Source organism: Noviherbaspirillum sp. FW303-A3, assembly GCF_058788695.1.
In genome coordinates this window covers 283,173-395,542 of sequence record NZ_JBYTAZ010000001.1, presented here as the reverse complement: position 1 = coordinate 395,542, position 112,370 = coordinate 283,173, and the positions used below count along the sequence as shown (strand labels likewise).

Here is a 112,370-nt window from a genome sequence, read left to right as displayed (position 1 = left end):
AACGGCGCAGGCAAGACGACGCTGTTGCGCTCCGTCGGCGGCGATGTATGCGGCATGCAAACGGACAGTGGCGTGTCCAAATGGGCAGAGAATGCGAACGTCGGCTACATGCCGCAGGACCCGACCGAGGAATTTGCCGTCGACAAGAACCTGACCGACTGGATGGGGCAGTGGACGAAGGAGGGCGATGACGACCAGGCGGTGCGCTCCATCCTCGGTCGCCTGCTGTTCTCCGGCGACGATGTGAAAAAGTCGGTGAAGGTGCTGTCAGGCGGTGAGAAGGGCCGCATGATGTACGGCAAGCTGATGCTCGGCCGTCACAACGTGCTGCTGATGGACGAACCGACCAACCACATGGACATGGAGTCCATCGAGTCGCTCAACATCGCGCTGGATAAATATGCCGGCACGCTGATCTTCGTGTCGCACGACCGGGAATTCGTTTCGTCGCTGGCCACCCGCATTCTTGAAATCCGGGAAGGCGAGATCATCGACTTCCACGGCGGCTACGAAGAGTACCTCACCAGCCAGGGAATCGAATAAGTCATTCGGCCATTGCCGCGTTCATCCCGACGATCGTCGTGTTGGGGGCGGATTCTCCCATATAGAGCAACTGGTCAAGTCGCGTGCGCAGGCTGCGCGCGACTTCATTGCCCTTGGCCTTCAGCACGGCTTCCAGATAGGGATCGCGCAGGGCGCGGAAATCGTCGATGGAACCGGCTTTCTCGACCTTCAGCTGAAGCGAATAACCGCGCAGGCCGATCGTGCTCTTGATTGTTTCCGTATAGAACTGGTAAATCGCCTGGAACTGGCTGGACCCATCGGCAATTTCAGCGGCTGGCGTGACATGCTGGGCAGGGGGGGCTTGGGCGGGAATCGGCGGCACCGGGACTGGTTGCAGTTGCGCCACGGGCTGGATAAACCCGTTTTTCAGCAGTTCGGACATGCTTTCTTCGTTCAGTCCGAGGCTCGCCACCTTCTTGAGCAGATCTTCACCGCTTTGCTTGCCATCCACCATCACCAGCAGGGTGCGCAGCCGGGTGGGCAGCTGGTGCTTGCGCGTTGCTATCTCTTCGCGACCTTTGTCGGTCTTGTCGAAAATTCGATGCGTCATGGGTTTGTCTCCCCCTCGCAAAAATGCATTCCGTCTCATCCACCCGCTGCCCTCTTCGGAGCGTGCAGGACTTCTCAGTCATGTCGTTGTTATTCCTGCTGGCAACGCCAGAGAATGACTGTTTATAACGCCGCAGGCTGTCTGATATTGATTTTTATCAGGATCAGTATGCTATCTAAACCAAGTTGCGTAAATGCAAAATTGATATATGGAAACATCAAAAATGTGCAATTGATGATTTCTATCAATTTTCTTCGGCGATCCGGAAGTAATTTCGCGCAATTTCAGGGAAGCACTTGAAATACCCGCAACGACCCCTAGTTCTTCTTTATCAGGCATACTCTCCGTCTTGGCGTATTCCACGCCCGATTTTTGCGTCATCACCATGCAGATTCAACCCATCAAGACCGTCGAATTCGAACGCCCGCAGATGGATGCGGGGACCAGTTGCGTCGCCAACGCCTGGGCACGCGTGCCCTTGTCGCCGTCCCCCGAGGAAAAAGCGGCGCTCAAGGACAAGATCAAGCGCCTCCTGAAAGAGAAACAGGCAGTGCTCGTCGCCCACTATTATGTGGATGCGGACCTGCAAGACCTGGCCGAGGAAACAGGGGGCTGCGTGTCAGACTCCCTGGAAATGGCTCGTTTCGGCCGTGACCATGCTGCGAAGACGCTAGTGGTGGCCGGCGTGAAGTTCATGGGCGAAACCGCCAAGATCCTGAGTCCGGACAAGACGATCCTGATGCCCGACCTCGACGCCACCTGTTCGCTCGACCTCGGGTGTCCCGCCGACGAATTTGCCGCCTTCTGCGATGCGCACCCTGACCGGACGGTGGTGGTCTATGCCAACACGAGCGCCGCGGTGAAGGCGCGCGCCGACTGGATGGTGACGTCGTCGATCGGCCTCGACATCGTCGAACACCTGCATGCGCAGGGCAAGAAAATCCTGTGGGCGCCGGACAAGCATCTGGGCGGCTACATCCAGAAGAAGACCGGCGCCGACATGCTGCTGTGGCAGGGCTCCTGCCTGGTGCACGACGAGTTCAAGGGCGTCGAACTGGAGTTGCTGCGCAAGGAGCATCCGCACGCCAAGATCCTGGTGCACCCGGAATCGCCCGAGGCGGTCGTGGCCCAGGCCGACGTCGTCGGTTCGACCTCCCAGCTCATCGCAGCGGCGAAGTCGCTCGATGCGCAGGAGTTCATCGTCGCCACCGATAACGGCATCCTGCACAAGATGCGCATGGCCGCGCCGGGCAAGCGCTTCATCGACGCGCCGACGGCCGGCAACAGCGCCACCTGCAAGAGCTGCGCGCACTGCCCGTGGATGGCCATGAACGGCCTGCAGAACCTGGCCGAGGTGCTGGAGTCGGGCAAGAACGAAATCCACGTCGATCCGGAAACCGGCCGCAAGGCCTTTGTCTGCATCGACCGCATGCTGGCCTTTGCCGCTGCACGAAAAGCCAACGTCCGTCCGAGCGGCGACCTGGCAAAAGAACAAAAACTGTTTGCAGGAATCGGACCCGCATGAGCACTCTCAAGAACCCGTTTGCCCCTTTTGACGCAGCCCTGGTTGCGGCTTTTGAAGAGAATATCCGCGCTGCGCTGGCAGAGGACGTGGGCACCGGCGACGTGACCGGCTTGCTGGTCCCGGAAAACGAATGGGTGAAGGCCCGCGTCATTGTGCGCGAAGCGGCCGTGCTGTGCGGCGCCCCCTGGTTCGAGGGCGTGATGACCCAGCTCGATCCGCGCATCCGCATCGAGTGGCGCTATGCCGAAGGCGCGTCCATGACGGCCGACAGCGAGGTCTGCGCCATCGAGGCACCGGCGCGTGCGCTGCTGACGGCGGAACGGACTGCGCTGAACTTCCTGCAGCTGCTGTCCGGCGTAGCGAGCGCGACAAGGGAATACGCCGACGTCGTGCAGGGCACCCGTGCATCGGTGCTGGATACCCGCAAGACGCTGCCCGGCCTGCGCCTGGCGCAGAAGTACGCGGTGCGCGTGGGCGGCGGCAAGAACCAGCGCCTTGCCTTGTACGACGGGATCCTGATCAAGGAAAACCATATCGCGGCAGCCGGCGGCATTACCGCGGCAATGCGTGCCGCCATTGCGCTGCATGCCGGCGTGACCATCCAGGTCGAGGTGGAAAGCCTGGTGGAGCTGGAGGAAGCCCTTGCCGCCGGCGCCACCTCCATCCTGCTCGACAACTTCACGCTGGAGATGATGCGCGACGCAGTGAAGATCACCGATGGCCGCGCATTGCTCGAAGCCTCCGGCGGGGTGAACATGAGCACTGTGCGTGCCATTGCCGAGACGGGTGTTGACCGCATTTCCATCGGCAGCCTCACCAAGGATGTCCGCGCGACCGACTATTCGCTGCGCGTCGTGGAGTAATCAACCTATGTCTGGCGCGACACCTGTTCGCTCCAGGCATACGCATCCAGCTGGATGTCGAACAAATCCTCTCGTGTCAGTCCAAGGCTGGTCAACGCCGGATCAATCTGCATGTTGGACTCGCCGGCTTGCTCGATATGTTCCGCCAGCTTCAGCATTTCGCCGTAAATACCTTCCCGCGCGAGCAGCGCTTCCTTCACGGCATCGACCACCATCATCTGTTCCAGGATCTTGTCCATCGGCTGGCCGAACAGGGCGTCCATCAAGGACATGATACCCACCGTAAACGCAATGTCCGCCATGTTGCGGTTGCGCGGTGCGATGTGGCCTGCCAGCAGCTCGAGCAGCTTGCCGCGTGTCGTGGCCATGATAAGGAGCGGGGACAGCATTCCGGTCGATTTCATCGGCTCGGCATAGAGCAGGATTTGCACCCAGCGCTGCAGCTGGCGCCGGCCGAGCAACAGCAGGGCCTGGGACAGTGAAGTGATGTGATGGCCCGTGCCGAGCGCAGGGGAGTTGGCCATGCGCAGCAGCGTGATGCCCATGGAGGCATCCTGCTTGATGGTGCGTTCGATGTCGGCGTTCTCGGCATCGGAATTCAACTGCGACATGAGCCGGACCAGGGCGACCTGCGAGGGCGAAAGCTTCCTGCCGCTCAGGATCGCCGGCTTGGCGAAATAGTAGCCCTGGAAGTAATCGAAACCGAGGTCGAGGCAGCGCCGGTACTCATCGAGGCTTTCGACTTTTTCGGCGAGCAGTTTTTTCTTCGCTGTGCGGAAGCGCACGCTGAGCTGATCGAGGACGCCGGGTTCGAGTCCCGCGATATCCACCTTGATGATGTCTACATGCGGCAGGAGCAGGCGCACGTCTTCCGATTCATTGATGACGTCGTCGAGTGCGAAGGTATAGCCCGCTTTCCGGAGTTCGGCGACGCGGTCCAGGACTTCTCCGTTCACTTTGACCGTTTCCAGGATTTCGAGGACGACTTTTTCGCGGGGGAGAAACTGGACGAAGTCGCTCATCAGGACCGACTTGTCGATGTTGACGAAACCGAGCGATCCGCCGATCACGTTCTCCATTCCCAGCTCGGTCGCATGTTCGATGACGGATGCGGTTGCGGCAAGGTCGTCGATGACGCTTGCCGTTGCGGCATCGGCACGCCGGAAGAGCAGTTCGTAGGCAACAAGCCCTTGTCCACGATTGAGGATGGGCTGGCGCGCGAGGAAGAACTCCTTTATCCAATGGCTGTGCAGCGCAGAACCTGATGCGATATCGGACATGGGCTGACCATCTAGTCGAGTTGAACAAGGCCGAACTGCTCTGGATCAGGATCTATATTGCACCATTTTCATGACCATCGGAAATACTTTTCCGAGTTGGTAATTTGAAAAGAAAAAACGCCTCCGTGAAAGGAGGCGTTGAGCGGAGAGCAGGGGATCAGCGCCGGGACGGCGACAGGACAGTGGGCAGGGCTTTGGGCAGGGTTTCCGGGAAGTCCTGGCTGAAATGCAGGCCGCGGCTTTCGCGGCGTGACAACGCGCTGTCCACGATCATGGAGGCGACGTCGACCAGGTTGCGCAGTTCCAGCAGGTCGCGCGTGATGCGGAAATGCGAGTAGTACTCGTAAATCTCTTCGCGCAACAGCCCGATGCGGTGCTGCGCCCGCTCCAGCCGTTTGGTGGTGCGCACGATACCCACGTAGTTCCACATGAAGCGGCGCAGTTCGTCCCAGTTGTGGGCGATGACGACTTCCTCGTCCGCGTCGGTCACGCGGCTTTCGTCCCATGCCGGAAGGGGCCGGGATTTCTGCTTCGGCTGCTTTTCGATATGCAGCGCCGCCGCGCGCCCCAGCACCAGGCATTCCAGCAGCGAGTTGCTGGCGAGCCGGTTGGCGCCATGCAGTCCGGTATACCCGGTCTCGCCCACCGCATACAGGCCGGGGAGGTCGGTTCGGCCGTACATGTCCGTCACCACGCCGCCGCAGGTGTAATGCGCTGCGGGAACGACCGGGATCGGTTGCTTCGTGATGTCGATGCCGAGTTCCAGGCAGCGCGAATAGATGGTCGGAAAGTGCTCCTTGAGAAACTCGGGCGGCTGGTGGCTGATGTCGAGGTCGACATAGTCCAGGCCGCGCTTTTTCATCTCGAAGTCGATCGCGCGCGCGACCACGTCGCGGGGGGCAAGTTCGGCGCGTTCGTCATGCGTGGGCATGAAGCGGCGTCCGGCTGCTACCCCGGCCTCGGCGGGCAGCTTGAGCAGGCCGCCTTCACCGCGCACGGCTTCGGAAATGAGGAAGGACTTGGCGTACGGGTGGTAGAGGCAGGTCGGGTGGAACTGGATGAATTCCATGTTCGCCACCCGGCAGCCGGCGCGCCACGCCATCGCGATGCCGTCGCCGGTCGCGGTGTCGGGATTGGTCGTGTAGAGGTAGACCTTGCCCGCGCCGCCTGTGGCGAGCACGGTGTGATCCGCCGCAAGCGTCATTACGTCGCCGGTATTGACGTCCTGCACATACAGGCCGACGCAACGATGTGTGCCGGTGTAGGCATCCAGCTTGTCGGAGGTGATGACGTCGATGGCGAAATGATGTTCGAGAACGGTGATGTTCGGATGGTTGCGCGCCTTCTGCTCCAGCGTGACCTGCACCGCATGCCCGGTGGCGTCGGCGGCGTGGATGATGCGCCGCTGGCTGTGCCCGCCTTCACGGGTCAGGTGGTAACCCAGCTCGGCGGTCGGATCGCGGGTGAAGGGAACGCCTTGTTCGATCAGCCACTCGATCGCCTCGCGGCTGTGTTCGACGATAAAGCGCGTGGCGCCTTCGTCGCACAGCCCGGCGCCGGCAACGAGGGTGTCGGCGATATGCTGGTCGTGGCTGTCGCCGGAATCGAGCACTGCGGCGATGCCGCCTTGTGCCCAATTGCTTGCGCCATCGAGCAGAGTGCGCTTGGATACCACAGCCACCTTGTGCGTTTGCGCGAGGTGCAGGGCGACGGACAGGCCGGCGAGGCCGCTGCCAACAATGGCGACATCAAATTTCATAAGATAGGAATTCGACTGCGTTGTCATTACACGAGTCGACATCTTAACATCTGACAATGTTTCCCTCTCGGGGAGTATGGCCGTGGGCCTCATGCGCTGTGATAACCTCGCAGCGGTGAAGAACGAGGAGCGCGCATAACCGTATGACTGGAATATTCAAAAAAGTTGCCTTGGTCCTGCTGGTGCTTGTGCTTGCCGCTGCCGGCGCCGCCTGGTGGTATCACGGCGCCAGCCAGCCGCAGGTGGACGGCACGCGAACCCTGAAAGGACTCACCGCCTCTGTCGACATCGTGCGCGATGCCCAGGGAATCCCGCATATCTACGCGAAATCGCCGCAGGACGCCTATTTCGCGCTGGGCTATGTGCATGCGCAGGACCGGCTGTGGCAGATGGAGCTGAACCGCCGCATTCCGGCGGGGCGAATGGCCGAAATCCTCGGGCCGAATGCGCTCGATACCGACCGCTTCATCCGCACACTGGGCGTACGGCGCAATGCGGAAAAAATCCTCGGCAACCTGTCGCAACAGACGCGCGACGCGCTGGATGCCTACGCGCGCGGCGTGAATGCCTGGCTCGAGGATCGCAGCGGCCCCTTGCCGCCGGAATTCCTCCTTACCGGCGCCCCCGCTCCGGCACCGTGGCATCCGGTCGATTCCATCGGCTGGCAGACCATGATGGCCTGGGACCTTGGGACCAACTGGACGCAGGAACTGCTGCGCATGCGCCTTTCGCAACGCCTGACGCTGGCGCAGATCAATGAATTCCTGGCTCCGTATCCTGGCGATCCGGTCGTGCCCACGCAGGATTTCACGCAGCTTTATCGCGACTTGGCGGGGACGGCGGCACAACTGGAAAAGGTTGCTTCCGTCGCGCCGCCGTCCTACGTGGACGGCATGGGGTCGAACAACTGGGTGGTGGCGGGCGCGTTGTCCGAAACCGGCAAGCCTCTTCTCGCCAACGATCCGCACCTTGGGCTCTCGGCGCCCGCGCTGTGGTATTTCGCACATTTGTCCGCGCCTGGCCTGAACGCGATCGGCGCCACGCTTCCCGGCATCCCGTCGGTGGTGCTTGGACGCAACGATCGCATTGCCTGGGGATTTACGAATACTGCGCCGGACGTACAGGATCTCTATATCGAGCGCGTCCATCCGGAAGACCGGAAGAAATACCAGACGCCTGACGGCTGGGCCGAGTTCAAGGTACGCACTGAAACGATCAAGGTGAAAGGACTGCCGGACGTCACGATCGAAGTGCGCGAAACGCGCCACGGCCCGGTCATCACCGGAGCGCTTCCCATCATCGAGCGGGCGTCCATCGATGCGAAGAAATATGTTGTGTCCTTTGCCTGGACAGCCTTGCGGCCGGACGACCTGACCCTGCAGGCCGGCATGAAGTTCAGCCTGGCGCAGAACTGGGAGCAATTCGTCGAAGGGGCAAGGGACTTCGGCTCGCCGCAGCAGAGCATCGTCTATGCTGATGTTGACGGCAATATCGGCTTCATCGCGCCGGCCAGGGTGCCGGTGCGCAAGCCGGAGAATGATCTCAAGGGGCTGGCGCCGGCGCCAGGCTGGGATGCACGCTACGACTGGGCCGGATTCATCCCGTTCGAGGAGCTGCCACGGAAATACAACCCGGAATCCCGCCGCATCATGACCGCCAATCACAAGATCGTGGATGCCGATTACCCGCATTTCCTGACCAGCGAATGGACCCTGCCGTATCGCGCCCGCCGCATCGACGCCTTGCTGGATGCGCAGGGCAAGCACAGCATGGCCAGCTTTGCCGCCATCCAGAAGGACCACCTGTCGCTGGCGGCGAAGGAGATCCTGCCGGTGCTGCGCAAGACGGTGCCGCGCTCGGATCGTGCCAAGGCAGCCCTGGCTACGCTGGCCGGCTGGGATGGTTCCATGGATGCCAACCGCGCCGAACCGCTGATCTACAACGCCTGGATGCGCATGGCCTCGAAGCACATCTTTGCGGATGAGCTGGGCGAGGCGCTGATGAAAGATTACTGGGAGCAGCGCAACGTTCACCGTCCGATGATGAACGTGCTGATGAACCAGGAAGGGCAGAGCCGCTGGTGCAATGATGTGACGATCGCAGTCAAGGGCAACAGGCAAGGGTGTGACGAGGTGCTGGCTGCTTCGCTGGATGCCGCTCTGGCCGACCTCGAAAAGCGCTTTGGTCCGGACATGGCGAAATGGCAGTGGGGCGCGGCCCATGTGGCGCGCTCGGAGCACCGGCCATTTGCCAAGGTGGACATGCTGGCGCCGTATTTTGACCTCAACGTGCCCACGCCCGGCGATACATTCACGGTCAATGTGGGCCGGCATAACCTGCGCGACGAGAAAGCGCCATTCGCCAACCGTCACGCAGCCAGCCTGCGTGCGCTATACGACCTGTCCAACCTCGAAAACTCGCAGTTCATCCATTCCACCGGGCAATCGGGCAATGTACTGTCGCCGTTCTACCGTAACTTCGTGCAGCGATGGGCAGAGGTTGGCTACCTGCCGATGAAGACGCGGCGCGAAGATGTGGAGAAGGGAAGGCTGGGCGTGCTGACGCTCCAGCCGTGATCGACTTCGTCCCGAGAGGATTACACCGAACTGTCCGGGACAGTTCGGTTGACCGGTAAATCATCCTACTTCGCCGCATAATTCTTCGGCGGGAAGTACTCCAGGAACAGCTTCAGCGCATCCGTGTCACCGGCAAAGTGCGCTCGTTTCAGGAGATCCAGGCCGGTGTTGCGATCGCCGTTGCCCATCTTCAGCACGGCCTCTTCCAGTGCCAGAGGCAAATTGTCCGGAGAATCAATGTCGAGATGATGTTCGCTTGGCAAACTTCAGGAAGCGTGTGCAGTCGCCAACTGATCAATCCGCGAAGGACATAAAAAAAGCCGCCAGATAACTGGCGGCTTCAAAACCAGGGCTACCCGAAGGTAAGCCTGGGACGATTAGACGGTTAGTCGTGCGCGTAAATGTCGCGATCCTTGGTTTCGCCCACGAACAGCAGGCCGATCACGAAAGTCATCAAGGCGATGACGATCGGGTACCAGAGGCCGAAGTAGATGTCGCCCTTGTACGCAACGAGTGCGAACGAGGTCGTCGGCAGCAGGCCGCCGAACCAGCCGTTACCGATGTGGTACGGCAAGGACATGGAAGTGTAGCGAATGCGGGTCGGGAACAGTTCAACCAGCATTGCAGCGATCGGGCCGTACACCATGGTCACGTAGATCACGAGGATGACCAGAAGCACGAGAACCATGCCCTTGTTCATCTGTGCCGGATCAGCCTTGGTCGGATAGCCTGCGGCCTTGATGGCGTCGCCCAGATCCTTGGAGAAAGCCTTGTCCTTGGCAGCAGCGTCGTCCTTGGACAGGCCGACTGCGCTGTAGGACTGGATGACCTTGTCGCCAACCTTGACGGAAGCGGGAGTGCCAGGAGCGGCAGCTTCGTTGGTGTAGTTCACCGAAGCGGCAGCCAGCTTGGCCTTCACGATATCGCAGGAGGAGGTGAACTTCTTGGTGCCGGTCGGGTTGAACTGGAACTGGCAGTCAGCCGGGTCTGCGGTCACCACCACCGGTGCGGTCTTGATCGCCTGTTCCAGGGCCGGGTTGGCATAGTGGGTCAGGGCGTTGAAGATCGGGAAGTAGGTCACTGCAGCGATCAGGCAGCCGCCGAGGATGATGGGCTTGCGGCCGATCTTGTCGGACAGGGAGCCGAACACGATGAAGAACGGGGTACCGATCACCAGCGAAGCAGCGATCAGCAGGTTAGCCGTTGCACCGTCGACCTTCAGCGTCTGCGTCAGGAAGAACAGGGCGTAGAACTGGCCCGTATACCAGACCACAGCTTGACCTGCGGTCAGGCCAACCAGTGCCAGGATAACGATCTTCAGGTTCTTCCACTGGCCGAAGGACTCGGACAGCGGGGCCTTGGAGGTCTTGCCTTCAGCCTTCATCTTGGCGAACGCCGGGGATTCGTTCATGGACAGACGGATCCACACCGAAATTGCCAGCAGGAACACAGAGACCAGGAACGGGATGCGCCAGCCCCAGTCGGCGAACGCGGTTTCGCCGATGGCGGTACGGGTACCCAGAATCACCATCAGGGACAGGAACAGGCCGAGGGTAGCGGTCGTCTGGATCCATGCGGTGTAGGCGCCGCGCTTGCCGTGCGGAGCGTGTTCGGCAACATAGGTTGCCGCGCCGCCGTACTCGCCGCCGAGCGCGAGGCCCTGGAGAATACGCAGCGTGATCAGGATGATCGGAGCGGTAATGCCGATCGATGCGTAGTTGGGCAGCAGGCCCACGATGAACGTGGAGATACCCATGATCAGGATGGTGACCAGGAAGGTGTACTTCCGGCCGATCATGTCGCCGAGGCGGCCGAACACGAGTGCGCCGAACGGACGGACGATGAAGCCCGCCGCAAAAGCCAGCAGTGCGAAAATGAACGCGGTGTTGGGATCGGTGCCCGCGAAGAACTGCTTCGCGATAATCGCTGCGAGCGAGCCGTATAGATAAAAGTCGTACCACTCGAAAACCGTTCCCAGCGAAGACGCGAAAATAACTTTCCGTTCTTCTGCTGTCATTGCGCGGTCAGCCGAAGCTTGTACTGTCGCCATGCCAATCTCCTCAAACTCGAATAATTAAAATATTGAATGTGCAAATACACTTGCCCATTTGATTGCACGGTTTGGAGTGTGCGACTGAAACCTTACGCGACGCTTTCTTGAAACTTACAGAACCTTACAAGCGCAGTAACGGTTTTCAGCGGGTTTTCCCTATGAAACCGGGATTTTGGGCAGGCGGAAAGATAGATTTATTTTTTACGAACGATCGTGCTAAAAATGTGGTATTCTCAAATTTCGTTGGAATACCAAAGTCGCAAAACCCGATAAAGATGCGTCCTCGCACCGACCTGGACGTCAACCAATTCAACACAAGGAGCCTCAAATGACTGACGCCGTCATCGTATCCACCGCCCGTACCGGCCTGGCCAAATCCTGGAAGGGTGCCTTCAACATGACCCATGGCGCCACCATGGGCGGTCATGCCCTGAAGGCCGCGATTGAACGCGCGAAGATCGATGCGGGTAAAGTGGAAGACGTCATCATGGGCTGCGCCACGCCGGAAGGCGCCACCGGCAGCAATATCGCGCGCCAGATCGCATTGCGCGCCGGCTGCCCGGTGACTACCGCCGGCATGACGATCAATCGTTTCTGCTCCTCCGGCCTGCAAACCATCGCCACTGCTGCCCAGCGCATCATCGCCGGGGAAGGCGACATCTATGCTGCAGGCGGCGTCGAGTCGATCTCCTGCGTGCAGAACGAAGCCAACAAGCACATGATTGTTGAAACCTGGCTCCAGCAGAACAAGCCGGAAGTCTACTGGCCGATGCTGCAGACTGCGGAAACGGTCGCCAAGCGTTACAACATTGCCAAGGAGCGCCAGGACGAATACGGCGTCCAGAGCCAGCAGCGTGCGGCCGCCGCGTTGGCAGCCGGCAAGTTCAATGATGAAATCGTTCCGATGACCACCATCATGGGCGTGGCCGACAAGGAAACCGGCATGCTGGTGACGAAGGAAGTCACGATTTCCGCCGACGAAGGCATCCGTGCCGACACTACGCTGGAAGGCGTGTCGAAGATCCGTACCGCGATTCCGGGCGGCGTCATTACGGCAGGCAACGCAAGCCAATTCTCCGACGGTGCTTCGGTCGCGATCGTCATGAACAGCAAGCTGGCGGAACAGAAGGGCCTGCAGCCGCTGGGCATCTTCCGCGGTTTTGCCATCGCCGGCTGCGAGCCGGATGAAATGGGTATCGGCCCGGTCTTCGCCATTCCCAAGCTGCTGAAGAAAGCCGGCCTGAAGGTCGAGGACATCGGCCTGTGGGAGCTGAACGAAGCCTTCGCCGTGCAGGTGCTGTACTGCGCCGACAAGCTGGGCATCCCGATGGATCGCCTGAACGTCAATGGCGGTGCGATCGCCGTCGGCCATCCGTATGGTGTCTCGGGCGCGCGCCTGACCGGCCATGCGCTCATCGAGGGCAAGCGCCGTGGCGCGAAGTATGTGGTCGTCACGATGTGTATCGGCGGCGGCCAGGGTGCAGCCGGCCTGTTCGAAGTCGTGTAAGGATCAAATCGTGGGCGCCGAGGCGCCCACGATCGTTTTTGACATCGCTCACACTCGCGTGCGGCGGAGTGTCCGCACGCATGGAGGACCAACATGCAATCCAAGATCGTCTCCCGCCGTGACCTCGATTTCGTCCTGTACGAATGGCTGAAGGCGGAAGAGCTCACCAAGCGCGCGCGCTACGCCGACCATTCCCGCGAAACCTTCAATGCCGCGATGGATACCTGCGAGCAGATCGCCACCGACCTGTTCGCGCCGCATAACAAAAAGAACGACCAGGAAGAGCCGCACTTTGACGGCGAGAAGGTCCACATGATTCCGGAAGTGCAGACTGCACTGAAGGCATTCTGCGAGGCCGGCCTGATGGCGGCTGGCCAGGATTACGACTTCGGCGGCATGCAACTGCCGTGCGTGATCGAGAAGGCAGGCTTTGCCTACTTCAAGGGCGCCAACGTCGGCACCTCGTCGTATCCCTTCCTGACCATCGGCAATGCCAACACGCTGATCAAGTGCGGCACGCCGGAGCAGATCGAGACCTTCGTGCGCCCGATGATGGAAGGTCGTTTCTTCGGCACCATGTGCCTGTCCGAACCGCAGGCCGGTTCCTCGCTGTCGGACATCGTGACGCGCGCCGAGCCGCAGCCGGACGGCACCTATCGTCTCAAGGGCAACAAGATGTGGATCTCCGCCGGCGAGCATGAGCTGTCGGAAAACATCGTCCACCTCGTGCTGGCCAAGGTTCCCGATGAAAATGGCAAGCTGATCCCGGGCGTGAAGGGCATTTCGCTGTTCATCGTGCCCAAGAAGCTGGTGAACCCGGACGGTTCCCTCGGCGAGCGCAATGACGTGGTACTGGCCGGCCTGAACCACAAGATGGGCTATCGCGGCACTACCAACTGCCTGCTGAATTTCGGCGAGGGCAAGTACAAGCCGGGCGGGCAGGCAGGCGCAATCGGCTACCTCGTCGGCGAAAAGCACAAGGGCCTCGCCAACATGTTCCACATGATGAACGAGGCACGCATCGGCGTCGGCCTCGGTGCGGTCATGCTTGGCTATACCGGCTACCTGCACGCGCTGGAATACGCCCGCGAGCGTCCGCAGGGACGGCATCCAATGAACAAGGACGCCGCACAGCCGCAGATTCCCATCGTCCAGCACACCGACGTCAAGCGCATGCTGCTGGCGCAGAAATCCTACGTCGAGGGCGGCCTCGCACTCAACCTCTATTGCGCCCGTCTGGTCGACGAGGAGCGCACCGCCGAGTCGGAAGAGGTACGCCGTAATGCCACGCTGCTGCTCGACATCCTGACGCCGATCGCCAAGTCGTGGCCTTCGCAATGGTGCCTTGAAGCGAACAATCTCGCGATCCAGGTCCATGGCGGTTACGGTTACACGCGGGAATACAATGTCGAGCAGTTCTACCGCGACAACCGCCTGAACCCGATCCACGAAGGCACGCACGGCATCCAGGGCCTGGATTTGCTGGGGCGCAAGGTGACGATGCAGGGTGGCGCCGCGTTCAAGCTGCTGGGCGCCGAGGTGCAGAAGACCATCGCCAAGGCGATGGAAGTCAAGGAACTGGCCGGTTTCGCCAAGTCGCTCGGCGCAGCCTTGCAGCGCATCGAGAAAGTGACGCAGGCGCTGTACGCCGCAGGCGACATGAACAAGACGCTCGCCAACGCCTCGGCCTACCTCGAAGCCTTCGGCCACTCGGTCGTTGCCTGGGTATGGCTCGAACAGGCCTTGCTTTGCGTCGGCAAGTCGGGGCACGATGCCGATTTCTATCGCGGCAAGCTGCAGGCATGCACGTATTTCTTCAACTGGGAACTGCCGAAGGTGTATCCGCAGCTCGACCTGCTGGAAAGCATCGACACGACGACACTGGATATGCAGGACGCCTGGTTCTGACATCTACTTACATACAGGAGACAACATGCGTACCACTAAAGAATTGTTCGACCTGACCGGCAAGACCGCGCTGGTGACCGGCGGGTCGCGCGGACTCGGGTTGCAGATCGCGGAAGCGCTCGGTGAGCAGGGCGCGAAGATCGTGCTGTCCTCGCGCAAGCAGGCCGACCTTGACGAAGCTGTCGCGCACCTGAAGTCGCGCGGCATCGAGGCCAGCGCCATCGCCGCCGACCTCTCGCAGGAATCGGCAGTCGGGCCGCTGGTCGCCGAAGCCATGAAGCGCCTTGGCCACATCGACATCCTCATCAACAATGCCGGCGCGACCTGGGGCGCTCCCGCGGAAGACTATCCGCTGGAAGCCTGGGACAAGGTGATGAACCTGAACATCCGCAGCATTTTCCTGCTGTCGCAGGCGGTGGGCAAGCTGTCGATGATTCCGCGCAAGTACGGCCGCATCATCAACGTTGCGTCGATTGCCGGCCTCTCCGGCAATGGCCCGAACAGCATGCAGACCGTTGCCTACAACACCTCCAAGGGGGCGGTCGTCAACTTCACCCGCACGCTGGCCGGCGAGTGGGGCAAGTACGGCATCACCGTCAATGCGCTCGCTCCGGGCTTCTTCCCGTCGAAGATGACCAAGGGGGTGCTGGAGAACTTCGGCGAGGACAACCTTGCCAAGCGCGCGCCTCTGCAGCGGATCGGCGACGACGAAGACCTGAAGGGCGCTGCATTGCTGTTCTCGTCCGACGCATCCAAGCACATCACTGGCCAGATCCTCGCAGTCGACGGCGGCGTCTCGGCAGTGCACTGATGGATACGAGCAAGCCGCAACCGTTCCCGGCCGAGGTTCCGTTCCTGAACGACCTCGGCGTCGAGTTCCTCGGCATGGGCAATGGCGAGGCGCAGGTCGCGCTGAACCTCGAACATCGCCACATGAATAGCTGGATGGTGACCCATGGCGGTATCACCATGACACTGCTCGACGTGGTGATGTCCCTGGCCGGGCGGTCGCTGGACCCGGATGCGCGCGGCGGCGTCACGATCGAGATGAAGACAAGCTTCCTGCAGCCGGGCGGGCATACCGGCGGGCGCATCATCGCCAAGGGCAAAGCCTACCACCGCTCCATGACCATGTGCTTCTGCGAAGGCGAGGTCTGGAGCGGCGACAAGCTGGTGGCCAAGGCAATGGGCACCTTCAAGTACCTGAAGCGGCTGGACGTCGCGAAGAAGCTGGAACACGAATAACGATTCAAGAGGAGACAGCATGACAACTTACAAGCGCATGGTCCTGGCTTCGCGGCCGCAAGGCCACGTCGTCCCGGAAAACTTCCGCCTCGAGGAAGTGCCGGTTCCCACCCTGAAGGATGGCGAACTCCTGGTCCGCAATCATTTCCTGTCGCTCGACCCGTACATGCGCATGCGCATGGAAGACGTGAAGAGCTATGCTGCGCCGCAGGCCATCGGCGAGACCATGATCGGCGGGACGGTCGGCGAGATCGTTGAATCGAAGAATCCGAAGTTTGCCGTCGGCGACAAGGTCGTCGGCATGTTCGGCTGGTCGGAGATGGGCGTGTCCGACGGCACGCTGCTGCGCAAGGTCGACACCACCCACATTCCCTTGTCCGCTTACCTTGGTTCGGTCGGCATGCCGGGCATGACTGCCTGGTATGGGCTGATGCAGATCATCCAGCCGAAGGAAGGGGAGACCATTGTCGTGTCCGCCGCGAGCGGCGCGGTGGGCAGTGTCGTCGGCCAGCTGGCGAAGCTGCGCGGTTGCCGTGCGGTCGGCATTGCCGGCGGCAAGGAGAAGTGCGATTACGTGGTGAACGAACTCGGATTCGACGCCTGTATCGACTACAAGGCCGGCAATCTGAAAGAGGCGCTCGCCAAGGCGACGCCGAACGGTATCGACGGCGTGTTCGAAAATGTCGGCGGCGAGATTTTCGACGCCTGCCTGGAGCGGATGAATCCGTTCGGGCGCATCGCCCTGTGCGGCATGATCGCCGGCTATGACGGCGAACCCTCGCCGATCCGCAACGCGCGCTTTTTCCTGACGATGCGCCTGGCGATGCGCGGCTTTATTGTCTCGGAACACATGGATCTGTGGCCCCAGGGCCTGAAGGAACTCGGTACCCTGGTTGCCACCGGCAAGCTGAAGTTCCGCGAGTCTGTTGCGCAGGGGCTGGAATCGGCACCCGAGGCATTTATCGGCCTGCTCAAGGGGCGCAATTTCGGCAAGCAGCTCGTCAAGCTGATCTGATCGACTGACCTCTCCGGGAGCTGCCATGTCCGACCTCATTTTTCATCACTATCAGAACTCGCCCTTTTCCGAAAAGGTGCGCCTGATCTTCGGCTTCAAGAAGCTGGCCTGGAAGTCTGTCTTCATTCCTCCCGTCATGCCGAAGCCGAACCTGACGGCCCTGACCGGCGGCTATCGCCGTACGCCGGTGCTGCAGGTCGGCGCCGACATCTACTGCGATACCGCGCTGATTGCCGATGTGCTGGAGCGCATTGCTCCCGCGCCGTCCTTGTATCCGTCCGATGTCGAGGGCCAGTCGCGTACGCTCGCGCAGTGGGCGGACGCCACTCTGTTCTGGACCGTCATCGCTTATGTGTTCCAGCCTGTGGCCATGCCGTACCTGCTCGGCCCATTGACGCCCGAGCAGATGAAGGCGTTTGGCGCGGACCGGGCAGCGATGCGCGGCAATGCACCACGCATGTCGATAGGCGAGGCGACGGGCAATCTCAGGGAATACCTGCGCCGGCTCGACAACATGCTCGCCGGCGGCAAGCCGTACCTGCTCGGCGCGCAGGCAAGCATTGCCGATTTCTCGGTGTATCACTGCGTCTGGTTCCTGCAGCTTGCACAGCCGCTGGCGGACATTCTCGACATTGCACCGAACCTGAAAGCGTGGGCGGCGAGAATGGCGGGATTCGGGCACGGGCAGCCGGAAAAGCTGCGCGCGGAATCTGCGCTCGAAGTGGCGCAGGAGTCCGCCCCGGCGTCAACGGAGGAGGTGTCTTTCGTCGACACCCATGGCATTGCACGCGGCGACAGTGTGACGATTACCCCGACGGATTACGCGCTCGATCCGGTGGAGGGGGATCTTGTCCTTTCCACCGATACCGAATGGGCAGTACGCCGCACCGATCCCATAGCGGGAGAGGTGGTAGTGCATTTCCCCCGACTCGGCTTTCAACTTAAAAAAATCTAGATCAATTCAGGAGAATCCAACATGAAAGACTTCCACGGAAAAGTCGCCGTCATTACCGGCGGCGCCAGCGGTTTCGGTCGTGAATTCGCCATTATCGGCGCGCGCCTCGGCATGAAGCTGGTGCTGGCCGACGTGCAGCAGGATGCGCTGGACAAGGTGAAGGCCGAGCTGGAAGCGCAGGGCGCGCAAGTGCTTGCGGTGCGCTGCGACGTGCGCAAGGCGGAGCAGGTCAAGGCACTGGCCGATGCCACCATGGAACGCTTCGGCGCCGTGCACCTGGTGTTCAACAATGCGGGTGTGGGCTCGGGGGGCCTCGTATGGGAAAACTCCATCGCCGACTGGGAATGGGTATTGGGCGTCAACCTGTGGGGCGTGATCCACGGCGTGCGCACCTTCACCCCGCTGATGCTGGAGTGCGCGAAGAAGGACCCCAACTACCAGGGCCACATCGTCAACACCGCTTCCATGGCCGGCCTGCTGAACGCGCCGAACATGGGGGTCTACAACGTTTCCAAGCATGCCGTGGTGTCGCTGTCGGAAACCTTGTTCCATGACCTGCAACTGATCAAGGCGCCGATCGGCGCGTCGGTGCTGTGCCCGTACTTTGTGCCGACCGGCATCCACCAGTCGGAACGCAACCGTCCGGACGATGTGAAGGAAGAAGGCAGCCTGACCGCCAGCCAGATGGCGCAACGCGCCGTGTCGGAGAAGGCGGTCACTTCCGGCAAGGTCACGGCAGCAGAAGTCGCTGAACGCACGTTCAATGCCATTCGCGACAGCGCGTTCTACGTCTATTCGCATCCGCAGGCTTTGGGCAATGTCCAGACCCGCATGGAGGACATCGTCCTACAGCGCAACCCGACCGATCCGTTTGCGGCTGCGCCCCAGGTACGCCAGATGCTGCAAGCCAAGATGGGCGTTCAATAAGCGGCGATGGGCAATATGGGCACAATCATCCAGGACAACCAGTTCGCCGAGCTGCCGAATGGCATGCGCCTGCACTATGCAAGCGCAGGCGAGAAGGGCAGGCCGCTGATCCTGTTCGTACACGGCTTTCCCGAGTTCTGGTACGAATGGGAAGCGCAGCTGGCGGAGTTCGGCGTCGACTATTTTGCGGTCGCGCCGGACCTGCGCGGCTTCAATAAATCGGACATGCCGCTCGACCTTGCACAGTACAAGGCGAAGCATATTGTCGATGACCTCCGCCTTCTCGCCGAGCACCTGGGCTACGAGAAATTCGTCATGGTGGCGCACGACTGGGGCGGGGCGATTGCGTGGAACTTCGCCATCGCGCTCCCGCAATTGCTGCACAAGCTCATCATCGTCAACTCGCCGCATCCCTACCTGTTCGCGCAGGCGCTGGCCAGCGATCCCGAGCAGAAGTCGGCGAGCGAGTACATGAACTGGCTGCGTGCGGAAGGATCGGAAAGCGCGCTGGCCAAGGATGAGTTCAAGCTGCTGGAAGGACTCCTGAACGGCATGGGACAGTCGCCGACGCCCTGGTTCACGCCCGAGGTGAGGGCGCGTTACCACGAATGCTGGTCGCGCGGCCTGACCGGCGGCGTCAACTACTACCGCGCGTCGCCGCTGCATCCGCCGACGAAAGAGCACGCCGGCCCGGCAAAGCTGCAGCTGAATCCGGAGGACTTCCGCGTGCGCGTTCCGACACGGGTGATCTGGGGCGAGCGCGACATTGCCTTGCCCAAGTCATTGCTCAACGGCCTGGATGCTCTGATCGACGACCTGAAGATCGAGCGTATTCCGGAGGGCTCGCACTGGGTCATCCATGAGCAGCCCGAGCGGATCAACCGGCTGATTCGCGGCTTCCTCTCGCAGTAGGCATATGAACGATCCGCAAGGATCGTTCATAATGACCGGCTCCCCCATCACTCCATCCATCATGGCACGCGAAGATTTTTCCTTTTTCCATTCCCTGCGGGTGCGCTGGGCCGAAGTCGACATGCAGGGCATCGTCTTCAACGGCCATTACCTGACCTATTTCGACGTCGCATTCACCGAATACTGGCGAGCCACGGGGCTGCCTGGGGTGTTGCAGCAGGCGCAGGAGGGGAAGGAAATGTTTGCCCGCAAGGCGACCATCGAATACCAGGCGCCGGCACGTTTCGACGATGTACTGGACATTGGTGTGCGCTGCGCCGGTTTCGGACGGACATCGGTGCGCTTCGTCGTCGAGATCCATCATGGTGAGGAACACCTGATTTCCGGCGAACTTGTGTATGTCTACGCCGACACCAGCATCCGCAGGGGCGTTCCCTGGCCGGATGCATGGCGCGAGGCCATTACGCGATTTGAAAAACTGCCGCCGGCGGCGCTATGAGCATCCGTGTAACGCTGGGCGATTGGGAGACGCAGCGGCAGGATGCACAGGCTGTCCGCTACGAGGTCTTCGTGGTCGAACAGAAGGTGCCGCTCGAGATGGAATGGGACGAGATGGACGCCCGCTGCGTGCATGCCCTGGCTTACGACGCTGAGGGTCAGGTGGTTGGCACGGGGCGGCTCCTTCCGGATGGACATATCGGACGGATGGCCGTCAGTCGGCCTGCGCGCGGCCAGGGGATCGGGGCGCTCATGCTCGAAGCACTGGTGGATGCCGCACGCCAACGTGGCGACCGCGAAGTGATGCTCAATGCGCAGACGCAGGCGGAACCCTTTTACGAACGCTATGGCTTCCGCCGCGAGGGAGAAATTTTCATGGAAGCGGGAATTCCCCACATCCACATGCGGCGCGCGCTTACCTGACCTGGCGCTCGCGCAGTACCGGCGTGCCGCTCCCCGGCAGGCGCACGACAGTCGATGATCGCGTTCCGTATATCGGCGACTCGATGCATACGGATGACAGGATGCGTTCCCACTCCAGGCTGACGCCGGTGCTCGGAAGCCGGCAATCGGGCGCCTGTGAGGTATCTGCCAGCATTTCAAAGTAGGCGTCTTCAGGCGCTCCCTGACACAGCAGGCTGGAAAACTGCGCCTTTGTCCTGACGACCTTGGGCCAGGGCGAATCGAGCGAGCCGTTGGACAGTCCATAGACGCCGGGCGGCAAGGGCTTTCCGTTGCGCGCATCGTCGGGCGATCCGTTCGAATACCAGACCAGCTCTTCACGGTTGCCGACCAGCAGGTTGAAACCGTTGTATTGCCCCGCGCGCGACGCGATGTCGTCGACAAACTGCTGTGGCGCGGCGATGCCCGACAGGTAGCCGGCGACGATTTCACCGCGCGACGGGGCGGCATCCCTTTTTTCGGACGGTGCGCGGATATTGGTGATGGCGGCAAAACGGCCCTCGCGCGTCACGCCCATCCACGTGCCGCCGCCCTGCAGATCGCGGCCGGCGTAAATGTGCGCCTGGTCCTCCCACCATGCGGCAGGTGCAGCAGGACGCTCATAGAATTCATCGCGATTGGCTGCGGCCAGCAGGGGAATACCCGGTACGACCTTCCAGGCGAAGACGATCAGGCACATGGGGGAATGTCCATAAAATGTTCTGTGTGGCGCGGCCCGTCGATGAGATCGGCAAGGGCGCTGCGGATGACGGCAGCATCGAGGCTTGTATCGAATCCATCCGGCACCGCCTGGTAGACCTCCATCCATGTCTGGCGGCCGTCTTTTTCTTCCGGGCGGCGCTTGAGGCAGCCTGCGACACCGGCTTCGATTGCAAGGCGATGCTGCATGGCCGATACGCGCGCCTGCAATGCGGCCGCGTCTTCATTGCGTACCCGGTAGTAGATGTACAAATCCATGCGATGCCCGGATGGCTGGCCTTACGCCGGCAGCGGGTAAGGGAGCTGCACAAAGCGCAGCACGGCACCCGACACGGAGCCGATCCGGATCGTGCCTTCCTCGATGGCGGACATCTTCGTTTCCACCAGGCAGTCGGTTCCGCCTTCCGGATTCCGTTCCGCATTGACGATCATGCCGCAGGGCTGCTCCGGATCTCCGCTCCAGTACACCTCGGTGCCCGGCGCCACGCCCTCGGCGTCCACCGACGCAAGCAGCATGCGCCGCTTGAGCTTGCCGAGGTACTGGCTGCGCGCCACGATTTCCTGGCCCGGATAGCATCCCTTCTTGAAATTGACGCCGCCGATCAGTTCGAAGTTGATCATTTGCGGGACGAACTGCTCCTGCGTCGCCTGCACGACCAGCGGTATGCCGGCATGGATTTCGGTAAGGCGCCACAACGCGGTGGCGGCGGGGGAGAGCGTCTTGATCATTTCCGGCCATGCCGCCTCGGCGATGGCGGGCGGTGCGCTCCACTGGTAGCGCGCCTGGCCGAAGGCATCCGGCAAGCGGATCAAGGAACCGTTTTCGGAATCCACCCTGGAAAACGGGGCAGCGGGCATTTGCGGGAACCACTTCGCCAGCGTTGCGGCAGCGGCTTCGCCGCCAAGGCCGAGCAATGCCTGCTCGTTGGTGACGTCGGCCAGCTTGACTTTCGAACGCAGGACGAACATCTGCAATCGCTTCTGCACAGGCGCCTGGATCTGGCGCGGCAGTTGCAGCATGATCGCGCTGTCGCGCTTCCACATCAGGAAGGTCGCCAGCAGGCGGCCCTTGGCCGAGCAGTAGCCGGCAAGGCGAGCTTCCTGCGTGCCGAGATGCTCGACGTCGTTGGTGAGCTGGTTATGGAGGAAGACGGCGGCATCTTCGCCTGTCGCCGCGATCAGCCCGGTATCGGTGAGCGGAGCGACAAAGCCGCGCTGCAGGCCGCCTTGCGCTATCGTGCTGCCGAACCCGGAGACGCGCCCGGTCTCATCGAAGTGCGCGCCTTGCTGTTCCAGGAATTGCAACCATGTGTTCGTCGTTTCAGTCATACGCTCAAGTAATTGCGGGATTAGCCATTATCATCATGGCTTGATTATAGTGACGTCTTCAAAAAGCCGTTCGGCGCCGCTCCGGTCCGGCCGGCACCCACTGTAAAGGTCTGGTTTTGATCAAAAAGTTTCTCGCAGCCATCATCATCCTGGCGCTTTTCATCTCTGCGATGCTCGCCTACTGGGCGCATCGGCCGATTCTCTCCACGGGAGAACCGCCCATCGAATTCGCGATCAAGCCCGGCAGCAGCGTCAGGAGCAGCGCGGACCAGATTGCCGACGCGGGTGTGCCGCTCAACCCCACGCTCTTCCATCTCCTCGCGCGCTTCTCCGGCAAGAGCACCAGGCTGAAAGCCGGGAATTATGAACTAAAGCCGGGAACCACGCCGATGACCCTGATCGACCAGCTGGTACGCGGCGAATTTGCGCAGGAATCGCTTGCCATCATCGAAGGCTGGACGTTCAAGCAGATGCGCCAGGCGATCGACACGCATCCAAAAATCCGGCATGACACCGCGGGTTTGTCCGACAAGGAGCTGCTGGCGAAAATTGCACCCGACTACAAACACCCGGAAGGCCTGTTTTTCCCGGATACCTACCTGTTCGCCAAGGGATCGAGCGACCTGCAGATCTACAAGCAGGCGCACGCGCTGCTGCAAAAGCGCCTGGAAGAAGCATGGAGCAAACGCGCATCCAACGTGCCGTACAAGTCGCCCTACGAGGCGCTGATCATGGCCTCGATTGTTGAAAAAGAAACCGGACAGAAATCCGAGCGCAACATGATCGCCGCAGTGTTCGTCAACCGCCTGCGGCTTGGCATGCTGCTGCAGACCGATCCCACCGTCATCTACGGGATGGGGGAGCGCTTCCAGGGAAATATCCGCAGGAAGGACCTGGAAACCGATACGCCGTACAACACCTATACCCGGCCGGGCCTGCCGCCGACGCCGATCGCCTTGCCCGGCGCGGAATCGCTGGCCGCAGCCCTGAATCCTGCTACCTCCGACGTGCTGTATTTTGTCTCCCGCGGCAACGGAACCAGCGAGTTTTCCAACAACCTTGCCGATCACAACCGCGCGGTGAACAAATACCAGCGATAATGCCGGCTGGATCGCAGGACAACAAAAAGATGGCATCAGGGAAATTCATCACTTTTGAAGGTATCGACGGCGCAGGCAAATCCACGCACCTCGCCTATGTTGCCGACTTGCTAAGGGCGCGCGGAAAACAGGTTATCGTCACGCGCGAGCCGGGCGGCACGCCGCTGGGCGAGAAGCTGCGCGAACTGCTGCTGCACGAGAAAATGCACCTCGAAACCGAGGCCTTGCTGATGTTCGCCTCCCGCCGCGAGCACATCGCACAGGTGATCGAGCCCGCGCTCCAGCGCGGCGATTGGGTGATTTCCGACCGGTTTACCGATGCCACCTTCGCCTACCAGGGCGGCGGGCGCAAACTGGCGCTCGACAAGCTGGAGGCGCTGGAGCGCTGGGTGCATCCCAACTTGCAGCCGGACCTGACGCTGCTGTTCGACGTTCCTCTTGAAGTGGCGCGTGCGCGGCTGGATGCGACGCGGGAGCTGGACAAGTTCGAGCAGGAAAAGGCGGACTTTTTCGCTGCGACCCGCAACGGATATCTGCGCCGCGCCGCCGCCCATCCGGCGCGTTTCCGCGTGATCGATTCCACGCGCCCGATTGCGGACATCCAGCGCGAACTCGAGCAGATCGTTTCCGGTATTTGATTCACATGTCGCCGACACTCTATTCATGGCAGCAGGCACCGTGGCAGCAATTGCAACAACTGCGCGGGCGGCTGCCGCATGCCATCCTGTTCCACGGTCCTGAAGGCATTGGCAAAACGGCATTTGCCGAACACCTGGCGCAGTCGCTCCTGTGCCAGTCGCCCACGGCGGATGGACATGCCTGCGGCCAGTGCGACCCTTGCGGCTGGTTTGTGCAGTACAGCCACCCCGATTACCGCCGCGTCCGCCCCGAAGTGCTGGAAGAAGACGGCGCAAGCGACTCCGAGGAGGGCGCGGAGGCAGGCGAGGGCAAGAAGGGGAAATCCGCCAAGGCGCCGTCCAAGGAAATCAAGATCGACCAGATCCGCGCGCTGGCCGATTTCATGAATGTATCCACGCACCGCCAGGGCATGCGCATCGTCCTGCTGTACCCGGCCGAAGCATTGAACACGGCTGCGGCCAATGCCTTGCTCAAGACGCTGGAAGAGCCGCCGCCGGCTACCCTGTTCCTGCTCGTCTCCAACAACCTCGACCGGCTTTTGCCGACTATCCTGTCGCGCTGCCGCAAGTTTGCGCTTGCGATGCCGTTACAGGAGGAGGCGCTGGCGTGGCTGAAGGCGCAGGGCGTCGACGATGCGGATGTCTGGCTGTCGGAGCAGGGCGGCGCGCCGCTGGCGGCCCTGGCGTCGGCACAGGGAGACACCCGAGAAACCATGGACGAGCTACTGCGCATGCTGGCGAAGCCGGGCGTGGAAGGAGCGCTGAAGGCGGCGGAGAAGCTGCAGAAAGCCCCCGTGACAGATCTTGTGGCGTGGTTGCAGCGTTGGCTCTACGACGTGTTTTCGCTCAAACTTTCCGGCAGAATCCGGTATTATCCGCGGTATCGGAAGGAGCTCGCGGCGCTGGCGCAGGTCGTCGACGTGGGGAGCCTGGTGCAGGCGCTGAAGGCAGTCAACGAACGGCGCGCGATTGCCGACCACCCGTTGTCCGCCAAGCTGTTCATCGAAGACATGTTGCTGGAATACGCATCGCTTTTCCCCAACTGACAGACAAGCAAGGATTGTCATGGCCGAAAATACTGTGAGCCCGATCCCTCCCGGCGCCGGCGGCGCGGCGGTCGCGCGTCCATCAGTCCTGTCCTTGCCGATCAAGGAAAAGGCGGCGTTGTATGCCGCATACATGCCATTCCTGCAAAACGGCGGCATCTTCGTGCCGACCAACAAACCTTACAAGATCGGCGACGAGATCTACCTGATCCTGACGCTGATGGACGACCCGACCAAGTATCCGATCGCAGGCAAGATCGCGTGGATCACGCCGGCCGGCGCCAACAACAACAAGGCGCAGGGCATCGGCGTGCATTTCTCGTCGGACGAGAGCGGCCAGCGCGTCAAGCACCGTATCGAAGAATTGCTCGGCGCCGCGCTGCGCTCCACGCGCGCCACCCATACCCTATAAGAAAAATCCGTCTCCCCTCATGTCCTATACGCATCGCCTCGCCCGTTTCGAAGACCTTCCCGCCATCGTCGATATCTACAACAGCACCGTGCCTTCCCGGCAGGTGACCGCCGACACCGAACCGGTGACGGTGGAATCGCGCCATGCCTGGTTTGCGGAGCACACGCCCGAGCGGCGTCCGTTGTGGGTGGCCGAGGAGAACGGCAAGGTCATCGGCTGGCTGTCCTACTCCAACTTCTATGGCCGTCCGGCGTACAACGGCACGGCGGAACTGTCGATCTACCTGCATGAAGATGCGCGCGGCAAGGGGCTGGGGCGCTACTTCCTGACCGAAGCGATTGCCTTCGCGCCGAAAGTCGGTGTGCATACCTTGCTCGGATTCATCTTCGGGCACAACACGCCCAGCCTGAAGCTGTTTGAAGCTTTCGGTTTCGAACGCTGGGCGCACATGCCGCGCGTGGCAACCCTCGATGGCATCGAGCGCGACCTGGATATCCTGGGCAAGCGCGTCGCCTGAGCTGTGTGGCAGTAAAATGACGGGATGTATATCGATTCCCATTGCCACATCAATTTCCCCGAGTTATCGGTCCGCCTGCCCGAGATTTTCAGCAAGATGGCGGAGAGCAAGGTCACGCACGCGCTGTGCGTGTCCGTGAACATGCCGGAGTTTCCGTCGGTGCTCGAACTGGCGGAAAAATATCCCAACATCTATGCCTCCGTCGGCGTCCATCCCGACTATGAGGAAACGCCCGAAGTCAGCGTCGACGACCTCGTGCGGCTGTCGCAGCATCCGAAGATCGTCGGCATCGGTGAGACCGGACTCGACTACTACCGGCTGGAAGGCGATCTCGAGTGGCAGCGCGAACGCTTCCGCACCCACATCCGCGCGTCCCGCGCGACAGGCAAACCATTGATCATCCATACCCGGGCGGCCTCCGAAGATACGATCCGCATCATGCGGGAAGAGGGCGCGGGTACCGATGCCGGCGGCGCCGGCGGGGTCATGCACTGCTTTACGGAGTCGCTGCAGGTGGCGGAAGCCGCGATGGAAATGGGTTTCTACATCTCGTTTTCCGGCATCGTCACCTTCAAGAGTGCGAAGGACCTGCAGGCTGTGGCGCGCGCAGTGCCGCTGGAACGCATGCTGATCGAAACCGACGCACCGTATCTTGCCCCCGTGCCGCACCGGGGCAAAATGAATGAACCGGGCTTCGTCAGCCACGTAGCCGAATTCCTTGCCAAACTGAAGGAATTGCCGCTCGAGGACGTTGCAAAAGCGACGACAGAGAACTTTTTCGACCTGTTCAAGACCGCGAGGGCGGCATGACCGCCCGCGTTTCCCGGCACAGGCGGCTGCTCGTCGCACTATCGGCAGTTCCGGCATTCGCCATGCTGCCCCGGACCGCCTTTGCCGCCGGCGCGTACGTCGAATTTTTCCGCGCTGTGAAGATCGACCATGCACCCATCGTGAAATCGCTCCTGGCGCGCGGCCTCGATCCGAATATCATCGAGCCGGAAAGGGGCGATACCGGCATGATCCTGGCGTTGCGGGAAGATTCGATGGCGGTGTTCGAGCTGCTGCTCAACGCGCCGGACATCGATCTCGAAGCAAAGTCCGGCAATGGCGACACGGCGCTGATGATCGCCTGCTTCAAGGGCAACAAGGCCGCCGTGGAAGCCCTGCTGGCCAAGGGCGCGGAAGTGAACCGGCCGGGCTGGGCGCCGCTCCATTATGCGGCGGCTGGCGGCCATAATGACATCGTCCGCCTGTTGCTCGACAAGTCTGCATATATCGATGCCGAATCGCCCAACAAGACGACGCCGATGATGATGGCCGCGCGCGGCGGCCACATCTACACCGTCAAGCTGTTGCTCGATGAAGGCGCGGACGCCACACTGAAGAACGACCTCGGGATGAATGCGATCGACTTCGCGGCGAAATACGAGCACAAGGACATCGCCGAGGGGCTCACGAGCCGCCTTCGCAAGGCCGGGAAACTCTAAATCGATTATTCCACGCAGGGCAGGGTGAGCGTGACTTCCAGCCCTTTCTCCGGAAGATTTAGCAGGCTGATGCTTCCGCCGTGCTGTTCTGCAATGTTCCGTGCGATCGTCAGGCCGAGGCCGGTGCCCCCGGTTTCACGCGAGCGCGATGCTTCGATGCGATAGAACGGCTCGAACACGTTTTTCATTTCTTCTTCCGGGATGCCCGGGCCGCCGTCTTTGATGCGAACCACGGCTGTGCGGCCTTCCCGGCGAATCTCAATCCTCGCGAAGCCGCCGTACTTGCACGCATTGTCGATCAGGTTGGTCAGGCAACGGCGCAGGGCGATCGGGCGGGCCATCAGTGCGGCGCCCGTACTGCCTTCAAGCGAAACATCCTGTCCTGCATCGATAGCGTCGGAACAAACGCTGTCGACCAGCGAATCGAGGTCCAGCCGCTGCATCGGCCCGGCCGCATCCATGCTGCGCGCCAGGTCCAGGCCTTCGCGCACCATCCCCTGCATCGCGGTCAGGTCGCCGATCAGTTTTTCCCTCAGCTCTGCGTCCTCCACTTTCTCCAGGCGCAGCCGCAAACGGGTCAGCGGCGTCTGCAGATCATGCGTGATTGCAGCCAGGATCTGGGCGCGCTGGCGGATATGCGTCCGGATACGCGTCTGCATGGCGTTGAAGGCCGCTGCCGCCTGCCGGATTTCGGTCGCGCCGCGTTCGGGCAGCGGGGGGCGTTCAATGTCGTTGCCCAGTTCGGTGGCGGCCTGCGCCAGCTGCTTCAGCGGACGCATCGTCATGCGCGCCACGATGGCGGCAAGGATGGCGATACTGAGGAGGAACAGGATTGCGTAGACGGTGAAGTCGCCCCGCGGCGCAATCGGCGGCGGGCGGGGCGGCAGGACCGTCAGGCGCAGGCGCGAGTCGTCGGGCAGGGTGACCAGCATGGATTCGCACAGCGGACGCAGTTCGGATTGCCGCCTGCGGTGAGGGCGGTGGCTGAAGTCGCAATCCTCGGGGCGTACTGCAGCAGAGGCAATGCGATATCCATCGGGAAGGCGGCGTTCGAGCATGGCGGCGAGTTCGGAACGGGTGGCGGCCGCTTCGTCCCCGGTTGACGCCGCCTCTGCACGCATTCCGACGCCGCGTGCGGCGGAAAGGAAGGGCGCGCGCATGTCGGGGGTGACCGTGTCGAAAGACAGGATGAACTGCGCGATGCGTTCCACCGCGTGATAGTCGCGGAACTGGCCGATCATCCTTTGCCGCTCGTCAAATGCGAGGCCGAGGGTAATGAGCGCACTCGCAATCACACCGGCGAGCAGCACCAGGATCACGCGGCTTGTCATCGACTGGAAGATGGCTTTCATTCGCGCGTCACCACCGTGGCCAGGACGTAACCTTCATTGCGCACCGTCTTGATGATCTGCGGCGAGCGTGCGTCTTCGCCGAGCTTTTGCCGCAGGCGGCTGATCTGCAGGTCGATGGAGCGGTCGAAAGGATCGGCATCGCGTCCGGCAGTCATGTTGAGCAGCTGGTCGCGGCTGAGCACGCGGTTCGCATGGTCGAGGAAGATCTTCAGCAGGCGGAATTCGGCGCCGGACAGGGCGACGACCACGCCCTGCGGATTGATCAGATGGCGCGCGGTGGTATCCATGACCCAGCCCGCAAAGTGCACCATCTGAGATTCGGATGACTGCGGCGAAGCCGGCGCGGCCTGCGTTCTGCGCAAGACGCTGCGGATGCGCGCGAACAGTTCGCGCGGCTCGAACGGCTTGGGTACGTAGTCGTCCGCCCCCATTTCGAGGCCGAGGATGCGGTCGACCGGTTCGCCGCGCGCAGTCAGCATGATCACCGGGATGCTGGAACGCGCACGCAGGTTGCGGCAGAGTGTCAGGCCGTCGTCGCCCGGCAGGTTCAGGTCCAGGACGATGAGGTCGATGCGATGCTCGTCCAGCGCCTTCCACATCGCCTTGCCGTCGCCGGCGGTGGAGGTGCGGTAGCCGTTCTTCTCCAGGTACTCGGCCAGGAGGGCGCTGATTTCGCGGTCGTCGTCGACGATCAGGATGCGGGAGGGAGTTTCCATGGACGCATTATCGCAAGTCGGGATGCGTGAAAGTTAGCGAATTGTATCGCGGCGATCCTTCCGGAAACGATTGATACAGAGCGATACAAAGCCGGTCGTGCCTGCTACTTGCCGCTACAACATCGCCGGCCCGCGACACGGTGCGGATACATTGCGGCAGCATCATGGGAACCGTGCAAAGGGCACGAGTTCAACAACAGAGAAGGAAGGATCATGACCACATTTCGCAAACGTTTCTTGATCGGTGTGATGGCTGCCGGCCTCGGCGCCGCGTCGTTCGCGGCTTATGCCGACAGGCCGGGATGCGGACCGATGGGCGCCGGGCCGGCGGCGTTCGGCGAGCACGGCAGGTCGCCGGAGAAGATGGCGGCCCACTTTGAAAAGCGCCAGTCCGAACTGCACGACAAGCTCAAGCTGAATGCAAGCCAGGAAGGCGCGTGGAAGAACTACATTGCGCGGATCAAGCCGCAGGAACCGCCGAAGCGTCCCGACCGAGCCGAGATCGACAAGCTGCCCGCGCCGGAGCGCATGGAGAAGATGTTCGGTTTCATGCAGGAACACGAAAAGCGCATGGCCGACCGCATCGCCGCGACCAAGGAGTTCTACGCGGTGCTGACGCCCGAGCAGCAGAAGATCTTCGACGCCGAGTTCCAGCACGGGAAGGGGCGCCACCGCCACCGCGGGGCGTCCTGATGATCAGGCGTCGTGCAACCGGACCTGCACGACGCTTGAAGCATGTTTCCTACCAGCGCAGCAGTTTCGGTCCTGCAAGCGCACCGGCGGCGGTCGGGATCAGCATCCCGGCGACGTACCAGATGCCGAGGAAGGACGGTTGCATTTCGGGACAATGCAACGCATAGACGGCTGCCGCGCCCGCGCCGGCCAGCAGGCCGGCTGCCGCTCCTGCAAGCGAAAGCCTCGTCGGCGCCAGGCCCTTCATTGCCCACATGGTGGCGGCAAACATCGGCACGGACAAAAAGGCAATGTTGAACGGGCAGGAATCCCACGACTCTCCAAACAGCATCTCGCCACGCTGCGACGGTGCTGCCATGACCAAGGAGGCCGCGCCGACCAGCCAGAGCGTGATGAAGACGGCCACGAGTGCCGCCGGCAGTCGTCCCAGGCGCGCGCCTGGGCGGGACAGGCGCTGTGCGATCGCAAAGGCCAGCGCCGCGACGCTGGCGGGAAACAGGAACTTGAGCCAGAACATTGGGAGCAGCGCCGCCTCGCGCAGGTCGGGGCGCACGCCCAGGAAGATGGCCATGAGAAGAGCCGCACATGGCATGCCCCAAGCCAGTGCGCGGCGCAGTTGGCGCGTCGCGGCGCCTGATTCCACCGGGCTTGCGCCTGCGGCCAGCATGGCGATCAGGTCATCGGTCTTCACTTTTCCCCCCTTATCAACGCCGCAAGTGCACGGAGGCCGCGATGCACGCCGACCTTGACGGCCGACTCCGACATGCCGGTGGCATGGGCCGCCTCCGCCACTGACAGTCCGTTCAATTTCACATATTGGATCGGCAGTCGATGGTGATCCGGCAGCTGTTCGAGAAGCCTTGCGACGTCGCGCTGCGCGTCGGCGGCTTCGGTGTCCGAACGCGCGAGGGCGTCCAGGTCATCGTCCAGCGGATCGGTGAGTGCGTCGTGGCTCGCGCGCCGGCGCAGCATGTCGATCAGCTTGTAGCGCGCAATCGCATGTACCCAGGCCGTGAGCGGTTGGTCGGGCTCGTAGGTGTGGCGCTGGTTATGCACGGCAATCAATGTTTCCTGTACCAGGTCTTCGACCTCATCAGGCAGGCGAACCAGGCGCCTCCTGTAGAAGGCCCGCAGGTGCGCGCTCAGATCCTTCAGAAATGCCTGGTAGGCGACCCGGTCGCCGCCCAGTCCCCGCATCATCAGTTCGCGCAAATGCTCCTCTTTCATGATGTCCTGAATTGTCATTCGTTCGGGACGGACGTTTGGTTACACGCGGATCGAAAATATTTTTTCTGCATTTTTTCCGTGGCCGTGTAACCGCGATCTTCTTCTTTACGAATTAGCATGCAGACCGGCCGATTGGCGAGGTCGAATTGACAAACCATTTTACAGGAGCTCATCTCATGAAAAACCGTGCACTCGCCACCTCCGTCATCACCCTCGCTGCCCTTGCGTCGGGCATTGCCATGGCGCAGGACAAGATGGAACAGGACAAGCAGATGATGGACAAGAAGGCCGCGATGGAGAAGTGCTATGGCGTCTCGATGGCCGGAAAGAACGACTGCGCCGCAGGCGCCGGTACGAGCTGTGCCGGAACTGCGAAAGTGGATTACCAGGGCAACGCCTGGAAGTATGTCCCAACGGGCACCTGCACCACGATCAAGACCCCGAAGGGCAGCGGCTCGCTGAAGCCGATCACGTCCTGATACGTGCACGGGAGCCGCGCCAATGAAGCCCACGCTGACCGCAGGAATCGGTCTCAAGCCTGTGCATTTCGACGCCGCATTGGACTGCGCGGCGGAGGGCATGTGGTATGAGGTGCACCCCGAAAACTATTTCGTGGACGGGGGAGCGCGCCTCGCATGGCTGGAGGCGATCCGGGAAAAACATCCGGTGTCGCTTCACGGTGTGGCGCTCTCGCTGGCTGCGGACTGCCCGCCCGATCCGGTCCATTTGCAGCGGATGGCAGCGCTGGCGCAGCGGATCGCGCCGGCGCTGGTGTCCGAGCATCTCGCATGGTCGGCCTGGCGCGGCGCTTACCACCCGGATCTGTTGCCTTTCCCGCGGACCGGCGAAGCATTGCGTCGCATCACCGACAACATTGGTCGGACTCAGGACGCGCTCGGGCGTCTGATCGCGATTGAAAATCCCTCGCATTATGTGCATCTGGATGGCCATGCGTGGGACGAGATCGATTTCCTGCGCGAGATCGTGCGACGGACGGGATGCGGCCTGCTGCTGGACATCAACAACGTGTACGTTGGCGCACGTAATCTCGGCTATTCCGCCGCCGGCTACATCGACCGCTTTCCCGCAGAGGCGGTGATGGAAATCCATCTTGCCGGACACAGCGCGGATTCCCGTCTGGCCAATTCCCTGCTCATCGATTCGCATGACGCGCCGGTTGCAGCGGAAGTATGGGCGCTTTACGAACGGTTTGTCGCCCGCGCCGGGCTGCGACCCACGCTTATCGAGCGCGACGACCGCCTGCCGTCTTTTGACGAGTTGCTGGCCGAACGCAATCACGCCGACGGGATATTGCGAGGATCGATAAAGGAGGCGGCATGAACGGCATATCGTCGCTTGCGGCTTTCCAGGATGGCTTTGCACGCATCCTGACCACGGGAGTTGCCGATCCGCGATTTGCCGCGCTTGTTAGCCAACCTGGATTTTCCGTCTACCGTAATACGGTCATCAAAGCTTGCGTCGATGCCTTGCTTGCGAATTTTCCTGCAGTGGTGCAGCTGGTCGGCGAGCCATGGTTCCGCGAGGCCGCATCGGTCTATGTGCGCGAGCAGCCGCCGCTTGATGCGCGCCTGCTGTTTTACGGCGAGCACTTTCCTGATTTTCTCGCGCATTTTCCGCCCGCCTTTGACTTGCCCTATCTTCCCGGCGTCGCCCGCCTTGACCGATTCTGGATCGAGTGCCATGCCGCGCTTGACGATGACGCGCAGGATCCTGCCAGTCTGCTCGCGCTGGCACCGGATGCGCTTGGCTCGACTGTGGTCCGCCCGCGGGCTTCGACCCGCTGGAAATGGTTTGACAACCTGCCTGTCTACGCCATCTGGAGCGCCAACCGCAGCGATGGAGGCCGCCGTGAAGAACTTGGCTGGAAGGGGGAGGGAGCCTTGCTTTTCCGGCGTGACGCGGAGGTGCGGTGGATGGAAGTCGGCCCGGCGCACTGCGCTTTTCTCGATGCATGCGCGGCAGGGCGGCCGCTGGTCGATGCTGCTGCGGCGGCACTTGAAGCGGATGCGCATACCGATATCGCACGATTGATCGCGACCCTGCTCGATGCCGGCGCGCTGTCCGGGCATGCAAACACGCAACGATGGAAGGAAACGCCATGACCGTCTCTACAACGAATCCCATGCCGGTGCCAGGCAGCGTCGCGGGCAGATGGAATCGCCTTGCGGATCGACTTGATGCGCTGATCGGTCATTCCACGCTCGCGCTGGTCGACCGGTTTGCCGTCGCCGCGATCTTCTTCCTGTCCGGCCGTACCAAAGTGGACGGCCTGCTGTCGGTGAACGACAGCGCGCTGGCGCTTTTCCGGGAAGAGTACAAGGTGCCCCTCATCCCGCCCGACATCGCCGCACATGCCGCGACGTATGCGGAGCACCTGTTCCCGATCCTGCTCGTGCTCGGATTGTTCACCCGCTTGTCCGCGTTTGCGCTCCTGGGCATGGTCACCGTCATCCAGGTGTTCGTCTATCCGGAGGCGTGGCCGACACACTTGTCCTGGGCCGGGTTGCTGCTGTATCTGTTCGCCCGTGGCGCGGGAAAGGTTTCGCTCGATCGGTGGATCGGGATCAGATAGAAGACGTGTGGCGCGCCACGGCGGCGATAATCGCGAACCCTCAGTGCAGCTTGATGCGGGGATTGCGCGCCCAGTCGATGGTTTCAGCCCAGGTCGCGAGCCAGGTCTGGAACCATCCGTTGACGGTAATCTGGTGATGCTTGTGCAGCCACCAGTACATCCACTTCGCGATGTGGCCTTCGATGAAGACTGAACCGCGTGCGATCGCACCCATCAGGCTTCCCACCGCGCTGTAGTCGCCCAGCGATACCAGCGAGCCGCGGTCGTGGTAAGTGAACTCGAGCAGCGGCTTGTCTTCCAGCATGCGGCGCAATGACTTTGCAAGCAGCGTCGCCTGCTGGTGCGCGGCCTGTGCGCGCGGTGGGACGGGCGGCTGTCCATCTCCCTGCGGGCACGCGGCGCAATCCCCCATCGCGAAGATCGACGGATCGCGCGTCGTCTGCAGCGTGCGATGCACGAGCAACTGGTTGATGCGATTGCTCTCCAGCCCGTCGATGTCTTTCAGGAAATCCGGCACCTTGATGCCGGCACACCACACCACGATCCCGCTCGGGATGAATTTTCCGCTTCCCATCTGTACGCCATCCTTGCGCACTTCGACCACGCGTTCGTTCGTGTGAACGTCGATGTCGAGCAGACGCAATTCGTGCGCGACGGCTGCGGAGAGACGTTCGGGAAGGGCATTGAGGATGCGCGAACCGGCATCCACAATCACGATCTTCAGGTCTTTTTCCGGGTCGAAGTTGGCGAGGCCATAGCTGGACAGGACCTTCGTTGTCAGGTGCAGCTCGGCGGAGAGCTCGACACCCGTGGCGCCGCCACCGATGATGGTCACGGTGAAGCGTCCTTCGCCCGGTCCCTTGGACTTGGCCTGGGCGCGCAGGCAGGAATTGATCAGGCGCTGGTGAAAGCGTTCGGCGGATTCGGGAGAATCCAGCATGATCGTGTGTTCATGCACGCCGGGCGTGCCGAAATCGTTGGTCTGGCTGCCGATGGCAAGGACCAGGGTGTCATACTTGATGGATTGGCGCGGAAGGATTTCCTCGCCCTCTTCGTCGTAGGTCGGCGCCAGGCAGAGCTCCTTGTCGGCGCGATGCAGGCCGTCCATGCGGCCGAGGCGAAAACTGAAATGGTTGGCGCGCGCGAGGGCAAGGTATTCGAGTTCGTCCGCATGGCTGTCCATGGTGCCGGCGGCGACCTGGTGCAGCAGGGGCTTCCACAAATGGGTGCGGGCGGCATCGACCAGGATGATGCGTGCCTTGCCTTTCCGTCCGAGGCTGCGGCCAAGGCGCACGGCGAGTTCCAGTCCGCCGGCACCGCCGCCGACGATAACGATGTGATGGAGGGAAGTTTCTGGCTGCGGGCTCAAGCGGGACTCCTTTCCGGAAAGGCGGGATGAGTGGATTTTATTGTGATTTTGATATTTCCCCGGGTGCTCCCGATCATCCTCCTCTGGTATGACGGTCAAAGGCATCGTATGATCGCCCGCGAAGACTGATTCAGCTCAGAAAATGATTCGTTGCCCGTTTCAAGGACAAAAATGAAAATCCTCATCGCCGTTGACGGTTCCCGCTACAGCATCAAGGCGGTCAAGCACGTCATCAAGCATTTCAACTGGTTCAACGAACCGCCCGAACTGCATTTGCTGCATGTCAAGCTGCCCCTGCCGCCCGGGCGGGCGCGCTCCTTCCTCGGCAACGACGTGGTGAACAACTATTACAAGGAAGAATCCGAGGCCGCCCTGGCACCCTCCGAGAAATTGCTGCGCAAGAATGCCATTCCGTTCCACGCCGGCTACAAGGTGGGAGACATCGCGCAGGAAATCCAGTCCTACGTCAAGAAGAACAAGGTCGACATGATCGTCATGGGTTCGCACGGACATGGCGCACTGAGTAACCTGGTGATGGGATCGGTGGCGACCAAGGTGCTGGCGTCGACCGCAGTTCCCGTCCTGATCGTGCGTTGAGGCGGACATGGCAAGTACCAAGGTCAAGGTCGAGGAATTCCTGAACAAGCTGCCGCTGTTCAATGAGATTCCCCCGGAAGAGTTGAAGCAGATTGCCGAGTCGGTCACCGAGAGTCATGTCGCGCGCGGCGAGGTCATCTTCCGCCGCGGCGATCCCTGCGTGGGGTTCCACATTGTCATCTACGGGCAGGTAAAACTCGCGTTCACGTCTCCGGACGGCAACGAAAAGGTGGTGGAGATCATCGGGCCGGGCCACAGCTTCGGCGAGGCACTGATGTTCATGGAGAAGCCCTACATCGTGGCGGCACAGGCACTGGCCGATGCGCTGTTGCTGCACGTGCCGAAGCAGGCGGTGTTCGACGAGCTCGAGCGCGATCCCAAATTTGCCCGCAAGATGCTGGCGGGGCTGAGCCGCCGCCTGCATGGGCTGATTTCGGACGTCGAGGCGTACTCGCTCAGTTCAGGTGCGCAGCGCGTGATCGGTTACCTCCTGAAGTCGGAGCCGCAGCAGGACGGTGACCAGATCACGCTGGCCGTGAGCAAGACGGTGCTGGCGTCGCGCCTGAACCTCACGCCGGAACATTTCTCGCGCATCCTCCACGATTTGGTAGCGAAGCAACTCATCAACGTGGACGGCCGCACAATCACTATCCTCAATATCGAAAAGCTGCGTTCTTACGAGGGACGTTAGACTGCACAGGGCGGATGTGTCGGACGGAACAACTGAAAATTCAGTTTTCATCGTTCAAACACATCAGCGCGATCGACGGTTTCAAGCCTCGCACGGGAGAGTAGTCGTTTGTGCAATAAATTTGTTGCGAATGATTCTCATTTAAATTAATATTTAATTCATCTGCTAGCGCATGACTTTTCGCGCGAACCAGATCGCGGTCACTTTTGACCGCCTCCCGCATTAGCCAGCCACCAGATCCCATTCTCCGGGAACGGCAGCCCGCTTTTTTTTACGCGGCTTTCAATTCAGGAGAATTCGATGCACATCAATGCCCTCCGGGTGGAATGTCTTGCCGCCCAATTGGCGGTCACATCTTACGTAATGTTCTATTCAAGCCGTGGTGCGTGCGAATGCGCCGTACCGGCTTGGGCTTGCCATCGCAGTATCCCGATCGGCGAATAGCGACTCCCTGGACACGGATGCGCCGTGTCCTCCATTCCGCAACCAATTTCGATGAAGACCACAGTCCAGGCTTTGCCGGGGCAGGCCTTCCATTTGACATTGCAAATCGATCTTTAAGGAAAATCATGAAAGAACTGATCATTCTGGCCCACGTGCCCACCGATTCCGTCAATGAGGGTTTTATTCCGGCAGCGCAACGCCTGGGCTTGTCGGTCGTGCTGCTGACTGACCATGCCGAAGCCCATCGGGAACATTTCAGCCAAACCGGATTGGCTGCTTATCCGAACGAGATCATCGCCTGCGACGTGTTCAACCCGCTGGCTGTCATAGGCGTGCTTACCTGCCGCTTGCAAACGCCGGCGGCGATTTTCTCCAACAGCGATCACCTGCAGGCCAGCACCGCCATCGTTGCCGATTATTTCGATCTCCCCCGCAAGGACTGGCATGTCGCCTACCGTGCAAAAAACAAGGCGGAAATGCGCAGCAAGCTGCAAACCCAGGGACTGGACGTGCTGTGGCATGCCGTTGTCTGCGACAAGACAGTGCTGGCGCAGGTGGCGGATGAGGTGCCGTTTCCGTGCATCGTCAAGCCGCGTGAGGGCGTCGCCAGCCAGCAGGTGACGCTGAGTTATGACCGTGCCGGGCTGGAGGCGCAATGCGCGGCCGTCTGGTCCGTGCAGCCGGGGGTGCCGCTGCTGCTCGAGGAATATATTGAAGGTCCTCTCTATACGCTGGAAACGCTTGGCGACGGCAAGCAGCTTTGCGTACTCGGCGGGTTCCAGGTAAAGATTTCGCCACCGCCGTATTTCGTCGAACTGGAAGCGAAATGGGGAACCGGCTTGACCTCTGGGCAGGAATCGCAGGTGGCAGACATGATCCGCCGCTTTGGCGTTGGCTTCGGCGCATGCCACACCGAATATGTGATGACCGAAAACGGGCCGCGCCTGATTGAAATCAACTACCGCAACATCGGCGATTACCGTGAGTTTCTGCTGCAGGATACGCTCGGCATTCCCTTGTTTGAAACCGTGCTGCAGCTGTATCTGGGCGAGCCATTGCCGCAACTCGAGCTGGCCCGGAACGCCGCGTTGATCCGCTACTTCACCGTGCAGTCCGCGGGGCGCCTGTCTGACGTGCCGGAGGCGTTCGTCAACCGCGTGGACGGGGTGCACCTTTCCTACAGGCCGTTGCGCTCAGCCGGCGAATTCGTCAGCTTGACGAATTCGAACAAGGATTACCTGGGTGTATTGCGCGGCACCGGATCCAATGCCTTGCATCTCGGTGCGGAAATGGACCGGGTCAGCGCCACTCTGGCATGGGGGATTGCCGCATGAATGCGATTACGATGGGGACTGCTTTCGATCCGGCGATCGAACCGGCTCGCTCGGAACATGCGCAGTATATCGCCCTGCGCGTGCTGGATACGCTGTTGCGGGAAGACGTGCGTGCATGCGTGAGTGGTGCTGAACTCGTATCACCCGCAGTCTTGCCGTCTGATCTCGGCAAGTATGAAACCGCAGCTTGTGCCTGGCTGAAGGTATCGCACTTCGGGACCGGCTTGCTGTGGATTCCGGTGCGAGAGGCGTCGTTCATGCAAGACTGGCGCAGCGCCGGCCTGCCGCTGCTATGGCAGGAAGACGGGAAGGTGGGGGCGCTGCATGCGGTGGAGGATATCATCGCATGCTTTGCCATCGGCCTTCCTGAGGACGCGGCGTCCTTGTTCAACGCTTTCGCCGAGGAATGCCGGATTGCGGTGGCGCACCGGGAAGCAAGCGAAGCCGAACGTGAACGATGGTTTGCGGAGCTGCGATTGGCTGGCGCTTGCGCCGAACTGCCGGAATGGCAAGCCAGCCTCTTGCATTACGACAGGCTCGGCGCATTTCTTGACCACCCGCTGTATCCGACTGCGCGCGCCAAACTCGGCTTCGACGAGGAGGCGCTTGCCGCATACGGTCCTGAATTCCAGCGCAGCTTTCAACTGCGCTGGGTGGCAGTACCGCGTGCACTCCACCATTCCAGTATCGCCGGCGAACAGGGCTGGCCTTCGCTATGGCCGAGTTTCGAGGACGTTGGCCTGCCTTCCTCGATGGCGCAAGCGCATGCGCTGGTCCCGGTGCACCCCTTTGTCTGGGACCGCCAGCTTGACGTCTTCCTGCGCGAGAGCGGGCTGGCAGGACAGGTGACCCCGGCTCCGCTGCCATACCTCACGGTGGCGCCGACCTTATCGGTACGCACCGTGGTGTTGCTGGATGCGCCTGGGTGGCACCTGAAATTGCCGCTGACGATACGCACACTTGGCGCAAAAAATATCCGGACCATCAAGCCAAGCACGATTTGGGACGGCCATAGTATCCAGACGACATTGGGTGCGATTGCGGCACGCGAGCCAGCGATAGCAGGACGTTTGCTGCTGACCGATGAAGAACGCGGCGCGCATGTCGACAACCGCATGTTCATGGGCTATATCCTGCGGCGTTATCCCGAAGAATCGCTGCGCGACAGCACCTTGATTCCAGTCGCGTCGTTAATGGCATCCACGCCGTCCGGAAAGCTGGTGGCGGAAGAGGTGGCGGCGCAATGCTATGACAATGATGTCGCCGCGTTCTTCAACGATTACCTGGAGCTGACGTTGCGGCTGCATTTGCTGCTCTGGCTGCGTTACGGCATCGCGCTGGAATCCAATCAGCAGAACTCGGTCATTGTAGTCAGCCGCAGCAAACCGAGGCTGCGACTGCTGCTCAAGGACAATGACGCGGCGCGCATCCATCTCGAACACCTTCAGCGGCGCTGGCCCGACTTGGCGTCGCATCTTGCGGGATTGCAGGATTTGCGCATTGCTGTGACGGAGCAATTGCCGCTGGCGCAGATGTTTACCACGATCACACTGCAGTTGAATATTGCGGTCCTGGTCGAACATCTTGCACCCATCCTCGGCCAGTCAGCCGCAGCTCTGTATGCCAACGTCCGGCAGCGGATCGAAGCCGTGCTGGCGGAACTGGCTGCCGAAGGCGAAGATATTGCGCTGGCACGTCGCGTGCTGCTCGAAGACGACCGGCTGTATATCAAATATCTTCTGATCGCCGCTACTCTGGCGGAAAAGAGCGAAACCGGCGCCGCCGACGTCAACAAGTTCTATGGACGCAGCGCCCCCAACTTCCTGAGGGCGGCATGAAAAATGATCCATGCCGTCTTGTCGTCGGCACCATCATGGCCGGCCACTTCATCGCGGCGTTTGCCGCGTTGGGCATGCCGCCGTTCTTCGCGCTGATTCTGGAAAAGTCCTTGCATAGCGACGCCGTGTATCTCGCAGGATGGCTCTATGTGGTGCCGACTTTCTGCACTGCGATCAGCAGTCCATGGTGGGGAAGGCTGGCGGACAAATTCGGCAAAAAACCGCTGTTGCTGCGGGCGCAACTGGGGCTGGCGGGAAGCTTCCTGCTGGCCGGCTTCGCACCCAATACCTGGGTGTTTTTCATCGCGCTGCTGCTGCAGGGACTGCTCGGTGGCACCTTCTCCGCATCCAATGCCTATCTGGCAACCGTGGTCAGTAGTGCTGCATTGACTCGCAGCCTGACATTGATGCAATGGTCGGCTCGAGCCGCGCTAGTGATTGCGCCGGTCGGTTTAGGCGTGTTGATGACGACGGTCGAATCGCCGCTCGTCTTGTACCGCTATCTGGCACTGCTTCCCTTGTTCGCCGCCGTGCTCATCTGGCGGCTGCCGGCGCGGCAGACGCAGGATGCAGGTAAAGCTCCGCCACCGGCATCAGGCAAGGCCATCGAGGCGACGCCGCGGCAGATTTACGCGTTGCAGTTTGTGTTCGTTTTTGCCACGGTGATGACGTTTCCATACTTTGTGCCGTTCATCCAGTCGGAGGCCGCTTCGGTATCGCCGGCGCTTGCCGGCTGGCTGTTCGGATTGCCGCATCTGATGTATCTGCTCTGCGCGGTGCCGCTTGGCCGCTATCTGGGACAGGGGAACCTGGTCCTTACTCTGGCACTGGCATACCTGGTGCTCGCCGCCTCCATGCTGGGCCAGGCACTGGCACCGGCGTTGTCGTCGATAGCGGTCTGGCGCGTCCTGATGGGGCTGGCGATGACCATCGGCTTCATCGGCCTGCATGCCTTGATTTCCGCCATCGTCCATGACGTCAATGCCGGGGCGACGTTTGGCTGGTTCGAAAGCAGTTCCAAGTGGGGCGCGGTTGGTGCCGGCCTGATTGCCGGCGTCTCGGTGCAGACCCTCGATGCGCGCGCCCCGTTTTTCCTCAGCGCACTAGTCATGCTTATCGCCGGGTGCTACCTCGCCGGTTTGACGCTGTATCGCCTGCGCTTCAGTAATCCTTAAGGAGAAATCATGCAAGCAAATAATCTGGCATACGCCATCGATCCCGCACTGATGGCGCGGCAGGAAGCCGGCCGTCGTTCCATGGAAACGCTGCTGAACTGCTATTGCCGCGAAGTGGCACAGCCACAGGGGCAATTGGATGTCGGTCCGCTGTTTGGCCAGAACGACTGGCCGCAGTCAGTCCACATGGCGCTGCGTCACAATGGCGGCCGTACCATGCATATCCGTTTGCCGTTGACCGGCGCACGGCTGCTGACAGTTGTCGAAGGAATCTCCGCTACCAGCAATTACCGCTACCTGTCGCCGTTCTATTGCAAAGCACCGGCCAAGCCATGGGACCTGGTCGACTGGGAAGGATTGACCGGATTGCTGCTTCGCGAATTGTCCTTGCAAACCGACACGCCACCGAACGGCGAATTGATGGAACAGATTCGCGACAGCGTGACGGTCACCACGGCGGTGCTGCAATCGGCACGTCCAGGACCATTTGCAGCAGAGCCCCTGCGGGCATTCATCGAGTCCGAGCAATCGCTGGTCTTCGGTCATCCCTTTCACCCGGCGCCGAAAAGCCGGCAGGGCGTTTCCCATGACGATATGCTGCGCTATTCACCGGAAATGGGCGCAAAGTTTCCCCTGCATTATTTCGCGGTGCGCCGCGAATACCTGCTGCAGCAATCGGTACTCTCCGCATCCTGCGACCAGATCATCGCGCAGCAGGCGCCCGCTGGCCTCGCTGCCGGCGATGAATATGCGCTGATCCCCACCCATCCGTGGCAGGCACGTTACCTGCTGGAGCACGAGAGCATCGCCCAGGCGATTCGCGCTGATCGTATCCGTGATCTCGGACCGCAAGGGGATGCGTATTATCCGACCTCATCGATCCGTACGCTGTTTCACCCGGAAAATCCGTACTTCTATAAAGGTTCGCTGAACATCCGGATCACCAACTGCGTACGCAAAAATGCTGTGTACGAACTGGAAGGCGCGTTGCAAGTTACGCGTGTCATGCGCGAACTGATGCCGGCGTTGCAGCAGCAGTTCCCAGGCGTCCGCGTGCTGGAAGAGCCTGCTTTCATCTCGGTGGACCTGAAGCAGAACGACGCGCAACTCGACAAAGAAGTGACCGAAGGTTTCGGCATGATCCTGCGGCGCAGCTTCAACGAGGTACTGCAGCCGGGCGTCACACCTTTGCTGGCCGGTGCCTTGTTCGGCAACCATGTCCATGGCGAGCAGCGCATGCGTGAATTGCGGATGCGCATGGAGCAGCGTTGGTCCTTGTCGTCGGAAGAAGCTATCGAACAATGGTTTTCACGCTATGTCGCGGAAGTCATGTATCCGGTGCTGCATTGTTACTTCGTGCATGGCGTTATTTTCGAGCCGCATCTGCAGAATGTGGTGATCGGTGTGGCCGAGGGCGGACCACAGCAGGTATTCCTGCGCGACTTCGAAGGCGTCAAGCTCGTCAAGGAGCGTTATAGCGAACAGCAGTTGCAGGATGTGAGTCCGCGCGCGCGCGAATCGCTCTGGTATAGCAACGAACTGGGATGGAAGCGCATTGCCTATTGCCTGTTCGTGAACAATTTCTGCGAAGCGATCAGCCAGATCGGCGCGGGCAATCCGCGTCTGCGGCAGCACATGTGGTCGATAGTGCGGCATCATCTGCATACGTATCAAAACCAATACGGCGATGCGCACTCTGCCCATCGCATCAAAGCATTGCTGGATGGCGAACCGTTTCCCGGAAAGACGAACCTGCTGAACCGCTTTTTCAAGCGCGCGGATCGTGCCACGACCTACCTGCCGGTGACCAACCCGATGGGTTCGCTTGCGGAGGGTAAGACGTGGAATTGAGACTGGCCGAAATATTCGAAAGCATCCGTGCCGCGCAATCCACGTCCAGCGCCCCTTTGTGCGCATATGTCTACGATCTTGAAGGCTTGCGCCGCCATGCCGCTCGCGTGGCCCGCTCCCTGCCGGCGGGATGTGAATTGTTCTATGCCGTCAAAGCAAATTCCGAGGTGCCGATTTTGCAGACGCTGGCACCACTGGTATGCGGCTTCGAAGTCTCATCCGGCGGCGAATTGTCATGGGTACGTGAGCATTTTTCCGATGCGCCGGTGATATTCAGCGGTCCTGGAAAAATCGATAGCGAACTCGACGCTGCGGTCGACCAGCGTGTCGATTGCCTGCATGTGGAAAGCCTGAACGAATTGCAGCGCCTGGCCGCAATCCTCAAGCGCAAAGGCAAGACGCAGGGCGTTCTGCTGCGGATCAACCTGGCACTCGACAATCTTGGTGAAACCAGCTTGATGATGGGAGGGAAACCGACGCCGTTCGGCATTTCTGCGCAGCAGTTGCCGGAATGCCTGGAATGGTTGCATGAGTATCCCGAGATCCGGCTGCGCGGATTCCATTTCCATTTGCTGTCGCATCAGCTCGACGCGCAAGCGCATCTGCAATTGCTGGAAACCTATCTGAACCAGGTACGGCAATGGTGCGTGCAATACCAGCTGACCATCGATCAGATCAATGTTGGCGGTGGCATCGGCATCAATTACCGGCGGACGGACCGGCAATTCGACTGGGCGGCTTTCAGTAGTGCCTTGCCGGCATTGATGGATCGGAACGGTTTGCCCGGAGTCCGGGTGCGCTTTGAACTGGGCCGCTATCTCACCGCAGCCTGCGGTTACTATGTGATGCAGATCATCGACATCAAGCGCAGTTACGGCAAAACCTTTCTGGTCGGCCGGGGCGGCTCGCACCATTTCCGTACGCCTTATGCGCAGGGGCACAGCCATCCCTTCCATGTGCTGCCGGTCGATGCCTGGCCCTATGCATTTTCCCGTCCAGCGGCGTCGAATGCAATGGTCAGCGTCGTGGGGCAGCTTTGCACACCGAAAGACCTGCTCGCCTTTGATGTGCGAGTCGAGATGGTGCGCTGCAATGACTTGGTTGTATTTCCGTACGCAGGCGCGTATGCATGGCACATTTCGCACCACGACTTCCTGCGGCACCCGCACCCGCTGCAATGGTATTTGCCGGTAGAAGAGGGCTCACATGCTGCACACGAACAAGCTTAAGCGCGCGCTCGCCGACGGCAAAACGGTGTTTGGATTGCTCAATTCGATTCCGTCGCCGCTGGTGGTCGAAATGATCGGCTACGCCGGTTACGATTTCGTGATCCTGGACATGGAACATGCCTGCGTTAATCTTGAGACGCTGGAAAACATGGTTCGGGCCGCCGAGTGCGCCGGCATAACTGCGCTGGTCCGGGTGCCTGATGCCGCGCCGGAAATCATCCTGCGCGCACTGGACTGCGGCGCGCTGGGGATCGTCGTGCCCCATGTGCGCAGACGGGCTGATGCCGAACAGGCGGTCGCCGCCAGCCGTTACCATCCTCTGGGGTGTCGCGGCATCAGTGGCGGGCGCACCACCGGTTTCGGCACAATCGACCTGCCGACGTACTTTGAACGGGCCAATGCCGAGGTCATGGTGGTGGCGATGATCGAGGACCGGGAGGGGGTTGATAACCTGGAATCGATCTTGTCCGTTCCCGGTATCGACCTGGTACTGGAAGGTGCGATCGACTTGTCTCAGTCCTATGGCGTACCGGGACAGCCGCTGCATCCAGAGGTGCAGGGGGCAATCGCCAGGATCGCGGATGCATGCGATCGGCACAAGGTCAAATTTTGCGCGATTCCACGGGCTGAGGATCAATTGAGCAGCTGGAAAGCGCGCGGCGTGCACGCCTTTTTGCTGGGGGATGATCGTGGCATTAGTTTCCGGGCACTCAAGGCCCATGCAAGCGGGATGCGAAACGCTAGCAATTCATATGATGCAATTGTGGTAGACACCTCGAAAGTATCCTGAATGCAGGTCAGCCAGGGCAGGACGCAAGTCGCGCAAGTTCGGATCCGGTTGCATTGCGCGTACCGGGTTCAGCAGACGTGGTTCGAATTCGCGGCGGTTCCAGCGTACGCGCCCATGTCGTGATACGTCCGCACTGATTTCAGCAGATTGAGCCAGAGCCAAATAGACGATGCGATGAAGGCCAGTGCTGCGGCATGCGACAGCCATGCGGGGAAAAGCGTGGCGGCGACAAGCAGCACGAGAGCCAGAAGATGCAATTCGAACTGGCGCTCCGCATCCCTGTCGGGAAGGATCTGTTTCACGTTCGGTGTTTTCCTGCTGCCGCCCGCCAGCTTGTTCTGCAAGTGGTACCAGACGAGGAAGGGCACGATCTTGTACAGCATGCCGTTGATGACGGAGTAGCCGAAGCCAACGATCAGCAGCGTGCCTGTGGCGAGCGGATAGGCGGGATGCTGCGACACTTCGGGAATGGCTGCCGCCGCGGCCCACAGGAGGGCTGCGCACAGGACGCTCGCCAGCGCGGTTCTCCAGAAAAACGTGGTGGCATCCGGTTTCGGACGCTTGCGCTGGCGCAGCAGATGAAGAGTGGTTGCGCTGAACACGCTCCATGCGAGGACCAGCAGGGCGGTGATCCACGGTTCCAGGCGATCGCTGTGCAGGGATGCCGCCGTCCGCAGCACGAGAAGGATAAAGACTGTCCATGCGAGGCAGCGCGTCATCCACTGCGGATAAACCGGCGTCACCTGGAACATCGGCACGACCTGGTAAGCGACCCCGGCGACCAGCAGGCCGACCCACCCAAGCAATCCCCAGGAAGCGTGCAGGTCGGTAATCAGCAGCAGCGGCAACCGGATCGGCCAGGCAAAGCCGGCTGCCGCTGCGGCGCCGAACGCGACAGCAGCAGCGAGGGCGCTCAGTGCCAGGCGGATGGCGACCAGCATCGGCGCCGCGTGCGGTGCTGTCCATACACGCCGCAGAAGACTCATCAGCAGCCAGGCGAACGCGGAGCCGAGCAGGAGCAGGGCAATCCTGAATGCCGCGGGCGACCCCGCGAGGAAGGCCGCTGAAAGCGCCGCCGTTCCTGTGGCGAGCAGGCCGTGGACCCAGGCGGCGGTGTGACGTGTGTACGGAATTTCAATTCCTGCCACCACCGGCAGGATCTGCAGCAGTGCACCAATCATGCACATGCCGAGAAAGCCGAGAGTAAGCAGGTGGGTGAAGGCGAGGGTTTCCGGCGTCCAGCGGGATACGAACATGTCCGTCCCGCTCCAGAGCAGCAGCACACCCGCGAGGATCGCGAACGCGGGCGCCGTGAGGAAGAACCGCAGCGGCACCGCGAGCGACGGCGTCTGCTCGAAGGAAAGGACGCGCTGCATTCCTATGCGCCCTTTGGCCAGATCAGGACTTCGTACAGGAAATCCTCGCGGCACGTCGTCTCGTGCAGGTATCCATTGCGGTCGAGGATGGAATAGAGCGGATAAGGTTCGCGCGGGATCAGCACCCGCAGGCGCTGGCCCGGGAGCAGTCTGCCGAGCGCGTCGAGCACGCGCTCCATCGGTTCCGGCGGTTCAAGCCCGCAGACGTCGATCTCGAGGTCGGGTTGCTCTGCGCTCACGATGCGACTCCAATCCCGCGCATCGTGCTGATGATCTTTTCCTGCTGTCCATCCAGCACACGATCGGTCATCGGGTAGAGGATGCCTTCTTCCTTCATGTTGTGCTGTTGCATGAGCGTGTTGAGTGTCTCCGAGTAGCCGAGGAATCCGTCTGCATCCCGCTTGCCGAGGCATTCGTTCAGCATGGACAGGATCTCGCGCATCTGCCCGTGTTCCATGCGCATGACCGCGGTCGGGCCTTCGCGGCTGCCGACGGCTTCTTCGAATTCAGGAAAGAGGACTTGTTCTTCCATGGCGAAATGTTGTTCCAGGGCTTCGCAAAACGCGCTCATTGCCAATTCGGCATTAGTCCACAAGGTTGCTGCTACCGCCGTTTCCGCCTGGGCGAAAAAGTCGTCGCAACGCTTGTGATCAGTGCCGAGGTGGCGGGAAATTGTTTCCATTTCGGTCTTTCTGTGCGGGAGGATGTGTGTAGCGGATTGTGACTCCGGCGTCAAATGGCAATCCTTGATTCAGGTTAAGGAATGCAAGGTGAGCTCGCGACTAAAGTGATCAAAATTGCCATAAATGCCGGACAATCTTTTTGCAATGCCGCCTAGTCCGGATTACTTGACTGAGATCAAACTAATTGGATTTCGCATTTGCTACATTCCGTCGTTGCTTACTGGAACTGGAAGGACCTCTGTGCTGAAGACTGCTTTTGATACTTTTAACGTCAGGGGTCGGCCCCTGCTTCCTATTGTCCAGGGAGGCATGGGCGTCGGTGTTTCCGCACACAGGCTCGCCGGGAACGTTGCCCGCCTCGGCGGTATCGGCACCATTTCCAGCGTGGATTTGCGCCGTCATCATCCTGACCTGATGGCGCAGACCGGCAAGTCGCGCAACAAGGAACTCATCGACCGCGTCAACCTGATCGCGCTCGACCGCGAAATCAAGGCAGCAAAGGTCATCGCAGACGGCAACGGCATGGTCGCCGTGAACATCATGCGTGCGGTCGCGGAATACGCGTCCTACGTGAAGCAGGCCTGCGAGAGCGGCATCGATGCCGTCGTCGTCGGCGCGGGCCTTCCGCTCGACCTTCCCGAACTCACTGTCGACTATCCCGACATCGCCCTGATCCCGATCCTGTCGGACGTGCGCGGCATTTCGCTCATCATGAAAAAGTGGATGCGCAAGAACCGTCTGCCGGATGCGATCGTCATCGAAAACCCGAAGTTCGCAGCAGGTCACCTCGGCGCGGCAAAGCCGGAAGATGTGGATGCGCCGCATTTCGCCTTCCCCGCCGTGCTGGAAGGCACGCTGGAACTGTTCAAGGAACTCGGCATCGAGCGCGAGCGCATTCCGCTGATTGCAGCGGGCGGCGTCAATTCGCACGAGCAGGTGCGCGAACTGTTCAAGATGGGCGCCAGCGCGATCCAGCTCGGCACCGCCTTTGCCGTCACTGAAGAAGGCGACGCGCACATCAACTTCAAGAAGATCCTGGCCGAAGCCAAGCCGGAAGACATCGTCACCTTCATGAGCGTGGCCGGCCTGCCGGCGCGCGGCGTGCGCACGCCGTGGCTGATGAACTACCTCGACAAGGAAGCCAAGCTGCAGAGCAAGGCCGGCCCGAAGCAGTGCACCGTCGGCTTCGACTGCCTCGCGCAGTGCGGCCTGCGCGACGGCATCGCCAAGGCGGGGCAGTTCTGCATCGACACGCAACTGGCGTTTGCGCTGGCCGGCGACGTCAAGCGCGGCCTGTTCTTCCGCGGTTCCGAGAAGCTGCCGTTCGGCAGCGAGATCCGCTCGGTACGCGAGCTGGTTGAATTCCTCCTGGCGGGCAAGCGCCCCGAACCCAAACCCGAAACCACGCCCATCATGGTGTACAAGGACCCGACGCCTGCCTGAGCGGCGAATCATTTGACCTGTTTCCAGGAAAGAACTCGTGCAGCAACCTACAACCCAGATGGAACTCGTGGCGCCGGCGGGAAGCCTGCCGGCCCTGAAGGCAGCCGTCGATAACGGCGCCGATTGTGTCTACCTCGGATTCCGCGACGCGACCAATGCGCGCAATTTCGCGGGCCTGAATTTCGACGACAACGCGATCGCGGAAGGCATCCGCTACGCGCACAGCAAGGGCAGCAAGGTGCTGCTCGCCCTGAACACCTATCCGCAGGCGGAAAACTGGGCGCCGTGGCGCACCGCCGTTGATCGTGCGGCGCAGGCGGGCATCGATGCCATCATCCTGGCAGACCCGGCGCTGATGCAATACGCGGCGACCAAGTATCCGGACCTGCGCCTGCACCTGTCCGTACAGGGTTCCGCGACCAACTACGAAGCAATCAACTTCTACCACAAGCGTTTCAACATCCAGCGCGCCGTGCTGCCGCGCGTGCTGTCGATGGAGCAGGTGGAGCATGTGACCGCCAACACGCCGGTTGAAATCGAAGTGTTCGGTTTCGGCAGCCTGTGCGTGATGGTGGAAGGCCGCTGCGCGCTGTCCTCCTACGTGACCGGCGAAGCGCCGAATACGCACGGCGTCTGCTCGCCCGCCAAGGCGGTGCGCTGGCAACAGACGCCGAAGGGACTCGAGTCGCGCCTGAACGGCGTGCTGATCGACCGCTACGGTGAAGGCGAGAACGCCGGCTACCCGACGCTGTGCAAGGGCCGTTTCGACGTCAACAACGAAAGCTATTACGCGATCGAGGAGCCGACCAGCCTGAACACGCTGGAGCTGCTGCCGCAACTGCTCGCCCTCGGCGTGAAGGCCATCAAGATCGAAGGCCGCCAGCGCAGCCCGGCATACGTTGCGCAAGTGACCAAGGTCTGGCGCGAAGCCATCGACAATGCGCTCGACAGCACGCAGCGTTACTCGGTCAAGCCGCTCTGGATGTCGGAGCTCAACAAGGTGGCGGAAGGCCAGCAGCACACGCTGGGCGCCTATCACCGTCCCTGGAAGTAACGGAGAAATACTTTGAAGCTCTCTCTCGGGCCCATCCTCTATTTCTGGCCGAAGAATACCGTTTTCGATTTTTACGAAACCATGGCAAAAGCCCCGGTCGACATCGTCTACCTGGGTGAAGCGGTCTGCTCGCGCCGCCGCGAACTGCGCCTGTCCGACTGGATCGATATCGCCGACATGCTGGCATCCGCCGGCAAGGAAGTCGTGCTGTCCACGCAGGCGCTGCTGGAATCCAAGACCGACATGGGTACGCTGCACCGGATCACCGAAAACGGCCGATTCACGGTCGAAGCCAATGACATGGGCGCGGTGAACTGTGTCGCAGGCAAGGCGCCTTTCGTCGCCGGTCCGCACCTGAACATCTTCAATGCGCCGACCTTGCAATTCATGGCGGAGACGGGTGCGAAGCGCTGGGTCATGCCGCTCGAAATGAGCCGCACCGGCCTGTCGCACATCCAGAAGGATCGTCCTGCCGACATCGAGACCGAGGTCTTCGCTTATGGCCGCATGCCGCTCGCATTCTCGGCGCGCTGCTTCACGGCCCGCCATCGCAACCTGGCCAAGGATGACTGCCAGTTCGCCTGCATGGAATATCCGGACGGCCTGCCGCTGAAGACACGCGAAAGCCAGCATTTCCTGACGCTCAACGGCATCCAGACGCAATCGGCGCTGGTGTACAACCTCGTCAACGAACTCGGCGCGATGGAAACCCTCGGTGTCGACGTCGCGCGCATCAGTCCGCAGGCGCAGCATACCGATCGCATTGCGAGCCTGTTCCGCGACGTGCTGGACAAGAAGCTGACCGGTGCCGATGCATTGAAGCAGATGGAGGCGCTGATGCCGGAGCAGCCGTGCAACGGCTACTGGCATGGCAAGCCCGGCCTCGACCGCATGGTGGCATAAGGCCGTTTAGATTAAAGGTAAAACATGACCCCGAATCGCTTTCTGTTGCCTGAACCCGTAGGCAAGCTCCTGTCCCTGCTGCCGGCCTATCCCGGATCGCTGCTGTTTGCGACCGGCCTGAACCTCGCGCTCAAGAGCAACCTGCCGGCCGACGTGCAGCAGTCGCTGTCGGGCAAGAAGCTGCGCATCAAGGTGACCGACGCATGCCTTTCCTTCGACTTCGTGTGGAATGGCAGCCGCTTTGCCGCCGGCAGCAGCCAGGGCGAGCCGGACCTTACCATCGGCGCCAGCGCGCATGATTTCCTGCTGCTGGCACGCCGCCAGGAAGACCCCGACACCTTGTTCTTCAGCCGCCGTCTCTCGATGGAAGGCGACACCGAGCTCGGCCTGCTGGTGAAGAACACGCTCGACGCCATCGAACTGCCCGTGTTCGAACTCGGCAAGCTGGCACCCTCCCGGGTTTTCGGCCGCATCAGACCGGGCGGCGGCAACGGCAATTCCTGATTGCCAATGGCCTCCCGCAATCCCGGTCTGCCGCTGGTGTACTCCTGTTCGGGATGCTCCAGCGCAGCGCAGACGGCGAACCAGGTTGCGTTGAAACTCGACCGGCTCGGGGTTGCCGAGATGTCCTGCATTGCCGGGGTCGGCGGCGACGTGCCGCATCTGCTCAAGATCGCCAGGTCGGGGCGGCCGATTGTCGGCATCGACGGCTGCGTGCTCGCCTGCGTCAAGAGTGCGCTGGCGCGTCACGATATCGCTCCGCGCTGGTATCTCCAGTTGCATGAGCATGGCGTCAAGAAACGTTACCACTCTGACTTCGACCCGGAACAGGTCGAGGCCATCACCGCGCAAATAGCGCAGACCGTGCAGTCTGACCTGTCGTCCGCTGCAGGCATCCCGTCTCCCGGCTAATTCCTTCCCTCCATTCCCGCCCGCTGTCCTTCGCGGTTCTCCAACCGCGCAGGCGCTTCGTCGTGCATCACGGAAAATTCCCTGAACTTCCCATCGAAAGCTTGCCGAAGCGTATCCCGGAATCTTGATACATATCATGTATTTTTAATGAATCAAATCGCAGAATGCCCCGCAGTAGTGCACTGGGACGGAAATCGACGTTTCCACATTTGATTCTTGGTAGTAAACATGTCGGAGAAAATCTAATGGGCAAGGACAAGAAGGACCTCAATACACAAGACGCGCCGGTGATGGAAAACCGCAGGCGTTTCCTCGGCCGCAGCGCGCTGCTGGGGCTGGCCGGTGCTGGCGTTTCCATGGGCCTTGCAGGCTGCAAGGACGACGCCAAGCCTGCAGCGGCGGCTACCGCTGCCGCACCGGGGCATGCATCCAGCGGCCACGAAGTGCAACCGGGCCAGCTGGACGAGTACTATCACTTCTCCAGCGGCGGCCACTCCGGCGAGGTGCGCGTGATCGGCGTTCCTTCAGGCCGCGAACTGCGCCGTATCCCGGTGTTCAACATCGACCCGATGGTCGGCTGGGGCATCACCAATGAATCGAAAGCCATCATCGGCACCAATCCCGATGGCAGCCTGAAGTACACGACCGGCGATACCCACCACGTGCACGGCAGCTACAAGGACGGCACGTATGATGGCCGCTGGCTGTTCGTCAACGACAAGATCCACTCGCGCGTCGCCCGTATCCGCATGGATACGATGGAAGTCGACAAGATCACCGAACTGCCCAATGTGATGGGCTTCCACGGCATCTTCCCGGACAAGCGCGATCCGGTGGATGAAAAGATCAACTACACCACCCGCGTATTCTGCGGCGCCGAGTTCCATTGCCCGCTGCCCAACGATGGCCGCGACCTGGACGATCCGAGCAAGTGGGGTGCGCTGTTCTCCTGCGTCGATGCGGAGACCATGGAAGTCCGCTGGCAAGTGCGCGTCGACGGCAACATGGACCTGACCGCGACCTCCTACGACGGCAAGCTGGTGGCATCCAACCAGTACAACGTTGAAAACTCGGCAGAGCTGGGCGGCATGATGTCGTCCGAACACGATGCTTGCGTGTTCCTCAACGTCGAGCGCATCGAGAAGCTGGTCAAGGAAGGCAAGTTCACCACCATCGGCAAGTCGAAGGTGCCGGTCGTTGACGGCCGCAAGGCAGCCAACAGCGATCCGAAGACCTCCGTCACCTGCTACGTCCCTGTCGGCAAGAACCCGCACGGCGTCAACGCCAGCCCGGACGGCAAGTACTTCGTCTGCGCAGGCAAGTTGTCCCCGACGGGCACCGTGATCGAATTGGCACTGGTGCACAAGTGGTTCGCCGGCGAACTGGCCAAGGAACGCGATGCTGTCGTCGCCGAAGTGGAACTCGGCCTCGGCCCCTTGCATACCGGTTTCGACGGCAAGGGCAATGCTTACACCTCGCTGTTCCTCGACAGCCAGGTCGTCAAGTGGAACGTGGAAAAGGCGATTGCATTCACCAAGGGCGACAAGTCCGCGAAATACGTTGTCGACCGCATCGACGTGCATTACCAGCCCGGCCACGGCTTCGCCTCCATGGGCGAAACCAAGGAAGCGGATGGCAAGTACTTCAACTCCGGCAACAAGTTCTCGAAGGACCGCTTCCTGCCGGTAGGCCCGCTGCATCCCGAAACGGAACAGCTGCTCGACATCAGCGGCGAAAAAATGAAGCTGATCGCCGACCATACCGCGTATCCGGAACCGCACGACGGCATCATCGTCAAGCGCGACGTGGTCAAGACCCGCAAGATCTACAACCTGGACGATTTTGCGAACAAGGTCACGCCGGAGAACATGGGCATCGAGCGCAAGGGCAACAAGGTGCACGTGCGCATGATGTCCCAGGCACCGTCGTTCAGCCTGCCGATCATCAAGGTCAAGAAGGGTGACGAAGTCACGCTCACGCTGACGAACCACGACAAGATCGAGGATCTGGCCCACGGCTGCGCGATCCCGAACTACAACATTAACTTCATCGTCAACCCGCAGGAAACCAAATCGGTAACCTTCAAGGCTGACAAGCCGGGCGCGTACTGGCTGTATTGCACGCACTTCTGCCACGCGCTGCACCTGGAAATGCGCAGCCGGTTCCTGGTGGAAGCTTAATGTAGTTCCCCTCTCCCGCAGGCGGTAGAGGGGCAGGGGTGAGGGAGTTCGCATGACCTCCAGAGGCCTTGGCAATCCCCCTCATCCCCAACCCTTCTCCCGCCTGCGGGAGAAGGGAGCTGGGCCTAGTCCCGAACTTCTTCCCCCATCCGCATATGAAACTCAGGTTTGACCGCGCGCGACTGCTGCCGCACCTGCTGGTGCTGATGGCAGCGTTGATTGTATTTTTCTCCATTCCCCGTGCCGCCCTGGCGTCGATGTACGACACCGTGCTCTCTGAAGAGCTGCTGCACGGCCCCGACTTGTGTGCGCAAGCGCCATGCAAGGACGTCATGCCCGCCGCGCAGGAATTCTCGAAGCGCAAAGGCATGCCGACCTACGTCGAGGCATACGTAAACGACAACGGCCAGAAGCGCGTGGTCGGTTACGTATTCCTGTCGACGGACATCGTCGATATTCCCGCTTATTCCGGCAAGCCGATCGTCACGCTGATCGGCATGGATACGCGCGGTGTCATTACCGGCATCCAGATCCTCAAGCACTCGGAACCGATCCTGCTGGCCGGGATTCCGGAATCGGTGCTGGTGACCTTCATTCACCAGTATCACGGCAAGAGCGCCGGCGCCAAACTTGAAATCGGCCAGGGCCGCAGCGGCGTGACCGGACTCGACGGCATCAGCGGCGCAACCGTGACAGCCATTGCCGAGAACCAGGTCATTTCGCGCAGCGCCTACGACATTGCCCGCCAGGTGGGCATCATCAAGGCAGAGCCGCGTCCGCCCGCACGTTTTGCCGCGGTCAACGAGAAGCTCGACTGGAATGCCATGGTCAAGGAAGGCAGCATCGAGCACCTGCGCGTGGAGCCGAAGGATGCCGGCGGCATCGAAAACGGCGAGCCGTACATCGACATGTATTTCGGTTACCTGAACGTGCCGGCGATCGGCAGGAGCGTCCTCGGCGAGCAAGGCTATGCAAGCCTGATGCAGGACCTGAAGCCGAACGAACATGCCATTTTCATCGTCGCCAACGGCCAGTCTTCATTCAAGGGATCTGGCTTCGTCCGCGGCGGCATTTACGACCGCATCCAGGTGCGGCAAGACCCGGCATCCTTCACGTTCCGCGACACCGACTACTTCAACCTGTACCAGTTGGCCGCTGCCGGCACACCGGCATTCAAGGAGTCGGCGATCTTCATCCTTCGCTCGGCCGACTTCAATCCGGCGTACCCCTGGGACCTGAGCTTCCTCGCCAACAAGATCGATACGCAGAAGGGCACCAGGACCTTCGCGCACTTCGACCGCGAATACTGGCTGCCGGCACGCTACCTCGAAGGCGGAAGGCCGCATGTGGAAAGGCCGCAAGCCGCATGGAAGGCGATCTGGAACGGCCGCGTGCTGGAAATCGTGCTGTTCGTCTTGATCCTCGGCGCCACCGCTTTGATCTATTCGCAACGCGACCGCCTGGTGCGCGCATCCAACCGCAAGAGCAAGCCGTGGATCTCGATCCCGCGCACGGTGCTGTGGGTGCTCAGCGTCGGCTTCATCGGCTTCTACCTCAAGGCGCAGCCCAGCATCACGCAGGTGATGACCTGGTTCCATTCGTTGATCCATCAGTGGAAATGGGAACTGTTCCTGTCCGATCCGTTCATCTTCATTTTCTGGTGGTTCATGATCATCACGATCGCCATCTGGGGACGGGGATTGTTCTGCGGCTGGGTATGTCCGTTCGGTTCGCTGCAGCACCTGGCCTTCAAGGCCGGCCAGTGGCTTGGCTTGAAACGCTTCCAGACGCTGCTGCCGAAAAAGCTGCATGACAAGCTGAAGTGGGGGAAGTACGTTGTCTTCGCCGTGCTGGTGCTGGTGTCGTTCTATTCGATGGAGACGGCGGAGGTGCTGGCCGAGGTCGAGCCGTTCAAGACCACCTTCCTGGTCGGCGCATGGAACCGGTCCTGGCCCTTCGTGCTGTTCGTCGCTGCCATCCTCGGCATTTCCATCCTGAGCGAGCGGCCGTACTGCAAGTACATCTGCCCGCTTGGCGCCGGTCTTGCCATCCCCGGAAAGTTCCGGCTGTTCGGCCTGAAGCGCAAGAGCGAATGTCAGACTTGCCATGCCTGCGCGGCTGGCTGCGGTTCGCATGCCATCGATGCGGCAGGCAATATCGACCAGAAGGAATGCCTGCTGTGCCTGGACTGCATGGTGATGTATTACGATGACCATGCCTGCCCGCCGCTGGTCAAGGAACGCAAGGTGCGCGAGAAGCAGGGCCTTCCGTTGACCGCCATTGACGGCAAGGGCTATTTCATTCCGCTCGAAAGCGTGCGGCGGAACCTGTCCGAAAAGACGGCGCAAATGGCAGCACGACAGGAGTAATGCAATTGCAACACAACAGGAAAACCGGTTGCAGGATGGCAGTATTGGCGGCATTGTGGCTCGCCGCCAATACTGGCTGCGCAGCCGTCCTGAAAGTGGAAGCGGGCGGTTCGATCGCCTCTGTCGTCAGTGCGGCCAAGGCGGGTGACACCGTCGAGATCGCGCGCGGCGAGTACGCCGAACATGTCGTGATCGACAAGCCGCTGACCCTGCGCGGCATGGGGCGGCCGACCATTCGCGGCGGTTTCTCCGGCGATGTGATCCGGGTGCGCGCAAGCGATGTGACCATCGAGGGCATCATCGTGCGCGACAGCGGCATCGACCAGACCGCGCAGAACTCCGGCATTTACTTTGAACCGGGCGCCCACCGTCCAGTGGTGCAGGACTGCGACGTGGTGCACAGCCTGTTCGGGATCTGGCTGGAGAAAGTGGATGACGCCCTCATCCAGCGCAATACGATTGTCGGCCGGCGCGACCTGCAGACCGCCGCGCGTGGCAACGGCATCCAGCTGTACAACTCGGCCGGCGCCAAGGTCCTTGACAACCACATCAGCCATGCGCGCGACGGCATCTATGTCGACTTGTCGCGCAAATCCGTATTCCGGGGCAACCGCATCCATCACCTGCGCTACGGCACGCATTACATGAACACCAACAACAGCGTGTGGGAAAACAACGAGGTGTACATGAACCGCGGCGGACTGGCGCTGATGGAGGTGAAGGACCTCACCGTACGCAACAATATCGCCTGGGGCAACACCGACCACGGCATCATGCTGCGCACCATCCAGGATTCGACCGTCGAGAACAACATCGTGGCGGGAAACGGCCGCGGCTTTTTCATCTATGACGCAGAGTACAACGTCGTCCGCGCCAACCTGGTGACGGGGAACGAAGTCGGTGTCCACCTGTCTGCAGGTTCGGGCAACAACAAGGTCGACGGCAACGATTTCATCGACAACCGGCAGCAGGTCAAGTACGTCGCCTCACGCGATGTGGAGTGGGGCAAGAACCAGGGCAATTACTGGAGCAATTACAGCGGATGGGACCAGGATGGCAATGGCAAGGGTGATATCCCGTACGAGGCCAACGACGTCGTGGACCGGCTCAACGGACAGTATCCCTTGCTCAAGCTGTTGCTGACCAGCCCGTCGATCCAGACGCTGCGTTTTGTGGCACGCCAGTTCCCGGTGCTGCGTGCGCCCAGTGTGGTGGACAAGAACCCGCGCACACGTCCCTTGAATCAGGATTGGAGAAAGTGGAATGACAAACGTCCCTATTCAGGTGACTGAAGTCACCAAACGCTTCGGCGACGTACAGGCGCTTGACGGCGTCAGCCTGACCGTCGGAAAAGGCGAGATGTTCGGCCTGATCGGCCACAACGGCGCGGGCAAGAGTACCCTGTTCAAGCTGATGCTCGGGCTGATTCCTGCATCGGCAGGCGAGGTCCACGTCCACGGCGCAGCAACCGGCAGCAAGGCATTCCGCGAGGTGCGCCGCCGTATCGGCTACCTGCCGGAAAACTTTGTCACTTATGACAACCTGACCGGACTGGAAGTGCTACGCCTGTTTGCCGACCTCAAGCAAGTGCCGCGCCGCGAATGCGATGCACTGTTGGAGCGGGTCGGCCTCGGCGATGCGGCCGGCCGCCGGGTGCGCGGCTATTCCAAGGGCATGCGGCAGCGTCTCGGCTTCGCGCAGGTCTTGCTGGGAAACCCTGACCTCATCTTCCTCGACGAGCCGACCAACGGCCTCGATGCGGAGGGCATCCACGACTTCTACCGCATTCTCCGCGAGGTGCAGTCGCAGGGCGCTACGGTCGTCATCACCTCGCACATCCTGGCCGAGATCCAGGAGCGCGTCGACCGGCTGGTCATCCTGACATCGGGCCGTGTGGCGGCACAAGGCACCATTGCGCAATTGCGTGCGCAACTAGTGCTGCCGTCGGTGATCGAGGTCAGCCTTCATCCGGGCTACCAGCAACAGATGCATGGCGCGTTTTTCGGCACGGGGGGGCTGGACATGCGCATGGGCGAAGACGTGGCACATATCTCCTGCGCGCCTTCGGAAAAGGTGGCGGTTTTGCAGCTGCTCTCCACGATGGCGCATGCGGTGCGCGACATCAGCATCCGCGAACCGTCGCTGGAAGACCTGTTCCTTGGCTATGGAGGCCAGCATGCATAAGCTTTTCGATTGCGCCCAGGTGCGCATCATCGCCGGCAAGGAATTCCGCGACCGTATCCGCAACCTCTGGGTGCTGTCGGTGGCCCTGATCTTTTCCCTGTTCGCGCTCGCCATTGCCTATTTCGGTACGGCACAACAGGGGACGGTAGGATTCCGCGGCATCGACGTGACGATCGCCAGCCTGGTCAGCCTGGTCATCTACCTCGTTCCGCTGATCTCGCTCATTCTCGGGTACGACGCGATCATCGGCGAGCGCGAACGCGGTTCGATGGAGCTGTTGCTGTCGATGCCGATCACGCGCTTCGAAATCCTGCTGGGCAAATACATCGGGCTGTCCGGCGCCCTCGCGGTTTCCACGCTGGCGGGCTTTGGCGCGGGCTTGCTGCCGATGGCGTCGCAGTTGAGCGTGAACGACGTCTACCACTATGCCGGTTTCGTGTTCTCCGCCATTCTGATGGGCATGGCCTTCCTCAGCCTGTCGCTGCTGGTGTCGGTGTTGGCCTCGGACCGCATGCGCGCGTCGGGAATCGCGATTGCGCTCTGGTTCTTCTTCGTCCTGATTTTCGACCTGGTGCTGACAGGCGCGCTCGTCGTGAGCAATGGCAGCCTGGGCAGCAGCATGTTCGGCGCCTTGCTGATGCTGAACCCGGCGGACGTGTTCCGCCTGCTGAACATCTTCAGCTCGGAGCAGGTGCAATCCATGTACGGGCTGGCTACCGTGATGCCCGAACGCCTGACCGATCCCATGATCCTGACCGCCATCATGTTCGGCTGGATCGCCACCCCATTCCTGATTGCACGTTGGAGATTCAAATGAAAGCAACAACATCCGCTCTGCGCAAGCCGGCATTGATCGTCCTGGTCGCGCTGCTGGCAGCCTGCGGCAAGGAAGTGGCGCAGGCCGTTGCCGTCGAGCCGGACCAGGGAACCGCCTGTGCGCTGGACGGCATGGTGCTGAAGGATTATCCGGGGCCGAAGGCGCAGATCCACTACAAGGAAGGCGCGCCCGAGTTCTTCTGCGACCTGGTCGAACTGTTCGGCATGCTGCTTGCGCCGGAGCAGAAACGGCCGGTTGCCGGCGTGTTCGTCCAGGACATGGGCAAGGCGGACTGGTCGCGCCCCGAGGGGCACTGGGTCGACGCGAAAGCGGCGTATTACGTCGTCGGCAGCAAGAAGGCCGGATCGATGGGAGTCACCTTCGGCTCCTTTGCCAGCCTGCCGGATGCCGAAGCCTTCGCAAAAAAGGAAGGCGGGACGATCCATCGCTTTGAACAGATGACATTGGAAATGGTCAATCAGCCCAAGAAGGGCGCATCGCACGATGGCGGCATGCATTGAAGGGGCAGTGATGAACGAACAGTGGATTGTGGATGAAGAGGGCGGCATGGACCCTACGGCCATGCAGTCCTTGTATGCAAAGACGCTGTACCGGCTGCGCGAGGGACGCAAGGCTCTGCTGAATCAGTACGGTGTGACGGAAGAGCCGCAGTTGCTGGCGAAGATACGGGAAGGCCAGGCCGGCGAGCATCCTGCTTATGAGCATTACCTGGGCGCGCTCATCATGGAACAAGGGCGCATGCAGCTGCGGGAGGAATTGCTGGTGCGCTTCGGCGGCAAGACGGACGACGCCGTGCCGGCGATCAGCGTGCACCTGATGCTGCAGGAACGGCTGGAGGAGGTTTACGGCAGCCGCATGAGCGAGCCGGTGCGCGTCGCACAGGATGCGCTGCTGCTCTCCTTCGACACCGGGTTGATGATGGAAGTGCGCTGCTTCAGCGGCGACGAATTCTCCGTGCAATGGAACTGGGGCGAGGCCGAATTGCGGCTCGATACGGCGCCAGTTCATTCCGGCTTGCCGGGATACCCATGGCATGTGCATCGCGATGACGGGGAAATTGTGCCGGTCCCTGACGGCGTGCGTGACGCCGATCCCTGGGAGACGCTCTCGCGACTGCTCGATATCCTATTCGTTGACCCGTTGCTTGAAGGCTCCGGTCAGGTGTAATCAGGGAATTTCCTTGGCGGCGGGTGCGCCTCCGCCGTAAGTGCCGTTCTCGAATTCGATCAGGCAGAAACCGTGTCCGAACGGGTCGGAAAAGCTGATGCATTTCGATCCGTTCCATTCAACACATTCGCTTTCGCGAATCGCGCCTGCATCGATGGCGCGTTCAACGGCGGCCTGCAGATCCTCCACAACGAAGTCCATATGCACCGGCGTCCAGTGCCTGGCATAGTCGCGCCCTTGCGGCATAGCGTGTGCGAAGTGCGATCCCGGTGCATTCTGCAGCAGGTAGAGCACGGACGAGGCGCCGGTCAGTTCTGCCACATCGTCGTCAATGATCCGGTTCAGCGTGAGCCCGAGGGCGGCCGTATAGAAGCGGATCGCCTGTGCGAGGTCCGGAACGTCGATGTTAACGATGACGCGCATAGCTCACGGTCAGCATTTCCCATTGGTGCCCATCCGGCTCGTTCCAGTAAGCGATGCTGCCGCCGAGTGCGGTGTTGACCTTGTGGTCCACCGGGCCGTGGACGTTGCTGCGCCAGGCAATGCCGGCCGCCTTGATGCGGGCGAGGATGGCGTCGAATTCCTGCTGGTTCACGCGGAAGCAGTAGTGGATCCTGGGTATCGGCTCCGGCCATTCGTCGAAATCGAAGGTCAACCCGTCGTTGACATAGACCGCGGAAAACGGACCGATGCTTGTCTCCGACCAGGGAACGCCGAGCAATTCGGCGAGCAGTTTTGCCGAAGCGACCTTGTTGCTGGCCGGGACCATGATGTGGTCAAGATGGACAGGCATGGCATCCTCCGGACGTTTGGACTGATTTCAATGTAACAGCCCAAGCAAAATAACGCTAAGATAAGACGCTGAAGTATCCACGTGGCAAGGCAACAGGAGCAAGGCAGGGCGCCCACCAACCACTTTCTTTACGCGCGGAAAATGAGCCTGATTTCGATAGAAAACGACAAGCTGGCCGTCGGAACCCGGTTGCCCTGGACCTTGTACGACCAGGATCGCAACGTGCTGATGGAGCGCGGGCAGGTGATCGAAACGGAAGAGCAGCTTGACTTGCTGCTGGCATCCCATCCTCTTCGGGAACTGTCATGGCAATCGGCGGCGGAAAAGTCCGCAAGCGAAAACAGCGCGCTGGATAAGGCGCTTTCAACTGGTACGGACAACCGTTTTACATTCCAGGACATGCGGCTGCGCGTGGGCGACCGCATTCAACTGCAGCCGCCTGCTTCGATGGGCGCGGAGCGCCATATCGTCCGGCTGCTCGGCTATCTCGACAATGCCAGCCTGATGGTCACGGCTCCCGCAGTGAACGGCATGCGCGTGCCGGTGCGCGAGCATGACAAGATCGTCGCGCGCGTATTCAGCAGCCAGAAGGCATTCGCATTCGATTGCACGGTGGTGCGCATATGCAAGATGCCCTACGACTATCTCCACCTGTCCTTTCCCGATGTCGTGCAGGGGGCGGTCATACGCAAGTCGCCGCGCATCAAGACAAAAATCATCGCCTCGATTTCGACGCCGGGCGACGGAAAGGGCAATGAAAAGCAGCCGGGCGTGATCGTCAACCTGAGCGCCGACGGTGCGCTGGTCAAGGCACGCCAGCAACTGGCCGCGAAATCCGAGGAAATCGTATTGTCATTCCGCGTGACCCTGCACAACATGGAGGCCTACCTGACCGCAAAGGCCGTCGTCCGCAACGTGTTCGAGGACGAGGAAAAGGAGGGGGGAGATGCGCTCAGGGTCCAGCACGGCATCCAGTTCCTGGACTTGCAGCCGAACGACAGCGTGATCCTGCAAAGCCTGATTTACCAGCAGATGATCGAGCAGCCGCATACGCTGGCTTGAACTCGCCACGAGTTCAGTAACTTTTCAGCCGAGTGACGCGTCCAGATGAATTTGAGGGGGCGGCGCGCCATTCGTCTAGTTCCCCCCTGTCAGGGGGAAGCAGCCTATCGGTACTCCGCCTCTGGCCCGGCGAATTCATTTCGAGGATCTACTGGTTTTGACTTCTTCGAATTTTTCGCCAAACCTGGACGCTGAAGTACGTCATGAGAGCCGCAGAAAGAAAAGAGAACACGAGCGCAACCATTATCTCCACATCCGCTATCTCTTCTGCATTTTTTGCATCAAGGGTCAGCACGAGATAGTGCCAGAACGATTGCGGCAGCAGCCCAAGAACTGAGGGACTATTGAACAAGTACATGGCAAACGTTACTGCCATGAGTAGCGTCCAGAGCACAAGCAGGATTGAATGTATTACACGTTTCACCGGACCCTTACCTTTCCATAAGCTTTCAAGGAGCTTCCCTGTACTGCAACAGGAGGCTGGCTTCGGAGTACGGAGCTGATAAATCGAAAGTCGATCAACCATCTCGATGGTGATACAACCACGGCTGATCCCGGCACTTCCCTTGGGATGCATCCGGAAGGCGCCGCGTTTGACCTCATTGCAGAACATTTCGTCATCGATCTTGCTGTCAATGGCGTGAAGGGCGAACCATTCGCTTCGATGATTCCATCTGTCTCTCACGGCTCCTAGCAGACCACCAGATTCACGGTCGAATATGTAATAGTCGCCAAGTGGAATCGGGCCAGAGTCAGCAATGCAGGCAGCACCGAGCCTGTTCACGTTGGTACCCAAACCGGAAAAGGCTGGCACGGATATACCGCCCAACCTGAGATCACTCATTGGTTTGCCGTTTAGCGCGAACGAGCATTCAATCATTGTTCCTCCGAAACAGATGCAATTGGAGGCGCTAGATTAATACAAATATTGCCAAAATGACACGAATTGCGGTTGCTTGTGGAAATTGACCGCGACTTACTCGGGAGTCTTAAATTATGGCGTCCCATTAAGTAAGGCCGAGCCTGAAGACGAAGCGCACGGCATTACGCTCCGCTTCATCCATGCTGCGTGGATGTCAAGCCGGCCGATAGCTGAATCGCTCAAACATCCCCGACACCTGCTGCACCAGCCCCTCGCTCGGATAACCTGCCACCGCAGTCGCCTTCAATTCCTTGGTCTTGCACCCCTGCGCCCGGAAGGTCTGCAGCGCATAGTTCTTCACGCCCATGGAGGACAGTGCGCGGGCGATATCCATGATTTCTTCTTCGCTCAGCAGCGAGGGATGCACCGTCGTCCGGAATTCATACTCTTTCCCGCTCGCCAGCACGGCTTCCGCGCAGGCCAGTGCCTGCAGGCCACTGTCGGCAATGCCGGTGACCTTTTCGTACTGCGCGAACGGCGCTTTGATGTCGAGCGCCACCCAGTCGACCAGCGGCAGCAATTCGTTCAGGCGCTGGGGGTACGAGCCGCCGGTGTGCAGGCCGATTTCGAATCCCAGCTTGCGCGTATCCTTGATGGCATTGCCGATGGCCGGGTCGAGCGTGGGCTCGCCGCCGCTGAAGACCACGGCATCGATCAGTCCGACGCGTTTCTCCAGCAGGCCGAGCACCTTGCTCCACTGCAGCGGGCTCTTCTGCAGGCGCATCTGCAGGTGCGGGTTGTGGCAGTAGCCGCAAGACCACGGACAGCCCTGCACGAAGACGACCGCAGCCAGCTTGCCCGGATAGTCGGTGGCGGTGAACGGCGTGACGCCGCCCACCTTCAGCGTGCGTGGTCCGGGTTCAGCTGCCGAGATTCGCGCATTGCTCGTCAAAGTACTTGCGCTCATGGAATTCTCCCTTTTTTCCGATATTGAATGAGGACAAAGGCCGGTGATATCCCATCACCCGCGTCCAGATCTCGCAAGGCTGGCGTTCGGCATCGGTCAGGATGATCTGGCGGGGTTCGAGGGCCTTCTGGTTGCTGAGATCGGTCATGTTTGTCTCCTTGATGGTTTCGCAGGTCATTTAATTCGCCTCCAGTTCGCGTGTCTTGCGCTCGATGATGTCCGCGTCGCACTTCGGGCAGAACGCATGGCTGCCGCTGAGGTAGCCGTGTTTCGGGCAGATCGAGAAGGTCGGCGAGACGGTGATGTAGGGCAGGCGGAAGCGGCTCAGGGCGCGCTTGACCAGCGTGCGGCAGGCATTCGGGCTCGAGACCGGTTCGGTCATGTAGAGGTGGAGCACGGTGCCGCCGGTGTACTTGCGTTGCAGTTCCTCCTGGCGTTCCAGCGCCTCGAACGGGTCGTCGGTGAAGCCGACCGGCAGTTGCGAGGAATTGGTGTAGTAGGGCATGTCGGGCGTGCCGGCCTGCAGGATTTCCGGATAGCGCTTGCGGTCTTCCTTGGCGAAGCGGTAGGTGGTGCCTTCGGCCGGCGTCGCTTCCAGGTTGTACATGTTGCCGGTCTGGTCCTGGAACTCGAGCATGCGTGCGCGGATGTGGTCGAGCAGGCGCACCGCGAGGCCCGCACCCCATTCGGTCGTGATGTCATGCGCGTCGCCGGTGAAGTTGCGGATCATTTCATTGATGCCGTTCACGCCCAGCGTGGAGAAGTGGTTGCGCAGCGTGCCGAGGTAGCGTTTGGTGTACGGGAACAGGCCGCTGTCCATGTGGCGCTGGATGACCTTGCGCTTGATTTCCAGGCTGGCCTTGCCGAGTTCGAGCAGGTCGTCCACGCGGGCAAACAGGGCTTCCTCATCGCCGCGGTACAGGTGGCCGAGGCGGGCGCAGTTGATCGTGACCACGCCGAGCGAGCCGGTCTGCTCGGCCGAGCCGAACAGACCGTTGCCGCGCTTGAGCAGCTCGCGCAGGTCGAGCTGCAGGCGGCAGCACATCGAACGGATCATGTTCGGTTTGAGTTCCGAATTCAGGAAGTTCTGGAAGTAGGGCAGGCCATAGCGTGCCGTCATCTCGAACAGCAGTTCCGCATTCGGGCTGTTCCAGTCGAAATCCTCGGTGATGTTGTAGGTCGGGATCGGGAAGGTGAACACGCGGCCCTTGGCGTCGCCGGCCATCATCACTTCGATGTAGGCGCGGTTGATCATGTCCATCTCGGCCTGCAGCTCGCCGTAGGTGAAGTCCATTTCCTTGCCGCCGATGACCGGCACCTGCTCGCGCAGGTCTTCCGGGCACACCCAGTCGAAGGTGAGGTTGGTGAACGGCGTCTGCGTGCCCCAGCGCGAGGGCACGTTCAGGTTGTAGATCAGTTCCTGCATGTACTGGCGGACCTGTGCGTAGGACAGCTTGTCCTTGCGCACGAAGGCGGCCATGTAGGTGTCGAAGGAGCTGAACGCCTGCGCGCCCGCCCATTCGTTCTGCAGCGTGCCGAGGAAGTTGACGATCTGGCCGACGGCGCTGGACATGTGCTTCGGCGGACCGGATTCGACCTTGCCGGGAACGCCGTTCAGGCCTTCGTTGAGCAGGGTGCGCAGCGACCAGCCGGCGCAGTAGCCGGCCAGCATGTCGAGGTCGTGGATATGGATATCCGCGTGGCGATGCGCTTCTCCGACTTCGGGCGGATAGACGTGGTTGAGCCAGTAATTGGCGATCACCTTGCCGGAAACGTTCAGGATCAGGCCGCCGAGCGAGTAGCCCTGGTTGGCATTGGCGTTGACGCGCCAGTCGAGCTGCTGCAGGTATTCGTTGATCGAGGATTCGACATCGACCAGGGTCTTGCGGTCGCTGCGCAGCTTCTTGTGCTGCTCGCGGTAGATGACGTAGGCGCGCAGGGTCTTGCGGTAGCCGGCGTCGAAGAGGACGGCTTCGACCACGTCCTGGATCTGCTCGATATGCGGCGCGGTATCGCTGTTGAGCTGGATGCGTTGCATGACCGCTTGCAGCGTCAACGCCTCGGCTTCGTCATGGCCGAATTCGCCGGTGGCCTGGCCCGCGCGCAGCAGTGCGGAGAGAATCTTGTTCGGGTCGAACGGCTTCACAGTGCCGTCGCGCTTGACGATATGCGTCAGGAAGGTAATGGCGCGTGGGGTCATTTAGTCTCCATAAAAGCACAATATCTTGTGGTTCGATAGATGGTAGAGACTAAATCTAGTGCATTCAACGCGTGCGAGGGCATTTTTCCAAATAACTTGATCTGGAATAACTTGATGCATTCCGGTACGTGTTGTCGTGCTGTCAACTTCCGGAGGGATGGGAGGCGTGGACCACCATCCACGGGGCTGCCCATCGATCCGTCAGGCTGTTGTTAGCGGAATACCAAGACCGGTATGGTCGAATTGGCCAGCACTTTCTGCGTTTCGCTACCGACAAACAGTGCGCTCAGGCCCTTGCGGCCGTGCGATGCCATGAAGATCACGTCGCATTGGTGATTCGTGGCGGCCTTGATGATTTCCTCATACGGATTGACCGAGCGGGCGGTCACCGTTTCGCAGGGAACATTTGCCGCCTGCGCGGCGGCGGCGATCTTGCCGACATTCGCATCCGCAATCGCGCAACGGTCCTGGAAGGCTTGCTTGGAGTCGGAGACGCTCATTCCGTCCGAGACGTGGGAGTAGTCGCGCGGCTCGGATACCGAGATACCGATCACCTTGCTGCCGGCGCCTTTTGCGAACGTGATTGCTGCATCGATCGCTTTGTCGGAGAGCGAGGATCCATCGGTGGGAACAAGAATCGTCTTAAACATGGTTCATTCTCTAAATATGGGGGGAGCGCCCCGAGACGCTGCGGCCATCCTAGGTTTCAGGGCGGAAATCAACCTTGATCCTGGTCAAATTGGGCCGGAAACGCGTCGAATCGAAGACTCCCTTCTCCCGCAGGCGGGAGAAGGGTTGGGGATGAGGGAGGATGCCAAGACCGCGATCCCTCTTGCGCACGCCCTCACCGCCAGCCCCTCTTCCGCCTGCGGGAGCGGAGAGTAACGGCTCCGGCGTGGAAGAAGTCAGTTTAATACTCCTTTTGGCCTAGCCGGACGAGTGCTCCGCTATTCCCTTCGAACGATCGGACTAAGTCGCTTGCCTTTGCCGGATACCCCTCCGGCCAATAGTGCCTTGCAGGGCGCAGACGTAACCTTCCGACATCGCGTCAATCATCGAGGGAGGTGCGTCGTGACCATACAAGAAAACATGAAGGGGAAGCAGATATCGGTGCTGGCGAGCAGTACGTTCGCATTCACCATCTGCTTTGCGGTCTGGATGATGTTTGCCGTCCTTGGCATTCCCATCAAGACCAAGCTGGGGTTGAATGAAACGCAATTCGGCCTGCTCGCCGCGACGCCGGTGCTGACCGGTTCGCTCGTACGTGTCCCGCTCGGCATCTGGACCGACAAGTTCGGCGGCCGCCTCGTCCTGTTCGTGCTGATGCTGTCGACGGTGATCCCGATCTACCTGATCAGCGAGGCCACCGAATACTGGCACTTCCTGGTTCTCGGCCTGTTCGTCGGCGTTGCCGGCGGTTCGTTCTCGGTCGGTACGCCTTATGTCGCGCGCTGGTTCCAGCCGGAGCGGCGCGGTCTTGCGATGGGCGTTTTCGGCGCAGGCAATTCAGGCTCGGCGCTGACCAAGTTCGTGGCGCCGGCGATCATCGCCGCATTCGGCTGGCAGTTCCTGCCGAAAGTCTATGCGGCAGCGATGCTGGTGACCGCGCTCGTGTTCTGGTTCTTCAGCTACACCGACAAGTCGCACACTATCCCGTCCAACGTCAGTTTCATCTCGCAGATGCGCATGCTGAAGGACCCGCGCGTCTGGCGCTATTGCCAGTACTACTCCGTGGTGTTCGGCGGTTATGTCGCGCTGGCACTGTGGATGACCAAGTACTACGTGTCGGAATACGGCTTCGACATGAAGCTCGCCGCCTTGCTTGCCGCCTGCTTCTCGCTGCCGGGCGGCGTGCTGCGCGCGCTGGGCGGCTGGATCTCCGACAAGTATGGTGCCTACAAGGTGACCTGGTATGTGATGTGGGTGTGCTGGGTGGCGTTCTTCCTGTTGTCCTATCCGCAGACCAGCATGGTCGTTAAGACGGTCAACGGTCCGATGAGCGTCGATATCGGCATCAACGCCTGGTTCTTCACCTTCCTGCTGTTCGTGGTCGGCGTCGCCACCGCGATCGGCAAGGCGTCCGTCTTCAAGTTCATCTCGGATGACTTCAGCCACAACATCGGCGCCGTGTCGGGCATCGTCGGCCTGGCCGGCGGCCTCGGCGGTTTCATCCTGCCGATCATGTTCGGCGCGCTGGTCGACCTGACCGGCATCCGTTCCAGTGCATTCATGCTGCTCTACGGCACGGTCTGCGTGTCGCTGGTGTGGATGCATTTCTCATTCAAACCCGAGCGGGAAACTCCGGATGTTTCCATGCCGCTCAAAAAGGCGGCATGAGTTGTCGCATTCGATAAGAGGAGAACAACGTGAGCAAATACCTGATCAGTCACTGGGAACCGGAAACGCCATCGTTCTGGGTCAGCAAGGGCAAATCCACCGCCAATCGCAACCTGTGGATTTCGATCCCTGCGCTGCTGCTGGCATTCGCCGTCTGGATGGTGTGGAGCGTGGTGGTGGTGAACCTGCCCAACGTCGGCTTCCAGTACAGCACCAACCAGCTGTTCTGGCTGGCGGCGCTGCCTGGCCTGTCCGGTGCGACGCTGCGCGTCTTCTACTCCTTCATGGTGCCGATCTTCGGCGGCCGCAAGTGGACGACGATTTCGACCGCATCGCTGTTGATCCCGTCGATCGGCATCGGCTTTGCGGTGCAAGACCCGAACACCGGTTATCCGACGATGCTCGTGCTGGCGCTGCTGTGCGGCTTCGGCGGCGGAAATTTTGCTTCCTCCATGGCCAACATCAGCTTCTTCTTCCCGAAGGCGCAGAAGGGCTACGCGCTGGGCATGAACGCCGGCCTCGGCAACCTGGGCGTATCGGTGGTGCAGTTCGTGGTGCCGCTGGTGATCACGGCCGGCATCTTCGGCGCCATCGGCGGCGAAGCGCAAATCTGGACCAAGGCAGGCGAAACCAAGCAGATGTGGCTGCAGAACGCCGGCTTCATCTGGGTGCCGTTCATCGCTCTGACCACCTTTGCCGCCTGGTTCGGCATGAACGACCTGGCGTCCGCCAGCGCTTCGTTCTCCGAGCAAGCCGTCATCTTCAAGCGCAAGCACAACTGGCTGATGTGCTGGCTGTACATCGGCACCTTCGGTTCCTTCATCGGCTACTCGGCCGGTTTCCCGATGCTGATCAAGTCGCAGTTCCCCGACGTCAATCCGCTGCAGTATGCCTACCTCGGCCCGCTGGTCGGCGCCCTGGCTCGCGTCGCAGGCGGCTGGATCTCGGACAAGCTGGGCGGTGCTGTCGTTACCTTCTGGACCTTCGTCGTGATGATCCTGGCGGTGATCGGCGTCATCACCTTCCTGCCCGTTGCCGGTTCGGCGGGCAGCTTCAAGGGTTTCTTCTGGATGTTCATGCTGCTCTTCGCCGGCACCGGCGTCGGCAATGCCTCGACCTTCCGCATGATCCCCGTGATCTTCATGACCGAACGCCAGCGCGCCGCCGCGGGCAAGGGCAAGCAGGCGGAAGCGCAGGCCATCGTCGACGCCAACAAGGAAGCTGCCGCCGTGCTCGGCTTCTCTTCGGCGGTCGGTGCCTACGGCGCCTTCTTCATCCCCAAGAGCTACGGCACCTCGATTGCCATGAGCGGCGGCCCCACTGCGGCGCTGTGGTGCTTCATCGCGTTCTACGTGTCCTGCATCGCGATCACCTGGTGGTGCTACTCGCGCAAGAACGCCGCAATGCCGTGCTGAAAAATCGCAGGGTGTGCGGAGCGCACCCTGCGAATCGAGATAGTTCAAAAGAACTAGCCGGGCTAATACCAACGCAGGTATCAGCCCGACTTCTTGCGAATAGGAAGGACGAGAGGGGCTACGTAGACTTGATACAGAGCCGATCTCGAAGAAGTTAAAACAATGCGCCCGAAAATGGGCGCACGTATGGAGAAACCATGAGTCACTTTCTGGACCGCCTGAAATTCTTCAGCAAGCCCAAGGAAACCTTTTCCAACGGCCACGGCGCGGTAGTGCAAGAAGACCGCACCTGGGAAAACGCCTACCGCCAGCGCTGGCAGCACGACAAGATCGTGCGCTCCACGCACGGCGCCAACTGCACGGGCTCGTGCAGCTGGAAGGTGTATGTGAAGAACGGCCTGATCACTTGGGAAACCCAGCAGACCGACTATCCGCGCACCCGCCCGGACCTGCCGAACCACGAGCCGCGCGGTTGCCCGCGCGGTGCGTCGTATTCCTGGTACGTGTATTCGGCCCAGCGCGTGAAGTACCCGATGGTGCGCGGCCGCCTGATGCAGATGTGGCGCGAGGCGCGCAAGACCATGGACCCGATCAAGGCCTGGGAAACCATCAGCCAGGATCCCGTACGCGCCGCCAAGTACAAGAAGGTGCGCGGGCAGGGAGGTTTCGTTCGTGCCGAGTGGGATGAGGTCAACGAGATCATCGCCGCCAATAACGCTTACACCATCAAGAAATACGGTCCGGACCGCATCATCGGCTTCTCGCCGATTCCCGCGATGTCCATGGTCAGTTATGCAGCCGGTACCCGCTACCTCAGCCTGATCGGCGGCGTGGCGATGAGCTTCTACGACTGGTACTGCGACCTTCCGCCATCCTCGCCGCAGATCTGGGGCGAACAGACCGACGTGCCGGAATCCGCCGACTGGTACAACTCCACCTACCTCATGGTGTGGGGCTCCAACATCCCGATGACCCGTACCCCTGATGCGCATTTCTATACCGAAGTGCGTTACAAAGGTACCAAGACTGTCGCCGTGTCCTCCGACTTCGGCGAAATGGCCAAGTTCGGCGACATCTGGCTCGCGCCGAAGCAGGGCACCGACGCCGCGCTCGCGATGGCGATGGGTCACGTGATCCTCAAGGAATTCCATGCCAGCGGCAAGTCGTCCTACTTCCGCGAGTACGCGAAGCAGTACACCGATTTCCCGATGCTGGTGCTGCTGAAGGAAAAGAACGGCTACCTGGTGCCGGATTACTTCCTGCGCGCCTCCCATCTCGCCAACAACCTCGATGAAGCCAACAACCCGGAATGGAAGACGCTGGTCATCGACGAAGCCTCCGGCGACATCGTGGCACCGTCCGGCTCCATCGGTTTCCGCTGGGGCGAGTCCGGAAAGTGGAACCTCGAACAGAAAGAAGGCAAGAGCGGCAAGGCAATCGATCCGGTGCTGTCGCTGATCAACAGCAAGGATGATGTGGCAGGCGTCGGTTTCGCTTACTTCGGCGGCTACGATGCCAACGACATGCTGGTACGCAATGTACCGGTCAAGAAGGTCCAGCTGGCTGACGGCACAACGGCGCTCGTTGCCACCGTGTACGACCTGTCGATGGCGAACTACGGCGTCGATCGCGGCCTGGGCGGCGGCAATGTCGCCACCAGCTACGACGATGATGTTCCGTACACCCCGGCCTGGCAGGAAAAGCATACCGGCGTGAAGCGCGCCGACGTCATCACCGTCGCCCGAGAATTCGCCGACAACGCCGACAAGACCCGCGGCAAGAGCATGGTCATCGTCGGCGCCGCGCTGAACCACTGGTACCACATGGACATGACCTACCGCGGCATCATCAACATGCTGATGATGTGCGGCTGTGTCGGGCAGTCCGGCGGCGGCTGGGCGCACTACGTCGGCCAGGAAAAGCTGCGTCCGCAGACCGGCTGGACCCCGCTGGCCTTCGCGCTCGACTGGAACCGTCCGGCACGCCAGATGAACTCCACCTCGTTCTTCTACGCGCACACCAGCCAGTGGCGCCATGAAAAGCTGCACAGCAACGAGATCCTGACGCCGACGGCGGACGGCGAGTTCTCGACAATGTCGATGATCGACTTCAACGCCAAGGCCGAACGCCTGGGCTGGCTGCCGTCGGCACCGCAGCTCGAAACCAACCCGCTGGAAGTCGTTCGCGCTGCGGAAGCAGCAGGCAAGGACCCGGTGAAGTACGCCGTCGAGCAACTCAAGGACGGCAAGCTGAACCTGTCCTGCGACGATCCGGACAATCCGGCCAACTTCCCGCGCACCATGTTCGTGTGGCGCTCCAACATCCTGGGCAGCTCGGGCAAGGGCCACGAGTACTTCCTGAAGTACCTGCTCGGCACGCAGAACGCACTGATGAGCGAGGAAGAAGGCTGCGTCAAGCCGCGCGACATCAAGATCCGTCCGGCAGCGGAAGGCAAGCTGGACCTGCTCGTCGTGCTCGACTTCCGCATGTCGACCACCGCGCTGTATGGCGACATCGTGCTGCCGACCGCGACCTGGTACGAGAAGGACGACCTGAACACCTCGGACATGCACCCGTTCATCCACCCGCTGTCCGAAGCCGTGCAGCCGCTGTGGAAGGCAAAATCTGACTGGGAGATCTACAAGGGCATCGCGAAGAAGTTCACGGAAGTCGCCGGCGATTATCTCGGCACGCAGAAGGACCTGGTGCTGACCCCGCTGATGCACGACACTCCCGGCGAACTCGGCCAGCCCTTCGATCCGAAGGATTGGCGTGCCGGCGAGTGCGAGCCGATCCCCGGCAAGACCATGCCGGCGATGACCGTCGTGGAGCGCAACTACAAGGACGTGTACAAGAAGTTCACCTCCATCGGCCCGTTGCTGGAGAAGGTCGGCAACGGCGGCAAGGGCATCAGCTGGAAGACCGGGCATGAGGTCGACGTACTGCGCGGCCTGAACCGCGTGGTGACGGAAGAGGGCGTGTCGAAGGGCCAGCCGCGCCTCGAAACCGCAATCGACGCCGCCGAAATGATCCTGTCGCTCGCCCCGGAAACCAACGGCCACGTCGCCGTGAAAGCATGGGACGCGCTGTCCAAGATCACCGGCCGCGAGCACACGCACCTGGCGATCCCGCGCGAGCACGACAGCATCCGCTTCCGCGACGTGCAGGCGCAGCCGCGCAAGATCATCTCCTCGCCGACCTGGTCCGGCCTGGAAAGCGAAGAGGTCAGCTACAACGCCGGCTACACCAACGTGCACGAGCTGATCCCCTGGCGCACCCTGACCGGCCGCCAGCAGTTCTACCAGGATCACCAGTGGATGCGCGAGTTCGGCGAAGGCCTGTGCGTGTACAAGCCGGCGATCAACACCAAGACCACCGGCGCCATCAAGGACAAGCGCCCGAACGGCAACAAGGAGATTGCGCTCAACTGGATCACTCCGCACCAGAAGTGGGGCATCCACTCGACCTACTCGGACAACCTGCGCATGCTGACCCTGTCGCGTGGCGGCCCGCACGTCTGGCTGTCGGAAATCGACGCCAGGGAAGCCGGCATCGTCGACAACGACTGGATTGAGGTCTTCAACGTCAACGGCACGCTGGTGGCTCGCGCGGTGGTATCGCAGCGCGTCCCGGTCGGCATGACGCTGATGTACCACGCCCAGGAGAAGATCGTGAACATGCCGGGTGCGGAGACTTCGGGCATGCGCGGCGGCATCCACAACTCGGTGACCCGCGCCGTGACCAAGCCCACGCACATGATCGGCGGTTACGCACAGTTGTCGTACGGCTTCAACTACTACGGCACCGTCGGTTCCAACCGCGACGAGTTCGTCCTGATTCGCAAGGTGAAGAACGTCGACTGGCTGGAAGGCCCGCTCAAGGAAAACATGCGGGAAAAAGCGTAATCACACAGTCACCATTCTGGAGCAAACATGAAAATCAGAGCACAAATTGGCATGGTGCTGAATCTGGACAAGTGCATCGGTTGCCATACTTGTTCGGTCACCTGCAAGAACGTCTGGACCAGCCGTGACGGTGTGGAATACGCATGGTTCAACAACGTCGAATCCAAGCCGGGCGTCGGCTACCCGAAGGAGTGGGAAAACCAGGACAAGTGGAACGGCGGCTGGAAGCGCAACGCCGACGGCAGGATCGAACCGCGCCAGGGCAGCAAGCTGAAGATCCTGGCCAACATCTTCGCCAACCCGAACCTGCCGGCCATCGACGACTACTACGAGCCGTTCACCTACGACTACGAGCGCCTGCAGAACGCGCCGCTGTCGGAGACGCCGCCGACCGCGCGTCCGGTCTCGGTGATCACCGGCCAGAAGATGGACAAGATCGAATGGGGCCCGAACTGGGAAGACGACCTCGGCGGCGAGTTCGCCAAGCGCAGCAAGGACAAGCTGTTCGACGGCGTGCAGAAGGAAATCTACGGCACCTTCGAAAACACCTTCCTGATGTACCTGCCGCGCCTGTGCGAACACTGCCTGAACCCGGCCTGCGTCGCCTCCTGCCCGTCCGGCTCGGTCTACAAGCGTGAAGACGACGGCATCGTGCTGGTGGACCAGGACAAGTGCCGCGGCTGGCGCATGTGCATCTCCGGTTGCCCGTACAAGAAAATCTATTACAACTGGTCTTCCGGCAAGGCCGAGAAGTGCACCTTCTGCTTCCCGCGCATCGAAGCGGGCCAGCCGACGGTGTGCTCGGAAACCTGCGTGGGCCGTATCCGCTACCTCGGCGTGATGCTGTACGACGCCGACCAGATCGAAGCCGCTGCATCCGTGAAGGACGAGCAGGACCTGTACGAAGCCCAGCTCAAGCTCTTCCTCGACCCGAACGATCCGAAGGTCATCGAGGAAGCACGCAAGCAGGGCATCCCGGAATCCTGGCTGGAATCCGCCAAAAAATCGCCGGTGTTCAAGATGGCGATGGAGTGGAAGGTCGCCTTCCCGCTGCATCCGGAATACCGCACGCTGCCGATGGTCTGGTACATCCCGCCGCTGTCGCCGATCCAGGCCGCGGCCGAGTCCGGCAAGATGGGCATGAACGGCATCATCCCGGATACCAAGAGCCTGCGCATCCCGGTCAAGTACCTTGCCAACCTGCTGACCGCAGGCAAGGAGCAGCCGGTGGTCCATGCGCTTGACCGCATGCTGGCGATGCGTGCCTACATGCGCGCCAAGTCGGTGGACGGCACGGAGAACCTGGAGGTGCTGAAGCAGACCGGCCTGTCCAAGGCGGAGGTGGAAGACATGTACCACATCATGGCCATCGCCAACTACGAGGACCGCTTTGTCATTCCGAGCAGCCACAAGGAAATGGTCGAGGACAGCTTCAACGAGAAGGGCTCATGCGGCTTCAGCTTCGGCAACGGCTGCTCGGATGGCGTGAGCGATCAATCGCTGTTCGGCAAGAAGAAGCAGGGTTCGGTGATCTTCGTCGACATGCCCAAGTCGAGGAAGAAGAAAGAGACGGAGGGCGTGTAGGACGCCTAGTGGCAGGATGGGGCCCGCCAATCCCACCCCATCCTGCCGTCCGTACCCGCCGACAGGCATGCGTTGAATAAGGAAATGACCATGCAACACTATCAAGTCTTGTCCACATTGCTGATGTACCCGGAGGAGGCGCTGATCGAGGCGCTCGACGAACTGTACGCGGCGCTGGACGGCCAGCCGGAGATGAAGGCGACGCTGCAGCCGCTGTTCGCTTACCTCGCCGGCGAAGACCTGCTCACGCTGCAGGAAAACTACGTGTCGACCTTCGACCGCAATCCGTCGCACTCGCTGCACCTGTTCGAACACATCCATGGCGAGTCCCGCGACCGCGGCCAGGCCATGGTGGACCTGATGCAGGAGTACAAGAGCCACGGCTTGCAGATGTGCGCCGACGACCTGCCGGACTACGTGCCGCTGTTCCTCGAGTTCCTGTCGCAGGTCGACAAGGAAGAGTCGGACCGCCTGCTTTCGGACGCCGTGCACGTGCTCGCGCACCTCGGCCGCAAGCTGGCGGCCAACAACAGCCCGTACGCGGTCGTGCTCCAGGCCGCTGAAGCGCTCAGCCCGGTGCCGGCGGAAGAACTGTCCGAACCGCCGATCCGCGACATGGACGAACTGCTTGAGACCATGGGGCCCGGAGCGGATGGCGTCGAGCCGCTGCTCAACAAGGGATTGAGCTGCGGATCGAGCGGCGTGAAGCCGATCAACTTCCATCCCGCGCGTCGTCCGGCAGCGGCAGCACCGGCCTGACAAACCAATGACGGTGCCACAGGATTACAAGGAGATAAAAACATGAACTACCTGCATCAATTCGTTTTCGGGATTTTCCCGTACATCGCGCTGGCGATCTTCCTGCTCGGCAGTCTGGTCCGCTTCGACCGGGAGCAATACACCTGGAAATCGGAGTCCAGCCAGATGCTCCATCGCGGATCGCTGCGCTTCGGCAACATCTGCTTCCACATCGGCATCATCGGGCTGTTTTTCGGTCATGCTGCCGGCCTGCTCACCCCGATCTGGGTGTGGGATACGCTGGGCGTGTCGCACGGCGCGAAGCAGATCATCGCCATGACCGCCGGCGGCATCATGGGCACGCTGTGCCTGGTCGGCCTGCTGACACTGCTGGCACGCCGCTTTTCCAATGACCGCCTGCGCGCCGTGACCACCTTCAAGGACAAGATCGTGCTGCTGTGGATCCTGGCCACGCTGCTGCTCGGCCTTTCCACCATCTTCATGTCGGCATCGCACACCGATGGCCACCTGATGACGCTGTTCATGCAGTGGGCGCAGCACATCGTCACCTTCCGTGGCGATGCCGCCGGCTTCCTCGCAGAAGCGCCGCTGCTGTTCAAGGTGCACCTGTTCATGGGCATGTCGCTGTTCGTGATCTTCCCGTTCACCCGCCTGGTGCACGTGTGGAGCGGCTTCGCGTCCGTCGGTTATCTCAGCCGCGCGTACCAGCTGGTGCGCCCGCGTTAATGTCACGTCACTGAAAGAGGAGAGGGACCATGGGTATTTCCGTCAACGGCATCGAGATCACGGATGAAGCCATCGAGAAGGAAATCGTGCACCATCAGAAAGCGGAAAACCCATTGAAGGAAACCGTCCACGAGCTGGTCCTGCGCACCATGCTGCTGCAGGAAGCGGACCGGCTCGGCCTGGACGGCGATGACGACGACGCCCGCATCGAAACGCTGTTCGCCAAGGAAGTGCGCGTTCCGGAAGCGGACGATGCGGCGTGCGAAACCTACTACCGCAACCATCAGGAGCGCTACACCTGCGGCGAGCTGGTGGAAGCGCGCCACATCCTGTTCCAGGTGACGCCGACCGTCTCGCTCGAATTCCTACGGGCTACAGCGGAATCGGTGCTGGAAGAATTGCAGCGCAATCAGGAGCGTTTCGTCGAGCTGGCCAAGACCTATTCGAACTGCCCCTCGGGCGCGCTGGGCGGCAACCTCGGGCAACTGGCGCGCGGCCAGACCGTGCAGGAATTCGAGCGCATATTGTTCCGCCTGGGCGACGGCGAGATGGCCAATCGCCTGATCGAAACCCGCTTCGGCTTGCATATCGTGCAGGTCATGAAGCATGTCGAAGGCAAGCTGTTGCCGTTCGATGCGGTGAAAGCGCAGATCGCGGAAACGTTGACGCAGCAGGCCTGGCACAAGGGACTGCACCAGTACTTGCAGATTCTTGTGGGGAAGGCGGATATCCAGGGGGTGACGCTGGAAGGGGCTTCGTCGCCGCTGGTGCAGTAGGGCTCGCCCAAGTACCCGTTCGACGCCCACGGGGGAGGCGGTTCAGGCGCTCTGCCTCATCCTCCTCACTTCGGATCTGACCACCGCCAACTGCTCGAACGGCACAACCGGCTTCGACAAGCTGTCAGCGCACGCATGCGAACTACTGCGCATTCGGATTCAAATCAAAGCAAACGTACATGTCCGCTGTTACGGCGCACTGACAGCCGCGTCCGGGCGCTTTTCGTACGCGTGTCATCATTCCGTCATACCGGCAGGCGAAAATGCCGGTAGCAATTCTTGTCATGCCGCTGGAGGTTCACATGAAAGCGATCTGGAATGAAATGGTTATCGCCGAGTCGGACGATATCGTGCTTGTTGAAATGGACTATTTTTTTCCGCTATCCTCCGTAAAGCCCGAATATCTTCGCCTCAGCCGGACGCGGGATGCGGCCGCGGCGAAAGATTCGGTCATTACCTTCAGCCTGCAGGCCGGCAGGAAGAAGTGTGCCGACGCCGTGTGGTACTACGACCATCCTCGGTACGCGCCTACCGGCGTCTTGGGTCGCGTTGCCTTCCGCAAGGAAGTCCGGTTCGAGGAGTGAATCGGACCCGACCGCCAGCTACCACCATCGTCTCGCCGGGTCTTCACCGCCAAGGATGTCCGGATGCCGCATCATCTCACCTCGACGCCATCTCGGACCGCTACGCGCCTCGGCAAACTCGATCCTGCGTCGATGTGGTCGTTTCCGGACATACGCACAGTGCGTACGTGTGCGATTACGGCAGGACTGATCCGGCAAAGCCCATCCTCCTGACAAGCGCCGGGCAATACGGAACCTTGCTGACTGACATCAACCTGACCGTTGACCCGGTGCTTGGCCGCGTCCTGGCGTCTTCCGCCCGGAACCTGATTGTCCAAGGCGAGTCCCATGTCACGGCAGACAGTGAGGAAGTGCACATCAGCGCAAGATATCCCCGATACGAGAGGGATCCGGGTGTCGACAAGCTGGTCCGGCGGTATGCGGATGCGGCACGGCCCCTCACGGCGGTCGTCGCCGGCTGGCTGGATACTCCCGCAACGCGAAGGAAGGGCCGATCAGGTGAAAGCATGCTGGGAAACCTTATTGCAGATGCGCAACGCTGGACGTCGATGCCCTGGCTGGCTGCCTCAAGTCTGGCGCGATGCGCAATCCGCAATGCGCAGGCGCTTGGGCGCATCAAGCGCCTGGACTGATCCGATACAAGGAGGCGTGCATACCGTGCAGAACCGGCAAGATCCCTTGACTCCCATCATCGGCCACGCGCAGCCCGGCGAGATGGCCTCAGTGCTCGGCCTTTACCGGGACTGCGGCTATGGCGGCGGCGTTGATCCATCAGACATCATCCTCATGGCAAGGATCGGCGCAGGCATCGTGGGCGCGGTGCGCATCTGCCGGGAACAGGGAACGGTCGTCCTGCGCGGCATGCAGGTGCGGGCGGAATACCGCGGGCAAGGCATCGGGAAGCGGCTGCTTGCGGCCGCCATGCCCCATCTCGACGACGCCGTCTGCTACTGCCTGCCGTATTCCCACCTGGTCCACTTCTATGCATCCAAGGGATTCAAAACGGTCGACGCCGGCTCCTTGCCGGAATTCCTTAGGAACCGGCTGGATGGCTACCTTGCCGAGGAGCAGGACCTGCTTGCGATGCGGCGCGAGCCGCATGGAGACACGATTTAATACCGACACGGATTACGATACTCATGGATGTTGAAAAACAGGCGGAATTGATCGAGCGGCTCAGGCGCGACCTGGAGGACGGCTACGACGAGGAGTTCGAACTGGAACTGGACGACCGCGTCGAGGACCGGATCGGTGAGCGGATGCGTAACCTCCCTGAGGACGACGCGAAAGAACAACGCAGGATGTATTTCCGGGAACTGTTCCGGCTGCAGGGCGAACTGGTCAAGCTCCAGGACTGGGTGGTCCGGACCGGCTACAAGCTGGTGATCGTCTTCGAGGGGCGGGACGCCGCCGGCAAGGGCGGCATCATCAAGCGCATCACGCAACGCCTGAACCCGCGCGTCTGCCGGGTGGCCGCGTTGCCCGCGCCCAACGACCGCGAGCGCACGCAATGGTATTTCCAGCGCTATGTGTCGCACCTGCCGGCGGCAGGCGAGATTGTCCTGTTCGACCGCAGCTGGTACAACCGCGCCGGCGTCGAGCGCGTGATGGGCTTCTGCACCGACGAGCAGTACGAGGAATTCTTCCGCTCTGCGCCGGAATTCGAGCGCATGCTGGTGCGATCCGGCATCAAGCTCATCAAGTACTGGTTCTCGATTTCCGACGAGGAGCAGGAATCCCGCTTCCTGGGACGCATCCATGACCCCTTGAAGCAATGGAAGCTGAGCCCGATGGACCTCGAATCGCGCCGCCGCTGGGAAGAGTACACGAAGGCCAAGGAAGTGATGTTCGAGCGTACCCACATTCCCGAGGCGCCATGGTGGGTTGTGCCCGCCGACAACAAGAAGCGCACGCGCTTGAACTGCATCCATCATCTCCTGAGCCAGATCCCCTACAAGGAGGTCGAACACCCGCTGATCACGCTGCCCGAACGCATACGCAGCGAGGACTACGCCCGCCGCCCGGTGCCGAACGAGATCTGCGTGCCGCAGGTGTACTGACGCGGCATTCCCGCCCGCGGCTTATCGCAGCCGCGGCAGGTCGGCCTCGCGGAAGCGTTTCCAGGTCTTGCGCAGCTTTTGCTCGTTGCTGGAAACGTGCGCCGCAAGAAAACCGCGCGCGTACGCGGCACTCGCTGCGGCCTCCGGCTTTTCCGTTTCCAGATGCCGCAGCAGGCGGTCGCCCACCGACACGTCGTTGCGCCAGCCAAGCTCGTCCTGCATGGCAGATAGCGCATCGAGGTACTTGCGCAGGCGCTTCGGCCGATAGAGGGGGGCGAAGAATTCGACTGCATAACGATTCCTCTTTCCCGCAATGCGCAGCCTGTGCAGTTCCTCGGGCGGCGCGCGGCGAATGTTCCTGCCGCGCTTGAGGACGCGCCTGTGCCCCTGCTTGACCGCTTTCTGCGCAAACGCCTTCAGCGGCGCCTCCAGTTGATCGACATGGACCAGGGCCGGCGTGTCCCGCCACTGCTTGCCCATTGCCCGGGCGAACATGCCGATCATGAGCCGTGTGTAACGCGGCGAGCGAAGCGCGGCGCCGGCCTGGTTCCGCTTGCCGCGCACGACCTCGTCCATGGCGGCATTCAGCGCTGGGAAAGAAGCGTCGCCCACGCCTCCCGCGCGGGCCAGCGTCGAGGATGACAGGACGTCCCAGTCCCTCGCCTCGCCCAGCGCTTCTCCCAGCCAGCGGAGTTCTTCCTGCAAATCCGCCGGGCACGATGCGGCCTCATCGAACAGCTTGAGCGCCGAGCGCAAGCGGCGCAGGCCGACTCGCATCTGGTGCAGGCTCTCGGGATGACCGCTTTCCATCACGGCACTCTCGTTGGCCTGGATCTGCGCCAGGCAGTTCAGCACGATCGCCTGCAAGCCGTCTTCGATTGTCGGCGAACGCGGAAATGCAACTGGCGTGGCTTTCACGGGGGCAGGTTCTTCCTGCCTGCAAAGGGCGTAGCCGCGCTGCGCCTTGCTGACATTGCTCAGACGGAGGGGCACGCCATCGAGCAGCCTGAGCGCGATGTCGTACAGGCGGCCAGGTTCTCCCTCCTTCAATTCGAGTTCGATCTCGCTGACCGGCACCTTCCGGTCATCGCGCTGGACGCTTCCTTCGTCGAGCACGAGTTCGACGCAGCCATCCCCGTCGCGCAGGTTCCACGTCGACCGCTGCACCTTCACCCGGAAGATCGGCTGCAGCGTGTCGGCAAGGGATGGTTGCTTGAGAAGCGCCGACAGGGGCGAATCGGCGTCGACCATCGATGCAAGCTGATCCAGGGCCGGTACTGCGCCGTCGACAGGGGTTTCCCACTCGTCGCGCTGGTGCAGGCCGCCTTTCACGCTGCCGCCGGCCTTCAGGGTCTGGATCCAGTGCCCCCGCATCTTGCGCACACGGAGGCCTGCGGCGTGCTGGCGCAGGGTGAATTCCGGCGTGTCGAAGTAGATCGCGGTCAGCTCGTCCTGTTCCGGCTTGCCATCAGCAAGTTTCTCGATGAGCGGATGACGGCGCAGCTTGTCGCTGTCTGCCGGGTCCAGTTCCAGTTTCAGTTCAATCTCCACAATTGCTCCTTGCAGCAGGCCCTTGGAGCAGTCTAGGCGAGGACAGCTAAATATCATTATCAGGATGGCAATGGCGTGATGCAGAGACCCGTGTCCGTCACGCTTGCGTCACAGGCGTCTGGCATGCTGTCGCGGCCCGCATTGTTTTGCTCTTGCGTAATAGAGAATGGAGCGCCGCAGCGGGGATCAACTGACGAAAGCTATGACATGGAAGTCCAAAGCATTAACTACGGTTCCGAACAGAGCGGCCTCATCTGGGGGTACGTGTTCTCCCCGGGCAAGGCAACGCGGCGCGTCACCAGCGAGGGCGCTTTGCAGTGGCTGCAGGGACACGGCGCTGCGGGACCGGAGTTCCTCTGGCTGCACTTCAATCTCAGCAACGCGGCCAGCGAGAAGTGGATACGCAAGCACGACATCGTGCCCGAGGAGTTCTATGAGGCACTCCACGAGGGTTCGCGATCGACGCGCATCGAGCTGGTCGAAGGCAACCTGATGGCGGTGGTGAACGATGTATTGCACGACTTTACGTTCGAGCCTTCCGACATGTCGACGATGTGGGTGAATGTCGCCAACCGCATCGTGCTGAGCGCGCGCACCCGTCCGCTCCAATCCATCGAAAAACTTCGGCAGGCCATCGAGAGTGGCGATGCCATCCAGTCGACCGTCGAGCTGCTCGTGCACCTGCTGCGCGAACAGGCGGAAGTGCTGGTGCAAATTGTGCGCAGGACTGTAGCGCAGGTAGACGATATCGAAGACGCGTTGCTGGCGGACAGGCTGAACCATCGACGGACAAAGCTGGGCACCTTGCGCAGGCTGCTGGTGCGGCTGCAGCGCCTGCTGGCTCCCGAGCCTGGCGCGCTGTTCCGGCTGCTGCAGCGGCCGCCGGCGTGGATACACGATAACGACCTGCAGGACCTGCGGCAATCAACCGAAGAGTTCTCGGTCGTGCTGAACGACATGGCAGCGTTGCAGGAAAGGATCAAACTGCTGCAAGAAGAAATAGCCGCGCGTGTCAATGAAGAAAACAGTCAGAGCCTCTACCTGCTGACGACGATGACGGTGCTTGCGCTGCCAGTCAACATCACCGCCGGCCTGCTGGGCATGAATGTAGGCGGGATACCGATGGCGGACGACGGCGCGGGGTTCTGGGCCATCGCCGCCTTTGCGTTTGCGGTCACCGCTGCAGCGGCATGGCTGCTGCTCAGGCACAAGAGATAGCATAGAGGGTGTTATGCCCTAGGGAAGGGGGCTGCCCTCCGGGTTCGGTCGAGAAGGGGCGCATTGCGGTGTTGCGACGCTTGCCCAGACGCCCAGTCTGAGCAGCGCGCCGCGCCTAGCACTGCATCCCTTCTCGACCGAACGCCCCCCTTCCCTAGTTCATAACACCCTCTAGAGATGCACAACCGACACCTCCTGCCCAAAGACATCCCGCACTGACTCCACCAAGTGGTCGTGGTGGGTCAGGTAAATCACCTGCGTTTTTTCCGACAACGCGGCCAGCGCTTCGAAGCCGGCCGTCGAGCGGCCGTCATCGTAGTTGATGAACAGGTCGTCCGCGATAAACGGCAAGGGGGGCGCTTTCTCCAGGTGCATTTCCAGTGCGGCCAGGCGCAGTGCGAGATACAGCTGATCCCTTGTCCCGTCACTCATGCCGCCAATACCAACCAGCTTGCCGTCCATGCGCTGTCCATGCAGCGTCATCGGCTGCGCGTCGAAGTCCACGACCAGCCTGTTGAACGCCCCTTGCGTGAGCTGCGCAAAAATCGCGCTGGCACGGCCCAGCATCGGCCCCTGTTTCTCCTGACGGTAACGATCAATGGACCAGCGCAAGAGTTTTGCTGCCGTAAAGACTTTGACATAGCGTTCCGCTGCATCGGCCATCTGCGCGATCGCCTCCTGCCTTTGCGCTTCGGCCATGGCGGCCGCGCCGGAGCCGCCGATCGATCCGAGCGCGCTGCCGGCCTTTTCCTTTTCTGCGGCAAGCGTTGCCTGGCGTTGTACCGCTTCGCCGTGCTCGGCGGTGGCGGCTGCCAGTTCTGCCGTTACCTGCGAGAGGTCCGCGCCTTCGATTTCCTGTTCCAGCTGTTCGCGGGGCAGCCCGTCTCCGCCGTCGACGAGTTGTGCCTTCGCCTTGGCCAGATCGAGCGAGCAGCGCCGATGCGCGTCAGCACGCGAAATCGCCTCGGAAAGCAGGGGACGGGAATCGACGCCAGCCCGCTCCATCAGCGGCTTCAGGCTGGCGGTGGCGGTTTCGATGGATTCCTGTGCGTTCTTTGCTTGTTCTTTCGCAAGCCGGATCGTCTCTTTCAACCGGTTTGCCTCTGTTCGCGATTCCTTCGCACGCGCCAGCCGTTTTGCCAGTTCCTGGGCAATCCGGTCCGGTGCCATGCCATCGAATTCGCTTCCGAAATGATGGGCAAGGCGCTGCGCTTCCTCGGCGAATTTTTCCAGATCGGCCGTCATCGCCGCGATGCGGTCCACACGGGTCTGCCGCACCTTGCCCAGCAGTTCGTCAAGCGAGGCGAAAAGCTCCAGCGCTCCGCCAACGGTGCCTGCCGCGCTATCTTGTGCCAGTCCGGCCGCCGCCAGTGCCCTTGACCATTCTTCTTTCCAGTTGCTGGCGGATGTTCTTGCTTCGGCGGCGGTCTGTCCCAGGGAATGCGCCTGCGCCTTCGCGGCCTTCAACTGGCCCTCCAGTGCCTCGCGACGCACACTGGCGCTCTCGACGTTCCGGATATGGAGCTCCGCCTGTACGCACAGGGACGTCAGTTTGTCCGTTTGCTCGACCTGCAGTCCCGCCTCGCGCAATGCCGCCGCCAATGCCAGACGGTGTTCTTCTGCCTGGCGCGACAACGCATCGGCGCTGTCTTGTGCCTCCTGGCATTCCGCAGCGGCCGCGATCGCCTTGTCGCGCTTTGCGACCCATTCGCCGATGTTTTCCAGCTTCATGCCGTGCAGGCCGACCGACGTCGCCATTTCGGCCCACATCTTGTCGAATTGTCCCAACTGTTCAGTCAGCTGGGATCGCTGCTCATCAAGGATCGATTGCTGGTGAATTGCCTGCTGAAGCTGATGCTGTTGACTCTGCAGCTGCGCCGCCGCTTCGACGTTTTCAAGCCGTTTATCCGCCAGTTCGTCTGCGCGGTGAATATGTGCTTCGAACTGTTCGGCGCCTTCCTGAACGCTGATGGTCCCTGCCTTGATCGCCTGCCAGGATCCGTCACGTTCCTGGCGCGCCTCCGACACTGCTTCCCGTGGAGTCGGCTGATGCAATTCCGTGAGCTGGGAGATTTTAAGCTTCAGGGTCGAGACCACTCCCGCCTGATCCTGTATGCGCGTTTCCAGCGCCTTCCTGTCATTCATCAGCGTGAGCCGGTCCTGGATCACATGCTGGATCGCTTCCGGGCTCGGCAATTCCATCGCAGCCAGCTCGGGAATCGGCTTGTTCCATCTTCCCAGCGCCAGCTCGGCATGGGACAGGGCTGCCCTGGCCTTTGAAAGCAGGCTTTGCTGCTTCTGCATGGCGGTTTCCGTATCGCCAAGGGCTCGGGCGCCGGCGAGGGCGGCGCGCAGTGCCGGCCGGACCTCGCCGGTGTCCATCTCTGCCAGCTCCTGCGACAGATGCTGGATTTCCGCTGTTTTTGCCTGCTCGGCCTGTTCCGCTGCCCGCAATGCCTGGGTCAATCCGCTGTGCGACTGGGACAGGCGCGACAGTTCCCGCCGTACCAGCAGGGATGGCAGGCGCGCAGCGAGCCTGTCCTCGGATTCGAACTCCCATCCCAGCTGCAGGCATGCCTTGCGGATGTCCGCCAGCAGCGCATTGATCTCCTCTTGCCGTTTGCCGATATCCCGCGCGTAGGTGCTATAGCGCACCCGGCATTCCTCGAGCGCCATGATGTCGGAGGCGACTTCCAGGACGGCGTCGTCGATCCGGATGCGCGCCAGTTCTTCCTGTGCCTTTTCGACTTCGCCGCTGCGCAGTTCCAGCAACTGTCTTGCGGTGGCCAGTTCACGCTCCGCTGTCGACAAGATGGTTGCGGAGTCGGCAGGCAGGTCCGCGACCGGGCCGAGGTCACTCAGCTGGCGCTCGATATCCCGAACGGTCTGCAGGAAGGGCGCGACGCGGCGGATGCGTTCCAGCCGGTTGCGCTTGATTTCAAGCTGGCGCAACCGATCGCCTACATTGCCGAGTTCGTCCATCACGGATTGCAGGCGGCTGTTTGCTTCCGTCCATACCTTGGTGCGAACCGTCGTTTCCTTCAACGCGTTGCTTGCTTTTTCAAGCAGGTCGGCCGCGCTGTAATACGCGCGGTCGGCAGCCTTTCTGGGGGCCCACAACTTGTCGGCTTCCGCAAGGAGCGCATCCCTTACCTTGCCCAGGCTGGCAATGCCGGCAGCGGACTGGAACAGCACCTGGCCGACATCGTTTTCCGCGTTCAGGATGCTGTTGCCGCCCTCGACCAGGCGGGTATGGTCGAGGCCGAACATCTGGTCGAAGAAATTCCGGTCGGCAGTGCCGAGGAAGGGCACCAGGGTATTGTCCGCAAGTACCGCGTCCGAAGGCGTGCGCAGCGTCTGCTTTTGTGCCTTTGCCCGTTGGAATTCCAGCGAGTCTGTCCGGTTGCCGATCGAGGCGCCCAGGCGCAGCTCGTTCAGGGGATGCAGGAAGGCATGCGCGGAGCGCGCCGGTATCCCGAACAGCAAATCGAGGACGGCGGAACGCAGCGTCGACTTGCCGGCTTCGTTGGGGCCCACAATCAGGTGGAAGTCGCGCGCCGATTGCGGGAATTCCACGCAGCGGTCCGTGAACTTGCCGTATTTGATCAGGTTCAGTCTATTCAATCGCATCGCTGCTTACTCCATCCGGGCGAGTTGTGACACGAGGCCGGGACGTATTTCGCCCACCAGCCCGGAGAGGTCGCCGTTGCGGATATCCTTGAAGCAGGGGACGGCGTTCTGAAGTTCCAGGGGCGACTTGGATACCAGCCCCATCAGGTCGTCCTTCAGGCTGGCGAGGAATTCCGGGTCGGTTTGCGCTTCTTCGAACAATTCCTGGAGGTCGGCCAGCGCATCGCCGCGCGCCCGGATCGCATCCGTTTCATCCGATGCCGTCGTGCCGGTCTTCACTTTTTCGATCCACAGGCGCTCGGGAGCGATCGCGGCGGCGGACGCCAGCACTTCCGCCCGCAACTGCGCTTCCATGCCGAACAATTCGCCATGCACGGGCGTTTTGCCCGTGATGGTGATCCTGACGGCGGACGGCATATTGGAAGGACTGCTTTCAACGACCGCTTCCAGTTCCTTGTTTATCGCGTGCACGACGTCCGCCATGGAAACGCATCCGCTCGCATCGACATTCAGGTGATGCCAGCGCAGTACATCGACGAAGATCCGTTCGACCTTCTGCACGCCGGTCTCGTCCGCGGTGACGAGCACGGCGCCGCGCGGGCCGGTTTCGCGAATATGACGCCCCTGCAGGTTGCCCGGAAATACAATCGTCGAAGGCCCCTGCCACATCTGGTATTCATGCACATGGCCCAGCGCCCAGTACTGATAGCCTTTCGCGTGCAGTTCATCGATGGAGCAGGGGGCGTAGTTGGCATGCGTGGACTGCACGCCGAGGGCGGTGTGCAGCACGCCGATGTTGAACATGCCCGGCAACGGATCGGGATAGGTCTGCGCCAGGTTTTCGGTGGTCGCGGCATCCTTGAAGCTGCGCCCGTGCAGCGCGACCTTCAGGTCCTCGATGACGAAAGTGTGCGCCTTGCGGGATTCAAAGGTATGCACGTTGTCAGGCAGGACCAGCTTCTTGGTCATCTCGCTTTCGGCATCGTGGTTGCCGAACTTGACATATGCCTTGATACCGGCCTTCTTCAGCCGTCCCATTTCGCGGCAAAAATAGATGCCGGTGTTATGGTCCTTCCAACCGCCGTCATAGAGGTCGCCGGCGATGACCATGAAATCAACCTGCAGCTCGATCGCTTCATTGATCAGGTTGGTAAAAGCATCGCGGGTGGCGCTGCGCAGCATCTGCGCGGGCGCATCCGGATAGGCGCTCAGGCCGGTCAGGGGACTGTCCAGGTGGATGTCCGCCGCATGAATGAATCTCATTTTTTTCCGATTCGAAGACAAAATTGCGCGGGCGATAATACACAGGGAAGTGCTTCTTCGCCAGCCTTCCGGACTCCGGGGCGATGATTGCTGCTGTTGCGGTTAGCGGCGGGCCAATGCGATGGAGGAAACTAACAGGGACATCCGATCTCTTAGTTCTTCTTCCGAGCAAGATAGTCATCGCCGCTGCGCCGTGCAAATATACAGCGCAATCCGAATAGCGATTCGTTTAATTGCATCACAACCCTTTTTGCCTTTCATGCAATCCCGCATTACCTCCGTCGGGCTCCTGGTCAAACCCGACCCGGCCGAACGTTTCACTTACCCCGATCACATCGACCGCGGCAGCCTCGATGCATTGCCGCCCAAGCCTGGCATCTACATCTTCCGCGACCAGCAGGAACGGCCGCTGTACATCGGCAAGAGCGTCAACATCCGCAGCCGCGTGCTGTCGCACCTGCGCACGCCGGAAGAGGCGCGCATGCTGCAGGCCAGCCGTCATGTCGAATTCCGCCGCACCGCCGGCGAAATCGGCGCCTTGCTGCTGGAGTCGCGCCTGATCAAGGAGATGCAGCCGCTGCACAACAAGAAACTGCGCCGCACGCGCGAGATGTGTACGCTGCGCCTCGGCCAGGAAGCGACTGCGGTGCCCGAAATCGTCTATGCGCGCGACCATGACTTCGCAATCACGGCCGATCTCTACGGCCTGTTCGCCACACGCAAGGCGGCGCTGGAACGGCTGCGGCTGATCGTCGAGACGGAACGCCTGTGCCCCGCAATGTCGGGACTGGAAACCGTTGTGCGCGGACGCGCCTGCTTTGCGCGGCAGATCGCGCGCTGTCTCGGCGCCTGCACCGGCGAAGAATCCCCCGAGGTCCATTACTTCAGGCTGCGCGCGGCACTGGAAGAGATGCGTATCGTCGCCTGGCCTTATCCCGGCCCGATGGGCATCGTGGAAGAGTGCGACGGATGGAAGCAGACGCATGTGATCGACCGCTGGTTCTACATCGGGTCGATCGATCATGTAAAAGGTTCGTCGCCGATCCGGCTGCCGGCAAGGCGAACCTTTGACGTCGATACCTACAAGATCCTGGTCAGGCCGATGCTGCGCGGAGAGTTGCGGGTCGAGCCGGTGAAGCTGCGGGGAGGGACGTGATTCCCGGCGCAGCATGATGGCAACGGCCTGCGCGTGCCAATAAAAAAGCAGTACAACCGGCAATCCACCGGTTGTACTGCCGACACCACGTTACCTGATTGTCTGTCTGGATGGCGCTTACTTGGAGCCCGAAGCCGGCGGTGTCGTGCTGCTACTGCTGCCTGGCATCGTGCTGCTCGTGCCGCCGGTGGAGCTGTCGGTCGAGCCGCTTGTGCCGCCGGTAGCGCCACTGGAACCGCCTGCGCTGCTGCCGGTTCCGCCGGCCGTTCCGCCGCTGGTACCACCCGTGGTGGAACCCGGGGTGCTGGCTGTGCCGCCCGTAGTGCTGCCGCCGGAAGCGGTGCTGTCCGTGCTGCCTGCACTACCCGGCGTCGTTCCGGTCGATCCCGTGGCGCTGCCCGCGCCTGCGCTGGAGGACGAGCTGCCTGCGCCGCCGGTGCTGTCCGTCGTGCTGCCGGTCGTTCCTGCCGTCGAGCCTCCGGTGGCGCCGGGACTGCCTGCCGTGCTGCTGGAGCTGCCGCTTGGGGGTGTTCCGGCCGTACCCGTGCTGCCGGCTCCAGCACCAGCACTGCCCGGATCCTTGTTGCATGCGCCCAGTGTCAAAGTGGCGACAAGCGCCGCGAGCAATACTGAGTATTTCATGTTGGTTCCTCTCAAGAAAATATAGTTGTAGAACCCATTTCCACTCATATCGCATGGTTGAACGGGCTCCAATATTGCGTTCTCGGCTAATTGGAGAAACCAGACAGTGTTAAGTGCCTGATGTGAGTTTGATAAATCTCAATGACGATATGTTTATTTCAATACGGGTATTGGGGTGTTCCAGCCCGTTCCAGTCGTTGTTGATCCAAGGAAATTGATTGCTGTAAAGATATATAATGGCGCGAAAAAGAAGATAAAACGCGACCGGAGCCGCGCCCCATGGCCTCGGTTATTCGAGGGCTCATGAACAATTCTTCATTGCGCCGGCAGCTTGTGCTGCCGTATGTGCTTCTTGTGCTATTCGTCTCCGCTGCCATCGCCTGGGTGTCATACCAGGCGGGCGAGGAGGCTGTCGGCACGCTTTCACGCCGGGTCCTGACCGACATGGCAGACCGCATCGGCGGCGCCACGGAACAGCACCTGGCAGGCGCCATGACGGCACTCAACGCGGTCGATCCCGATCCCGCCATGCTGCCCCGTCCCCAGCCGTTCATCGCGCATCCTGCGTCCCTGGAGGAGAAGCTTTGGCTCGCCAGCGGCCTGTACGTGGACGTCAGCAACTACGTGTATTTCGGGGGAGCGGACGGCAGTTTCATCGGGATCAATCGCGTCAACAAGGATTTTGTCGAGTTCTACCTGCGTGAACCCGGCGCATCGGCGCGCCACGTCTATTCCGTCCATGGTCCGGGCGATCGCGGACGGCTCCTGCGCACGGATGATTTCGATCCACGGCGGCGCGCATGGTACGGCGTCGCCGCAAACAAATCGGGACCGGTCTGGTCGCCGGTCTACAACGATTTCACCTCAAGGGAGCCGACGATCACGCTGGCCCGCGCGGCATACGGGCCGGACCGCAGCTTGGTTGGCGTGATCGCGACCGATGTCACTCTCAAGGTACTGACGGATGTATTGCGTTCGACGAAGGTCAGCGCCAACGGCGTGGCTTTCGTGATGGACGGGGAAGGTTACGTGATCGCGACTTCGGGTGAAGAGCTGCCGTTCAGGATGGTCGATGCCACGCCTGTACGCCTGCGAGTGGATGAAATGGACTCGCCGCTGATTCGCGAGGCGTACGCCAAGGTGCAGGAATGGAAGAAGGCGGCGCCCAATCCGTCCGAGCCGCTGTCGCTTGAATTCGGCACCGACTCCGGTGCGCTCGACATCGCCGCCAGCCGTACAGGACGCCCGTTCGGCCTCGACTGGACGACCGTGGTGGTGGTGCCAAGGTCCGACTTCATGCGCGGGGTCACCAGCAGCTTCGTCCAGGGCATGGGCATCGCTACCCTGTGTATGATGATTGCACTGGTCCTGGGGCTGTCCATCCTCAACCGCGTCTTGCGCGACATCCGTGCGCTGACCGATGCGGCGAAGAAGATCGGCGACGGCGAACCCTTGCCCTCGCTCGACATCCGCCGCCGCGACGAAATCGGCCAGCTGGCGCTGAGTTTTTCGGAAATGGAATACAACCTGCGCATCGACAAGCTGACCGCCGTCTTCAACCGGTCCTCCCTGATCGCGCAGATCGCTTCGCTGCGCCGGCAGCTGGAGCAGAAGTCCGGCGACCGGCCGAATTTTGCCTTGCTCTTCATCGACCTCGACCATTTCAAGAAAATCAACGACCAGTACGGCCATGGCGCCGGCGACAGGATGCTGGTGGCGGTCGCCGGCCGGCTCAAGGATTCGGTGCGGGTCACCGATGTCGTGGCGCGCTACGGCGGTGACGAATTCGTCGTGCTGCTCAAGGGGGTGACGGATGTGGGCGACGTCATCGCGATGGAGGAAAAGATCCGCCGCATCGTCGAACAGCCGGTCCAGCTGGACCACGGCAAGGCCAGCGTCGGCGTATCCATCGGCTGGGCGTTGTTCCCGGAGGATGGCGAGGATGTCGACGCGTTGCTGAAGATCGCGGACAAGCGCATGTTCGACACCAAGCGCATCCGCAAGGCGGCAAGGTAGTCATTAATGCGTATCGGGGCCTGCCGGCTACGGAAAACAGACTAGTTCCTGACGGCAATTTGTTTTCTCCTGGAAACCAGTCATACTGGTGGTAAAACATTACAAAATCGGGGACATGATGTTCGACGAGCTGGCTCTGCATCCGTCTCGCGCCAGCATGGAGAAGGACATGGCGGGAACCTCAATCAGCAGAAAGATCGCAGCGGTCTTCTCGGTTATCCTGGTGTTCGCCATCGCCAACCTGGCGGTCGTGCGCGCCATGCTCAATGACGTCAATGGCGTGGCCGAGACAGTCAATGTGGCCGGCAAGCTGCGTATGCTGAGCCAGAAGATTGCATTCGAGGCAAGCAAGGCCATCCAGCTGCCTCGGCCGGGGAGTGCTGACGTCGATGCCGCGCTGGCCGATTTCGATACTGCCCTGACGGCGCTGGCGAACGGCGGGGATGTATTCGGTTATCAGATCGGCAAGCTGTCTCCCGCCCATCTTCCTCTTCTCGAAGCGGCACGCACGGACTGGACGCGCTATCGCGCGCAGGTAACGGCTGCGCTTGCCGCACGCGGGCCCGGCGTCGAGGGGGCCGCCGCGCAGATCACCGAAGGCGCATCCCGCCTGCTCGCGGATGCGGAGGCGCTGGTCGCTTCGCTGACCCTGGAAGCACAGCAGGCGCAGGAGCGCGCCTTGCGAAAGATGTACGCGCTGCTCCTGATGGATGTGCTGGTCCTGCTGGCTGTCTTCGTGCTGGTGCGCAAGCGCATCGTCCAGCCCCTGCGCGAGCTGGCGCAGAGCAGCGGCGAACTCGCCGCGGGCAACTACTGCGTGAGCGTCGAATGCCGTTCCAACGACGAGATCGGCCTGCTGGCAGGGCGATTCAACGATTCCGCACGCCATATCGGCGAACTGATCCGCAACATCGAACAGGAGCGGTTGAGCCTGCAGCAGGCCGAATCCATGTTCCGCGGCTTTGCCGAAAACTCGGTGGTCGGCGTTTACATCGCGCAGCATGGCGGTTTTCGTTTCGTCAATCCGAAGATGGCGCAGATGTTCGGTTACACGCCGGAGGAAATGGCGTCCTCGGTGAAGGTCTACGACCTCGTCGTCGACAGCGACCGCGATATCGTCGAGGAAAACGTGCGCAAGCGTCTGCGCGGCGAAATCACCGAAGTGCACTACGAGAGGCAGGCGCGCCGCAAGGACGGTTCGCTGTTCGACGTCGAGGTGTTCGGCTCCACGATGCCGATCGACGGCGAGAACGCGACCATCGGCATCATGCTCGATATCTCCGAGCGCAAGCGGCTCGACCTCGCGCTGCGCGTGCTGAGCGCCTGCAACCAGGCGCTGGTGCGCGCCACCGATGAAACCGCGCTGCTGACCGAAGTCTGCCGCATCTTCCGCGACATCAGCGGTTTTCCGTTTGCATGGGTCGGGTATGCCGAAGAGGGGGCAACCCGGATCGTACGGCCTGCCGCACTTGCCGAGATGGAAGAAGGGGCGCTGGTCTCGACCATCAACCACGTGACCTGGGGTGACGAAGTGACCGCCAGGGGCGTCACCGGCACGGCCATCCGCGAGGGAAGGGCGGCGGTTGTGCATGACATGCAGACCGGCGCCGTCCATGCGCCATGGCGCGATTTCATGGTTCGCTACAGGATCGTCTCCGCGATGTCGCTGCCGCTGAAGGCCGGAAATGCCATCCTCGGCGCGCTGACGCTTTATTCCCACGAGGCGAACGCCTTCGGTCCCAACGAAGTCAAGGTCGCGGAAGAACTGGCCGACAACCTTGCCTACGGCATTGCCGCGCTGCGTGCCGAGGCCGCGCGGCGCCAGTATGCGCAGCAGCTTGAATACCACGCGGGCCACGATATCCTGACCGGCCTGTCTAACCGGGCGCTGCTGCAGGACCGGTTGAACCAGGCGATCGCGTATGCGTCACGCTACTGTTATTCGGTGTGGGTCCTGTTCCTTGACCTCGACCGCTTCAAGTTCGTCAACGACAGCCTCGGTCACAAGGCTGGCGACACCGTGCTCAGGACGGTTGCGGCGCGGCTGGAGGCGGCGGTGCGCGAGACCGATACCGTCGCGCGGCTCGGCGGCGATGAGTTCGTGCTCGTGCTGCCCGAACGCATCGACGAAACCCTCTCCACCAGTGTTGTCCAGCGCATCATGGATGCTGTCGCCGAGCCGCTTGTGGTCGAAGGCCATGAATTCTTCCTCGGCTGCAGCATCGGCGTGGTGGTCTATCCATCCGACGGCGACGCCCCCGAAACCCTGATCAAGAACGCCGACATCGCGATGTACCGCGCGAAGGAAAGCGGCCGCAACAACTTCCAGTTCTACACGGCGGCGATGAACGAGCGCCTGCTCGAACGCCTGCGCATCGAGGGCGACCTGCGCAGCGCGCTGGAGCGCGGCGAGTTCGTGCTGCACTACCAGCCGCAGATCGACCTGGACACCGGACGTACCGTCGGCATGGAAGCATTGATCCGCTGGCAGCATCCTTCGCTGGGAATGATCCCGCCCTTGCGCTTCATCGGACTGGCCGAAGAGACCGGTCTCATCGTGCCCATCGGCGAGTGGGTGCTGCGCACGGCCTGCGTCCAGGCCGCTGCGTGGCAACGCATGGGGCTTGGCGCGCTGCGCGTCGCGGTCAACCTGTCGGCGCGCCAGTTCGCGCAGCACGACCTTGTGCCCATGGTCGCCGGTACGCTGCAGGAGACCGGCTTGCCGCCGCATTTGCTCGAACTGGAATTGACCGAAAGCCTCGTGATGACCGACGTCGAGCGCGCCATCGGCGTGCTTGGCGAACTCAAGACGCTGGGGGTGCAGCTCTCGCTCGATGATTTCGGCACCGGACATTCCAGCCTGTCCTATCTCAAGCGCCTGCCCATCGATGCGCTCAAGATCGATCAGTCCTTCGTGCGCGACATCACCCATACGCCGGACGATGCGGCGATTGTGGCCTCGATCATTTCCCTTGCGCACAACCTCCGCCGCCACGTCATTGCGGAAGGCGTGGAGACGCATGAGCAGCTTGCATACCTGCAAAGCCACGGCTGCAGAGAAATGCAGGGCTTCTATTTCAGCAAGCCGGTTCCACCGGAGTTGTTCGAACGCCTTCTGCATGAGGATGCGCAGGCGTTTTCTCCTGTTCGCTCCTGATCAAGCCGGGTTGACATAGGCGCGGAGAAATGTCCGCTTGCTGCTGTCCGGAAAACGGATAGTGACCTTGTCGCCCTCGGTGGCGAGCACCTGTCCTTCTCCATACCTGGGGACTTTGACCGTCGTTCCCGCCTGCAAGGAAGACGCTGCCGGAACGCGGGCGCTACGTGCAACTTGCCGGCGCGGATGCTCAGGAGTGAGCGCCTCTGCAGGAGGTCGCCGGCAATTGTCGCAGACGCCGCAGTGAGACCAGTCCACGTGCTCGCCGAAATATTCCAGCAAGACTTTCCATCGGCAAAAGCCGGTCTGCGCATAGAACACCAGGCGGTCCAGCGCCTCATGGTCGCGCGCGCTCTTGTCGCGATAGGTATGGACCAGTTCCTTCAATTCCTTCGGCTTCACGCGCAGGCGCATGAGACGGTAGTCGAGGTTCTCGTCCTGATCGAGCAAGCCGCCATCCTTCATCAGCTTCAGCGCCACTTGCAGCCGCGTGTCGGATACCTGCTCAAGCTGCTCCTGCAGCTGCGCAAGGGAAACTGCCTGCCGTTCGGCGGAGAGGGCATGCAACGCGGAGTACACTGCGCCCAGGTCTTCCGCGCCGGGATAGCGCCGCGCGAGGAAGAATTGCTGTACCTGCTTGTCCTTGGCATGGAAGAGCAGGATGCAGTCCGCATCCTTGCCATCGCGCCCCGCACGGCCGGATTCCTGGTAGTAGGCCTCCAGGTTTGCAGGGATCTGGTAATGGATGACAAAGCGGATGTCCGGCTTGTCGATGCCCATGCCGAACGCATTGGTGGCGACCATGATCCGGCTGGCGCCGCTCATGAAGGCATCCTGGTTCTGGCTGCGCACCTTTGCCGACAGCTGGCCATGATAGAAGGTAACGCTTTCGCCTGCTTCCTTCAGCGCCGCATGCACTTCCTCGACCGCCTTCACGGTTGCTGTATAGAGAATGCCGGAACCTTCCGCCTCGCGCGCCAAGGCGAGCGCGCGGGAAAGTTTTTCCTGTTCCCTGGTGGCGGTGACGACGCGGTAATGCAGATTTGACCGGTAGATACCGGTATTTATGACATGCATGTCAGGCAGGCCAAGCTGCCTGCCGATGTCTTCGATGACATTGCCTGTGGCCGTTGCAGTCAACGCCAGCACTGTCGGATTGCCGAGCGCCTCGATGACCGCACCGAGATGCAGGTAGGCGGGGCGGAAGTCATGTCCCCAATGAGAGATGCAGTGCGCCTCGTCAATCACGAACAGGCTCACGCGGCTTTCACGGATGGTGGCAAGGAAGTCGGGATCGGACAGGCGTTCCGGCGTGGCGAAGATGAACTCCGCATCAGCCTGCCTGATGATTTCGAGGACCGACTCTTCTTCACGCGTGCTGAGCGTGCTGTTGACCTCTGCCGCGGCCACGCCCGCGGTTTCCAGTTTTCCTGCCTGGTCCTTCATGAGTGAAATGAGGGGCGATACGACCAGTGTCACACCCGGCAGCTTCAGTGCGGGCAACTGGTAGCACAGCGATTTTCCTGCGCCGGTCGGCATGATGGCCAGCGTATTGTTTCCCTGCAGGACGCTCTCGATCACTTCATGCTGGCCCGGCCGCAGGTGGCTGATGCCGAAGGTTTCGTGCAGCGTCTTTCGCAGTGCCCTGTCACCCGGTACCACTTTCAGTTCAGCAGGGCGGTGTCGAGGGGAGGGCGGGGAAGGATTTTCGTCTGGGGAATCAGCGTAAGTGGAGGTTGCGTGCATGATGGAATTGCGATGAGGGAAACAGGATTTGTTGTCCTTCATGCACCAAGCATGCCAGCAGATGAAAGTGAGAATTAGTGAGAATTCATGCGATTAAGATAATTCACCGCTTTCTCGAATATGCAGTACAATCATCTTCCAATTGAAGTTTGAACTAGTAGTGCAGTATTTGTCTGTCATTTCTTTCTGGCTTCAAGGAATCAACCGGGCGCAAGCTCATTTAACTGTTTTAAAGGAAATGTAATGGCAACAGGTACTGTCAAGTGGTTCAACGATGCTAAGGGTTTTGGTTTCATCACTCCGGATGAAGGCGGCGAAGATCTGTTCGCGCACTTCTCCGCGATCCAGTCCAACGGCTTCAAGTCCCTCAAGGAAAACCAGCGTGTTTCCTTCGAAGTGACGACCGGCCCGAAGGGCAAGCAAGCATCGGCAATCCAGCCGCTGTAAGCTGAATCAGGTTTGATCGAATGCCGTCCAGTGGAAACACTGGACGGCATTTTTTTTGTGCTGCCGGTTTCGCATCTTGCTGCGGACCATCTACACTGGATGCAGGCACCTTCTGCATCAGGGAGCTCTTCGGAAACGGGGGAGCGATGGCAGGCATACTACCCGCAATGACTCTTGTGGCATCCACCGTCCTCGGGAACTTGCCCCTTGTTGAGGTCGAGCAGATCTTCTGGGACTGCGACTTCAAGGGAAGCCGGCAAATGCTGGACTTTGACGACGCGGATCTCTGCAGCAACGTGTTCGAGCGCCTCAAGGCCGAGAAATTCAACAGCGAGTTCGTCCGTTTCCTCGAATGGTGGCGCATCAACAAAAGCCGCGAATATGCGGCGCGTACCAATATCTCGCGCAGCCGCTAGTCTGCAAGGCCGCAGTCCCCTTGAACTGCTCGAGCCTGTTGCAAAAATGAGAGTCGAACGCCCCTGGGAAAACTTTTCACTCCATCTTCCCCCTCCACGCCCGCGACTGAAGGTGTACGATGCACCTGCGAAACATACAAAAAAACTATCGGGGGGATGATGTTCAAATTCGGAAAGGTAATGCAGGAGCCGGAAATCCGTCAGGAAGCACCGGCAGTTGACCTGGAACGTGTCGTGGGCGGCATCGCGCAGCGTGCGTCCGGCATCGGAAAAGAATCGGCCGACCTCAACGGCTTGATCGACGACCTGGCGGCCATGAGCGGCAAGCAGGCGGATACCTTCAAGGCGCTCGCCGACGAGATCGGCGCCATGGTGAAGGCGAACCACGAGATCGAGGCAGTGACCAAGGCAAGCACCGAGTCTGTCCGGCGCGCGCGCAAGACCGTCGAACAGATCGGACAGGGCGTGATCGCGGTAACGGACAACCTTTCCGAGGTTGCCGATGCCGCCAATGAAATCACCCAGATCGCCCTGCAGACCCGGCTCGTGGCCTTCAATGCATCCGTCGAGGCCAAGCGCGCGGGTGAAGCCGGCCGCGGCTTTGCCGTGGTGGCCGATGCGGTACGCGACCTCGCTGCCAAGGTCGAGCAGTCCTCCAAGCTCATCATGAGCACCGTCACCCAGCTGGATGCGCGCATCAAGGCGCTCGCAGACGATATCCAGTCCAAGGAGAACCGACAGAACAAGGGCGATGGAAAAAGCGACACTTTCGATGCGGCAGTCTCCGAAGTGGAACGCGGCGTGGCCGCCATCGCGGATGCGGCGCAACACAACCTGAGCAGCTGCGCCGGCGTGCTCGATTCCGTGCACGGCCTGTCGGAGCAGGTCGCCAGTACGGCAACGGCGCTGCAGAACGCGCGCAAGCGCACCGAAAGCTTCCTGTCGCTGTCGGAATCCCTGATTGAAATGGCGGCGGAAAGTGGTGTACGGACAGAAGATACGCCCTTCATCGAAGCCGCGCTGGATGCTGCCAAGCGGATTGCGGCGCTGCTCGAGGACGGTATCCGCAAAGGCGCGCTGTCGATGGCGGACGTGTTCGATGAGCATTACCAGCCGATTCCGGGAACGAATCCCGAGCAGTTCATGGCGAAGTGCACGCCATACTGCGACAAGGTCTTGCCCGAGGTGCTGGAGAACCTGCTGACCCTGTCTCCCAAGGTGGTCTTCAGTGTCGCCACCGACCGCAAGGGCTATATCCCCACGCACAACCGGAAGTTCTCGAAACCCCAGGGCGGCGATCCGGTCTGGAACCAGGCCAATTCACGCAACCGGCGTTTCTTCGTCGGGCGTACGGAATGGGCTGCGATCAACAACCGCAAGCCCTTCCTGCTGCAAACCTACCGCCGGGACATGGGCGGCGGCAATTTCACCGTGATGAAGGACCTGTCCGTCCCGCTCTTCGTCAATGGCAAGCACTGGGGCGCCTTGCGCATCGGTTACCAGTTCTGAGCGCATAAAAAAACGGCCACCCGAAAGTGGCCGTTTGTCATTATGCCTGCTTACTGCTTGTAAATGCCGGAGCCGACGATCAGGTCGTCCACCTTCTCCACATAGCTCGACTTCGCCTCGACGGCCTTGGTCACGGGGTTCGGCCACTTGTAGTCGAACCAGCCGCTGTTCTTGGCGCTGAGGATGTCGATGAATCCCTTGATGATGTATTTGCCGTCCGCATCGCGCATCTCCAGCATGTTCTTGCCGTTCATCTTGGACGCGTTGCCATTGCCGATCGCCACGTTGTTGCCCTTCATGTCGTACACGAAGATATACAGGTCGCGATCGACGAACGGCCCCTTCGGGTCGTTGATGGCGGCGACGGCCTTTTCCTTGCCGTTGGCCTTGATGTAGGCAACGGCCTTCTTGACCAGGGCGGACGCTTCCTCTGCCGTGCCACGATCCGCCGCAACGGCGGAAGAGGCGACAAAACCGGCAAGTGCCACCATTGCAAATCCCTTGAACAAGGCTTTCATAGGTATCTCCTTCAATTTTCCTGAATGTCGATGTGGCTCGACGCGAACTCCGCCAAAGATGGCGGTTCGGTCGATTCGATCTATTTCCAATTGGAAATTTCCTGCGACTGTTGTGCGGATATTTCTTTTTTTGTTGTTATTGACCCAGGATAGATTTCCTAGTGGAAATAGTGTGAGGCATTCTGTCACGCGGTCCGGCCGGGATGGGTGAAAAGCATGCAAGCGAAGGGTGAAAGACTTGCATGCGTCTGGTCAGGACTTGCGCCAGTAACCCGGCTGGGCGTAGGCATGCCGGAGAAAGTCCACAAACGCGCGGATGCGCAAGGGCAGGTGGCGGCGCTGGGCAAAGACGGCATAGATGTCATTGCCGGGCGCGGCAAACTCGTCCAGCACGGTCATCAGTTGCCCCGATTCGATCGCATTGCCGACCTCCCACATGGAACGCCAAGCGAGTCCCTTGCCGGAAAGCGCCCAGTCGTGCAGCACGGCGCCGTCATTGCAGACCATGTTGCCCGTCACTTTCAGCGTCACGTTCTTGCCGTTCTGCCGAAAGGTCCAGCCGCGCTGGCTGCCTTCGCTGCTCATGGCCAGGCAGTTGTGCCGGGCGAGGTCGTCGAGAGAGCCGGGGGCGCCGTGCCTTTTGATATAGGAAGGGGATGCGACCACCACGCGCTTGTTGTCGGCCAGCTTCACGCCGATCAGGCTGGAGTCGGACAAGGCGGCGATACGGATCGCGACGTCGATGCCCTCGCCGATCAGATCGACCACACGGTCATTCAGGTTGAGCGTCACGCTCACGTCCCCATGGTGGGCGAGGAAGGAGGGGATGAGCGGCGCCACGTGCTGGCGGCCGAAACCGGCCGGGGCGGAAATCAGCAGATGGCCGCTCGCCCGCGCGCTGCGTTCGGACACCGCCGTTTCGGCTTCCTCCAGTTCCGCCAGGATGCGCTGGCAGTCTTCCAGGAAGGCGACGCCCTCGTTGGTCAGCGCGATCTTGCGCGTGGTCCGCTGCAGCAGCTTCACACCCAGGCGTTCTTCCAGCGCATCCAGCCGGCGGCCGATCATGGCCGGCGCGATGCCTTCCGCCCGCGCGGCAGCCGTCAGGCTGCCCTTGGCCGCGACATCGACGAAGGTGGAAATCTGCTTGAACTGGTCCATGTCCCGACGATATTTGATCTGATACTTAAACGCAATAATAAAGTGATTTTTAGTTTTGTTTATATCTATTTGGATTGCATATACTCGGATTCCACAGAAACACGAACCGCATCCATGACCATCCAAGCCATCGCCTTCGACGCCTACGGCACGCTTTTCGACGTGTACTCCATTGGCGAGCTCGCCGAAAGGCTGTTTCCGAAACGGGGAGCGGCACTGGCGGAGTTGTGGCGTGACAAGCAGATCGAGTACACCCGGCTGCGCACGCTGTGCGCCACCTACAAGCCGTTCTGGGAAGTCACGCAGGATGCGCTGGTCTTCAGCTGCAAGAAGCTCGGACTGGACCTGACCCTGGATGCGCAAAACAGCCTGATGGGGCAGTACGCGAAACTGCAGGCTTTCCCGGAAAACCTCGGCGTGCTGCAACAGTTGCAGGAGATGGGGCTGAAACTGGCCATCCTCTCCAACGGCAATCCGCAGATGCTGGAAGCCGTGGTCGAGGCCAACGGCATGCGCGGCATCTTCCACCACATCCTGTCGGTCGACGCCGTGAAGAAGTTCAAGACGGCGCCGGAGGCTTACCAGCTGGCGCCGGACGTGTTCGGCCTGTCGGCCCGGAATATCCTGTTCGTGTCGAGCAACTGCTGGGATGCATGCGGCGCGACCTGGTTCGGCTACACGACCTTCTGGGTCAACCGTGCGAATGCGCCGCTGGAAGAACTCGGCGTCACGCCGGACGCCACCGGCAGGGACATGAATGCGCTCCTGGGCTATGTGCAGCAACTGAGGAGTGCGAAATGACGACATGGCAGATCGCCCTGGTCGGCATCGCGGCCTTCTGCGCCGGTGCGATGAATTCCGTGGCCGGCGGCGGCACATTCTTTTCGTTTCCCGCCTTGCTGGCGGCAGGCGTACCCCCGGTCGCGGCCAACGCCAGCAACTCGGTCGCCCTGTGGCCGGCCAGCCTGTCCGGTGCCTGGGCCTATCGGACCGAGCTTGCGCGCTACAAGCGTTATCTCATTCCGATGGGCATCGTCTCCTTCATCGGCGGCATCGGCGGCGGCCTGCTGCTCCTGGCCACCAAGGATGCGACGTTCTCCAAGCTCATCCCCTGGCTGCTGCTCTTCGCAACGGTGCTGTTTGCGTTTTCCGGCCGTCTCTCAGCCATGCTGCGCGGTGCCGAAGCCGCCAAGCCGGGCAATACGCCGACGGCGCTGGCCGGCCAGGCGGTTGTGTCGGTCTATGGCGGCTTTTTCGGCGCCGGGATGGGTATCCTCATGCTCGCCAGCCTCGCTATGGCGGGGCATGACGACGTGCATGAAATCAACGCCATCAAGAACCTGCTGTCGGCCATCATCTACAGCGTCACAGTATTGACCTTCGTGGTCGCCGGCGCCGTCGACTGGCCATACACGCTGATCATGCTTGCCACGGCGACGCTCGGCGGTTACTGGGGCGCGCACATCGCCCGCAAGATTCCCGCGCTCTGGCTGCGCCGTTTCATCATCGTGGTCGGGTTCACTCTCACGGTCTTCTATTTCTACAAGACCGTCTAGTTGCTATCCGGGGGCCGTTGACTAACATGTACTGAAGACCCGTTTATCCAGGGACGTCATGCATGCACTGAAACTGATCCCCCTCGGCGAAGGCTATGGGGTGGTACTGCCGCGGGAGGTACTGGCCAAGCTCCAGTGCGGATCCGGTGGCACGATCTACCTGACCGAAACCGCCGACGGCCTGATCCTGTCCGCCAATCATCCCGTGATCCAGGAGCAGGTGGATGCGGGGAGGGCGTTCATCGAAGACTACAAGGAGGCGCTGCGCGCGCTGTCCGGATGAACCTGTTCTGCATCGAACCCGACGCCTTGCTGCTGCTGCACGAGGAAAGCCTTGGTGACCAGGGCTCCTCGGCGGTGTTGTGCGACGATGCGCTGCTGGAAGCGGCCTTGTCACACCCGCTCAATCAAGCCGTCACAAAGCCCGTGGACATTGCCGACATCGCGGCAGCCTATGCCTGCGGCATACTCCGCTATCGTCCGTTCGCGGCCGGCAACGAGCGGGTTGCCTTGCTGGCCATGGGCCTGTTCCTGTACCTGAACGACTGGCGGCTGGACGCTCCTCCGCAGGAGGCGGCCGACGTAATCTGGCAGGCCAGTGCCGCCGTGCTCGATGAGCCTGGACTGGCAAACTGGGTTCGCGGTTACCTGTAGCTTTTTCTAACAAATTACATTTAATTATGTTTGTAATTATTTGAAAATAAAAGAAAAATCAAGAAAGTGATTTGACATAGGCGCGGATGCCCGCCAGCAGCATTTCTACCGCCATCGCCGTCAGGATCAATCCCATCAGCCGTTCGAACGCGGTCATGACTCGCGGACCGAGGACGCGCTGCATCCGCTCCGCGCTCAACAGCACGATCAGCCAGATGACCGCCACCAGCGACAGCACGCCCACGTGCAATGCCGTTTCCTTCGCCGAATTGGACGAGAACAGAAGCACCGTCACCAGTGCCGATGGCCCCGCCAGCGCAGGAATGGCCAGCGGCACGATGAAGGGTTCGCTGTCGCCTTCACCATCGCCGAACACGCCGCCCGGTTGCGGAAACACCATCCGCAATGCGATCAGGAAAAGGATGACGCCGCCGCCGATGCGCAACGCGATGTCGCTCAGCTGAAGCGCGGCCAGGAAGTGGCGTCCGAAAAACATGAACAGCAGCAGGAGCACGAATGCGATCGCGCATTCGCGCACGATGACCCGGCCGCGCCGTGCCGCCGGCACGTTGGCGAGCGCGCTGGCGAACAGGGGCACGTTGCCGAACGGGTCGGTGACGAGCAGGAGGATGATGAAAGACTGGAAAAAATTTTCGGTCATGTTCTTTTATGGAATTAATAGAGTAAATGCTCGACACTGCACCGAGACAAGTAAATCGGGTGTCGGCTAGGATGCCACAGGAAACACAAAACAAAATACGGAGACTCGATGCAGCCTGCCGAATCGAAGAACAAGCCCAGGAATATTTCTCGCCGCCGTTTTTTGCTTGGCGGCCTCGGCGTCACCGGCGCCCTTATTGTCGGCTGGGGGATGATGCCGCCGCGCCAGCGCCTGCATCCCGCCAATCCCTTTCCAGCCTCGGAAGGCGAGGTCCGCCTGAACGGCTGGATCAAGCTGGCCACCGACGGTACCGTGACGGTGGCCATGCCCCAGTGCGAAATGGGACAGGGTGTCTATACGGCATTGCCGATGCTGGTGGCGGAAGAGCTCGACGTTCCCCTGTCTTTCGTCAGGCTGGAGCGCGCGCCGATCGACAAGATTTTCGGAAATATCGCCGTGCTGCAGGACGGCCTGCCGTTCCATCCTGACGGCGCGGGCACCTTCAAGGAAGCCGTCGTTTGGTTCACTGGCAAGGCAGCTCGCGAGTTCGGACTGATGATTACCGGCGGCTCGTCCTCCGTGAAGGACGCGTGGCGGCCCATGCGCGAGGCAGGCGCGACCGCGCGTGCCATGCTGATCGCAGCGGCGGCGAAGGAGTGGGGCGTCGCAGCGGACCAGTGCCGCACGGAAGACGGTGCCGTCCTCCATGGAAGCGGGAAAAAGGCGACCTACGGCGAACTCGCCGCCAAGGCGGTCCACAGCACTCCCGGTGCCATCCGCCTGAAGGAGCCGGGAGAATTCAAACTCATCGGCACATCCCAGGCGCGCCGGGATTCGGCATCGAAAGTGAACGGCACCGCCGTCTACGGCCTGGACCCGCGACCGGAGGGGCTGGTGTACGCCGCGGTGAAAATGAGTCCGACCATCGGCGGAACCATCCAGAAGATCGACGCCGATGCGGTGAAAAGCATGCCGGGCGTCATCCGTGTGGTCGACTTTTCCGGTGCCGCGCCGGGCATGGCGGGCGTGGCCGTTATCGCCAAATCCTACTGGCAGGCGAAGCAGGCGGTCGCAGCCTTGCCCGTGACATGGAACCCCGGACCGAACGCCGCACTGTCATCGGCTTCCGTCTTCCAGGAGCTGGCTGCCCGCCTGGACAGCGAATCGGGCTTCACCTATCACCAGGCAGGAGAGCCCGATCCGGGCAAGAAGGCCGTCAAGCAGCTGAAGGCCGAATATCGCGCGCCATTCCTCGCGCATGCGACGATGGAGCCGATCAATTGCACCGCGCAGGTCAAGGACGGCAAGGTGACGCTGTGGGCATCGACCCAGGTGCCGAGCATTGCGGCCGACACGGCTGTCCGCGTGGCGAAGGTCAAGCCCGAGGATGTGGCCGTCAACGTCACCTACATTGGCTGCGGCCTCGGCCGGCGCCTCGAGATCGACATGATTGCGCAGGGCGTCGCCATTGCTGCGCACGCCGGCGGACTGCCCGTGCAGGTGATCTGGAGCAGGGAAGAAGACACTACGCACGATTTCTACCGCCCGGCCGCGCTGGCGCGCTTCTCGGCGGCGCTCGACGGCAGCGGCAATGTTGTCGCCTACGAGAACAAGCTCGCTTCCGGCGCCATCACGCATCAGGTGATGGAACGCACCTTCGGCCTCATCGGCGCCGGTCCTGACAAGACCACGGCGGAAGGCGCCTTCGACATGCCTTACGAATTCACGCATCAAAAGATTGCGCACGTCACGGTACCGACGCCCGTGCCGATCGGCTACTGGCGCTCGGTCGGTCATTCGCATAACGCGTTTTTCAAGGAAAGCTTCATCGATGAGCTTGCCCACGAAGCCGGCAAGGATCCGGTCGAATTCCGGCGCAGCCTGTTGAAGAAGCATCCGCGCCATCTCGCGGTCCTCGATGCTGCCGTTGCGAAGGCCGGTAAACCGGCGGGTGGCCGCGCGCACGGCATCGCCTTGCACCAGTCGTTCGGCTCCATCGTGGCCGAGGTGGCTGAAGTGTCGGTGCAAGGCGCGGAGATCACGGTGCATAAGGTGACCTGCGCCATCGATTGCGGTATCGCCGTCAATCCGAACATCATTGCGCAGCAGATGGAATCCGCGGTTGTCTTTGGCCTGAGCGCTGCGTTGTTCGGCGAGATTACGATCAAGGACGGCAAGGTGGAGCAGCAGAATTTCCACGACTACCCGGTCCTGCGAATGAACCAGGCGCCGCATGTGGAAACGGTCGTGATCAGGAATGCGGAGCCGCCGGAGGGGGTGGGCGAGCCGGGGACGCCGCCGATTGCGCCAGCGGTCGCCAACGCCGTGTTCGCATTGACGGGCAAGCGCCTGCGCAGCCTGCCGCTGCTCCTTTCGTGAATCAGTCGGCGGTTTCCTGCAGCCTGGTGTGCAGGTTGCAGATGCGTTGCCATTCCGCGCGCTCGGGCGATCCGCTTGCTTCGGCGTGCAACTCGTCCATGCTTTTTTCGGCCTGTGCCTGGATCAGCCGATCGGCGATCTTCAGGTCAGGCAGGACCGTGCCAAAGAAGGCCACCGCGTCGCGGCGCTGGATCAGCAGCGTCGGGAAATTCTCCACATCGATATCGCCGATGAAATCCGCCTGGTCTTCGATATCGATCCACACGAAACGCTTGTCAGGATGCTGCGTGGCCAGCTGCTCGAAACCGCTTCGATAACTGCGGCAGGTATCGCACCAGGCCGCGCACAGGCACGCGATCAGCCACTCGTCCTGCTCGAGCCATGCGGCGAGCTGGTTGCGGTTATCGTTGTCGAGTGTGATGCGGTTGGCGGACATGGATGGATCGCGGGTGGGAATCGGTGCCTATTGTAAGGGAAGGCACGCCGCGACGCTTGCCGCAAAGATGTGCTGCTCAGGCCGTCGTGTTGACGTTTTGACCAAGGTGCGGCGGAAGGTTGGCACTGGTAGCGGGCGGCAGTGCTTCCAGCATGGCAGTTGCAGTGCTGGCCTGGACATCCATTGCCTTCTTCATGACAGCGATGCCGATGGCCTGGTTTGTTGTCGTCGTCGCAAGTGATGTCGCCAGTTGGGCAATTTGATTGACTTCCATGAATTCCTCCGCTGCTGTTCTGTTGTTAACGGCAGCAATGCACCGCAATTTAGGGTGACGGTCACGGTAAAATACCGCCATGCCTAACATTCTCGCCATCGAAACCTCGTCCGAACTTGCCTCGGTCGCGCTGTTGCATCACGGACAATTGATTTCCCACGAAGCCGCGGGTGTGCAGACGCACTCGCAGACTGTGTTGCCGATGGTGCAAGCCTTGCTCGCGCAAGCCGGCATGTCGCTTTCGGATTGCGATGCCGTTGCCTTTGGCGCCGGTCCGGGCTCGTTCACGGGCGTCCGCACAGCATGTGGTGTCGCACAGGGTTTGGCGTTTGGCGCCGACTTGCCTGTCGTCCCCGTGGTGACGCTGCTGTCCATGGCTGCCGCCTGCCGTGATGCATGCGGTGCCGCCGACGTGCTGGTTGTGCTGGATGCGCGCATGGAGGAGGTGTACTGGGCACAGTATCGCTACGAGGAAGGATGGCAGGTCGTGACGGCACCGGTTTTGTCCGTGCCTGTGGCCGTGAGAATGACCGGAACTCCCACGGTCTGCGGCAACGGCCTCACCGCATATGCCTCCGCCTTCGAGGGATGGACGGGAACGCTGCCCGAGATTAGACCCCATGCATCCCAGATCGCCCGGCTCGCAGAATCCGAATTCATTGCCGGCCGCACGGTGAAGGCCCATGAGGCGCAGCCAATCTACCTCCGCAACAAGGTCGCGTTGACAACCGCGGAGCGCATGGCGAAGGCGGCCGCATGAGCGCCATCCACAAGGTGGCGGCGGAGTCTGCGGCATTGTCATCCTTGCTGTTCGCGCGTATGCAGGTAGCGGACCTGCCGGGGGTGCTCGCCATCGAAAACGATGTCTATCCCCATCCCTGGACACGCGGCAATTTCCTCGACTCGCTCTACAGCGGGTATGAGGCCTGGACGCTGCGCGAACCGGCAGGAATGCTGGCAGGTTATTTCCTTGTCATGCTCGCGGTCGACGAGGCGCACCTGCTCAACATCAGCGTTCGCCGCGACCTGCACGGCAAAGGTATCGGCCGCATGCAGCTCGACAAGATCATCGAGGTGGCGAAGGAAAAGGGCATGACGTCGATCCTGCTCGAAGTCCGTCCTTCCAACCTGCGCGCGCTCGCCGTATACAAACAGTATGGATTCGAACAGATCGGTGTGCGCAAGGGCTATTACCCGGCAGGAGACAATTCGCGCGAGGACGCAATCGTGATGAGGTTTCACCTATGACACTGGAACGCCGGGCAGTATTCCTGGACGAAATGGGCATCGGTCCGCTGTGGCAGCGGCGCGATGCTCCCGTCGCCATCGAGACGCCGGTCGCCGTCGCGCCCGCGCCAGAGCTTGCTCTTGCTGAAGAACGGGGCGCTGCGGAACCCGCCCCGGTGATTGCGGCTTTTCCGCCAGCGCCAGAAGCGCCGCCGCCCAACGCGGTTGCCGGCATGGACTGGATGCAGCTCAAGGAAAGCGTGGCCGGCTGCGTGAAGTGCGGATTGTGCAACGGACGGACGAAGACAGTATTCGGCGTCGGCGATGAAAAGGCGAAATGGCTGTTCATCGGCGAAGGCCCGGGACGCAACGAGGACCAGACCGGCGAACCCTTCGTCGGTCCGGCCGGCAAGCTGCTCGACAACATGCTGCGCGCCATCGGCGTCAAGCGTGGCGAGAACGCCTACATCGCGAACATCGTCAAATGCCGACCGACGGACGGGAACGGACGCGACCGCCCCCCGACGCAGGAAGAGGCCGCAGCCTGCATGCCTTACCTTGAGCGCCAGATTGCCCTGATCCAGCCGACCGTGCTGGTTGCCCTCGGCAAAACCGCCGCGCTGTCGCTGCTCGCGCTTGACCCGGAAACCCCGGTCTCGAAGCTGCGTGGTACGGTCCACAGCTACGCCGGCTTGCCGCTGGTTGTCACCTACCATCCGGCCTACCTGCTGCGCAACCTGCCGGACAAGCGGAAGGCATGGGCAGACCTGTGCCTGGCCATGACGACCTATGCAAACGCATAGACGATCCGAATCCGATAGCTATCAAGCGCACTTCCACGAACGCTGGAATTACCTGAACGACCCGCACGTACGCACGCTTGCGTGGCTGCTCGATGCGCCAGATTTGCTCGATGCGCAGGCGGCGGAATGGCAGGGCAGGATTGCGAGCATCGAGCCGCCGGACGAGGCGGTGCGTACCTGGCTCGGCGAGCTGGACTCGGCGCCTCAAGCCCTGCATGCCTGGCTGGACATCCAGCCCTTTACCCGGCTCGGCAGGTATGCGGAAAAACTGATGGCCTGGTACCTGAAGCGCAGCGGATGCCTGTTCGCGCACGGCGTGCAGGTTCGATCGGACAAGAGCGAAACGATCGGCGAATTCGACTTTCTCCTGAAACGTGGCGACGGACTCGTGCACTGGGAGTTCGCGACCAAGCTCTATCTGCTCGAATCCAGCGGCCATGGACGTCATGCCGATTATTTCGTCGGACCGAATCTTGCCGACACGCTGGGGGCGAAAGTGCGCAAGATCATGGACCGGCAACTCACGCTGTCCAGTCACCCCGCCGCCCTCATCCATCTGCCCATGCCGGTCACCGCCGCGCAGGCGCTGGTGAAGGGATGGCTTTTCTACCATGGCAAGACGCCGGTGAGCGAACGCCCGCAGGGAATTTCAATCCGGCATTGCCGGGGATTCTGGTGCACCCTGGAAGAGTCGGGCGGGCTCGATGCCGAGCGTTACGCGATGCTGCCGCGCCTGGCCTGGCTTGCACCCGCGCGGCTATCTCTGGAAGAAGGCATGGACAGGAATGCGTTGCGCGAACAGTTGGGGACGCACTTCGAAGAGAGTTCGGCGCCGGTACTCGTGGCATTGTTGCGGCATGAAGGCGATGTGCTGCTCGAGTCGGATCGCGGCTTCGTCGTACCTGACGATTGGCGCAGCCGGGCGGAAATACGGATCAAGCGCACGGCCTGACCCGGTATCAATTAATGCTTGTGCTCGCCGATCAGCGCGAGGTTGTCGTGTTCGCGCTGGTTGGCGGCATGCTTTTTCATCGCCAGCAACATGGTGCAGGCCACGAACAGTCCAAACAGGATGATCACGATATTGATGTCCAGATTCAGTTTCACCATCAGTGCGTAGAGCATCAGCATGGTGAGCACGGAGAGGTTCTCGTTGAAATTCTGCACGGCAATCGAGTGGCCTGCGCTCAGCAGGACGTGCCCGCGATGCTGGAGCAGCGCATTCATCGGCACAACGAAATAACCGGCCAGCGCACCGATCAGCACCAGGAGCACATACGCGATCCAGACTGAATGGACCATGGTCATGGTGGTCACGATCAGTCCCATGCCGACACCGAGCGGCATGACGGTCAGTGCTTTCTTCAAGGGCACGAAGCGTGCCGCTGCCGTTGCACCGACCGCAACACCTACGGCAAACACGCCTTGCAGGATTGCTGCCTTGTCGAGCGGCATGTTGAGCGATTTCTCCGCCCATTTCAGCACGATGAACTGCAGCGTCGCGCCGGCCCCCCAGAAGAGCGTCGTGACCGCCAGCGAAATCTGGCCGAGCTTGTCCTTCCACAGGGTCGTGAAGCAGCCGGCAAAATCCGCCACCAGGCGGATCGGATTTCGTTCCTGGTGTGGATACCGCGCACCGGTATCGGGAATTTTCAGGTTGAATACTGCCGCGAGCACATAGGTCACCATGATGACCGACAGTGCGGCTTCTGCCGACGTATCGATGCCGACATCAATGATGGGGAAGTCCATCCCCAGCAGCATGGCGGAAACCTTTGAATTGACAAGTGCCCCGCCCATCACGGTTCCGAGAATGATGGAAATCACGGTCAGTCCCTCGATCCAGCCATTGGCGGCGACGAGCTTTTCCGGCGGAAGCAGTTCGGTGAGAATGCCGTATTTTGCCGGCGAGTAGGCGGCAGCGCCGAAGCCGACCACCGCGTAGGCAAACAGCGGATGGACATCGAAAAACATCATCGCGCAGCCGGCAATCTTGATCATGTTCGTCACGAACATGACCCGGCCCTTGGGCATGGAGTCCGCGAATGCGCCGACGAAGGCGGCAAGCAGGACGTAGGAGAGGACGAAGAACAGCTTGAGCAGCGGCGTCATCCACGCCGGAGCTTTCATGGTGGTTAACAGCGCGATGGCCGCGATCAGGAGTGCGTTATCCGCAAGCGACGAAAAAAACTGCGCCGCCATGATGGTGTAGAAACCGCGATTCATCCGCATATTGGGGTATACCAGTAACTCTCTAGTGTCTCCGGCTTGCTTTATACCATGAAAACATAGGGCCACTGGGGATTTGTTCCGCATCGGAATATAAGCCTCCGGTAAAATGCGGGATCTCCATGCTTCTTCGTCTTTTCGATTCGCTTCATGCCCAGACCACTCGTCGCCACCATCCATCTTGCTGCCTTGCGGCACAACCTTGCAGTTGCAAAATCTCATGCGCCACGCGCGAAAACGTGGGCCGTCGTCAAGGCCAACGCATATGGACATGGACTGGCCCGCGCGATGCAGACCTTCTCCGATGCTGATGGTCTTGCACTGATTGAAGTCGACGCGGCAGTACGCCTTCGCGAGGCCGGGTGGACCAAACCGATCCTTTTGCTCGAAGGCTTTTTCGAGCCGGCGGATCTGCCGGTGTGTGCGGCAAACGGTATCCAGTTTGCGGTGCATTGCAGGGAACAAATTGACATGCTGGAAAAGGCAAACCTGCCGGCACCGGTCGATGTCCATCTGAAACTCAACAGCGGCATGAACCGCCTGGGTTTTGCGCCGGAGGCGTACAAGGCTGCGCATGCCAGATTGAGCAGCATCGGCGCGGTGCGCAGCATCACTCTGATGACCCACTTCGCCAATGCGGACGAACCGGCCAATGCCGGCCTGTTGCTGTCTGAACAGGTCCGTCGCTTCGAGTCGGCGTCCGAGGGCTTGGCAGGCGCACGCAGCCTTGCCAATTCGGCAGCCGTGTTGCGTCATCCGGACTTGGCGTGCGATTGGGTGCGCCCGGGCATCATGCTCTACGGCGGAACACCGGGCGGTCGAAGCGCGCAGGAATTCGGGCTGAAACCGGCAATGACGC

At 61.2% G+C, this 112,370-nt stretch carries 110 protein-coding genes (2 of these 110 cut by a window edge); 76 read left to right on the top strand and 34 right to left on the bottom strand.

Going from position 1 to position 112,370, the window contains the following annotated elements:
• Positions 1-543: the 3' portion of an ABC-F family ATPase gene (locus AC3WOY_RS01870; protein WP_492420679.1), read on the top strand. It extends 1,056 nt beyond the left edge of the window; 543 of the gene's 1,599 nt are visible here — the last part of the coding sequence; its start codon lies beyond the left edge, outside the window; its stop codon occupies positions 541-543.
• Position 544: 1 nt separating this feature from the next.
• Here the strand turns inward: AC3WOY_RS01870 and AC3WOY_RS01865 are convergent, their stop codons facing one another.
• Together AC3WOY_RS01865 and AC3WOY_RS01860 are read right to left on the bottom strand one after the other, a co-directional pair.
• A complete protein-coding gene (locus AC3WOY_RS01865; protein ID WP_492420678.1) occupies positions 545-1,114 on the bottom strand; it encodes a hypothetical protein in 570 nt (189 codons plus the stop codon).
• Between the two features lie 171 nt (positions 1,115-1,285).
• Positions 1,286-1,501 carry a hypothetical protein gene (locus tag AC3WOY_RS01860; protein WP_492420677.1) on the bottom strand — a complete coding sequence of 72 codons (216 nt, stop codon included), beginning with the start codon at positions 1,499-1,501 and terminating at the stop codon, positions 1,286-1,288.
• On the opposite strand from AC3WOY_RS01860, the gene nadA reads away from it, so the two are divergent.
• Complete coding sequence (gene nadA, locus AC3WOY_RS01855) at positions 1,500-2,639, top strand: quinolinate synthase NadA (RefSeq protein ID WP_492420676.1); 1,140 nt, start codon at positions 1,500-1,502, stop codon at positions 2,637-2,639. The two genes, AC3WOY_RS01860 and nadA, sit on opposite strands and share 2 nt — an antisense overlap.
• Positions 2,636-3,502: a carboxylating nicotinate-nucleotide diphosphorylase gene (nadC, locus tag AC3WOY_RS01850; RefSeq protein WP_492420675.1), complete on the top strand. Its 867-nt coding sequence runs from the start codon at positions 2,636-2,638 to the stop codon at positions 3,500-3,502. The genes nadA and nadC overlap by 4 nt, the downstream gene beginning before the upstream one ends.
• A gap of 5 nt (positions 3,503-3,507) precedes the next feature.
• On the opposite strand, the gene AC3WOY_RS01845 is transcribed toward nadC, so the two are convergent.
• Positions 3,508-4,782, bottom strand: coding sequence for an EAL and HDOD domain-containing protein (locus AC3WOY_RS01845; protein WP_492420674.1), 1,275 nt, complete (start codon positions 4,780-4,782; stop codon positions 3,508-3,510).
• A 157-nt stretch (positions 4,783-4,939) separates the two neighbouring features.
• Positions 4,940-6,541 (bottom strand): L-aspartate oxidase, encoded by a 1,602-nt coding sequence (gene nadB, locus AC3WOY_RS01840; RefSeq protein WP_492420673.1) that lies wholly within the window; start codon positions 6,539-6,541, stop codon positions 4,940-4,942.
• A 143-nt stretch (positions 6,542-6,684) separates the two neighbouring features.
• Here nadB and AC3WOY_RS01835 point away from each other — a divergent pair, with 143 nt between their 5' ends.
• Positions 6,685-9,117: a penicillin acylase family protein gene (locus AC3WOY_RS01835; protein ID WP_492420672.1), complete on the top strand. Its 2,433-nt coding sequence runs from the start codon at positions 6,685-6,687 to the stop codon at positions 9,115-9,117.
• Positions 9,118-9,182: 65 nt separating this feature from the next.
• On the opposite strand, the gene AC3WOY_RS01830 is transcribed toward AC3WOY_RS01835, so the two are convergent.
• Together AC3WOY_RS01830 and AC3WOY_RS01825 are read right to left on the bottom strand one after the other, a co-directional pair.
• Positions 9,183-9,338: a hypothetical protein gene (locus AC3WOY_RS01830; protein ID WP_492420671.1), complete on the bottom strand. Its 156-nt coding sequence runs from the start codon at positions 9,336-9,338 to the stop codon at positions 9,183-9,185.
• A 164-nt stretch (positions 9,339-9,502) separates the two neighbouring features.
• Complete coding sequence (locus tag AC3WOY_RS01825; protein WP_492420670.1) at positions 9,503-11,167, bottom strand: MFS transporter; 1,665 nt, start codon at positions 11,165-11,167, stop codon at positions 9,503-9,505.
• 331 nt (positions 11,168-11,498) lie between these two features.
• Here AC3WOY_RS01825 and AC3WOY_RS01820 point away from each other — a divergent pair, with 331 nt between their 5' ends.
• The 10 genes from AC3WOY_RS01820 (at position 11,499) to AC3WOY_RS01775 (ending at position 20,560) form a co-directional block, all read left to right on the top strand.
• Positions 11,499-12,677, top strand: a complete 1,179-nt coding sequence (locus AC3WOY_RS01820) for an acetyl-CoA C-acyltransferase (RefSeq protein WP_492420669.1) — start codon at positions 11,499-11,501, stop codon at positions 12,675-12,677.
• Positions 12,678-12,770: 93 nt separating this feature from the next.
• Positions 12,771-14,585 (top strand): acyl-CoA dehydrogenase, encoded by a 1,815-nt coding sequence (locus AC3WOY_RS01815; protein WP_492420668.1) that lies wholly within the window; start codon positions 12,771-12,773, stop codon positions 14,583-14,585.
• A gap of 25 nt (positions 14,586-14,610) precedes the next feature.
• A complete protein-coding gene (locus tag AC3WOY_RS01810; RefSeq protein WP_492420667.1) occupies positions 14,611-15,396 on the top strand; it encodes an SDR family oxidoreductase in 786 nt (261 codons plus the stop codon).
• Complete coding sequence (locus tag AC3WOY_RS01805) at positions 15,396-15,830, top strand: PaaI family thioesterase (protein WP_492420666.1); 435 nt, start codon at positions 15,396-15,398, stop codon at positions 15,828-15,830. Before AC3WOY_RS01810 ends, AC3WOY_RS01805 begins: the two co-directional genes overlap by 1 nt.
• 19 nt (positions 15,831-15,849) lie before the next feature.
• On the top strand, positions 15,850-16,845 hold the full coding sequence (locus AC3WOY_RS01800) for an NADP-dependent oxidoreductase (RefSeq protein WP_492420665.1): 996 nt from the start codon (positions 15,850-15,852) through the stop codon (positions 16,843-16,845).
• A 25-nt stretch (positions 16,846-16,870) separates the two neighbouring features.
• Positions 16,871-17,800 carry a glutathione S-transferase family protein gene (locus tag AC3WOY_RS01795; protein WP_492420664.1) on the top strand — a complete coding sequence of 310 codons (930 nt, stop codon included), beginning with the start codon at positions 16,871-16,873 and terminating at the stop codon, positions 17,798-17,800.
• Positions 17,801-17,821: 21 nt separating this feature from the next.
• Entirely contained in the window at positions 17,822-18,727 is a 906-nt protein-coding gene (locus tag AC3WOY_RS01790; protein ID WP_492420663.1) for an SDR family oxidoreductase, read from the top strand.
• Between the two features lie 15 nt (positions 18,728-18,742).
• Positions 18,743-19,639, top strand: coding sequence for an alpha/beta fold hydrolase (locus tag AC3WOY_RS01785; protein WP_492420662.1), 897 nt, complete (start codon positions 18,743-18,745; stop codon positions 19,637-19,639).
• Positions 19,640-19,670: 31 nt separating this feature from the next.
• Positions 19,671-20,138 (top strand): acyl-CoA thioesterase, encoded by a 468-nt coding sequence (locus AC3WOY_RS01780; protein WP_492420661.1) that lies wholly within the window; start codon positions 19,671-19,673, stop codon positions 20,136-20,138.
• The gene (locus tag AC3WOY_RS01775) at positions 20,135-20,560 is read left to right on the top strand and encodes a GNAT family N-acetyltransferase (protein WP_492420660.1); all 426 of its coding nucleotides are present in this window, start codon (positions 20,135-20,137) and stop codon (positions 20,558-20,560) included. The genes AC3WOY_RS01780 and AC3WOY_RS01775 overlap by 4 nt, the downstream gene beginning before the upstream one ends.
• Here the strand turns inward: AC3WOY_RS01775 and AC3WOY_RS01770 are convergent.
• Genes AC3WOY_RS01770 through ygfZ form a run of 3 tightly spaced genes read right to left on the bottom strand, consistent with a single transcriptional unit; the run spans position 20,553 to position 22,627 of the window.
• A complete protein-coding gene (locus tag AC3WOY_RS01770; RefSeq protein ID WP_492420659.1) occupies positions 20,553-21,278 on the bottom strand; it encodes an NRDE family protein in 726 nt (241 codons plus the stop codon). The two genes, AC3WOY_RS01775 and AC3WOY_RS01770, sit on opposite strands and share 8 nt — an antisense overlap.
• Complete coding sequence (locus tag AC3WOY_RS01765) at positions 21,269-21,556, bottom strand: DUF4936 family protein (RefSeq protein WP_492420658.1); 288 nt, start codon at positions 21,554-21,556, stop codon at positions 21,269-21,271. Before AC3WOY_RS01765 ends, AC3WOY_RS01770 begins: the two co-directional genes overlap by 10 nt.
• Before the next feature lie 21 nt (positions 21,557-21,577).
• Positions 21,578-22,627 (bottom strand): CAF17-like 4Fe-4S cluster assembly/insertion protein YgfZ, encoded by a 1,050-nt coding sequence (gene ygfZ / locus AC3WOY_RS01760; RefSeq protein ID WP_492420657.1) that lies wholly within the window; start codon positions 22,625-22,627, stop codon positions 21,578-21,580.
• A gap of 119 nt (positions 22,628-22,746) precedes the next feature.
• Between ygfZ and mltG the strand changes: the two genes are divergently transcribed.
• From mltG to AC3WOY_RS01725, 7 genes are read left to right on the top strand one after another with little or no spacing between them, the layout of a single operon-like run.
• Positions 22,747-23,727: an endolytic transglycosylase MltG gene (mltG, locus tag AC3WOY_RS01755; protein ID WP_492429139.1), complete on the top strand. Its 981-nt coding sequence runs from the start codon at positions 22,747-22,749 to the stop codon at positions 23,725-23,727.
• A 29-nt stretch (positions 23,728-23,756) separates the two neighbouring features.
• On the top strand, positions 23,757-24,365 hold the full coding sequence (gene tmk, locus AC3WOY_RS01750; RefSeq protein ID WP_492420656.1) for a dTMP kinase: 609 nt from the start codon (positions 23,757-23,759) through the stop codon (positions 24,363-24,365).
• Between the two features lie 5 nt (positions 24,366-24,370).
• Positions 24,371-25,411, top strand: a complete 1,041-nt coding sequence (locus AC3WOY_RS01745) for a DNA polymerase III subunit delta' (protein WP_492420655.1) — start codon at positions 24,371-24,373, stop codon at positions 25,409-25,411.
• Between the two features lie 19 nt (positions 25,412-25,430).
• Positions 25,431-25,823: a PilZ domain-containing protein gene (locus AC3WOY_RS01740; RefSeq protein ID WP_325019331.1), complete on the top strand. Its 393-nt coding sequence runs from the start codon at positions 25,431-25,433 to the stop codon at positions 25,821-25,823.
• 19 nt (positions 25,824-25,842) lie between these two features.
• A complete protein-coding gene (locus tag AC3WOY_RS01735) occupies positions 25,843-26,340 on the top strand; it encodes a GNAT family N-acetyltransferase (protein ID WP_492420654.1) in 498 nt (165 codons plus the stop codon).
• 24 nt (positions 26,341-26,364) lie between these two features.
• On the top strand, positions 26,365-27,150 hold the full coding sequence (locus AC3WOY_RS01730; RefSeq protein WP_492420653.1) for a TatD family hydrolase: 786 nt from the start codon (positions 26,365-26,367) through the stop codon (positions 27,148-27,150).
• Complete coding sequence (locus AC3WOY_RS01725; RefSeq protein WP_492420652.1) at positions 27,147-27,827, top strand: ankyrin repeat domain-containing protein; 681 nt, start codon at positions 27,147-27,149, stop codon at positions 27,825-27,827. The genes AC3WOY_RS01730 and AC3WOY_RS01725 overlap by 4 nt, the downstream gene beginning before the upstream one ends.
• A gap of 5 nt (positions 27,828-27,832) precedes the next feature.
• Here AC3WOY_RS01725 and AC3WOY_RS01720 read toward each other — a convergent pair whose 3' ends face one another.
• A complete protein-coding gene (locus AC3WOY_RS01720; protein WP_492420651.1) occupies positions 27,833-29,179 on the bottom strand; it encodes an ATP-binding protein in 1,347 nt (448 codons plus the stop codon).
• Complete coding sequence (locus AC3WOY_RS01715) at positions 29,176-29,895, bottom strand: response regulator (protein WP_492420650.1); 720 nt, start codon at positions 29,893-29,895, stop codon at positions 29,176-29,178. Before AC3WOY_RS01715 ends, AC3WOY_RS01720 begins: the two co-directional genes overlap by 4 nt.
• A 213-nt stretch (positions 29,896-30,108) precedes the next feature.
• Here AC3WOY_RS01715 and AC3WOY_RS01710 point away from each other — a divergent pair, with 213 nt between their 5' ends.
• Positions 30,109-30,588 (top strand): Spy/CpxP family protein refolding chaperone, encoded by a 480-nt coding sequence (locus tag AC3WOY_RS01710; protein WP_492420649.1) that lies wholly within the window; start codon positions 30,109-30,111, stop codon positions 30,586-30,588.
• Positions 30,589-30,637: 49 nt separating this feature from the next.
• Here the strand turns inward: AC3WOY_RS01710 and AC3WOY_RS01705 are convergent, their stop codons facing one another.
• Both AC3WOY_RS01705 and AC3WOY_RS01700 read right to left on the bottom strand, forming a co-directional pair.
• Positions 30,638-31,279 (bottom strand): NrsF family protein, encoded by a 642-nt coding sequence (locus tag AC3WOY_RS01705; RefSeq protein ID WP_492420648.1) that lies wholly within the window; start codon positions 31,277-31,279, stop codon positions 30,638-30,640.
• Positions 31,276-31,833 (bottom strand): sigma-70 family RNA polymerase sigma factor, encoded by a 558-nt coding sequence (locus tag AC3WOY_RS01700; protein ID WP_492420647.1) that lies wholly within the window; start codon positions 31,831-31,833, stop codon positions 31,276-31,278. The genes AC3WOY_RS01705 and AC3WOY_RS01700 overlap by 4 nt, the downstream gene beginning before the upstream one ends.
• A 158-nt stretch (positions 31,834-31,991) precedes the next feature.
• On the opposite strand from AC3WOY_RS01700, the gene AC3WOY_RS01695 reads away from it, so the two are divergent.
• From AC3WOY_RS01695 to AC3WOY_RS01680, 4 genes are read left to right on the top strand one after another with little or no spacing between them, the layout of a single operon-like run.
• Complete coding sequence (locus AC3WOY_RS01695) at positions 31,992-32,294, top strand: BufA1 family periplasmic bufferin-type metallophore (RefSeq protein ID WP_492420646.1); 303 nt, start codon at positions 31,992-31,994, stop codon at positions 32,292-32,294.
• 22 nt (positions 32,295-32,316) lie between these two features.
• A complete protein-coding gene (bufB, locus tag AC3WOY_RS01690; protein ID WP_492420645.1) occupies positions 32,317-33,156 on the top strand; it encodes an MNIO family bufferin maturase in 840 nt (279 codons plus the stop codon).
• Positions 33,153-33,938: an HvfC/BufC family peptide modification chaperone gene (locus AC3WOY_RS01685; protein WP_492420644.1), complete on the top strand. Its 786-nt coding sequence runs from the start codon at positions 33,153-33,155 to the stop codon at positions 33,936-33,938. Before bufB ends, AC3WOY_RS01685 begins: the two co-directional genes overlap by 4 nt.
• Positions 33,935-34,408 carry a DoxX family protein gene (locus tag AC3WOY_RS01680; RefSeq protein ID WP_492420643.1) on the top strand — a complete coding sequence of 158 codons (474 nt, stop codon included), beginning with the start codon at positions 33,935-33,937 and terminating at the stop codon, positions 34,406-34,408. Before AC3WOY_RS01685 ends, AC3WOY_RS01680 begins: the two co-directional genes overlap by 4 nt.
• Before the next feature lie 40 nt (positions 34,409-34,448).
• Here the strand turns inward: AC3WOY_RS01680 and AC3WOY_RS01675 are convergent, their stop codons facing one another.
• The gene (locus AC3WOY_RS01675) at positions 34,449-35,777 is read right to left on the bottom strand and encodes an NAD(P)/FAD-dependent oxidoreductase (RefSeq protein ID WP_492420642.1); all 1,329 of its coding nucleotides are present in this window, start codon (positions 35,775-35,777) and stop codon (positions 34,449-34,451) included.
• A 171-nt stretch (positions 35,778-35,948) separates the two neighbouring features.
• On the opposite strand from AC3WOY_RS01675, the gene AC3WOY_RS01670 reads away from it, so the two are divergent.
• The 8 genes from AC3WOY_RS01670 to AC3WOY_RS01635 all read left to right on the top strand — a co-directional run bounded on the left by AC3WOY_RS01670 (position 35,949) and on the right by AC3WOY_RS01635 (position 45,726).
• A complete protein-coding gene (locus AC3WOY_RS01670; protein WP_492420641.1) occupies positions 35,949-36,374 on the top strand; it encodes a universal stress protein in 426 nt (141 codons plus the stop codon).
• 7 nt (positions 36,375-36,381) lie between these two features.
• Complete coding sequence (locus AC3WOY_RS01665; RefSeq protein ID WP_492420640.1) at positions 36,382-37,065, top strand: Crp/Fnr family transcriptional regulator; 684 nt, start codon at positions 36,382-36,384, stop codon at positions 37,063-37,065.
• Between the two features lie 569 nt (positions 37,066-37,634).
• On the top strand, positions 37,635-38,843 hold the full coding sequence (locus tag AC3WOY_RS01660) for an ATP-grasp domain-containing protein (RefSeq protein ID WP_492420639.1): 1,209 nt from the start codon (positions 37,635-37,637) through the stop codon (positions 38,841-38,843).
• Positions 38,840-40,681 (top strand): IucA/IucC family protein, encoded by a 1,842-nt coding sequence (locus AC3WOY_RS01655; RefSeq protein ID WP_492420638.1) that lies wholly within the window; start codon positions 38,840-38,842, stop codon positions 40,679-40,681. The genes AC3WOY_RS01660 and AC3WOY_RS01655 overlap by 4 nt, the downstream gene beginning before the upstream one ends.
• Positions 40,678-41,856 (top strand): MFS transporter, encoded by a 1,179-nt coding sequence (locus tag AC3WOY_RS01650; protein ID WP_492420637.1) that lies wholly within the window; start codon positions 40,678-40,680, stop codon positions 41,854-41,856. The genes AC3WOY_RS01655 and AC3WOY_RS01650 overlap by 4 nt, the downstream gene beginning before the upstream one ends.
• Before the next feature lie 9 nt (positions 41,857-41,865).
• The gene (locus AC3WOY_RS01645; RefSeq protein ID WP_492420636.1) at positions 41,866-43,707 is read left to right on the top strand and encodes an IucA/IucC family protein; all 1,842 of its coding nucleotides are present in this window, start codon (positions 41,866-41,868) and stop codon (positions 43,705-43,707) included.
• Positions 43,698-44,936 (top strand): type III PLP-dependent enzyme, encoded by a 1,239-nt coding sequence (locus tag AC3WOY_RS01640; RefSeq protein ID WP_492420635.1) that lies wholly within the window; start codon positions 43,698-43,700, stop codon positions 44,934-44,936. The genes AC3WOY_RS01645 and AC3WOY_RS01640 overlap by 10 nt, the downstream gene beginning before the upstream one ends.
• Positions 44,914-45,726 carry an HpcH/HpaI aldolase family protein gene (locus AC3WOY_RS01635; protein ID WP_492420634.1) on the top strand — a complete coding sequence of 271 codons (813 nt, stop codon included), beginning with the start codon at positions 44,914-44,916 and terminating at the stop codon, positions 45,724-45,726. The genes AC3WOY_RS01640 and AC3WOY_RS01635 overlap by 23 nt, the downstream gene beginning before the upstream one ends.
• 68 nt (positions 45,727-45,794) lie before the next feature.
• Here AC3WOY_RS01635 and AC3WOY_RS01630 read toward each other — a convergent pair whose 3' ends face one another.
• The 3 genes from AC3WOY_RS01630 to AC3WOY_RS01620 are packed head-to-tail and all read right to left on the bottom strand — an operon-like array spanning position 45,795 to position 47,784.
• Entirely contained in the window at positions 45,795-47,102 is a 1,308-nt protein-coding gene (locus tag AC3WOY_RS01630; protein ID WP_492420633.1) for a hypothetical protein, read from the bottom strand.
• Positions 47,103-47,104: 2 nt separating this feature from the next.
• Positions 47,105-47,341: a DUF2249 domain-containing protein gene (locus AC3WOY_RS01625; RefSeq protein WP_492420632.1), complete on the bottom strand. Its 237-nt coding sequence runs from the start codon at positions 47,339-47,341 to the stop codon at positions 47,105-47,107.
• Positions 47,338-47,784, bottom strand: coding sequence for a hemerythrin domain-containing protein (locus AC3WOY_RS01620; protein ID WP_492420631.1), 447 nt, complete (start codon positions 47,782-47,784; stop codon positions 47,338-47,340). Before AC3WOY_RS01620 ends, AC3WOY_RS01625 begins: the two co-directional genes overlap by 4 nt.
• A 310-nt stretch (positions 47,785-48,094) precedes the next feature.
• Here AC3WOY_RS01620 and AC3WOY_RS01615 point away from each other — a divergent pair, with 310 nt between their 5' ends.
• The 12 genes from AC3WOY_RS01615 (at position 48,095) to AC3WOY_RS01560 (ending at position 60,835) form a co-directional block, all read left to right on the top strand.
• A complete protein-coding gene (locus AC3WOY_RS01615; protein WP_492420630.1) occupies positions 48,095-49,228 on the top strand; it encodes an NAD(P)H-dependent flavin oxidoreductase in 1,134 nt (377 codons plus the stop codon).
• 58 nt (positions 49,229-49,286) lie between these two features.
• Positions 49,287-50,282, top strand: coding sequence for a ubiquinone anaerobic biosynthesis protein UbiU (ubiU, locus tag AC3WOY_RS01610; protein WP_492429137.1), 996 nt, complete (start codon positions 49,287-49,289; stop codon positions 50,280-50,282).
• 12 nt (positions 50,283-50,294) lie between these two features.
• Entirely contained in the window at positions 50,295-51,185 is an 891-nt protein-coding gene (gene ubiV, locus AC3WOY_RS01605) for a ubiquinone anaerobic biosynthesis protein UbiV (protein ID WP_492420629.1), read from the top strand.
• Positions 51,186-51,209: 24 nt separating this feature from the next.
• Entirely contained in the window at positions 51,210-51,689 is a 480-nt protein-coding gene (gene ubiT, locus AC3WOY_RS01600) for a ubiquinone anaerobic biosynthesis accessory factor UbiT (protein ID WP_492420628.1), read from the top strand.
• A 6-nt stretch (positions 51,690-51,695) separates the two neighbouring features.
• A complete protein-coding gene (locus AC3WOY_RS01595) occupies positions 51,696-52,097 on the top strand; it encodes a putative zinc-binding protein (RefSeq protein ID WP_492420627.1) in 402 nt (133 codons plus the stop codon).
• A gap of 245 nt (positions 52,098-52,342) precedes the next feature.
• The gene (gene nosZ / locus AC3WOY_RS01590) at positions 52,343-54,277 is read left to right on the top strand and encodes a TAT-dependent nitrous-oxide reductase (protein ID WP_492420626.1); all 1,935 of its coding nucleotides are present in this window, start codon (positions 52,343-52,345) and stop codon (positions 54,275-54,277) included.
• Positions 54,278-54,432: 155 nt separating this feature from the next.
• On the top strand, positions 54,433-56,646 hold the full coding sequence (locus AC3WOY_RS01585) for a 4Fe-4S binding protein (protein ID WP_492420625.1): 2,214 nt from the start codon (positions 54,433-54,435) through the stop codon (positions 56,644-56,646).
• Positions 56,646-57,938 (top strand): nitrous oxide reductase family maturation protein NosD, encoded by a 1,293-nt coding sequence (locus tag AC3WOY_RS01580; protein WP_492420624.1) that lies wholly within the window; start codon positions 56,646-56,648, stop codon positions 57,936-57,938. Before AC3WOY_RS01585 ends, AC3WOY_RS01580 begins: the two co-directional genes overlap by 1 nt.
• Positions 57,910-58,830, top strand: coding sequence for an ABC transporter ATP-binding protein (locus AC3WOY_RS01575; RefSeq protein WP_492420623.1), 921 nt, complete (start codon positions 57,910-57,912; stop codon positions 58,828-58,830). The genes AC3WOY_RS01580 and AC3WOY_RS01575 overlap by 29 nt, the downstream gene beginning before the upstream one ends.
• Positions 58,823-59,647, top strand: coding sequence for an ABC transporter permease (locus tag AC3WOY_RS01570; RefSeq protein WP_492420622.1), 825 nt, complete (start codon positions 58,823-58,825; stop codon positions 59,645-59,647). Before AC3WOY_RS01575 ends, AC3WOY_RS01570 begins: the two co-directional genes overlap by 8 nt.
• Positions 59,644-60,168, top strand: coding sequence for a nitrous oxide reductase accessory protein NosL (locus AC3WOY_RS01565; protein ID WP_492420621.1), 525 nt, complete (start codon positions 59,644-59,646; stop codon positions 60,166-60,168). The genes AC3WOY_RS01570 and AC3WOY_RS01565 overlap by 4 nt, the downstream gene beginning before the upstream one ends.
• 10 nt (positions 60,169-60,178) lie before the next feature.
• A complete protein-coding gene (locus tag AC3WOY_RS01560) occupies positions 60,179-60,835 on the top strand; it encodes a hypothetical protein (protein WP_492420620.1) in 657 nt (218 codons plus the stop codon).
• Here AC3WOY_RS01560 and AC3WOY_RS01555 read toward each other — a convergent pair whose 3' ends face one another.
• Positions 60,836-61,258, bottom strand: a complete 423-nt coding sequence (locus AC3WOY_RS01555) for a VOC family protein (RefSeq protein ID WP_492420619.1) — start codon at positions 61,256-61,258, stop codon at positions 60,836-60,838.
• Positions 61,242-61,628: a VOC family protein gene (locus AC3WOY_RS01550; RefSeq protein ID WP_492420618.1), complete on the bottom strand. Its 387-nt coding sequence runs from the start codon at positions 61,626-61,628 to the stop codon at positions 61,242-61,244. Before AC3WOY_RS01550 ends, AC3WOY_RS01555 begins: the two co-directional genes overlap by 17 nt.
• 141 nt (positions 61,629-61,769) lie before the next feature.
• Between AC3WOY_RS01550 and AC3WOY_RS01545 the strand changes: the two genes are divergently transcribed.
• Positions 61,770-62,690, top strand: coding sequence for a flagellar brake protein (locus tag AC3WOY_RS01545; RefSeq protein ID WP_492420617.1), 921 nt, complete (start codon positions 61,770-61,772; stop codon positions 62,688-62,690).
• A gap of 148 nt (positions 62,691-62,838) precedes the next feature.
• On the opposite strand, the gene AC3WOY_RS01540 is transcribed toward AC3WOY_RS01545, so the two are convergent.
• The 5 genes from AC3WOY_RS01540 to AC3WOY_RS01520 form a co-directional block, all read right to left on the bottom strand.
• Positions 62,839-63,570 carry a DUF2778 domain-containing protein gene (locus AC3WOY_RS01540; RefSeq protein ID WP_492420616.1) on the bottom strand — a complete coding sequence of 244 codons (732 nt, stop codon included), beginning with the start codon at positions 63,568-63,570 and terminating at the stop codon, positions 62,839-62,841.
• A gap of 196 nt (positions 63,571-63,766) precedes the next feature.
• Entirely contained in the window at positions 63,767-64,450 is a 684-nt protein-coding gene (locus AC3WOY_RS01535) for an anaerobic ribonucleoside-triphosphate reductase activating protein (RefSeq protein ID WP_492429135.1), read from the bottom strand.
• A 22-nt stretch (positions 64,451-64,472) separates the two neighbouring features.
• Complete coding sequence (nrdD, locus tag AC3WOY_RS01530) at positions 64,473-64,667, bottom strand: anaerobic ribonucleoside-triphosphate reductase (RefSeq protein WP_492420614.1); 195 nt, start codon at positions 64,665-64,667, stop codon at positions 64,473-64,475.
• A gap of 30 nt (positions 64,668-64,697) precedes the next feature.
• Entirely contained in the window at positions 64,698-66,719 is a 2,022-nt protein-coding gene (locus AC3WOY_RS01525; RefSeq protein ID WP_492420612.1) for a ribonucleoside triphosphate reductase, read from the bottom strand.
• A 212-nt stretch (positions 66,720-66,931) separates the two neighbouring features.
• Positions 66,932-67,369 (bottom strand): universal stress protein, encoded by a 438-nt coding sequence (locus AC3WOY_RS01520; RefSeq protein ID WP_492420610.1) that lies wholly within the window; start codon positions 67,367-67,369, stop codon positions 66,932-66,934.
• A 439-nt stretch (positions 67,370-67,808) separates the two neighbouring features.
• Between AC3WOY_RS01520 and AC3WOY_RS01515 the strand changes: the two genes are divergently transcribed.
• From AC3WOY_RS01515 to ppk2, 11 genes are all read left to right on the top strand, one after another.
• Positions 67,809-69,056, top strand: a complete 1,248-nt coding sequence (locus AC3WOY_RS01515) for an MFS transporter (RefSeq protein ID WP_492429133.1) — start codon at positions 67,809-67,811, stop codon at positions 69,054-69,056.
• A 29-nt stretch (positions 69,057-69,085) separates the two neighbouring features.
• Positions 69,086-70,471 carry a NarK family nitrate/nitrite MFS transporter gene (locus tag AC3WOY_RS01510; protein WP_492420608.1) on the top strand — a complete coding sequence of 462 codons (1,386 nt, stop codon included), beginning with the start codon at positions 69,086-69,088 and terminating at the stop codon, positions 70,469-70,471.
• Positions 70,472-70,668: 197 nt separating this feature from the next.
• The gene (locus AC3WOY_RS01505; protein ID WP_492420607.1) at positions 70,669-74,376 is read left to right on the top strand and encodes a nitrate reductase subunit alpha; all 3,708 of its coding nucleotides are present in this window, start codon (positions 70,669-70,671) and stop codon (positions 74,374-74,376) included.
• Between the two features lie 27 nt (positions 74,377-74,403).
• Entirely contained in the window at positions 74,404-75,960 is a 1,557-nt protein-coding gene (narH, locus tag AC3WOY_RS01500) for a nitrate reductase subunit beta (protein WP_492420605.1), read from the top strand.
• 90 nt (positions 75,961-76,050) lie between these two features.
• A complete protein-coding gene (narJ, locus tag AC3WOY_RS01495) occupies positions 76,051-76,719 on the top strand; it encodes a nitrate reductase molybdenum cofactor assembly chaperone (protein ID WP_492420604.1) in 669 nt (222 codons plus the stop codon).
• Positions 76,720-76,761: 42 nt separating this feature from the next.
• Positions 76,762-77,445: a respiratory nitrate reductase subunit gamma gene (gene narI, locus AC3WOY_RS01490; RefSeq protein ID WP_492420603.1), complete on the top strand. Its 684-nt coding sequence runs from the start codon at positions 76,762-76,764 to the stop codon at positions 77,443-77,445.
• A 29-nt stretch (positions 77,446-77,474) separates the two neighbouring features.
• Positions 77,475-78,221 (top strand): peptidylprolyl isomerase, encoded by a 747-nt coding sequence (locus AC3WOY_RS01485; protein WP_492420601.1) that lies wholly within the window; start codon positions 77,475-77,477, stop codon positions 78,219-78,221.
• A 263-nt stretch (positions 78,222-78,484) separates the two neighbouring features.
• Entirely contained in the window at positions 78,485-78,805 is a 321-nt protein-coding gene (locus AC3WOY_RS01480) for a DUF427 domain-containing protein (RefSeq protein WP_492420599.1), read from the top strand.
• Positions 78,802-79,437 carry a hypothetical protein gene (locus AC3WOY_RS01475; RefSeq protein WP_492420597.1) on the top strand — a complete coding sequence of 212 codons (636 nt, stop codon included), beginning with the start codon at positions 78,802-78,804 and terminating at the stop codon, positions 79,435-79,437. Before AC3WOY_RS01480 ends, AC3WOY_RS01475 begins: the two co-directional genes overlap by 4 nt.
• A gap of 25 nt (positions 79,438-79,462) precedes the next feature.
• Positions 79,463-79,921, top strand: coding sequence for a GNAT family N-acetyltransferase (locus AC3WOY_RS01470; RefSeq protein WP_492420595.1), 459 nt, complete (start codon positions 79,463-79,465; stop codon positions 79,919-79,921).
• A gap of 23 nt (positions 79,922-79,944) precedes the next feature.
• Positions 79,945-80,865, top strand: a complete 921-nt coding sequence (gene ppk2, locus AC3WOY_RS01465; RefSeq protein WP_492420593.1) for a polyphosphate kinase 2 — start codon at positions 79,945-79,947, stop codon at positions 80,863-80,865.
• 21 nt (positions 80,866-80,886) lie between these two features.
• Here ppk2 and AC3WOY_RS01460 read toward each other — a convergent pair whose 3' ends face one another.
• Positions 80,887-82,416, bottom strand: coding sequence for a CYTH and CHAD domain-containing protein (locus AC3WOY_RS01460; protein WP_492420591.1), 1,530 nt, complete (start codon positions 82,414-82,416; stop codon positions 80,887-80,889).
• Positions 82,417-82,623: 207 nt separating this feature from the next.
• Here AC3WOY_RS01460 and AC3WOY_RS01455 point away from each other — a divergent pair, with 207 nt between their 5' ends.
• Complete coding sequence (locus AC3WOY_RS01455) at positions 82,624-83,634, top strand: transporter (protein ID WP_492420589.1); 1,011 nt, start codon at positions 82,624-82,626, stop codon at positions 83,632-83,634.
• 171 nt (positions 83,635-83,805) lie between these two features.
• Here AC3WOY_RS01455 and AC3WOY_RS01450 read toward each other — a convergent pair whose 3' ends face one another.
• The gene (locus AC3WOY_RS01450; RefSeq protein WP_492420587.1) at positions 83,806-87,264 is read right to left on the bottom strand and encodes an AAA family ATPase; all 3,459 of its coding nucleotides are present in this window, start codon (positions 87,262-87,264) and stop codon (positions 83,806-83,808) included.
• 6 nt (positions 87,265-87,270) lie between these two features.
• Positions 87,271-88,527, bottom strand: coding sequence for a metallophosphoesterase family protein (locus tag AC3WOY_RS01445; RefSeq protein ID WP_492420585.1), 1,257 nt, complete (start codon positions 88,525-88,527; stop codon positions 87,271-87,273).
• Positions 88,528-88,786: 259 nt separating this feature from the next.
• On the opposite strand from AC3WOY_RS01445, the gene AC3WOY_RS01440 reads away from it, so the two are divergent.
• The 4 genes from AC3WOY_RS01440 to AC3WOY_RS01425 all read left to right on the top strand — a co-directional run bounded on the left by AC3WOY_RS01440 (position 88,787) and on the right by AC3WOY_RS01425 (position 95,498).
• Positions 88,787-89,683 (top strand): endonuclease, encoded by an 897-nt coding sequence (locus tag AC3WOY_RS01440; protein ID WP_492420583.1) that lies wholly within the window; start codon positions 88,787-88,789, stop codon positions 89,681-89,683.
• 121 nt (positions 89,684-89,804) lie between these two features.
• Positions 89,805-90,350 carry a hypothetical protein gene (locus AC3WOY_RS01435; RefSeq protein ID WP_492420581.1) on the top strand — a complete coding sequence of 182 codons (546 nt, stop codon included), beginning with the start codon at positions 89,805-89,807 and terminating at the stop codon, positions 90,348-90,350.
• A gap of 278 nt (positions 90,351-90,628) precedes the next feature.
• Entirely contained in the window at positions 90,629-92,341 is a 1,713-nt protein-coding gene (locus AC3WOY_RS01430; RefSeq protein WP_492420579.1) for a diguanylate cyclase, read from the top strand.
• Positions 92,342-92,510: 169 nt separating this feature from the next.
• On the top strand, positions 92,511-95,498 hold the full coding sequence (locus AC3WOY_RS01425; RefSeq protein ID WP_492420577.1) for an EAL domain-containing protein: 2,988 nt from the start codon (positions 92,511-92,513) through the stop codon (positions 95,496-95,498).
• Here AC3WOY_RS01425 and AC3WOY_RS01420 read toward each other — a convergent pair whose 3' ends face one another.
• Positions 95,499-97,244, bottom strand: coding sequence for a RecQ family ATP-dependent DNA helicase (locus tag AC3WOY_RS01420; RefSeq protein ID WP_492420575.1), 1,746 nt, complete (start codon positions 97,242-97,244; stop codon positions 95,499-95,501).
• Positions 97,245-97,487: 243 nt separating this feature from the next.
• Here AC3WOY_RS01420 and AC3WOY_RS01415 point away from each other — a divergent pair, with 243 nt between their 5' ends.
• The 3 genes from AC3WOY_RS01415 (at position 97,488) to AC3WOY_RS01405 (ending at position 99,616) form a co-directional block, all read left to right on the top strand.
• On the top strand, positions 97,488-97,691 hold the full coding sequence (locus tag AC3WOY_RS01415; RefSeq protein WP_088707577.1) for a cold-shock protein: 204 nt from the start codon (positions 97,488-97,490) through the stop codon (positions 97,689-97,691).
• Between the two features lie 167 nt (positions 97,692-97,858).
• Positions 97,859-98,107 carry a hypothetical protein gene (locus AC3WOY_RS01410; RefSeq protein WP_492420573.1) on the top strand — a complete coding sequence of 83 codons (249 nt, stop codon included), beginning with the start codon at positions 97,859-97,861 and terminating at the stop codon, positions 98,105-98,107.
• A 180-nt stretch (positions 98,108-98,287) separates the two neighbouring features.
• Positions 98,288-99,616, top strand: a complete 1,329-nt coding sequence (locus AC3WOY_RS01405) for a methyl-accepting chemotaxis protein (RefSeq protein ID WP_492420571.1) — start codon at positions 98,288-98,290, stop codon at positions 99,614-99,616.
• Between the two features lie 50 nt (positions 99,617-99,666).
• Here AC3WOY_RS01405 and AC3WOY_RS01400 read toward each other — a convergent pair whose 3' ends face one another.
• Together AC3WOY_RS01400 and AC3WOY_RS01395 are read right to left on the bottom strand one after the other, a co-directional pair.
• Positions 99,667-100,134: a cache domain-containing protein gene (locus AC3WOY_RS01400; RefSeq protein ID WP_492420569.1), complete on the bottom strand. Its 468-nt coding sequence runs from the start codon at positions 100,132-100,134 to the stop codon at positions 99,667-99,669.
• 252 nt (positions 100,135-100,386) lie between these two features.
• The gene (locus AC3WOY_RS01395) at positions 100,387-101,292 is read right to left on the bottom strand and encodes a LysR family transcriptional regulator (protein ID WP_492420568.1); all 906 of its coding nucleotides are present in this window, start codon (positions 101,290-101,292) and stop codon (positions 100,387-100,389) included.
• A 114-nt stretch (positions 101,293-101,406) separates the two neighbouring features.
• Between AC3WOY_RS01395 and AC3WOY_RS01390 the strand changes: the two genes are divergently transcribed.
• From AC3WOY_RS01390 to AC3WOY_RS01375, 4 genes are read left to right on the top strand one after another with little or no spacing between them, the layout of a single operon-like run.
• Complete coding sequence (locus AC3WOY_RS01390; protein WP_492420566.1) at positions 101,407-102,093, top strand: haloacid dehalogenase type II; 687 nt, start codon at positions 101,407-101,409, stop codon at positions 102,091-102,093.
• On the top strand, positions 102,090-102,848 hold the full coding sequence (locus AC3WOY_RS01385) for a sulfite exporter TauE/SafE family protein (RefSeq protein WP_492420564.1): 759 nt from the start codon (positions 102,090-102,092) through the stop codon (positions 102,846-102,848). The genes AC3WOY_RS01390 and AC3WOY_RS01385 overlap by 4 nt, the downstream gene beginning before the upstream one ends.
• A gap of 58 nt (positions 102,849-102,906) precedes the next feature.
• Positions 102,907-103,131, top strand: a complete 225-nt coding sequence (locus AC3WOY_RS01380; RefSeq protein ID WP_492420563.1) for an AbrB/MazE/SpoVT family DNA-binding domain-containing protein — start codon at positions 102,907-102,909, stop codon at positions 103,129-103,131.
• A complete protein-coding gene (locus AC3WOY_RS01375; RefSeq protein WP_492420561.1) occupies positions 103,128-103,502 on the top strand; it encodes a Fic family protein in 375 nt (124 codons plus the stop codon). Before AC3WOY_RS01380 ends, AC3WOY_RS01375 begins: the two co-directional genes overlap by 4 nt.
• A gap of 58 nt (positions 103,503-103,560) precedes the next feature.
• Here AC3WOY_RS01375 and AC3WOY_RS01370 read toward each other — a convergent pair whose 3' ends face one another.
• Positions 103,561-104,163 carry a MarC family protein gene (locus AC3WOY_RS01370; RefSeq protein WP_492420559.1) on the bottom strand — a complete coding sequence of 201 codons (603 nt, stop codon included), beginning with the start codon at positions 104,161-104,163 and terminating at the stop codon, positions 103,561-103,563.
• A 108-nt stretch (positions 104,164-104,271) separates the two neighbouring features.
• Between AC3WOY_RS01370 and AC3WOY_RS01365 the strand changes: the two genes are divergently transcribed.
• Positions 104,272-106,542 (top strand): xanthine dehydrogenase family protein molybdopterin-binding subunit, encoded by a 2,271-nt coding sequence (locus tag AC3WOY_RS01365; protein WP_492420557.1) that lies wholly within the window; start codon positions 104,272-104,274, stop codon positions 106,540-106,542.
• Position 106,543: 1 nt separating this feature from the next.
• On the opposite strand, the gene AC3WOY_RS01360 is transcribed toward AC3WOY_RS01365, so the two are convergent.
• Both AC3WOY_RS01360 and AC3WOY_RS01355 read right to left on the bottom strand, forming a co-directional pair.
• Positions 106,544-106,978, bottom strand: a complete 435-nt coding sequence (locus AC3WOY_RS01360) for a thioredoxin family protein (protein WP_492420556.1) — start codon at positions 106,976-106,978, stop codon at positions 106,544-106,546.
• A gap of 76 nt (positions 106,979-107,054) precedes the next feature.
• Positions 107,055-107,252, bottom strand: coding sequence for a YjfB family protein (locus AC3WOY_RS01355; RefSeq protein WP_492420554.1), 198 nt, complete (start codon positions 107,250-107,252; stop codon positions 107,055-107,057).
• A gap of 79 nt (positions 107,253-107,331) precedes the next feature.
• Between AC3WOY_RS01355 and tsaB the strand changes: the two genes are divergently transcribed.
• From tsaB to AC3WOY_RS01335, 4 genes are read left to right on the top strand one after another with little or no spacing between them, the layout of a single operon-like run.
• The gene (gene tsaB, locus AC3WOY_RS01350; RefSeq protein ID WP_492420552.1) at positions 107,332-108,012 is read left to right on the top strand and encodes a tRNA (adenosine(37)-N6)-threonylcarbamoyltransferase complex dimerization subunit type 1 TsaB; all 681 of its coding nucleotides are present in this window, start codon (positions 107,332-107,334) and stop codon (positions 108,010-108,012) included.
• Positions 108,009-108,500 carry a ribosomal protein S18-alanine N-acetyltransferase gene (gene rimI / locus AC3WOY_RS01345; RefSeq protein ID WP_492420550.1) on the top strand — a complete coding sequence of 164 codons (492 nt, stop codon included), beginning with the start codon at positions 108,009-108,011 and terminating at the stop codon, positions 108,498-108,500. Before tsaB ends, rimI begins: the two co-directional genes overlap by 4 nt.
• A complete protein-coding gene (locus AC3WOY_RS01340; protein WP_492420548.1) occupies positions 108,497-109,282 on the top strand; it encodes a uracil-DNA glycosylase in 786 nt (261 codons plus the stop codon). The genes rimI and AC3WOY_RS01340 overlap by 4 nt, the downstream gene beginning before the upstream one ends.
• On the top strand, positions 109,269-110,234 hold the full coding sequence (locus tag AC3WOY_RS01335; protein ID WP_492420546.1) for a DUF1853 family protein: 966 nt from the start codon (positions 109,269-109,271) through the stop codon (positions 110,232-110,234). Before AC3WOY_RS01340 ends, AC3WOY_RS01335 begins: the two co-directional genes overlap by 14 nt.
• 11 nt (positions 110,235-110,245) lie before the next feature.
• Here the strand turns inward: AC3WOY_RS01335 and lplT are convergent, their stop codons facing one another.
• A complete protein-coding gene (gene lplT / locus AC3WOY_RS01330) occupies positions 110,246-111,508 on the bottom strand; it encodes a lysophospholipid transporter LplT (RefSeq protein WP_492429131.1) in 1,263 nt (420 codons plus the stop codon).
• A gap of 153 nt (positions 111,509-111,661) precedes the next feature.
• Here lplT and alr point away from each other — a divergent pair, with 153 nt between their 5' ends.
• Positions 111,662-112,370, top strand: the 5' portion of a protein-coding gene (gene alr, locus AC3WOY_RS01325; RefSeq protein WP_492420544.1) for an alanine racemase. 368 nt of this gene lie beyond the right edge of the window; the window shows 709 of its 1,077 coding nt (coding positions 1-709); it begins with the start codon at positions 111,662-111,664; the stop codon falls past the right edge of the window.

What these genes read in the sequence shown, in the direction of transcription:
- tmk (WP_492420656.1), top strand. Translation starts at nt 23,757, where the DNA reads ATGGCATCAGGGAAATTCATCACTTTTGAAGGTATCGACGGCGCAGGC.
- AC3WOY_RS01775 (WP_492420660.1), top strand. Translation starts at nt 20,135, where the DNA reads ATGAGCATCCGTGTAACGCTGGGCGATTGGGAGACGCAGCGGCAGGAT.
- AC3WOY_RS01335 (WP_492420546.1), top strand. Translation starts at nt 109,269, where the DNA reads ATGCAAACGCATAGACGATCCGAATCCGATAGCTATCAAGCGCACTTC.
- AC3WOY_RS01710 (WP_492420649.1), top strand. Translation starts at nt 30,109, where the DNA reads ATGACCACATTTCGCAAACGTTTCTTGATCGGTGTGATGGCTGCCGGC.
- AC3WOY_RS01790 (WP_492420663.1), top strand. Translation starts at nt 17,822, where the DNA reads ATGAAAGACTTCCACGGAAAAGTCGCCGTCATTACCGGCGGCGCCAGC.
- AC3WOY_RS01665 (WP_492420640.1), top strand. Translation starts at nt 36,382, where the DNA reads ATGGCAAGTACCAAGGTCAAGGTCGAGGAATTCCTGAACAAGCTGCCG.
- AC3WOY_RS01780 (WP_492420661.1), top strand. Translation starts at nt 19,671, where the DNA reads ATGACCGGCTCCCCCATCACTCCATCCATCATGGCACGCGAAGATTTT.
- AC3WOY_RS01670 (WP_492420641.1), top strand. Translation starts at nt 35,949, where the DNA reads ATGAAAATCCTCATCGCCGTTGACGGTTCCCGCTACAGCATCAAGGCG.
- AC3WOY_RS01360 (WP_492420556.1), bottom strand. Translation starts at nt 106,978, where the DNA reads ATGTCCGCCAACCGCATCACACTCGACAACGATAACCGCAACCAGCTC.
- nadB (WP_492420673.1), bottom strand. Translation starts at nt 6,541, where the DNA reads ATGAAATTTGATGTCGCCATTGTTGGCAGCGGCCTCGCCGGCCTGTCC.
- bufB (WP_492420645.1), top strand. Translation starts at nt 32,317, where the DNA reads ATGAAGCCCACGCTGACCGCAGGAATCGGTCTCAAGCCTGTGCATTTC.
- AC3WOY_RS01735 (WP_492420654.1), top strand. Translation starts at nt 25,843, where the DNA reads ATGTCCTATACGCATCGCCTCGCCCGTTTCGAAGACCTTCCCGCCATC.
- AC3WOY_RS01800 (WP_492420665.1), top strand. Translation starts at nt 15,850, where the DNA reads ATGACAACTTACAAGCGCATGGTCCTGGCTTCGCGGCCGCAAGGCCAC.
- AC3WOY_RS01455 (WP_492420589.1), top strand. Translation starts at nt 82,624, where the DNA reads ATGGAAGTCCAAAGCATTAACTACGGTTCCGAACAGAGCGGCCTCATC.
- AC3WOY_RS01805 (WP_492420666.1), top strand. Translation starts at nt 15,396, where the DNA reads ATGGATACGAGCAAGCCGCAACCGTTCCCGGCCGAGGTTCCGTTCCTG.
- ubiT (WP_492420628.1), top strand. Translation starts at nt 51,210, where the DNA reads ATGACCCCGAATCGCTTTCTGTTGCCTGAACCCGTAGGCAAGCTCCTG.
- AC3WOY_RS01405 (WP_492420571.1), top strand. Translation starts at nt 98,288, where the DNA reads ATGCAGGAGCCGGAAATCCGTCAGGAAGCACCGGCAGTTGACCTGGAA.
- AC3WOY_RS01515 (WP_492429133.1), top strand. Translation starts at nt 67,809, where the DNA reads ATGAAGGGGAAGCAGATATCGGTGCTGGCGAGCAGTACGTTCGCATTC.
- AC3WOY_RS01550 (WP_492420618.1), bottom strand. Translation starts at nt 61,628, where the DNA reads ATGCCTGTCCATCTTGACCACATCATGGTCCCGGCCAGCAACAAGGTC.
- AC3WOY_RS01740 (WP_325019331.1), top strand. Translation starts at nt 25,431, where the DNA reads ATGGCCGAAAATACTGTGAGCCCGATCCCTCCCGGCGCCGGCGGCGCG.
- nadA (WP_492420676.1), top strand. Translation starts at nt 1,500, where the DNA reads ATGCAGATTCAACCCATCAAGACCGTCGAATTCGAACGCCCGCAGATG.
- AC3WOY_RS01425 (WP_492420577.1), top strand. Translation starts at nt 92,511, where the DNA reads ATGGCGGGAACCTCAATCAGCAGAAAGATCGCAGCGGTCTTCTCGGTT.
- AC3WOY_RS01630 (WP_492420633.1), bottom strand. Translation starts at nt 47,102, where the DNA reads ATGCAGCGCGTCCTTTCCTTCGAGCAGACGCCGTCGCTCGCGGTGCCG.
- AC3WOY_RS01555 (WP_492420619.1), bottom strand. Translation starts at nt 61,258, where the DNA reads ATGCGCGTCATCGTTAACATCGACGTTCCGGACCTCGCACAGGCGATC.
- AC3WOY_RS01440 (WP_492420583.1), top strand. Translation starts at nt 88,787, where the DNA reads ATGCAATCCCGCATTACCTCCGTCGGGCTCCTGGTCAAACCCGACCCG.
- ppk2 (WP_492420593.1), top strand. Translation starts at nt 79,945, where the DNA reads ATGGATGTTGAAAAACAGGCGGAATTGATCGAGCGGCTCAGGCGCGAC.
- AC3WOY_RS01580 (WP_492420624.1), top strand. Translation starts at nt 56,646, where the DNA reads ATGCAATTGCAACACAACAGGAAAACCGGTTGCAGGATGGCAGTATTG.
- AC3WOY_RS01485 (WP_492420601.1), top strand. Translation starts at nt 77,475, where the DNA reads ATGGGTATTTCCGTCAACGGCATCGAGATCACGGATGAAGCCATCGAG.
- AC3WOY_RS01795 (WP_492420664.1), top strand. Translation starts at nt 16,871, where the DNA reads ATGTCCGACCTCATTTTTCATCACTATCAGAACTCGCCCTTTTCCGAA.
- AC3WOY_RS01655 (WP_492420638.1), top strand. Translation starts at nt 38,840, where the DNA reads ATGAATGCGATTACGATGGGGACTGCTTTCGATCCGGCGATCGAACCG.
- AC3WOY_RS01545 (WP_492420617.1), top strand. Translation starts at nt 61,770, where the DNA reads ATGAGCCTGATTTCGATAGAAAACGACAAGCTGGCCGTCGGAACCCGG.
- AC3WOY_RS01520 (WP_492420610.1), bottom strand. Translation starts at nt 67,369, where the DNA reads ATGTTTAAGACGATTCTTGTTCCCACCGATGGATCCTCGCTCTCCGAC.
- AC3WOY_RS01430 (WP_492420579.1), top strand. Translation starts at nt 90,629, where the DNA reads ATGAACAATTCTTCATTGCGCCGGCAGCTTGTGCTGCCGTATGTGCTT.
- AC3WOY_RS01390 (WP_492420566.1), top strand. Translation starts at nt 101,407, where the DNA reads ATGACCATCCAAGCCATCGCCTTCGACGCCTACGGCACGCTTTTCGAC.
- AC3WOY_RS01645 (WP_492420636.1), top strand. Translation starts at nt 41,866, where the DNA reads ATGCAAGCAAATAATCTGGCATACGCCATCGATCCCGCACTGATGGCG.
- AC3WOY_RS01650 (WP_492420637.1), top strand. Translation starts at nt 40,678, where the DNA reads ATGAAAAATGATCCATGCCGTCTTGTCGTCGGCACCATCATGGCCGGC.
- AC3WOY_RS01700 (WP_492420647.1), bottom strand. Translation starts at nt 31,833, where the DNA reads ATGACAATTCAGGACATCATGAAAGAGGAGCATTTGCGCGAACTGATG.
- AC3WOY_RS01415 (WP_088707577.1), top strand. Translation starts at nt 97,488, where the DNA reads ATGGCAACAGGTACTGTCAAGTGGTTCAACGATGCTAAGGGTTTTGGT.
- AC3WOY_RS01565 (WP_492420621.1), top strand. Translation starts at nt 59,644, where the DNA reads ATGAAAGCAACAACATCCGCTCTGCGCAAGCCGGCATTGATCGTCCTG.
- AC3WOY_RS01820 (WP_492420669.1), top strand. Translation starts at nt 11,499, where the DNA reads ATGACTGACGCCGTCATCGTATCCACCGCCCGTACCGGCCTGGCCAAA.
- AC3WOY_RS01585 (WP_492420625.1), top strand. Translation starts at nt 54,433, where the DNA reads ATGAAACTCAGGTTTGACCGCGCGCGACTGCTGCCGCACCTGCTGGTG.
- AC3WOY_RS01615 (WP_492420630.1), top strand. Translation starts at nt 48,095, where the DNA reads ATGGGCGTCGGTGTTTCCGCACACAGGCTCGCCGGGAACGTTGCCCGC.
- AC3WOY_RS01865 (WP_492420678.1), bottom strand. Translation starts at nt 1,114, where the DNA reads ATGACGCATCGAATTTTCGACAAGACCGACAAAGGTCGCGAAGAGATA.
- AC3WOY_RS01420 (WP_492420575.1), bottom strand. Translation starts at nt 97,244, where the DNA reads ATGCACGCAACCTCCACTTACGCTGATTCCCCAGACGAAAATCCTTCC.
- AC3WOY_RS01365 (WP_492420557.1), top strand. Translation starts at nt 104,272, where the DNA reads ATGCAGCCTGCCGAATCGAAGAACAAGCCCAGGAATATTTCTCGCCGC.
- AC3WOY_RS01860 (WP_492420677.1), bottom strand. Translation starts at nt 1,501, where the DNA reads ATGGTGATGACGCAAAAATCGGGCGTGGAATACGCCAAGACGGAGAGT.
- AC3WOY_RS01845 (WP_492420674.1), bottom strand. Translation starts at nt 4,782, where the DNA reads ATGTCCGATATCGCATCAGGTTCTGCGCTGCACAGCCATTGGATAAAG.
- narH (WP_492420605.1), top strand. Translation starts at nt 74,404, where the DNA reads ATGAAAATCAGAGCACAAATTGGCATGGTGCTGAATCTGGACAAGTGC.
- nrdD (WP_492420614.1), bottom strand. Translation starts at nt 64,667, where the DNA reads ATGACCGATCTCAGCAACCAGAAGGCCCTCGAACCCCGCCAGATCATC.
- AC3WOY_RS01370 (WP_492420559.1), bottom strand. Translation starts at nt 104,163, where the DNA reads ATGACCGAAAATTTTTTCCAGTCTTTCATCATCCTCCTGCTCGTCACC.
- AC3WOY_RS01480 (WP_492420599.1), top strand. Translation starts at nt 78,485, where the DNA reads ATGCCGGTAGCAATTCTTGTCATGCCGCTGGAGGTTCACATGAAAGCG.
- AC3WOY_RS01355 (WP_492420554.1), bottom strand. Translation starts at nt 107,252, where the DNA reads ATGGAAGTCAATCAAATTGCCCAACTGGCGACATCACTTGCGACGACG.
- AC3WOY_RS01680 (WP_492420643.1), top strand. Translation starts at nt 33,935, where the DNA reads ATGACCGTCTCTACAACGAATCCCATGCCGGTGCCAGGCAGCGTCGCG.
- AC3WOY_RS01505 (WP_492420607.1), top strand. Translation starts at nt 70,669, where the DNA reads ATGAGTCACTTTCTGGACCGCCTGAAATTCTTCAGCAAGCCCAAGGAA.
- AC3WOY_RS01715 (WP_492420650.1), bottom strand. Translation starts at nt 29,895, where the DNA reads ATGGAAACTCCCTCCCGCATCCTGATCGTCGACGACGACCGCGAAATC.
- AC3WOY_RS01400 (WP_492420569.1), bottom strand. Translation starts at nt 100,134, where the DNA reads ATGAAAGCCTTGTTCAAGGGATTTGCAATGGTGGCACTTGCCGGTTTT.
- AC3WOY_RS01445 (WP_492420585.1), bottom strand. Translation starts at nt 88,527, where the DNA reads ATGAGATTCATTCATGCGGCGGACATCCACCTGGACAGTCCCCTGACC.
- narI (WP_492420603.1), top strand. Translation starts at nt 76,762, where the DNA reads ATGAACTACCTGCATCAATTCGTTTTCGGGATTTTCCCGTACATCGCG.
- AC3WOY_RS01815 (WP_492420668.1), top strand. Translation starts at nt 12,771, where the DNA reads ATGCAATCCAAGATCGTCTCCCGCCGTGACCTCGATTTCGTCCTGTAC.
- AC3WOY_RS01635 (WP_492420634.1), top strand. Translation starts at nt 44,914, where the DNA reads ATGCTGCACACGAACAAGCTTAAGCGCGCGCTCGCCGACGGCAAAACG.
- nosZ (WP_492420626.1), top strand. Translation starts at nt 52,343, where the DNA reads ATGGGCAAGGACAAGAAGGACCTCAATACACAAGACGCGCCGGTGATG.
- AC3WOY_RS01620 (WP_492420631.1), bottom strand. Translation starts at nt 47,784, where the DNA reads ATGGAAACAATTTCCCGCCACCTCGGCACTGATCACAAGCGTTGCGAC.
- lplT (WP_492429131.1), bottom strand. Translation starts at nt 111,508, where the DNA reads ATGAATCGCGGTTTCTACACCATCATGGCGGCGCAGTTTTTTTCGTCG.
- AC3WOY_RS01525 (WP_492420612.1), bottom strand. Translation starts at nt 66,719, where the DNA reads ATGACCCCACGCGCCATTACCTTCCTGACGCATATCGTCAAGCGCGAC.
- AC3WOY_RS01720 (WP_492420651.1), bottom strand. Translation starts at nt 29,179, where the DNA reads ATGAAAGCCATCTTCCAGTCGATGACAAGCCGCGTGATCCTGGTGCTG.
- AC3WOY_RS01745 (WP_492420655.1), top strand. Translation starts at nt 24,371, where the DNA reads ATGTCGCCGACACTCTATTCATGGCAGCAGGCACCGTGGCAGCAATTG.
- AC3WOY_RS01575 (WP_492420623.1), top strand. Translation starts at nt 57,910, where the DNA reads ATGACAAACGTCCCTATTCAGGTGACTGAAGTCACCAAACGCTTCGGC.
- AC3WOY_RS01810 (WP_492420667.1), top strand. Translation starts at nt 14,611, where the DNA reads ATGCGTACCACTAAAGAATTGTTCGACCTGACCGGCAAGACCGCGCTG.
- AC3WOY_RS01785 (WP_492420662.1), top strand. Translation starts at nt 18,743, where the DNA reads ATGGGCACAATCATCCAGGACAACCAGTTCGCCGAGCTGCCGAATGGC.
- AC3WOY_RS01570 (WP_492420622.1), top strand. Translation starts at nt 58,823, where the DNA reads ATGCATAAGCTTTTCGATTGCGCCCAGGTGCGCATCATCGCCGGCAAG.
- AC3WOY_RS01770 (WP_492420659.1), bottom strand. Translation starts at nt 21,278, where the DNA reads ATGTGCCTGATCGTCTTCGCCTGGAAGGTCGTACCGGGTATTCCCCTG.
- AC3WOY_RS01595 (WP_492420627.1), top strand. Translation starts at nt 51,696, where the DNA reads ATGGCCTCCCGCAATCCCGGTCTGCCGCTGGTGTACTCCTGTTCGGGA.
- AC3WOY_RS01730 (WP_492420653.1), top strand. Translation starts at nt 26,365, where the DNA reads ATGTATATCGATTCCCATTGCCACATCAATTTCCCCGAGTTATCGGTC.
- AC3WOY_RS01385 (WP_492420564.1), top strand. Translation starts at nt 102,090, where the DNA reads ATGACGACATGGCAGATCGCCCTGGTCGGCATCGCGGCCTTCTGCGCC.
- AC3WOY_RS01685 (WP_492420644.1), top strand. Translation starts at nt 33,153, where the DNA reads ATGAACGGCATATCGTCGCTTGCGGCTTTCCAGGATGGCTTTGCACGC.
- AC3WOY_RS01380 (WP_492420563.1), top strand. Translation starts at nt 102,907, where the DNA reads ATGCATGCACTGAAACTGATCCCCCTCGGCGAAGGCTATGGGGTGGTA.
- AC3WOY_RS01765 (WP_492420658.1), bottom strand. Translation starts at nt 21,556, where the DNA reads ATGGATTTGTACATCTACTACCGGGTACGCAATGAAGACGCGGCCGCA.
- ubiU (WP_492429137.1), top strand. Translation starts at nt 49,287, where the DNA reads ATGGAACTCGTGGCGCCGGCGGGAAGCCTGCCGGCCCTGAAGGCAGCC.
- ygfZ (WP_492420657.1), bottom strand. Translation starts at nt 22,627, where the DNA reads ATGACTGAAACGACGAACACATGGTTGCAATTCCTGGAACAGCAAGGC.
- AC3WOY_RS01825 (WP_492420670.1), bottom strand. Translation starts at nt 11,167, where the DNA reads ATGGCGACAGTACAAGCTTCGGCTGACCGCGCAATGACAGCAGAAGAA.
- rimI (WP_492420550.1), top strand. Translation starts at nt 108,009, where the DNA reads ATGAGCGCCATCCACAAGGTGGCGGCGGAGTCTGCGGCATTGTCATCC.
- AC3WOY_RS01395 (WP_492420568.1), bottom strand. Translation starts at nt 101,292, where the DNA reads ATGGACCAGTTCAAGCAGATTTCCACCTTCGTCGATGTCGCGGCCAAG.
- AC3WOY_RS01695 (WP_492420646.1), top strand. Translation starts at nt 31,992, where the DNA reads ATGAAAAACCGTGCACTCGCCACCTCCGTCATCACCCTCGCTGCCCTT.
- AC3WOY_RS01375 (WP_492420561.1), top strand. Translation starts at nt 103,128, where the DNA reads ATGAACCTGTTCTGCATCGAACCCGACGCCTTGCTGCTGCTGCACGAG.
- AC3WOY_RS01340 (WP_492420548.1), top strand. Translation starts at nt 108,497, where the DNA reads ATGACACTGGAACGCCGGGCAGTATTCCTGGACGAAATGGGCATCGGT.
- AC3WOY_RS01560 (WP_492420620.1), top strand. Translation starts at nt 60,179, where the DNA reads ATGAACGAACAGTGGATTGTGGATGAAGAGGGCGGCATGGACCCTACG.
- AC3WOY_RS01725 (WP_492420652.1), top strand. Translation starts at nt 27,147, where the DNA reads ATGACCGCCCGCGTTTCCCGGCACAGGCGGCTGCTCGTCGCACTATCG.
- tsaB (WP_492420552.1), top strand. Translation starts at nt 107,332, where the DNA reads ATGCCTAACATTCTCGCCATCGAAACCTCGTCCGAACTTGCCTCGGTC.
- nadC (WP_492420675.1), top strand. Translation starts at nt 2,636, where the DNA reads ATGAGCACTCTCAAGAACCCGTTTGCCCCTTTTGACGCAGCCCTGGTT.
- narJ (WP_492420604.1), top strand. Translation starts at nt 76,051, where the DNA reads ATGCAACACTATCAAGTCTTGTCCACATTGCTGATGTACCCGGAGGAG.
- AC3WOY_RS01410 (WP_492420573.1), top strand. Translation starts at nt 97,859, where the DNA reads ATGACTCTTGTGGCATCCACCGTCCTCGGGAACTTGCCCCTTGTTGAG.
- AC3WOY_RS01660 (WP_492420639.1), top strand. Translation starts at nt 37,635, where the DNA reads ATGAAAGAACTGATCATTCTGGCCCACGTGCCCACCGATTCCGTCAAT.
- AC3WOY_RS01540 (WP_492420616.1), bottom strand. Translation starts at nt 63,570, where the DNA reads ATGATTGAATGCTCGTTCGCGCTAAACGGCAAACCAATGAGTGATCTC.
- AC3WOY_RS01450 (WP_492420587.1), bottom strand. Translation starts at nt 87,264, where the DNA reads ATGCGATTGAATAGACTGAACCTGATCAAATACGGCAAGTTCACGGAC.
- AC3WOY_RS01835 (WP_492420672.1), top strand. Translation starts at nt 6,685, where the DNA reads ATGACTGGAATATTCAAAAAAGTTGCCTTGGTCCTGCTGGTGCTTGTG.